Origin of the sequence: Streptomyces sp. NPDC007896, from assembly GCF_042959425.1 — a bacterium.
In the GTDB taxonomy this organism is placed as follows: domain Bacteria; phylum Actinomycetota; class Actinomycetes; order Streptomycetales; family Streptomycetaceae; genus Streptomyces.
This window is the reverse complement of record NZ_JBIBKX010000001.1, coordinates 992871-1106178: the sequence shown is the minus strand read 5'-3', so window position 1 is coordinate 1106178 and position 113308 is coordinate 992871. Positions and strand designations below refer to the sequence as shown.

Here is a 113308-nt window from a genome sequence, read left to right as displayed (position 1 = left end):
CCCGACGCCGACGCCGCCGTCCGTGTCGGCATCAAGAACGCCACCGGGAACAAGGACGCCACCGAGAAGGCCCGCGTCGTCCTGGTCAACGGCGGCTACACCTTCCTGGACTCCGGCACCGCCGCCACCGCGCAGAGCGTGTCCCAGATCACGTACACCGATGCCGCCAGGAAGAACGACGCCATCGAGGTCGCGAAGACCCTCGGCCTGCCCACCAGCACCGTGAAGAAGGGCAGTGGCTCGTCCAACGCGGACGTCTCGGTGGTCCTCGGCCAGGACTACAAGGTGACCACCTCCACCGGGTGATCACGGCGACCACTCCACTGGGTGATCACGAGGAGTGGTCGCGGGTCACCTTCCGGAGTGGTCGGCGCCACGTTCCGGGGCCCCCGGGACGTGGCCACGGAAACGCGTGGGGTGCCGTCGGCGGTCCGTGAGACCCTTGAGTCATTACTGACCGCCGACGGAAAGCCGCGTAGTGACCGCCACGGACCGCTCCATCGAGCTCATCACCACCGCCGCGCAGGCGGCCGCAGACAAGCTCGCGCACGACATCATCGCCTACGACGTCAGCGACGTTCTCTCGATCACCGACGCCTTCCTGCTGGCGTCCGCCCCCAACGACCGCCAGGTCAAGTCGATCGTCGACGAGATCGAGGAGCGGCTGAACAAGGAGCTCGGCGTCAAGCCGGTGCGCCGCGAGGGCGACCGCGAGGCCCGCTGGGTACTGCTCGACTACGTCGACATCGTGGTGCACGTGCAGCACAGCGAGGAGCGTGTCTTCTACGCTCTGGAGCGGCTGTGGAAGGACTGCCCGGAGCTTGACCTGCCCGCCGACGCCAAGGCCACCCGCGGCAAGGCCGCCGAGCACGCCAAGCTGCAGGCCGAGGAGGACTCCGTCGAATTCGGGGAGCTGCGGTGACCGCGGCGGGGGCCGAGGCGGCCAGGACATCCGCCACGGGTGACGCCCAGGCGGGGCGGCAGCCGACCGTCGCGGGCGTCGAGGCCGGGACGAAGCCGGGCCGTGGTCGCCGCATCATCCTGTGGCGGCACGGCCAGACGTCCTGGAACGTGGATCGCCGCTTCCAGGGCACCACGGATGTCGAGCTCACCGAGACGGGCCTCGGCCAGGCCCGCCGCGCCGCCCGGTTGCTCGCCTCGCTGAAGCCCGACGCGATAGTCGCCTCGGACCTCCAGCGCGCCGCGAACACGGCTGCCGAGCTGTCCACGCTCACCAGCATCGACGTCATCCACGACGAGGGCCTGCGCGAGACCTACGCGGGCGTCTGGCAGGGGCTGACGCACGAGGAGATCATCGCCCAGTACGGCGACGAGTACGCCGCCTGGAAGCGTGGTGAGCCGGTGCGCCGCGGTGGTGGCGAACTGGAGACCGAGGTCGCCGACCGCGCCGCCCCCGTGGTGCTGCGCCACGCCGACAAGCTCCCCGAGGACGGCACCCTCGTGGTGGTCAGTCACGGCGGCACCATCCGCACCACCATCGGGCGCCTGCTCGGCCTGGAGTCCCGGCACTGGGAGAGCCTCGGCGGCCTCTCCAACTGCTGCTGGTCCGTCCTCGGAGAGGGCGCGCGGGGCTGGCGGCTGCTCGAGCACAACGCCGGCACACTGCCGGAGCCGGTGCTCGGCGACGACGACTGAGCGGCCCCCTGTCCGGTCCCGGGGGCAGGGCGGGACCGGATTTCACTTTCTGGCAGGTCGCAGGCTAAAGTTCTTCTTGTTCGCCCCGCCGGGCGGGAAGAACGCAAGGGGCTATAGCTCAGTTGGTAGAGCGCCTGCATGGCATGCAGGAGGTCAGGAGTTCAATTCTCCTTAGCTCCACAGATCAACTCTCTTGAGTTGTCAAAGATCAGCACAGATCAGTGATGAGAATCCCGTTCCTTTCGAGGGGCGGGATTTTTTCATGTCCCCCAGGATGTCGGTGACATGGGCGACATCGGTCCCAGGGATGCGGTGGCCGCTTCGAGTGACGGTGGCCACAACCGCTCCCGCCGCTCGCGCAGAACCGCCAGCCCCTTGCGCGCCTTCTCGTCGTCCGGGGAGTAGGCAACGATCCGGCACGCCGGCATCCCGTCGATGGACAGTGACACCGAGGTCATCCGCAGCTCGCCCACTGCCTCATGGCGGAACGTCTTCACGCGCGGTCCCGGCGGGAGGACGTCCCCGCCCGCCCACAACTCGGCGAAGCGCGGGCTGGCGGCCGACAGCTCGCGTATGTAGTCCTCCCAGGCGGGCTCGCCGACATGTCTGCCGTACGCGGAGCGCAGCGTCGCCACCATCAACGGCAGTTCGCTGTCCCGGAACACCACGGGGCAGCCGGGCTCGGGCACGGTGAACAGGGTCCACAGCACGTTGGGAACGCCGATGTCGAGCGTCTGCGGCACGAAGAACAGGTCGCGGTAAGGGGGGTTGGCGGCCAGGATGTCGTACCGCGAGTTGTAGACCGCCGCCGGGCGTGGATCGAGGGCGTCGATGATGCCCTGGATCTCCGCGCTCACGGTCTGCGCGGGAAGCTCCGGCTCGGACTCGTAGGGCACTTCGGCCAAGTGGTACAGATGCTCCCGTTCGGTCTGGTCCAGGCGCAGGGTGCGCGCCACCGCGTCCAGGACCTGAGGAGAGGCGTTGATGGGGCGGCCCTGCTCCAGCCATGTGTACCAGGTCACACCGACCCCGGAGAGCTGCGCGACCTCTTCGCGGCGCAGCCCCGGCGTGCGGCGTCGGAAGCCCGGGGGCATCCCCACGTCGGCGGGTGTCACCCGCGCCCGCCGGCCGCGCAGAAAGCCGGCCAGCTCCGGCCTGCGACGCTGTGTCGTGTTCATCGGCTTCACTTCCCCCGTCTTCCATCGTCCGCGCCGAAGCCGACCGCTGCCAGGTGCTGTCAGTACCAGCATCGGCGGGCTCTCGGCACCCGTATCCGGCCGCCGCCAGGCTCGGAGCCATGACGACGACAACCCCCGCGGGCCCAGGTCCCGCAGCGGATTCAAGTCCTGCGACCAGTAAAGCCCCCGGCACTGACAATCGCCCCGGACGGCTGCTCGCGGTCGTGCTCACAGCCCAGTTCATGGCACTGCTCGACGTTTTCATCGTGAACGTCGCCGTGCCCACGATCGGTTCCGAACTCCACGCGTCCGGCGCCGGGATGCAGTTGGTGGTCGCCGGATACTCCATCGCGTACGCCGTACTGCTGATCACCGGCGCGCGCCTCGGCGACCTGCTCGGCCACCGCCGCGTCCACCTCGCCGGACTCGCGCTGTTCACCGCGGCCTCGCTGGCGTGCGGACTCGCACGGGGAACCGGGGAGTTGATCGCCTTCCGGCTGGTGCAGGGCGCAGGTGCGGCCGTGATGATCCCGCAGGTGCTCAGCCTGATCCAGCGCCACTTCACCGGCGAGGCCCGGGCCCGTGCCCTCGGCGCGTACTCCGCCGTCGTCGCGACCGGCGCCGCGGCCGGTCAGGTGCTGGGCGGTGTCCTGGTCAGCGCCGACCTGTTCGGCACCGGCTGGAGGCCGGTGTTCCTGGTCAACGTGCCCGTGGGCCTCGTACTCCTGGCCGTCGGCCACCGCGTCCTGCCACGGGACGCCGCGGGAGCCGTGGAGCGCTCACGCGGCCTCGACCTGCCGGGCCTCGTCCTGCTCGGCGCCGCCGTGTCGCTGCTCACCGTGCCGCTCGTGCTCGGCCAGGAGGAGGGCTGGCCGCTGTGGTCCTGGCTGTCGCTCGGCGCGGCCGCGGTCCTCTTCACCCTTTTCTGTCTGTACGAGTCCCGGCTCGCCCGGCGGGGTGGAGCGCCGCTGATCTCACCCCGGGTGCTGCGCCACCCCGGCATGGGCCTCGCGGTCTTCCGCCTGCTCGCGGTGATGGCGGTCAACGCGGGCTTCCTGTTCGCTCTGACCCTGCACGTTCAGGGCGGGCTCGGGTACAGCGCGCTGCGCGCCGGACTCACCTTCGCGCCGACCGCGGTGGTCTTCGGCGCGGTCGGTCTGACCTGGCGCAACTGGCCGGCCGCTCTGCAAGGCGTTCTGATCCCCACCGGCTTCGTCATCGCCGCCGTTTCCGTGGCCGGCGTCGGAGCCGTGCTGAAGGGCGGGGGCGACGGCGGTCCCTGGCTGTATGTGGCGTTCGCAGGCGTGGGGACCGGCCTCGCGCTGGGCTTCAGTCCCACGCTGACCAGGGCTCTGGCCACGGTGCGGCCCGAGGACGCGGCGGACGCGAGCGGACTGCTCGCGACGGTCGCCCAGCTCGGTCAGCTGATCGGTGTCGCGGCCTTCGGCGCACTGTTCTTGAACCGACTTGAGTCACTTGGGGCTCCGGGGGCGTATACCTCTGCGGACGCGCTCCTCATGTGCACGTATGCGCTGGCCGCGACGGCCACGTCGGGTGCCGTGTCCGGACTGGTACGAAGGCGTCGCTGACCGTATTGCTCCGGCCGTGGCAGAATCAAACGGCCGGAAGGGGGCGCGGCCCGACGGGAGGGAGAAGCGATGCCTGCGAGCATCCTCGAGGAGGTCGACGATCTCCTCGACGTGGCACAGACACGTAGAAGAGCCACTCTCCTCGACTGTCCTTCCTGCGGATCGGTCCACGTCGCCCAGGTCCTCGGCGACAACGGCGGGATCTCCTACGTGTGCACGGCCTGCGGCCACAGCTGGAGCTGATCGATGGGTGCACACAGGCGGAAGTGCGATTGGTGCGGCAGTGGTACGCCGATCGTCCGCGACATGGAGCCGGTCAACCACGACTACCAGTACTGGTGTGAGGAGTGCGCGCGGGCGCTGATCATAAAAGGCGACCCGATCGAGACGTACCGCGAGCTGGAGGGCGAGCCGATCTACGGCCGGCTCCTCGACGAGCACTGCACGCTCAAACGGTTCTATTCGTTCGCCACAGCCTGACCCCGATCAGGGTCAGGAAGACGAGGCCGGCTCCTTCGTAGAGGGCCGACAACGTCAACTGGGCGCCCGTCTGTTGCAGTTCGAACCGTCCCGGGCCGTGTGGCACCCACCACAGCGCGTACGAGCAGAAGACCAGCGACGTACCGACGGCGGTCACCAGCGCCGTACCGACGGCGGCCGCCCGGCCGCGCGTGCCGAGGATCAGCACCATCGGCACGCACCACACCCAGTGGTGCGACCATGACACCGGACTGATCAGCAGCGCCGTGACCGCGCAGGCGGTCACCGCCCAGGCGCGCCGACCGCGCAGCTCCGCCGCCACGGCGACCCCGAGGCCCAGGGAGCCCGTCACGGCCGCCGCGGTGACCCACCAGAGGCCCGGCTGAGTGGTGTGCAGCAGCCGGGCCAGTACCCCGCGCAGAGACTGGTTCGCGGTGTCCTCCACGAGCCCGACCCGGCCTGTCTCGAAGATCATGCGGCTCCAGAAGTGCCATGAGTCGTACGGCAGGGCGGAGGCCGCCAGCAGGGTTGCCCCGGCGAACGTGACGCCCGCCCCGCGCGCGTGCCGCAGCCAGGGGCCTCCGGGGCCCCGCCGTGCGTATGTCACGACACCGGTGACCAGCAGGAACACCGCGAAGAGCGCCGGTGTCAGCTTGATCGCCGCCGCGAGTCCGATGCCCACTCCGGCCCAGCGGTGCCAGGGCCGCCGCGTCAGGTCCCACAGCACCAGCACGCCGAGCAGCAGGTTGATCTGCCCGTACCGCATGGTCGTCCACACCGGCTCGCACCACACGGCCGCCGCGGAAGCCCACCAGACGCTCTCCACGCGCGCGTGGTCGACGAGCCGTAGCGAGAGGGCCACGAACACCACAAGAAGGGCCAGATTTCCGGCCGTCGCCAGGGTCCGCATGGCCGACGTGTCCAGCAGCGTCAGCGGCGTGAACAGCAGTGCCGCGAACGGCGGGTAGGTGGTCGGCAGATGGGCCTCGGTCGTACGCAGCGCGTAGAGGTCGCCGCCCGCGCGGACGGTCTCGCCCTCCGCCCGGTACACCAGCAGGTCGATCATCGACACGTGCGCGGCCCGCTGCGCCCACCAGAAGGCGGCGAAGGACAACAGGCACGCCCCCAGGGCGACGGGCGCACGGCGGCGGACACGGGGGAGCGCGATCACGGTCACGAAGGCCGACACTATCCCTCATGTCCGCATTGTCCGTGCGGCACGGAATCGATTTGGTGGTCCATGGGGAGGACCGTGTAATGTTGGCGTCGCCGCCGGGGAAACCGGGCGACACGGTCGATATGCGGCTTCGCCGCATGGCCGCGAGGGGCTATAGCTCAGTTGGTAGAGCGCCTGCATGGCATGCAGGAGGTCAGGAGTTCAATTCTCCTTAGCTCCACACATATTGAAGGCGGGTCACCCGGTCAGGGTGGCCCGCCTTCGTCGTGTTCAGCGGCCGCTGCCGAGCGCCCGACGGCCACGACGCTGGGAGAGGACCGGCAGGTTGTTGCGTGCCGGGGCGGAGGAGCGGGTGTCCTCCTCGATGCGCAGGGCCAGTGCCGGGCAGCGGCGTACGGCGCGCAGCGCCTTCGCCTCCGCGTACCGGGGTACCTGGGCCTGCGCGACGGTGGGGAAGCCGTCGGCGCCCAGTTCGAAGACCTCGGGAAGGATGTCCGCGCACAGGCCGTGACCGCGGCACAGGGTCCAGTCGACGTAGATCTTCTGGCGGCTGGGGCCCGCCTCCTCGACCGCCTGGCCGCCGGGGATGCCGGTGGGGAGCTGGCCACCCTCGAAGAGCGGCAGAACGCCCTCCACGGGCCTTCCGCAGCCATTGCCGAGGACATGGGCGGCCAGGTCGTCCGTGAACGCCTTGATGGTCGACTCGATGAACATCGCCGAGCCGTCGGGGTGCGAGCAGGCGCCGCGTCTCTTCACGGCCTTGGCGACCTGCTTCACGGCCTCCAGGGCGGCCGGTCCGCCGCCGTTGAGGATGTCCTCCAGGCCGCGCGCCGCGGCGGGTAGGCCGAGGTAGCAGGGACCGCACTGTCCCGCGCTCTCCTCAGCCAGCCACTGGGCCACCCGGAGCGACTCGCCCAGCGGGCACGTCTCCTGGGTGATCGGGAGGATCGCCCCGGCGCCGAGCGCGCCGCCCACCGCGTCCAGGGAGTTGCGCGAGACGATCGCCTCGTTGACCGTCGCTGCGTCCAGCCACTTGCCGTGGTAGCCGCCGGTCAGTACGCCCTGCGGCATCGGCGGGGCGCCGGCCAGCTGGAGCACGTAGCGCAGCGGCACGCCGGTGGGGACCTCGATCACCATGGGGCGGGCGACCGCGCCGGAGATGGTGAGCATGACGGTGCCGGGCTCGTCGTACAGACCGGTGTTGCGGTAGCGGTCGGGGCCGATACGGGCGGCGATGGCCAGCTGCGCGTACGTCTCGGCGTTCGAGAGCAGGGTGGGCGCCCCGCCGACGCCGCTCTGCGACGCGCTGATCTTGCGGCCCGGCGGGATGGCCGGGCCGCCGTCGATGGAGCGGATGAGCGAAGCGGCCGCTCCGGTCACCATCCGCACCGGATTGCGCTGCACACGCGCGCGGAGCGGCGATCCACGCCGGTCGCTCAGGCCGCGCTCGGCCAGCGCGGCCTCCATGGACCGCTGGGTCGACTCACGGGTCACCCCGATGACCAGCGTGCGGGCGCCCATGGCCTCCGCGGCCAGCAGGGCGCCGTCCAGGATGAGGTGCGGGGCACGGTTGATGAGCACCGTGTCCTTGCGGCAGGCGGGTTCGTCCTCACTTCCGTTGACGACCACGACGGGTCGGATGCCCTTGCTGATGGCCGACTCGGCGACCGAGCGCAGTTTCTTGGCGAAGGGGAAGCCCGCGCCGCCGCGGCCCTTCAGTCCGATGGCCTCGGCGAGGCCCGCGAGCTGTTCACCGCCCATCGGCTCGAGCGGCCCGTGCACCTTGAGGTGCATGGGCAGATCGAGCCGTTCAACCAGGTCGAAGCCCGACGTGAGCTGCGGAAGTCCGACGACGCGGACCTCCGGGACGTCGGGCAGGGCCTCGTTCACTTAAAGCCTCCGGAAGGGGCGTTCCATGGTTCACCGGAGCCAGGAGCGTCGAAGGCGCCCGGCAGTACGTCAGGCGTGGGACCGCTGTCGTACGTGTCGTTGGTGTTGTACGTACCGAAGGCGGGGTTCGTCTCACCGTTGTTGTACACATCACTCGTGACGTACCCGCCGGTGGCCGAGTTGTCATAGACGGGGATGTTGTATCCCGTGTCGGCGAGCGGGTCGTACGCGGAGCGGGGTGCCTCACCGACCGGCGGCGGCGAGGGGATGGGCCAACTGCCCGACGTGCTGCCACCGGCGTCGGCGCGGGGGAACGTCTCCGTCGGTTGCATGTTCATGGGCATCTGGATGCGCTCGGTCGGGGCCGCGCCGGCGGGGTTCGCGCCGGGTGTGCCCGAGACGGCCCGGTAGGCGGCCGCGAAGCCGGACGTCGCGTCCGCGGCAGCGGCGGGGTCGACCGGGGTCTGGTACAGCGACTGCTCGGGGGACGGCGTGCGCTGCGGGGGTACGAAGGGGGCGCCCGAGGACTGCTGCGCGGGGCGCGGGGCGAAGCCCGGCAGGGAGTTCTCCGACAGGGCGGCACGGGATGCCGTCAGGTCCTCGCGGGCCATGCGGCCACCGGCGCCGCCGCCCTCGCCGAGGATCGCCAGGATCCGGTCGGCGACCTTGCGCTTGAAGGGGTGGGGAGCCGCGCGCAGGGCGAGGGCCGCGCCGACCGCGACCAGGCACAGCTCGTAGGACACCATGAAGAACGGCTTCGCCGCCCGCCCCGCGAAGAGACCATGGATCAGCGCCGCGCACAGGGCCGGGTACGCCAGCATGTGCATCGCGCGCCAGCGCGCCGCGACGGGTGCCGGAGCCGCGAACTGGTTGCGCAGTGCGCCGGTGATGCCCACGAAGATCATGAGCAGCCCGGCCAGGGAGCCGAGGCCGATGAGTCCGGCGCTGCCCTTGACGCCCAGACTGAAGGGGATCAGCGCGGCGATCAGGACGGTGTGGTCCAGCGCCAGTTTGATGGTGATGTGCACCAAGAGGAACGCGATCGAGCCGACGGCCGTCACCCGGTGGATGCCCTGTGCCACGATCCGCTGACGCGTGTTGAGGATGAGCCGGTCCTGGGCGATGAGGCCCCAGATGACCGAACACGTGAGGGAGACGAGCGACAGGACGCCCGCACCGAAGTTGAGGAAGTCCTGGACTCGGTTGCCTCCGGCCAGCACGACCACGGGTATGAGCAGCAGGACGGCAGCCGTCGCCATCCCGTAGGCCGAGCGGCCCGGTCGGGGAAGCGTGCTGCCACTGCGACGAGGGTTCATAGGGGGTTACTCCCAACGGTTCGGGGAAGCGGTCCCGAAGCCGAACTCTAAGTCGAGCCATACCGATGGGTACGAGGTTTGAGTTATTGCGTTGTTATCAAACGGCGACCAGGCCCTTGTGTTGTCCCGTAGCGTCCCCTTACGCGAAGTAATATTTGAATATTGTTCAGTTTTTTTGGCGTGATTGTGACGAGTGGCACGGCGTGTCTGCCCCGTCCAAAGCTCGTCGCGGCGCACGCAGGGGCTGCGGTACCCTGACGCCATGCGTGCCGTACGCCTTCTGCTTAGCGAGCCGCGCTGATCAGTCCCGACCACTGACGACCCGTGGTCGGAATCGGCGCGGCGTCCCCTCCTGTGCGAGGGGATTTTTCATTTCCAAGCCGCTGGCAGAGACGATCGATGGAGCTTTGAGGATCATGAGCGAGACGAACCCCGCTGCCGCCTCCGAGGTGGCAGCGCCGCACCGCTACACGGCCGCGATGGCCGCTGAGATCGAGGCACGCTGGCAGGACTTCTGGGACGCCGAGGGCACGTACGAGGCGCCGAACCCCAGCGGTGACCTGGCGGGCGACCCCGAGCTGGCCGCCAAGCCCAAGAAGTTCGTCATGGACATGTTCCCGTACCCCTCGGGAGCGGGTCTGCACGTCGGCCACCCCCTGGGCTACATCGCCACCGATGTATTCGCCCGGTTCCAGCGCATGACGGGCCACAACGTCCTGCACACCCTGGGCTTCGACGCCTTCGGCCTGCCCGCCGAGCAGTACGCCGTGCAGACGGGCACCCACCCGCGCGTGTCCACCGAGGCCAACATCGAGAACATGAAGGCCCAGCTGCGCGCGCTGGGCCTGGGTCACGACAAGCGCCGGTCGTTCGCCACGATCGACCCGGAGTACTACAAGTGGACGCAGTGGATCTTCCTGCAGATCTTCAACTCCTGGTACGACGACGAGGCGGACAAGGCCCGTCCGATCTCCGCGCTGATCGCCCAGTTCGAGAGCGGCGAGCGCGCCGTACCGAGCGTTGACGGCGCCACGCGCGCGTGGAACGAGCTGGCCGCCGACGAGCGCGCCGACGTCCTGAGCGAGTACCGACTGGCGTACGCCTCCGACGCGCCCGTCAACTGGTCCCCGGGTCTGGGCACGGTGCTGGCCAACGAGGAGGTCACCGCCGACGGCCGCTCCGAGCGCGGGAACTTCCCCGTCTTCAAGGCCAAGCTGCGCCAGTGGAACATGCGCATCACGGCGTACGCCGACCGGCTGCTGGACGACCTGGAGGCGCTGGACTGGCCCGAGGCGATCAAGCTGCAGCAGCGCAACTGGATCGGCCGCTCCGAGGGTGCCCGCGTCGACTTCCCGATCGACGGCGAAGCCATCACGGTCTTCACCACGCGCCCGGACACCCTGTTCGGCGCCACCTACATGGTGCTGGCGCCCGAGCACCCGCTGGTCGACAAGTTCGTCCCCGAAGCCTGGCCCGAGGGCAGCCACGAGGTGTGGACCGGTGGTCACGCCACGCCCGCCGAGGCCGTCGCCGCCTACCGTGTGCAGGCCGCCTCGAAGTCCGACGTCGAACGGCAGGCCGAGGCCAAGGACAAGACCGGTGTCTTCACCGGCGCCTACGCGACCAACCCGGTCAACGGCGAGCAGGTCCCGGTCTTCATCGCCGACTACGTCCTGATGGGCTACGGCACCGGCGCGATCATGGCCGTCCCGGCCGGCGACCAGCGCGACTTCGAGTTCGCGCGCGCCTTCGAGCTGCCGATCCGCTGCATCGTCGAGCCGACGGACGGCCGCGGCACCGACACGTCGACGTGGGAGAACGCCTTCGGGGCGTACGACGCGAAGATCATCAACTCCTCCAACGACGACATCTCGCTGGACGGCCTGGCGGTGGCCGAGGCGAAGGAGCGCATCACCGAGTGGCTGGCACGCAAGGGCATCGGTGAGGGCACCGTCAACTTCCGCCTGCGCGACTGGCTGTTCAGCCGCCAGCGCTACTGGGGCGAGCCCTTCCCGATCGTCTACGACGAGGACGGCGTCGCGCACGCGCTGCCCGAGTCGATGCTGCCCCTGGAGCTGCCGGAGGTCGAGGACTACTCGCCGCGCACCTTCGACCCGGACGACGCGAACACCTCTCCCGAGACACCGCTGTCCCGCAACGAGGACTGGGTCAACGTCACCCTGGACCTGGGTGACGGCCGCGGCCCGCAGAAGTACCGCCGCGAGACCAACACCATGCCCAACTGGGCCGGTTCCTGCTGGTACGAGCTGCGCTACCTGGACCCGCACAACGACCAGAAGCTGGTCGACCCGGCCATCGAGCAGTACTGGATGGGCCCGCGCGAGGGCCAGCCGCACGGTGGCGTCGACCTGTACGTCGGCGGCGCCGAGCACGCCGTGCTGCACCTGCTGTACGCGCGCTTCTGGTCGAAGGTGCTGTACGACCTGGGGTATGTCTCCTCGGTCGAGCCGTTCCACAAGCTGTTCAACCAGGGCATGATCCAGGCCTTCGTGTACCGCGACAGCCGCGGCATCGCGGTGCCGGCCACCGAGGTGGAGGAGCGCGACGGCGCGTACTACTACCAGGGCGAGAAGGTCTCCCGGCTGCTGGGCAAGATGGGCAAGTCCCTGAAGAACGCGGTCACTCCGGACGAGATCTGTGCCGAGTACGGCGCGGACACCCTGCGCCTGTACGAGATGGCGATGGGCCCCCTGGACGTGTCGCGGCCGTGGGACACGCGCGCGGTGGTGGGCCAGTACCGGCTGCTGCAGCGGCTGTGGCGCAACGTCGTCGATGAGACCACGGGCGAGGTCACGGTCGTCGACACCCCGGCCGACGAGGACACCCTGCGGGCGCTGCACAAGGCGATCGACGGCGTGCGCCAGGACCTGGAGGGCCTGCGCTTCAACACCGCCATCGCCAAGGTCACCGAGCTGAACAACCACCTGACCAAGACCGGCGGCCCCGTGTCGCGCACGGTCGCCGAGCCCCTGGTGCTGCTGGTCGCGCCGCTGGCCCCGCACATCGCCGAGGAGCTGTGGCGCAAGCTGGGCCACACCGACTCGGTCGTCCACCAGGACTTCCCGGTGGCCGACCCGGCGTACGTCGTGGACGAGGCCGTGACCTGCGTCGTGCAGATCAAGGGCAAGGTCAAGGCGCGCCTGGAGGTCTCCCCGTCGATCTCCGACGCGGAGCTGGAGAAGATCGCGCTGGCCGACGAGAAGGTCGTCGCCGCGCTGGACGGCGCGGGCATCCGCAAGGTGATCGTGCGGGCGCCGAAGCTGGTGAACATCGTCACGGCGTAGCCGCTTGCCCCGGTCCGGCACGGATCGGTGGCTTGGCTAGGGGTAGTCCCCTACGGGCAGGTTCGGAGTTCTTCTGGAACTCCGAACCTGCCCGTTGCGTTTACCGTTGAAGAGTGACGCGGCGGTTGCCGCGACGTCCGGAGGAGGAGCGTGGTGGAAGCCGTGATCACAGTTGTCGCCCTGCTCTTCCTGCTGTTCGTGGTGCTGGGCGCGTACGCCACTGTGAAGGTGATCGGCGCCGCCAAGCGCGGTGTGGACCGCACGATCTCCCAGGCCCGCCGCACGGTCGAGGACACCACCCTGCGTGCCAAGACCTTCACCCAGCTGGGCCCGGCGGGCGAGATCGCCCAGCTGAGACTGACGCTGCGCACCTCGATGCGGGCCACGCAGGACGCGCTGCACTCGGGCGTGGCCGAGGACGAGTCCCTGAAGGAGTCCCTGGGGCTGTTCGAGCGGCTCAGTGTGCACGGGCGCGAGCTGGACGACGAGCTGAGGCGCCTGGAGAGCGAACCGGACAAGAGGACGCTCTCCACGCGGCTGCCCGAGCTGCGCGAGCGCACCGAGCGGATCACGCAGTCCGCGGACTCGCTGCGCTGGGCCGCGCGTGACCGGGCGCGCCGGTTCGCCGCCGACGACCTGGATTCGCTGAGTGAGCAGATCGACGTCGAGGCGGGCGCCCTGCGGCACTGGACGACCGCGCCGGGGCCCACGGCCCCCTGGCCCGAGGCACCGGACACGGCCACTTCCAGCGGTCAGACCTGGCCGGAGCCCCCGCAGTCCCGCCCGGCCGACGAGCCGCCGCGCTCCGCCATCACCCCGCCGGGACAGCGGCCCACCTACCCCTGGCAGAAGAAACCCCGCCCCGAGAGCACGACTTGACCCGACCTAGACCGCAGGTGAAAGGGGCCGGGCTGCCGTCCGCGCTCCCCGGCAGGTAACCTCCAGCTCATGTCCCGCCATGTCGCGATCGTCACCGATTCAACGGCCTACTTGCCGCCCCGGACGATGGAGCGCCACGGCATCACCGCGGTGCCCCTGACCGTGGTTCTCGGCGATCAGGCGCTCGAAGAGGGCACCGAGATCTCGGCCCGCTCCCTGGCGCAGGCACTCCAGAAGCGGCGCTCCGTCACCACGTCCCGGCCCAGCCCCGAGGTCTTCGCCGCGGCCTACCGCAGGGTCGCCGAGTCGGGCGCTACCGACATCGTCTCGCTCCACCTGTCCGCCGAGCTCTCCGGCACATACGACGCCGCCGTCCTCGCGGCCCGTGAGGCCCCGGTCCCCGTGCGGGTGGTGGACACCGGGATGATCGCGATGGCCCTCGGGTTCTGCGCACTGGCCGCGGCCGAGTCCGCGGAGGCGGGGGGCACCGTCGACGAGGCGGTCGCGGCCGCGGAGAAGCGGGCCGCCGGCACCTACGCGTACTTCTACGTCGACACGCTCGACTATCTGCGTCGTGGCGGCCGGATCGGCGCCGCGCAGGCGCTGTTGGGCTCCGCGCTCGCGGTGAAGCCGCTGCTCCAGCTCGACGGGGGGCGGATCGAACCTCTGGAGAAGGTACGGACGGCGTCCAAGGCGATCGCCCGGCTCGAGGAGATCGTGGCCGAACGCGCGGGCAGCGCCCAGGTCGACATCGCCGTCCACCATCTCGCCGCCCCCGAGCGGGCGTCCGCCCTCGCGGACCGGTTGCGGGCGCGGGTGCCGGGCGTGGTCGATCTGCATGTGAGCGAGGTCGGTGCGGTGATCGGGGCGCACACGGGCCCCGGGCTGCTGGGGGCGGTCGTCTCGCCTCGATGAGGCCGAGGAATTCGGTGGTGGCGGAGTGGGGGCGCCTGCATCTGATGGCGCTACTGCGTCTGATGCGTCCACTGGGCCTGGTGTGACTCGTGTGGGTGACGGAGTTATCCACAACTGGGTAGTTTTCCCCGGGAATTGAGCAAGATCATCGCGAGGGCGGCGAGTTGCCCGATCCTCGACGCATGGCACTTCGATCACGCTCACGCACCGCCACACCGACCAGCGGCCCGGGCCGCGGACCCGTCTCCGACGGTCGCACCCGTCATCGCCGCCCTCGCTCGCCAAGCCGCGCAGGCGCAGGCGCAGGCGCAGGTACAAGCGCAGGTACAGATACAGGTACAGGCGCCCGCGCCCGACGCCGCGATGCCTCGGCCGAGGCGCTCCGCCTGCGTGCGCAGGCGCTCTTCTCCGAAGGGCCCGGCACAGGAGGGGAGTTGGGGGACGGGCCGCCGGGCGTGGACCGGGATGTGGGAGGCCCAAGGGGGAGCACCTCGGCGGGGGCCGGGGTCGCCGTCGTTCGGGGAGGTGGCGGCTCTTCGCCCACCGGGGTCCTGGACCGTGACGAACCGAGCCCGAGCCCAGGCGCGCGTGCGAGTGCGGGCGACCGTGCCGAGCGCGGCGCTCCCGTGCCCGGCGCACCGGCGGCATGGCGGGAGCGGGCCGGGCTCGCCGTGCGGGAGCGGATGCCGCTGTGGCTGCAGTCGAGGTGCGGTCTGGAGCGCAGGAGTGTGACCGCACTCGGTGTGCTGCTCGTTGTCGCCGTGGTCTTCGCCGTGCAGCAGTTCTGGGGTGGCAGGACGCAGTCGGTGCGGGCTCCCGAGGTGGTGCGGGCAGTGGCGCCGTACGGCGGGCAGAGCGGCGCGGTGGAGCGGAAGTCGGCGGAGCCGGGAGGCTCGGCCGGGGCGCCGCCGAGCCCGGCCGGCCCGGCCGGTTCGACCGGGACCGCGATCGTGGTGGACGTCAGCGGCAAGGTGCGCACTCCCGGGTTGCAACGACTGCCGGCCGGGTCGCGGGTCGAGGACGCGCTGCGGGCCGCGGGTGGGGTGCGACCGGGTGCGAACACCGAGGGGCTCAACCGGGCCCGTCTCCTGATGGACGGCGAACAGGTCGTGGTGGGCGCCCCCGCCGCCGTGGCTGGACCGGTCATGGGTGGCGGCTCCAGTGCCACCGGGATCGGCGGGTCCGCTTCAGGAGCGGTTCCTTCGGCTCCGGTCTCCCTCAGCACGGCCACCGTGGACCAGCTCGACACCCTGCCGGGCGTCGGTCCCGTTCTCGCCCAGCACATCATCGACTACCGCACCCAGCACGGCGGCTTCCGCTCGGTCGACGAGCTCCGCGAGGTCAATGGAATCGGCGACCGCCGGTTCTCCGATCTGCAGAAACTCGTACGGCCGTGAGCGGGACCACCGTGCCCCCGGCGGCTTCCGCGACCTCTTCGCCCCCTGCACTCGCTTCTCCCCCTGCACCTCCTGCACTCCCTTCGCCCCACGCGGCCTCCGCGCCGACGGATGCCACGCGGAGCACTCCGCACTCCCGGGGTCGCCGAGCCGTGCACGCCGCCTCGGGAAAGCGGCTCGGCACCGCGCACCCCCGGGAGGAAGGGCCGACGGATCTGCGGCTCGTGCCGCCCGCGCTCGCGGCCTGGGTGACGGCGGCGGTGACGGTGGGCGCACCGACCGGACGGGTCACCACCGTAGTGGTGGGCTGCCTGGTCATGGCCGGCGTGTTGCTGGCGTTGGGGCGGACCAAGGCGCGCAGGGCAACGGAATACGGCGCACGACCATTCCGTGCGTGGCCACGGGTCTCCGTCGCCGCCGCACTGCTCTGTGTCGTGGCGGCCGCCGCCTCCGCGGGGCTGCACGGGGCGGATGCGCGCCGCGGCCCGATCCCGGCCCTGGCACGGCAGTACGCCCAGGTGACCGCCGAGGTGGAGGTCACCTCCGACCCACGGCTCACCCGGCCTCGGATCAAGGGGGATCACGCGGCTCCCACGGCCGTGCTGCTCGACGCGGAGGTCCGTCGGGTGACGCGGGCGGGCGGAAACGGGGCTGTGGTGGCGACGCGCACGCCGGTGCTGGTGATCGTCGACGCGCGTTCGCCGAGGGGCTCGCCCCGGCCGCCCGGCGGGCGCTCGCCCTGGCTGTCGCTGCTGCCGTCCACACGGTTACGGGTGGCCGCGCGGCTCGCCCCCGCGCTGTCGGGCGGGGACCGGATCGCGGCCGTGCTGCGCGTGCGCGGGAGCGGGCCGCCGGAGGTGGTGGGGCAGCCGTCCGGGCCGCAGCGGTTCGCCGGCCGGTTGCGCGAGGGCCTGCGGCAGGCGACCGACGGGCTGGAGGCGGATGCGCGAGCGCTGCTGCCGGGGCTGGTCGTGGGGGACACCTCACGGGTCACACCGGAGCTGGACGAGGCGTTCAAGGCGACGGACCTCACGCACCTGCTGGCGGTCAGCGGCGGCAACTTCACGATCTTGCTCGCCCTGTTCGTCGGACCACCGGGGCTCGCTCAGCGCGCCGAGCGGCGTGGCCTCGCACCTCGGCTCGGTATCCCGCTGCGGGCCACCGCCCTGCTCGGCGGCGCGGTCACGCTCGGCTTCGTGATCGTGTGCCGACCGGACCCGAGCGTGCTGCGGGCCGCGGCCTGCGGATCGATCGCGCTGCTCGCCCTCGCGACCGGCCGCCGCAGATCGCTGATCCCCGCCCTGGCCACGGCCGTACTGCTGCTCGTGCTGTACGACCCCTGGCTATCACGAAGTTACGGCTTCCTGCTCTCCGTGCTGGCGACCGGCGCCCTGCTCACGCTCGCCCCGCGGTGGAGTGCGGCGCTCCAGAGACGCCGGATGCCGCCGCGCCTGGCCGAGGCGCTGGCCGCCGCGGGCGCCGCACAGGCCCTGTGCGCGCCGGTCGTCGCGGTTCTGTCGGCCCGGGTGAGCCTGGTGGCGGTGCCGTGCAATCTGCTCGCGGAGTTCGCCGTCGCACCGGCCACGGTGCTGGGGTTCGCGACGCTGGCGACCGCGCCGGTGGTACTGCCCGTGGCCAAGGGGCTCGCGTGGTGCGCGAGTTGGCCGGCCCGGTGGATCGCCGACATCGCCCGGACCGGCGCCGCGCTGCCCGGCGGGGGAGTGGACTGGCCCGCGAGCTGGCCGGGGGCGCTGCTGCTCGCCATGGTCACGGCGGTCGTCGTGCTCGTCGGCCGACGGCTCCTGAAGCATCCTTGGCTGAGCGGTGCCTGTGTCCTGGTGTTCCTGCTGGTCGTGGTGCAGCCTGCGCCGCTCACCAGGGTGATCACGGGATGGCCGCCGCCCGGCTGGCGGTTCGCGATGTGCGACGTGGGACAGGGCGACGCGACGGTGCTCGCGGCGGGCGACGGCACCGCCGTGGTGGTGGACGCGGGCCCCGATCCGGCGCTGGTCGACCACTGTCTGACCACGCTCGGCATCACCCGGATCCCGCTCGTCGTGCTGACGCATTTTCACGCCGACCATGTGGCGGGGCTGCCGGGGGTGCTGCGGGGGCGTGCGGTGGGGGCGATCGAGACGACGGGGTTCGCGGAGCCGCAGGACCAGGCCGAGTTCGTACAACGGGAGGCGGCCGCACGCCACATCGCGGTGACGTCGGCCGTGGCGGGTGAAAGGCGGCGCATCGGCAGTCTCGACTGGCAGGTGCTGTGGCCGCCACCGAGCCCGGCGCCCACCCCGGACGGGCCGAACGACGCCAGCGTCGCCCTCCTCGTACGGTCGGCGGGGTTGCGGCTGCTGTTGCTCGGCGACCTCGAACCGCCGGCGCAGCAAGCGCTGCTGAGATCACCGGCGGCCGGGGAGCTGACGGCCGTGGACGTGCTCAAGGTCGCCCACCACGGCTCGGCCTACCAGGAGCCGGAGCTCATACGGAGGGTGGCCCCGCGGCTCGCCCTGATCTCGTGCGGCAGGGACAACCCGTACGGGCATCCCGCGCCCAGCACGGTCGCGGCGCTGCGCGTCGCGGGTGCCGTGGTGCTGCGGACGGACAAGGACGGGGCGCTGGCCGTCGTCGGTGCGGGCGGAGGGCTGAGCGTGGCGAGAGACTGAGGGTATGAATTCCGCACAGGCCGATGCCTACCTCCGCCGGATCGGCGCCCATCACCCCGCGTGGCCCACTTCAGGTGTGCTGCGCGACCTGCACCTGCGCCATCTGAAGGCGGTCCCGTTCGAGAACCTGTCGATCCATCTGGGTGAGGAGATCGTGCTGGAGGAGAAGCGGCTGCTGGACAAGGTGGTGGGCAGGCGCAGGGGTGGCTTCTGCTACGAACTGAACGGGGCGTTCGGGGCGTTGCTCGGGGCGCTGGGCTTCGACGTCACGCTGCTCGCGGGGCGGGTGTACGGGGAGGAGGGGCGGCTCGGGATCCCGTACGACCATCTCGCGCTGCGGGTGCGGACGGTGGACGGGGGCGACTGGCTGGCGGACGTCGGGTTCGGGGCGCACAGTCACTATCCGCTGGCTTTCGGGGCGCGGACCGAACAGGTGGACCCGGGCGGCACGTTCAGGGTGCTCGAGGCGGGGCCGGACGCGGCGGGGGTGCGGGGCGTCGGCGGGCGGCGGGAGGCCGAGGACCTGGACGTCATCCGGGACGGTGGCCCGCAGTACCGGCTGGAGGTGCGGCCGCGGGTGCTGGGTGACTTCGTGGCCGGGGCCTGGTGGAACACCACCTCGCCGAAGTCGCATTTCACGCGGTCGCTGGTCTGTTCGCGGGTGACGGAGGACGGAGGGCGGATCACGCTCAGCGGTCGGAAGCTGACGGCGACGGCGCCGGACGGGACGAAAGAGGTGTCGGAACTGGCGACGGACGAGGAGGCGTTGGCGCTCTACCGGGAGCGCTTCGGGATCGAGCTGGACCGGGTGCCGGAGGTGCGGAAGGGCTGAAACCGGCGTACCGGAGGAGCGGTCGGCGATGCACGTGGTGATCGACGCGGTGTCCATCGGGTGGTCGGAACGAGCGTCAGGATCGAGCGTCAGGATCGAGCTGGATGTGCAGATCGTTGAGAACGGCTGACCCCGGCGTCGGCTCTGTCCGGCGTAGCGGAAAATGTCCTCGTGAGCGATGTGAGACATGTGCTGGTGCTGCCCGACCGCGATGCCGCGGAAGAGGCGGCGGAGGTGATCGGTGACCGGTTCGGGCTCGACGAGGAGCCGCAGCTCGTCAGGGACGCGCTGGCCGGTGAGGACGACGCCGAGGACGCGCAGTGGCTGGTGGTCCTGACGGATCCCGGGGAGCGGCTCGATCCGAAGGAGCTGGACGAGTTCGCGGGGGAGTGGGACGGCTGGCGCGAGGAGCCGTAGTGCTCCGCCGGGGGCGGGGCCGGTCGTGCGGGTTCCCGTGCGGGACGCGTTGTCAGTGGCGCGTGGGATGCTTTCGGTGATGGCCAAGAAGACCGCTCAAGACGACCCTCTCGCCCCCGTGACGCTTGCCGTGGGCCAGGAGGACCTCCTGCTCGACCGTGCCGTGCAGGAGGTGGTGGCCGCCGCCAAGGCCGCCGACGCCGACACGGACGTACGGGACCTCGCTCCGGACCAGCTGCAGCCCGGCACGCTGGCCGAGCTCACGAGTCCCTCGCTCTTCTCCGAGCGCAAGGTCGTGGTCGTACGCAATGCGCAGGATCTGTCGGCCGACACCGTCAAGGACGTGAAGGCGTACCTGGACGCGCCGGCCGAGGAGATCACCCTCGTGCTGCTGCACGCCGGTGGGGCCAAGGGCAAAGGGCTCCTCGACGCCGCGCGCAAGGTGGGGGCTCGGGAGGTGGCGTGCCCCAAGATGACGAAGCCTGCGGACCGGCTGGCGTTCGTGCGCGGCGAGTTCCGGGCGCTCGGGAGATCGGCCGCGCCGGAGGCGTGCCAGGCGCTGGTCGACTCGATCGGGAGTGATCTGCGGGAGCTGGCCTCCGCGGTGTCTCAGCTGACCGCGGATGTCGAGGGGACCATCGACGAGGCCATTGTCGGGCGGTACTACACCGGGCGGGCCGAGGCGTCGAGCTTCACCGTGGCCGACCGGGCCGTGGAGGGGCGGGCCGCGGAGGCGTTGGAGGCGTTGCGGTGGTCTCTGTCGACCGGGGTCGCGCCCGTCCTGATCACCAGTGCGTTGGCTCAGGGGGTGCGGGCGATCGGGAAGCTGTCCTCCGCGCGCGGGGGGCGGCCGGCCGATCTTGCCCGTGAGCTGGGGATGCCGCCGTGGAAGATCGATCGGGTGCGGCAGCAGATGAGGGGGTGGACGCCGGACGGTGTCGCGGTTGCCCTGCGGGCGGTCGCCGATGCCGATGCGGGGGTCAAGGGTGGGGGAGATGATCCCGAGTACGCGCTGGAGAAGGCGGTCGTGGCGATCGCTCGGGCGGCTCGGTCTGGTCGGGGCTAGCGCCCGGTTGGGCTGAGTCTGAGTGGGCTGAGCCAAGGTGGGCTGAGCCCGGGTTCTCTCGCCCCCGCCGCCCCTACCCGTCCCATCCCCGACCTGGGGGCTCCGCCCCCAGACCCCCGGGGCGCGTTCCTCGGCTGCGAGCCGGTGGGGGCTGGTCGCGCAGTTCCCCGCGCCCCCGGACGGGGCTTCGCCCACGCCGAAGGCCCCGTCCGTCCTCCTGGGGAAGGAGGGGAACGGGGCCTTCGGTTCACGATGGTGGATCCACGCCCGCGTGGCGAACGCAGGCCGCGCGTGGGTCCGGGGGTGCCGGTCAGGAGCGGAAGAGAGGGCCCGCTTGGTCCTTTCCGGCGGTCAAGTCAGGGGTTGAGCCCGATGGGGCCCAGCCGACTCAGCCCTTGAGGGAAGCGACCTTCGAAGCAAGCGCCGACTTCTTGTTGGCGGCCTGGTTCTTGTGGATGACGCCCTTCGAGACGGCCTTGTCGAGCTGGCGCGACGCAGCGCGCGTGTACTCGGTGGCCTTCTCGACGTCACCCGCGGCAGCGGCCTCGCGGGCCTTGCGGATCGCGGTCTTCAGGGAGGACTTGACCGACTTGTTGCGCAGTCGAGCCTTCTCGTTGGTCTTGATCCGCTTGATCTGGGACTTGATGTTCGCCACGAATGAGCCTTTACAGGTTCAGGCGCGCGAGACAGCACGTCTCACTCGCCGTTTGATTTCCTTAGGTGTGTGCCTCCTGCAGAGAGGGCACGAGACACAGCCACCCAGGCTACCAGTAGCCGCACGACCGGCCCAAACCGGTCGCAGCTCCCCACCCGTGGGACCATGGAGCCTACGTATCGATCCGACCCGAGGCGACAGGCGCCTCAAGAGACAGGACCCTGCGTGCCCGCGACCCCTAACAATGTGCCCGAGCCGAGCCGTACCGCCCCGGCTCTGATCCGCAATTTCTGCATCATCGCGCACATCGACCACGGCAAGTCCACGCTCGCCGACCGCATGCTCCAGCTGACCGGGGTGGTCGAGCAGCGGCAGATGCGTGCTCAGTACCTCGACCGTATGGACATCGAGCGCGAGCGCGGCATCACGATCAAGTCCCAGGCGGTCCGGCTGCCCTGGGCCCCGACGGAGGATCCGGGCAACACCCACATCCTCAACATGATCGACACCCCCGGGCACGTGGACTTCACGTACGAGGTGTCCCGGTCGCTGGCCGCCTGCGAGGGGACCGTCCTCCTCGTCGACGCCGCCCAGGGCATCGAGGCGCAGACCCTCGCCAACCTCTACCTGGCGATGGAGAACGACCTCAAGATCATCCCCGTACTCAACAAGATCGACCTGCCGGCCGCCCAGCCGGAGAAGTTCTCCGAGGAGCTCGCCAACCTCATCGGCTGCGACCCCGATGACGTGCTGAAGGTCTCCGCCAAGACGGGGCTGGGTGTCGAGGCCCTGCTCGACAAGGTGGTCGCCGAGATCCCCGCCCCGATCGGCGTCCAGGATGCCCCCGCTCGCGCGATGATCTTCGACTCCGTCTATGACTCCTACCGCGGTGTCGTGACGTATGTGCGTGTCATCGACGGGCAGCTCAACAAGCGTGAGCGGATCCGGATGATGTCCACCGGAGCGACCCATGAGCTGTTGGAGATCGGCGTCTCGTCCCCCGAGATGACGTCGGCCGACGGGCTGGGCGTCGGTGAGGTGGGCTACATCATCACCGGTGTGAAGGACGTCCGGCAGTCCAAGGTCGGTGACACCATCACCACCCTCAACAAGGGGGCGACCGAGGCGCTCGGCGGGTACAAGGACCCCAAGCCCATGGTCTTCTCCGGGCTCTATCCGCTGGACGGGTCCGACTACCCCGAGCTGCGCGACGCCCTCGACAAGCTGCAGCTCAACGACGCCGCGCTGGTCTACGAGCCGGAGACCTCCGCCGCGCTCGGCTTCGGTTTCCGCGTCGGTTTCCTCGGGCTGCTGCACCTCGACGTGATCCGGGAGCGGCTGGAGCGCGAGTTCGGACTCGATCTCATCGCCACCGCGCCCAACGTGGTCTACCGCGTCCTCATGGAGGACGGGTCGGAGCACGTGGTCACCAACCCGAGCGAGTTCCCCGAGGGGAAGATCAGTGAGGTGTACGAGCCCGTCGTACGCGCCACGATCCTCGCGCCCTCCGAGTTCATCGGCTCGATCATGGAGCTGTGCCAGACCCGGCGCGGCACCCTGCTCGGCATGGACTACCTGTCCGAGGACCGGGTCGAGATCCGGTACACGCTGCCGCTCGCCGAGATCGTCTTCGACTTCTTCGACCAGCTGAAGTCGAAGACCCGGGGTTACGCCTCGCTCGACTACGAGCCCACCGGCGAGCAGACCTCCAGCCTGGTCAAGGTCGACATCCTGCTGCACGGCGACAAGGTGGACGCCTTCTCGGCGATCACCCACAAGGACGCGGCGTACGCGTACGGTGTGCGGCTCGTCGCGAAGCTGCGCGAGCTGATCCCGAGGCAGGCCTTCGAGGTGCCCATCCAGGCCGCCATCGGCTCGCGCGTCATCGCGCGCGAGACCATCCGCGCCATCCGCAAGGACGTCCTCGCCAAGTGCTACGGCGGTGACATCTCCCGTAAGCGGAAGCTGCTGGAGAAGCAGAAGGAAGGCAAGAAGCGGATGAAGATGGTGGGCTCTGTGGAGGTTCCGCAAGAGGCCTTCATCGCCGTGCTGTCCAGCGACGACAGCGGTGGTTCGGCGAAGGGCAAGAAGTAGCCACCTGTTACCCCCAGAAACTCGGGCACAATGCGGGCTCGTCGCGCGTCGGCGCGGCGAGTCCGTACGCGTGCGTAGGGTCGCTCTCTGTAGGAAATGACAGACCGCCGCCTCTTACGCACTGGCCGGACGCGCCTTACTCTGATCTCTGCTCGATGGTTACTCGCGAGTTAAACAACAGCCGAACCAGCCAGCCGCACAGCAACAGTCAGCAGTCGGTCGAGCCAGACGCACGCACTGTCGCGGGCCCCGGAGGATGTCGTGAGCGACACACAGACCCTGATCGAGAACCGTCCGCCGTCCGTGGCGGCCCTCTTCCTGGAGCGCGTGGCGGCTACGCCGAACGCCGAGGCCTACCGCTACCCGGTCCACCCCGCCTCAGGTGAGGGCTCGGACGAGTGGAAGGCGCTGAGCTGGGCGCAGGCCGCCGAGCGGGTCTACGCCGTCGCGGCCGGACTGATCGAACTGGGCGTACAGCCGGAGCAGCGCGTCGCGCTCGCCTCCTCCACCCGGGTCGAGTGGATCCTCGCCGACCTCGGCATCATGTGCGCGGGCGCGGCCACGACGACGATCTACCCGCAGACGAACGCCGAGGAGTCGGCGTTCATCCTCTCCGACTCCGACAGCAAGGTCATGATCGCGGAGGACGCGGCCCAGCTTGCCAAGGCGCGGGAGAAGCGCGCCGAGCTGCCCGAACTCACCCACATCGTCGTCATCGACCCGGCGGGCGTCGAGACCGGCGACGGGGTGCTCACCCTCGCCGAACTGGAGACGCGCGGTGCCGCGTACCTGGAGAAGAACCCCGAACTGATCAAGGAGCGCGTCGGCGCGATCACCGCCGACCAGCTCGCCACCCTCATCTACACCTCGGGTACCACCGGCCGCCCCAAGGGTGTGCGTCTCCCGCACGACAACTGGTCGTACATGGCGAAGGCCATCGCCTCGACTGGGCTGCTCGGCCCCGATGACGTGCAGTACCTGTGGCTGCCGCTCGCCCACGTCTTCGGCAAGGTGCTCACCTCCGGCCAGATCGAGGTCGGGCACGTCACCGCCGTCGACGGCCGCGTCGACAAGATCATCGAGAATCTGCCGGTCGTGCAGCCGACGTACATGGCGGCCGTCCCGCGCATCTTCGAGAAGGTCTACAACGGGGTCGCGGCCAAGGCACGAGCAGGCGGCGGCGCCAAGTACAAGATCTTCCAGTGGGCCGCCGAGGTCTCCCGCGAGTACGCGAAGGCCAGCCAGGACAGCTTCCGCCGCACCGGCACCGCCGCCGTGCCCTTCGGGCTGGGCGCCAAGCACAAGGTCGCGGACGCACTCGTCTTCGCCAAGATCCGCGAGGCCTTCGGCGGCCGGCTGCGCGCCTGCGTCTCCGGCTCCGCCGCGCTCGCCCCCGAGATCGGCTACTTCTTCGCGGGCGCCGGCATCCACATCCTCGAGGGGTACGGCCTCACGGAGTCCTCCGCCGCCTCCTTCGTGAACCCCGGCGAGGCGTACCGCACCGGCACGGTCGGCAAGCCGCTGCCCGGCACGGAGGTGCGCATCGCGGACGACGGCGAGATCCTGCTGCGCAGCCCCGGCATCATGGAGGGCTACCACGGGCTGCCCGAGAAGACCGCCGAGGTCCTCGAAGCCGACGGGTGGTTCCACACCGGCGACATCGGCGAGCTGTCGCCCGACGGGTACCTGCGCATCACCGACCGCAAGAAGGACCTCATCAAGACCTCGGGCGGCAAGTACATCGCGCCCGCCGAGGTCGAGGGCCAGTTCAAAGCCGTCTGCCCCTACGTCTCCAACATCCTCGTGCACGGCGCCGACCGGAACTTCTGCACCGCCCTCATCGCCCTGGACGAACCGTCCATCCTGGAGTGGGCGAAGGAGAACGGGCTGGAGGGCAAGTCGTACGCCGAGGTCGTCGCGGCCCCTGCCACGGTCGCTCTCGTCGAGGGGTACGTCAAGGAACTCAACGAGGGGCTCCAGCGGTGGCAGACCATCAAGAAGTTCCGGTTGCTGCCGCGGGATCTCGATGTGGAGCACGGGGAGATCACGCCGAGTCTGAAGTTGAAGCGGCCGGTGGTGGAGCGGGAGTACAAGGCGCTGATTGAGGAGATGTACGCCGGTTCCAGGGAAGCGTGAGCCTCCGGCGGTCGGGCGGGTATTCGGCTGCGGGTTCGTTGTGGCTGGTCGCGCAGTTCCCCGCGCCCCTTACGGGGCGCGGGTGCCGGCCGCCTTGGCTATCAGGTGCTCTAGTTCTGCTACCTGCCTGCGGAGGTCCGGCACGTTCGGAGGGTCCTCTGTCGCCAACTGCTTCTCCAGTGCCGTCAGCCGCGTGCTGATCTGGGCCGCGTGGGTGTGTTCCTGGGTCAGCAGGCGTTCCAGTTGCTGGTTCTTGCGGTGGAGGTCCAGGAAGACCGTGACCTTGGCGCGCAGGACCCAGGGGTCGAAGGGCTTGGTCAGGTAGTCGGCGGCGCCGGTGGCGTAGCCGCGGAAGGCGTAGCCCGCGTCGGCGTCGGTGCCGGTCAGGAAGATGATCGGGACGTCCTTGGTCTGGTCGAGCCGCTTGATGTTGGCGGCGGTCTCGAAGCCGTCCATGCCGGGCATGCGGATGTCGAGGAGGACGACGGCGAAGCGTTGCCTGAGCAGCGCCTTCATCGCCTCCTCGCCCGAACGCGCACGTACGAGCGGCTCGTTGAGGGACCCCAGGACGGCCTCCAGCGCGATCAGGTTGTCCTCCATGTCGTCGACCAGGAGGATGCTGGCGCGCTCGTAGGTCGTTTCCTCAGCGCTCATGGTGACTGTCCTCATTCGGTCGTCGGCGGGGCCGCGGCCTCCTCGGACGATGTGCTCGGCCCCGGAACAACGGATCCTTCGGAGTCGTCCTGCTCCGCGTCGTTCACGCTCTCCGGGTCGAGGAGGGCGCAGACGACCGTGAGCAGCTGATCGACGTCCACCGGCTTGGGTACGTAGTCGTTGGCACCGCGCGCGATGGACTTCTCGCGGTCTCCCGGCATCGCCTTCGCGGTGAGGGCGACGATCGGCAGGCCCGTCCAGCGGGGGGTGCGGCGGATGGCGGAGATCGTCTCGTAGCCGTCCATCTCCGGCATCATGATGTCCATCAGGACGAGTTGCACGTCGGGGTTGCGCTCCAGGGTCTCGATGCCCTCGCGGCCGTTCTCCGCGTACAGAACGGGCATGCCTACGCGGCCCAGGACATGGGTGAGCGCGAAGACGTTGCGGATGTCGTCGTCCACGATCAGCACCCGCCGCCCCGGCAGGACCTGACCCGCCCGGCCGGCCTTCCACGCCTCCAGCTTGGTGGGGGTGGGCCAGGAGTCGTCGGTGTCGTGGGAGGTGTACGGCTCGGTGGACAGCTGCTCGGGCACGAGCGGCCGGTCGTCCTCCGGGGCGGGGCCGGTCGCCGTGTGGCCGGGGCTGATGACAGGGACGTACAGCGTGAAGGTGGAACCCTTGCCGGGGGCGCTCTCCGCGATGATGCGGCCGCCGAGGAGCCCGGCGATCTCCCGGCTGATGGACAGGCCGAGGCCGGTGCCGCCGTACTTGCGGTTGGTGGTGCCGTCGGCCTGCTGGAACGCCTCGAAGATCACCGGGAGTTTCTCCGCGGCGATTCCGATGCCGGTGTCGGAGACGGCGAAGGCGATCACGTCGTCGCTGTTCTCCCGGGTGAAGGCGTGGTCGGGGTCCTTGAGGCGGTTGACGCGCAGTTCGACCCGGCCGGTCGCGGTGAACTTGATCGCGTTGGAGAGCAGGTTGCGCAGGATCTGCTGGAGCCGCTGCTCGTCCGAGTACATCTCCCGCGGTACGTCCTCCCCGACCGTCACCTCGAAGGCGAGACCCCGGTCGAGGGTGAGCGGGCGGAACGTGGCGTGGACGTAGTCGAGGAGTTTGATCAGGGGGAGCTTCTTCGGGCGTACGTCCATACGGCCCGCCTCGATCTTCGACAGGTCGAGGATGTCGTTGATGAGCTGAAGGAGGTCCGATCCCGAGCGGTGGATCGTTGTCGCGAACTGCACCTCCTGGTCGGAGAGACGGCCGTCCGGGTTGTCCGACAGCAGCCGGGCCAGGATCAGCAGCGAGTTCAGCGGGGTGCGCAGCTCGTGCGACATGTTCGCCAGGAACTCCGACTTGTACTGCGAGCTCGTCGCCAGGAGCGCCGCTTTTTCCTCCAGTTCGGCGTTCGAGCGTTGCAGCTCCGCCTGCTGCGACTGGAGTTCGTCCGAGCGGTCCTGGAGCTGGATGGCGAGACGCTGGGACTCGCCGAGCAGGGACTCCGTACGGGAGTTGGCGATGATCGTGTTGATGGCCACGCCGATGGTGTTCACGAACTGGTCGAAGAAGGCCAGATGGACGTCGGAGAAGCGGGAGAAGGAGGCGAGCTCGATCACGCCGAGGAGTTTGTCCTCGAAGAGGATCGGGATGATGACGACGCTGGCGGGGGCGGCTTCCCCCAGACCACTGTTGATCTTGATGTAGTCCGGCGGGGCCTCCTCGACGAGAATCCGCTTCTTCTCGCGGGCCGCCTGCCGGACCAGGCCGTGCACCGGCATGCCGCCCGTGTCGACCGTGGCGCCCTGCGCCGAGCCGTATCCGGCGATGAAGGCGAGTCCCTTGGCGGGGACGGCGGTGTGGAGGGAGGCCCCGTCCTCCTCCGGGTCGGCCAGGAAGAAGGCGCCGTACTGCGCGTTCACCAGCGGGGTCAGCTCGCGCAGGATCAGGTCGGCGACCTCCATCAGGTCCCGGTGGCCCTGCATCAGCGCGGCGAGGCGGGCGAGGTTCGACTCCAGCCAGTCCTTCGCGCGGGTCGTCTCGCGGAGGTTGGCCACCATCAGATTGATGTTGTCCTTCAGCTCGGCGACCTCGCCCTGCGTCTCCACGGTGATCGAGCGGGACATGTCGCCCTGGGCCACCGCGGAGGCCACCTCGGCGATCGCGCGGACCTGGGTGGTCAGGTTGGAGGCGAGTTCGTTGACGTTGGTCGTGAGGCGCTTCCAGGTGCCGTACACGCCCTCGACCCGTGCCTGACCGCCGAGTTGGCCCTCCGAACCCACCTCGCGGGCCACCCGGGTGACCTCGGAGGAGAAGGAGGAGAGCGTGTCGACCATCGTGTTGATGGTCGTCTTCAGTTCGAGGATCTCGCCGCGGGCGTCCACGTCGATCTTCTTCGAGAGGTCTCCCTGCGCCACGGCGGTGGCGACCTGCGCGATGTTCCGCACCTGCGAAGTGAGGTTGTCGGCCATGTAGTTGACGTTGTCGGTCAGATCCCGCCAGACGCCGGAGACGCCGAGAACCTGGGCTCGTCCACCCAGCCGCCCGTCGGTGCCGACCTCGCGGGCCACCCGGGTCACCTCGTCGGCGAAGGCCCGCAGCTGCTCCACCATCGTGTTGACGGTGTCCTTCAGCTCCAGGATCTCGCCGCGGGCGTCGACCGTGATCTTCTTCGACAGGTCGCCGTTCGCGACGGCCGTCGTCACCTGGGCGATGTTGCGGACCTGGGAGGTCAGGTTCAGGGCCATGAAGTTGACGTTGTCGGTGAGGTCCTTCCAGACTCCCGAGACGCCTCTGACCTGGGCCTGGCCGCCGAGGTTTCCCTCGGTGCCGACCTCGCGGGCGACGCGGGTGACCTCGTCGGCGAAGGCGGAGAGCTGGTCGACCATGGTGTTGATGGTCGACTTGAGTTCGAGGATCTCGCCCTTCGCCTCGACCGTGATCTTCTTGCCGAGATCGCCCTGCGCGACGGCCGTGGAGACGAGGGCGATGTTGCGGACCTGCGAGGTCAGGTTGTCCGCCATGAAGTTGACGTTGTCCGTGAGGTCCTTCCAGACGCCGGAGACGCCTCTGACCTGGGCCCGCCCGCCGAGGTTTCCCTCGGTGCCGACCTCGCGGGCGACGCGGGTGACCTCGTCGGCGAAGGCGGAGAGCTGGTCGACCATGGTGTTGATGGTCGACTTGAGTTCGAGGATCTCGCCCTTCGCGTCCACCGTGATCTTCTGGCTGAGGTCGCCGTTGGCGACGGCCGTGGTGACCTGGGCGATGTTGCGGACCTGGGACGTCAGGTTCGATGCCATGAAGTTGACGTTGTCGGTGAGGTCCTTCCAGACTCCCGAGACGCCTCTGACCTGGGCGCGGCCACCCAGTTGCCCTTCGGTGCCGACCTCGCGGGCGACGCGGGTGACCTCGTCGGCGAAGGCGGACAGCTGGTCGACCATCGTGTTCACGGTGAGTTTCAGTTCGAGCAGCTCACCGGTCGCCTCGACCGTCACCGTACGGGTCAGGTCGCCGCGCGCCACCGCCGTGGTCACCAGGGCGATGTCACGGACCTGGGCGGTCAGCCGGGACGCCATCGTGTTGACCGCCTCGGTCACATCGCGCCAACTGCCCGACAGGCCCTGCACCTTGGCGCGCCCGCCGAGACGGCCTTCGGTGCCGACCTCGCGCGCGACCCGGGTCACCTCGCCCGTGAAGAGGGAGAGCTGATCGACCATCTTGTTGACGGCGCGCCCCAACCTCCTCAGATCGCCTCTGAGCTGACGGTTGCCGTCGTGCAGGTCGACCCGCTGGGTGAGGTCGCCGCCGGCCACCGCGTCCAGGACGCGCGTCGCGTTCGCGGCGGGCGCCACCAGGGCGTCGAGCAGCTGGTTCACGTCATTGACCCGGGTCGTCCAACTGCCCTGGCCCGGGCTCGCCGACAGCCGCTCGTCGAGCCGTCCGTGCCGGACCAGCTCCCGTCGTACCCGCTGCGCTTCCGTGTTGAAGTGGGTGCTGCGGTCGATGATCTGGTTGAACGCCGCGGTCAGGTCGGCCACCAGGCCGTGCCCCGTCTCCGGCACCTTGGTGAAGTCACCGTCCCGCGCGGCGGTCATCGCGGCGAGCAGCGGACGCAGATCGGACGCCGGGATCCGGCCGTCGTCGAATGCCCGAATCTGTCCGTCTTCGAGCACACGCGTAGCACTGTTCTCACTCATGGCGGCCCACTTCGGTAACTCGGCGCTTATGGGCGTGGCCAGTCTGTCACTCTGTCCGTGTCGCCTGAGGCGTATTCGTCCGAACTGCTCAGGGAGCCGCACAGTGGGGGCCATTCCGACGCAACGGGAGTCGCAACCGGACTCCACGGCGCTTGCCCCTGGTACGCCCGCGCACTACCGCGTGGGTCAGGAAGCCATGGCGCGCGCCGCGCTGCCGGGCACTCCGCTCGCGCCCGGCGCCGCCCGCCGCATGGTGCGCGAGACGCTCGCCGACTGGGGGGAACTCGCCCTGCCCGGCGCCGAGATCGTCCGCGAGCGCCTCGCCGAGGACGCCGTCCTGGTCGTCAGCGAACTCGTCACCAACGCCGTCGTGCACGCGGGCACCGACGTCGAGCTGCTGTGCCGGCTGGAGATCACCGACGGCGGTGCGGTGGGCGCGGTGGTCGTCGAGGTCTCCGACCACCATCCCTCGCGGGCGGTACGCGAGGAGTCGGCCGAACGGGCGTACGGCATACCGGAGTACGGGCGGGGGCTGCGGTTGGTCGCCTCCCTGTCGGAGGCGTGGGGGATCACGTATCGGACCGGGGTCAAGACGGTGTGGGCGCGGCTGCCCGTGGACGGGGGGCTGAGCGTCGACGAGGGGCTGGGCGTCCGGGGTGGGTTGGGCGTTGAAGGCGGGTTGGGTGTCGAGAGCGGGTTGGGTGTCGAGGGTGAGTTGGGTGTTGAAGGCGGGCTGAGTGTTGAAGGCGGGCTGAGTGTTGGTGGTGGGTTGGGCGTTGAGCGTGGGTTGAGTGTGGGTGGTGGGTTCGGTGTCGACAGGGGGATGGGTGTCGGGCCGGGAATGACGGACGCCGCGGGGCTGTCCGCCGGTTCGGGGTTGGCCGACGGAATCGGACTGCAGGGCGGAATCGGACTGCAGGGCGGGACGGGACTGGTCGGGGAGACGGGACTGGTCGGGGAGACGGGACTGCTCGGGGAGACGGGGCCGGTCGGGGAGACGGGACTGGTCGGGGAGACGGGGCCGGTCGGTGAGACGGTCGCCCCCGGACCGCGGCAGAGGCCGCGACAGGACGGCGACTGGCTCAACCGTGGCGCCCTCTCCTTCCTCGCCGAGGCCTCCGACCTGCTCGCCGGGCAGCTCGACGAGGACCTCGTCGCCGCGCTCGCCGGACAGCTCCTCGTACCGCGGCTCGCCGACTGGTGTGCCGTATGGCTGGAGGACGAGGCCACCGACCGGGCGGGTGGGCTCGGGCTGGCCCTGGGACCCCGGCTCGCCCGGGTCTGGCACGGCAGTGAGAACCGGATCGAGGAGCTGCGGCGGGCCCTGGAGAAGGATCCGCCACGGTTGCCGGACTCGGTGCGGTCCCGGGCGGTGCCGGTGCCCTGGCCGGGGGAGGCGTTAGGACCGGGAGAGGCGTTGGGCGCGGGGCAGACGGGGGACGCGGGCGGGGTGAGCGGGGCGGCGCTCGCGTACCGGCTGATCGCGGGCGGCCGGCCGCTCGGCACCCTCGTCATCGGCCGGGCCGGACTGGCCGCCTTCCCCGACGAGATCACCGGGCTCGTCGAGGACCTCAGCCGGCGGATCGCCCTCGCCATCGGCGCGGCCCGCCAGTACGCGCGCCAGGCCACCATCAGCCGGGTCCTCCAGCGGGGCCTGCTGCCCGGCGCGGTCGCCGAGATCCCCGGGGTGCGCAGTGCCCTCGTGTACGAGCCGCTCGACAAGGGCGGACCCAGCGGTGACTTCTACGACCTGTTCCCCGCGGGCGACGGGCGCTGGTGCTTCGTCCTCGGCGACGTCCAGGGCAAGGGGCCCGAGGCCGCCGTCGTGATCGGCCTCGCCCGGCCCTGGGTGCGACTGCTGGCCCGCGAGGGCTACCACGTCGCGGACGTCCTCGACCGCCTCAACCAGCTCCTCCTCGACGACGCGACGGAGGCGGCGGACGCTGCGGCCCGTGCGCTGGTGGCGACGGGCGGGCCGGGTCTCGGCCCCGACGAGGGTCCGCAGACCCGTTTCCTCTCCATGCTGTACGGCGAGCTGGTGCCCTTCGAAGGCGGCGTACGCTGCACCCTCGCCTCCGCAGGGCACCCGCTGCCGCTGATCCTCGGCCCCGACGGCGACGTACGGGAGGTGGCCGAGCCGCAGACCCTCCTCGGTGTCTTCGAGGACGCGACCTACGTCTCCGAGACCTTCGACCTGTACCCCGGCGACACCGTCCTGTGTGTCACCGACGGGGTGACGGAGCGCCGCAGCGGGCCCCGCCAGTTCGATGACGACGAAGGGCTCGCGGAGGCTCTCGCGGGCTGTACGGGGCTGAGTGCCGAGCTCGTCGCGGAACGGATCCGGCGGCTCGTGCACGAGTTCGGCAGCAAGCCGCCGGAGGACGACCTGGCGTTGTTGGTGCTGCAGGCGGAGTGGACGGAATAGACCGAGAAACGGCAGGCGAGCGGCTGGAAAGGGGTATGCGGCCGGGTACGGGACAATGGAAGGCATGCCTTCCGCACTTCCCGACGGTGAGCCCGTCCCCGACGACGGGGCGCTGCCCGCGCACGCCCTGGCCGGAGCCGCCGAGCGCCCCCTCGGTTTCTACCTCCACGTGCCGTACTGCGCGACCCGCTGCGGCTACTGCGACTTCAACACCTACACGGCGACCGAGCTGCGGGGCACCGGAGGCGTGCTCGCCTCCCGCGACAACTACGCGGAGACGCTGATCGACGAGGTCCGGCTCGCCCGGAAGGTCCTCGGCGACGACCCGCGACCCGTCCGTACGGTGTTCGTCGGCGGCGGTACGCCCACGTTGCTGGCCGCCGATGACCTCGTACGGATGCTGGGGGCGCTCCGGGACGAGTTCGGGCTCGCGGACGACGCGGAGATCACGACCGAGGCGAACCCGGAGTCGGTTGATCCGCGGTATCTGGAGACGCTCAGGACCGGAGGGTTCAACCGGATCTCCTTCGGCATGCAGAGCGCCCGGCAGCACGTCCTCAAGGTGCTCGACCGTACGCACACCCCCGGCCGGCCCGAGGCGTGTGTCGCGGAGGCGCGTGCGGCCGGGTTCGAGCATGTGAACCTCGACCTGATCTACGGCACGCCCGGTGAGTCCGACGACGACTGGCGGGCCTCGCTCGACGCCGCGCTCGGTGCCGGGCCCGACCATGTCTCCGCGTACGCGCTGATCGTCGAGGAGGGGACGCAGCTCGCCCGCCGTATCCGGCGGGGCGAGGTGCCGATGACGGACGACGATGTGCATGCGGACCGGTATCTGATCGCCGACGAGGTGCTGTCCGGGGCGGGGTTCGACTGGTACGAGGTGTCGAACTGGGCCACTTCCGCCGCCGGGCGGTGCCTGCACAACGAGCTGTACTGGCGGGGCGCCGACTGGTGGGGGGCCGGGCCCGGGGCCCACAGCCATGTGGGCGGGGTGCGGTGGTGGAACGTGAAGCATCCCGGGGCGTATGCGGGGGCGTTGGCGGCGGGGCGGTCGCCGGGGGCGGGGCGTGAGCTGCTCTCGGAGGAAGACCGGCGGGTGGAGCGGATTCTGCTCGAGCTGAGGCTTCGGGAGGGGTGTCCGTTGTCGCTGCTGCGGGTGGAGGGGCTTGCGGCGGCGGGGCGTGCGTTGTCGGAGGGGTTGCTCGAAGCCGGGCCGTATGGCGAGGGGCGGGCCGTGCTTACGTTGCGGGGGCGGTTGCTGGCGGACGCGGTGGTAAGAGACCTGGTGGACTGAGGGGGCTGCGCCCCCAGACCCCGGTGGTGTTCTTCTTCTGCGGGCGAGTGGGGGCTGGTCGCGCAGTTCCCCGCGCCCCTGGGGCATCGGGGCTGCGCCGCGGATCCCTGGCTGTGTGGAGTTTTTCGGCCGCGGGCTGGTGGGGGCTGGGCGCGGAGTTCCCCGCGTCCCTGAAGACCTCGGGTCGTCCGGTGTTCCAGGGCGAAGCCGAGAGCTTGGGGGAGGGTAGGGGCGGAGGGGGCGAGGATCGGTTGGTCAGTGGGGGGCTGTGACGAAGTCGATGAGTTCTTCCACTCGGCCCAGGAGCTCCGGCTGCAGGTCCTTGTAGGAGTGGACGCGGGACAGGATGTGCTGCCAGGCGGCGCCGGTGTTCTCGGGCCAGCCGAGGGCGCGGCAGACGCCGGTCTTCCAGTCCTGCCCGTGGGGGACCCGGGGCCAGGACGGGATGCCTACGGAGGACGGCTTCACGGCTTCCCAGATGTCGATGTAGGGATGGCCGAGGACCAGGGCGTGCTCGCTCGTGACCGACGCCGCGATACGGGACTCCTTGCTGCCGGGCACCAGGTGGTCGACGAGGACGCCGAGGCGGGCGTCCGGCCCGGGCGAGAAGTCCGCCACGATCGCGGGCAGGTCGTCGACGCCCTCCAGGTACTCGACCACGACGCCCTCGATGCGCAGATCGTCTCCCCAGACCCGTTCTACCAGCTCGGCGTCGTGGCGGCCCTCCACGTAGATCCGGCCGGCACGGGCGACCCGGGCCCGCGCGCCGGGGACGGCCACCGAACCGGAGGCCGTGCGGGTGGGACGGACGGCGGTGGCGGAGGGGCGGGTGAGAGTGACCACCCGGCCCTCCAGGAGGAAGCCGCGCGGTTCCAGCGGGAACACGCGGTGCTTGCCGAAGCGGTCCTCCAGTGTCACCGTGCCCGCCTCGCAGCGGATCACCGCACCGCAGAAGCCGGTAGCCGGCTCCTCGACCACCAGGCCCGGCTCCGCCGGAACCTCCGGCACGGGCTTGGGCTTCTTCCACGGCGGAGTCAGGTCCGGAGAGTACTGGCGCATTCGGATGACGATAGGAGAAGCCCGGCGGCGCTCACCGCGACACGCCGAAATCCGACGCGTCGAAACCGGGCGTGGCGGAACCCGGCGTGGCGAATCCGGGCGTGGCGAATCCGGGCGTGGTGAATCCGGGCGTGGTGAATCCGGGCGTGGCGGAACCCGGCACGCCGAAACGCGCGGCCAACGCGTCCCGCTGGGACCGCACGAACCCGGCGTCCACGACCGCCCCGTGACCGGGCACGTACAGCGCGTCCTCCCCGCCGAGGGCGAGCAACCGGTCGAGGGCCCCGGGCCAGCGCGACGGTACGGCGTCGGGGCCCGCCTGGGGCTCGCCGGACTCCTCGACCAGGTCGCCGCAGAACACCACCGTCGGCTCGCCCGGCACCACGACCACGAGGTCGTGGGCGGTGTGGCCCGCGCCCGTCCGCACCAGCAGGACCTCGACGCCGCCGGTCAGCTCGAGATGCCAGGTGCCCCACACGTAATTCCGGGGAAGCACCAGGGTGTCCGCCGCCTCCTCCGCCGCCCGCGCGTCCAGCCCGCACCGCACCGCGTCCGCGTACAGCCCCTCGCGCCCGCACTCGTACACCTCGGCCGAGCCGCCCGCGACGAGGACCTCCGCGCCCGCGAACGCCGCCGCGCCGAAGACATGGTCGAAGTGGGGGTGGGTGAGCGCGAGGAAGGTCACACGGCGGCCGGCGAGCGTCTGCGCCTCCCCGCGCAACCGTGCGCCCTCCGCGAGGCTCGACCCCGCGTCGACGATCAGCGCCCCTCCCTCGCTCACGACCAGCCCGACCGTGCAGTCCCAGACCGGAAGCCGCCGCCGCCCGACCCGCGGCGTCAGCTCCTCCCACCCGGACTCTTCCCAAGTCACCTTCATACGCCGACGCTAGCGCTGAGGGCGTGGACGGTACGACATCGCGGGCAGGGACGGTGTGACATCACGGGACACGTCGGTGTACGTCCGTGCACCTTGCACAAGATCGCGGGGCCGCCCTTGCCGGGGCCGTACCCACCGGCCGTACACTGGGCCGGGGAATGCTGGCACTCGCACGCGCTGAGTGCCAAGCGAGGCGCCGAGGGGTCGACAGCTGGAGGTGTGCGCGATGCTCAGTGAACGCAGGCTCGAAGTGCTGCGCGCCATCGTCCAGGACTATGTCGGCACCGACGAGCCGGTCGCGGTCGGGTCCAAGGCGCTGACCGAGCGGCACCGGCTGGGGGTCTCCCCGGCCACCGTCCGCAACGACATGGCGGCCCTGGAGGACGAGGGGTACATCGCCCAGCCGCACACCAGCGCCGGGCGGATCCCCACCGACAAGGGCTACCGGCTCTTCGTCGACAAGCTCGCCGGCGTCAAGCCGATGACCGCGCCCGAGCGGCGGGCCATTCAGAACTTCCTGGACGGCGCGGTCGACCTCGACGACGTCGTCGGGCGGACGGTGCGGCTGCTCGCGCAGCTGACCCGGCAGGTCGCCGTCGTGCAGTATCCGTCGCTGACGAGATCGACCGTGCGGCACGTGGAGCTGCTCTCCCTCGCCCCTGCTCGTGTGATGCTCGTGCTGATCACGGACACCGGGCGGGTCGAGCAGCGCATGATCGACTGCCCGGCCCCGTTCGGAGAAACGTCTCTCGCGGATCTGCGGGCCCGGCTCAACAGCAGGGTCGCGGGCCGTCGCTTCGCGGACGTCCCGCAGCTCGTGCAGGACCTCCCGGACGCGTTCGAGGCGGAGGACCGGGGTACGGTCGCGACGGTGCTCTCCACTCTTCTGGAGACGCTCGTCGAGGAGACCGAGGAGCGGCTGATGATCGGCGGAACCGCCAATCTGACGCGCTTCGGACATGACTTCCCTCTCACCATCCGGCCGGTGCTCGAAGCGCTGGAGGAGCAGGTCGTGCTTCTCAAGTTGCTTGGTGAGGCCGGGGATTCGAGCATGACCGTGCGAATCGGTCACGAGAACGCGTATGAGGGACTCAACTCCACGTCCGTGGTCTCGGTCGGCTACGGTTCGGGCGGCGAGGCAGTAGCCAAACTCGGCGTGGTCGGCCCGACCCGCATGGATTACCCGGGAACGATGGGAGCGGTACGCGCAGTGGCACGGTACGTCGGACAGATCCTGGCGGAGTCGTAAGTGGCCACGGACTACTACGCCGTACTCGGCGTGCGCCGCGACGCGTCCCAGGACGAGATCAAGAAGGCATTCCGGCGGCTCGCACGCGAGCTGCACCCGGACGTCAATCCCGATCCGAAGACGCAGGAGCGGTTCAAGGAGATCAACGCCGCGTACGAGGTGTTGTCGGACCCGCAGAAGAAGCAGGTCTACGACCTCGGCGGCGACCCGCTGTCCCAGTCGGGCGGCGGCGGTGCGGGCGGCTTCGGCGCCGGTGGGTTCGGGAACTTCTCGGACATCATGGACGCCTTCTTCGGTACGGCGTCGCAGCGCGGTCCGCGGTCGCGTACGCGGCGTGGCCAGGACGCCATGATCCGGCTCGAGATCGAGCTGGACGAGGCGGCCTTCGGGACGACGAAGGACATCCAGGTCGACACGGCCGTCGTCTGCGCCACCTGCAACGGTGAGGGCGCGGCGCCGGGTACCTCGGCCCAGACCTGTGACATGTGTCGCGGGCGGGGTGAGGTGTCCCAGGTCACGCGGTCCTTCCTCGGGCAGGTCATGACCTCCCGGCCGTGTCCGCAGTGCCAGGGCTTCGGGACCGTCGTCCCGACTCCCTGCCCCGAGTGCGCCGGTGACGGGCGGGTCCGGTCGCGTCGCACGCTGACCGTCAAGATCCCCGCCGGTGTCGACAACGGCACGCGGATCCAGCTCGCGGGCGAGGGCGAGGTCGGGCCCGGTGGCGGTCCCGCCGGTGACCTCTACGTCGAGATCCACGAGCTGCCGCACTCCACCTTCCAGCGGCGCGGGGACGATCTGCACTGCACGGTGACCATTCCGATGACCGCGGCCTCGCTCGGCACCAAGGTGCCGCTGGAGACCCTCGACGGTCTTGAGGAGGTCGACATCCGTCCGGGCACGCAGTCCGGGCAGTCGATCCCGCTGCACGGGCGGGGTGTCACGCATCTGCGCGGCGGCGGCCGGGGTGACCTCATCGTGCATGTCGAGGTGACCACGCCCACGAAGCTCGATCCCGAGCAGGAGCGGTTGCTGCGGGAGCTGGCGCAGCTGCGGGGGGAGGAGCGGCCCACCGGGCAGTTCCAGCCCGGGCAGCAGGGTCTGTTCTCGCGCCTGAAGGACGCGTTCAACGGTCGCTGACGGGTATGCCTGGGGGCTCCGCCCCCAGGCGCTCGACCGGCCATCCTGGTGGCCTATGCCAGGCGGAAGGCCCGATTCGGACTTGTTCGGAGGACGTGACAACATGCCGTCATGTCCACCGCACTGACCGATCTCTTCCCTCACCCGATCGTGCAGGCCCCCATGGCGGGCGGCGTCTCCGTCCCGCATCTCGCGGCCGCCGTGTCCGAGGCGGGCGGGCTCGGGTTCCTCGCCGCCGGGTACAAGACCGCCGACGGCATGTACCAGGAGATCAAGCAGTTGCGCGGGCTCACGGGCCGCCCTTTCGGGGTCAATCTGTTCATGCCGCAGCCCGAGTACGCGGACCCCGCCGCGGTCGAGGTCTACGCCCACCAGCTCGCGGGCGAGTCCTCCTGGTACGAGACCGCACTCGGTGAACCGGACAGCGGTCGTGACGACGGCTACGACGCCAAGCTCGCCGTCCTCCACGACAACCCGGTACCGGTGGTCTCGTTCCACTTCGGCATCCCGAGCCCCGACGTCCTGGACTCCCTGCGCCGTGCCGGCACACTCACCGTGATCACCGCGACCACGGCCGAGGAGGCCCTCGCCGTCCAGCGGGCCGGCGCCGACGCGGTCATCGCGCAGGGTGTGGAGGCGGGCGGCCACCAGGGCACCCACCGCGACAACCCGGAGACGGACGGTACGGGTATCGGGCTGCTGTCGCTGATCGCGCAGGTCCGCGAGACCGTGGACATTCCGATCATCGCCGCCGGCGGCATCATGCGCGGCAGCCAGATCGCCGCGGTGCTCGCCGCGGGCGCGAACGCGGCACAGCTCGGCACCGCGTTCCTCGCCACCCCGGAGTCCGGCGCGGGCGCCGTGCACAAGCAGGCGCTGACCAACCCGCTGTTCGTACGGACGGAGCTGACGCGCGCGTTCTCCGGGCGGCCGGCGCGCGGCCTGGTGAACCGCTTCATGCGTGAGCACGGCCCGTACGCGCCCGCCGCGTACCCGGAGGTCCACCACCTCACCTCCCCGCTGCGCAAGGCGGCCGCCAAGGCGGGTGACGCGCAGGGCATGGCGCTGTGGGCGGGGCAGGGGCACCGCATGGCGCGCGAGCTGCCCGCCGGGCAGCTGGTGGAGGTGCTGAGCGCGGAGCTCGAGGCGGCCAGGACAGCGTTGTCGGCCGCCGGGGAAGCGGGGGGTGAGGTCCGATGACGGCACCGGTGTTCGTGGTCGAGCACTTCGAGGCGGGCAGCGGCGGACGGTACGTGCTCGACGGCCCGGAGGGGCGCCACGCCGTCTCCGTGAAGCGGCTGAACCCTGGTGAGGACGTCGTCCTCACGGACGGGGCCGGGCGGTGGGCCGAGTGTGTGGTCGTCGCCACCGAGGGCAAGGACCGCCTGATCGTCCAGATGGACTCCGTGGCCGAGGAGCCGGTGGAGGAGCCTCGTGTCACCGTCGTCCAGGCGCTTCCCAAGGGCGACCGGGGCGAGCTGGCCGTCGAGACCATGACCGAGACCGGCGTCGACGCGATCGTCCCCTGGGCCGCCTCCCGCTGCATCACCCAGTGGAAGGGCGAGCGGGGTCTGAAGGCGCTCGCCAAGTGGCGGGCCACGGCCCGGGAGGCCGGCAAGCAGTCGCGCCGGGTGCGTTTCCCGGAGGTCGCGGACGCGGCGACGACCAAGCAGGTTGCCGCACTTCTGGCCAGTGCCGACTTCGCGGCGGTGCTGCACGAGGACACGGAGGTCGGCACCGAGCCGTTCGTGACGGCCGAACTCCCCACCTCGGGCGAGATCGTGCTGGTGGTCGGCCCCGAGGGCGGGATCTCCCCCGAGGAGATCGAGCTGTTCACCGGGGCGGGCGCGAAGACGTGCCACCTGGGGCGTACCGTGCTGCGTACATCGACCGCCGGGACGGTGGCGACCGCGCTGCTGATGGCGCGGACCGGCCGCTGGTCCTGACCGCGCGCACGCACGGGGGACGCCTTGGAACTCGCCCAAGTACGGTTGCTCGTCTCGGACTTCCCGGTCTGCTACCGCTTCTACGCCGAGGTTCTCGGCCTCAAGCCCCAGTCGGGCGCGACCGAAGGACCGTACGAGAAGTTCAGTCCCACCGTCGGTTCGGCGGGCATCGCGCTCCAGGACCGCGCGATGATGGCCCGGATACTGGGTGAACTGGGCGACTCGGCGAGCGGCCACCGTTCCCTGGTGGTCCTGCGCGTCGACGACCTGGACTCCTACTGCGAGGCCATCACCTCGCGCGGCGCCGTCCTCGTCCACGGCCCGGACTTCATGACGGACCGGATGCGGGTCGCCCACCTCAAGGACCCCGAGGGCAATCTGGTGGAACTTCAGGAGTGGCTCCTCCTGCGGACCTGACACAGTTTCACGCATATGCGTTCGACGGGGGCGCACGCAGGTGTGTAGTGGCCGTATGGGGTCTACCGCGACGCCCGGGACAGTGGCACTCTGCCGTCTATGGGGGCATTGATGCGTATTCGACGAGTGGTGAGGCGACTGGTGACGGGCCGTCGGGGACCGATGGTCGCCGGGCTCGCCGTGGTGAGCGCCTTCGGGGTGGCCGCGTGCGAACCGGTCGGTGGCCTGAGCGCCTCCGCGGTGGCGTACACGACCGACCGGGCCGGGACCGCGGAGCTCCAGCGGCAGCATGTCGACGTGCAGTACCTGAGCTGCACCGGGTCGTACGGCGGCGGGAACAAGGCCTACACCCCGGGACACACACCGTCGGCCTCGAGTTCCACGCCCTCCGTGGTGGAGGTGGACTGCCGGGGGCAGACCAAGGACCGGCGGGAGATCACCATCACCGGGAAGGTCACCCGTGAGGTCGAGGGCAAGTGCGTCCGCGGGGACCTGACGGCCAAGGTCGGCGGCAAGCAGTGGTTCCACGTGAACGTACTGGGCAACTGCAACGCCCCGAGCACGCCTTCGTACACACCCCCCACCTACGGCGCGCCCACCTACCACCGTCCGGGCCCCACCACCACCGTCACCGTGACGAAGACCATGTGGTGCAAGGGCGATCCCACCTGCTGGCCCGCCCAGGGCAAGTGATCCAAACCCCTGTCGGGCCGAGCTGTCCCTGCATAGGGTGATCGGGTGACTCAGTCTGCATCGTCCGCGTCGTCGGTATCGCCCGCGTATCTCCGGTTTCCGCATCTGCACGGCGAGCTGGTCGCCTTCACCGCCGAGGACGACGTCTGGGTCGCCCCCCTCGACGGCGGCGGTCGCGCCTGGCGGGTCAGCGCCGACAACATGCCGGTGAACCACCCCCGCATCTCCCCGGACGGTACGACCGTCGCCTGGACGTCGACGCGCGACGGAGCGCCCGAGGTGCACGCCGCGCCCCTGGAGGGCGGACCGTCCACGCGGCTGACGTACTGGGGGAGTTCGAAGACCCAGGTGCGCGGCTGGACCCCGGACGGGCGCGTGCTCGCGCTCAGCACCCAGGGTCAGGCCAGCCTGCGCCGCAGCTGGGCCCGGGCCGTCCCGCTCGACGGGGGCCCCGCGACCACCCTGCCGTACGGGCCGGTCGGTGATGTGGTCCACGGCGACCCGGGTGTGCTGCTGCTGTCCGCTCCCATGGGGCGCGAGGCCGCCTGGTGGAAGCGGTACCGGGGCGGCACGGCGGGCAAGTTGTGGATCGACAGGGCCGGCGGCGACGGGGCGGGGGCCGGCGAGTTCGTACGGCTGCACGAGGACCTGGACGGGAACCTCGAATACCCCCTGTGGGTGGGAGAGCGCGTCGCCTTCCTCTCCGACCACGAGGGCGTCGGAGCGCTCTACTCCTCCCTCGCCGACGGCTCCGATCTGCGCCGCCACACGCCGATCGACGGCTTCTACGCCCGGCACGCGGCGACCGACGGCGCCCGGGTCGTGTACGCGTCCGCCGGTGAACTGTGGCTCCTGGACGACCTGGACGGCGCCGAGCCGCGCCGGCTCGACCTGCGGCTCGGCGGACAGCGCGTCGACCTGCAGCCGCACCTCGTGAGCGCCTCCCGCTGGTTCTCGGCCGCCGCCCCCGACCACACCGGACGCGGCAGCGCGGTCTCCGTGCGCGGCGCCGTCCACTGGGTCACCCACCGCTCCGGACCGGCCCGCGCGCTCGCCGCCCGGCCCGGTGTACGCGCCCGGCTGCCCCGCGCCTTCCGGGTGGAGGGCGAGGAGTACGTGGTGTGGGTGACGGACGCGGCGGGCGACGACGCGCTGGAGTTCGCCCCGGCGACCGGTCTCGCGCCCGGAGCGACCCCGCGCCGGCTCGCCGCCGGACAGCTGGGACGGGTCCTCGGGCTCGCCATGGCACCCGACGGCAGCCGCGCCGCCGTCGCCTCGCACGACGGACGAGTGCTGCTCGTCGAGCGGGAGACCGGGGAGGTGCGGGAGGTCGACCGGAGCGAGGACGGCGAGGTCTCCGGGCTCGTCTTCTCGCCGGACTCCGCCTGGCTCGCCTGGTCGCACCCCGGCCCGCGCCCGCTGCGCCAGCTCAAGCTGGCCAACACCGCCGACCTGTCGGTGACCGAGGCCACCCCGCTCCGCTTCCGCGACTACGCGCCCGCGTTCACCCTCGACGGCAAGCACCTCGCCTTCCTCTCGGCCCGCTCCTTCGACCCCGTCTACGACGAACATGTCTTCGACCTCGCGTTCGTCGGGGGCTCCCGGCCGCATCTGATCACCCTGGCCGCGACCACCCCGTCCCCCTTCGGACCGCAGCGCCACGGCCGCCCCTTCGAGGCACCCGACAAGGACGAGACGCCCGACAGCGAGGGCGCCCCCACCACCCGTATCGACCTCGACGGACTCGCCGACCGGATCGTTCCGTTCCCCGTCGAGGCGGCCCGCTACTCGACCCTGCGCGCCGCCAAGGACGGGCTGCTGTGGCTGCGCCACCCGGTCGTCGGAGTCCTCGGCGCCTCCCGCGCCACCCCGGACGACCCGGACCCGAAGACCGAACTGGAGCGGTACGACCTCGCTCAGCAGCGCGTCGAGCACCTCGCCGCCGACGCCGAGCACTTCGCCGTCAGCGGCGACGGCAAACGCGTCCTGCTGTGGACCGACGGCAAGCTCAAGGTCGTCCCCAGCGACCGTCGCGCCTCGAACGACGACGAGAGCGACACGAACATCACCGTCGACCTCTCCCGGGTCCGCCAGACCGTCGACCCGGCCGCCGAGTGGCGTCAGATGTACGACGAGACCGGCCGCCTCATGCGCGACAACTTCTGGCGGCCCGACCTGGGCGGGGTCGACTGGGAAGGCGTGCTGGACCGCTACCGGCCGGTGCTCGAACGGGTCGCCACCCACGACGACCTCGTCGACCTGCTGTGGGAGGTGCAGGGGGAGCTCGGCACCTCGCACGCGTACGTCACCCCGCGCGGCGGCTGGGGCGGCGGCGACCGGGCGCAGGGACTGCTCGGGGCGGACATCTCCCGTCATGAGGACGGCAGTTGGCGTATCGACCGGATCCTCCCCTCGGAGACCTCCGACCCGGACGCGCGGGCGCCGCTCGCCGCGCCCGGCGTCGCGGTGCGCGCGGGGGACGCGATCGTCGCGGTCGCCGGGCAGCCGGTGGACCCGGTGGCCGGACCCGGGCCGCTGCTCGTCGGCACCGCGGGCAAGCCGGTCGAACTGACCGTCTCCCCGTCGGGCGGCGGCGATCCGCGGCACGCCGTCGTCGTCCCGCTCGCCGACGAGGAGCCGCTGCGCTACCACGCCTGGGTGGCGGACCGGCGCGCCTATGTCCATGAACAGTCGGGCGGCAGACTCGGCTATCTCCACGTGCCCGACATGCAGGCGCCCGGCTGGGCCCAGATCCACCGCGACCTGCGGATCGAGGTGGCCAGGGAGGGGCTGGTCGTGGACGTCCGGGAGAACCGCGGCGGCCACACCTCCCAGTTGGTCGTGGAGAAGCTCGCGCGACGGATCGTGGGCTGGGACCTGCCGCGCGGGATGCGGCCGTACAGCTATCCGGAGGACGCGCCGCGCGGACCGGTCGTCGCCGTCGCCAACGAGTTCTCCGGCTCGGACGGCGACATCGTCAACGCGGCGATCAAGGCGCTGGGCATCGGGCCGGTCGTCGGGACACGGACGTGGGGCGGGGTCGTCGGCATCGACAGCCGGTACCGGCTCGTCGACGGCACCCTCGTCACCCAGCCCAAGTACGCGTTCTGGCTGGACGGTTACGGGTGGGGCGTGGAGAACCACGGTGTCGACCCGGACGTCGAGGTCGTCCAGGCGCCGCAGGACTACGCGGCCGGGCGCGACACGCAGCTCGACGAGGCGATCCGCATCGCGCTGGCCGCGCTCGCGGAGAACCCGGCGAAGACGGCACCGGCGCTGCCCGAGCTTGGTTGACGGAGGTTTGACGGGGTGCCGTCGCCCAAGGGCACCCGGTCAGCCGCTCCGCGGCCGACTTCCCCGCCCACCCGCCTCTTCAGGGCGGTCGGACGGACTCACCCATGCTGCCGATAGCATGCGGAGCGTACTGATCACACGGCGTGAGGAGCACACGCATGACGGGAGAACCGCAGGACGACTGCTTGTTCTGCAAGATCGTCGCGGGGCACGTTCCCGCGAACGTCGTCCGGGAGACGGACACGACCGTCGCCTTCCGCGACATAAACCCCCAGGCGCCCACGCACATCCTGGTCATCCCCAAGGTGCACCACCCGGACGTGGCCTCCCTCGCGGCAGCCGAGCCCGCCATCGCCGCGGACGTACTGCGCGAGGCCGGCGAGGTGGCGTCCGAGGAGAAGCTGGAGAGCTACCGCATCGTGTTCAACACGGGCGGCGGCGCGGGCCAGACCGTCTTCCACGCGCACGCCCACCTCCTGGGCGGTCGCGGCATGCAGTGGCCGCCGGGGTAAGCGACCTTGTCCGTACGTGAACTGGTGGTCCTCGGCACCGCCAGCCAGGTCCCCACCCGGCACCGCAACCACAACGGCTATCTGCTGCGCTGGGACGGGGAGGGCCTGCTCTTCGACCCCGGTGAGGGCACCCAGCGGCAGATGCTGCGGGCCGGGGTCGCCGCGCACGACCTGCACCGCATCTGCGTCACCCACTTCCACGGCGACCACTCACTCGGCCTCGCCGGGGTGATCCAGCGCATCAACCTCGACCGTGTCCCGCACGAGGTGACCGCGCACTACCCGCGCTCCGGGCGGCGCTTCTTCGACCGGCTGCGGTACGCCACGGCCTACCGCGAGACCGTCGAGCTGACCGAGGCACCGGTCGAGGCGGACGGGGTGCTCGCGACCACCCCCTCGTACACCCTGGAGGCCCGCAGGCTCTCCCACCCGGTGGAGTCCTTCGGCTACCGGCTGGTCGAGCCGGACGGCCGGCGGATACTGCCCGAGCTGCTCGCGGAGCACGGGATCAAGGGGCCGGACGTCGGGCGGATCCAGCGCGAGGGCGCGCTCGGCGGGGTCTCGCTCGACGATGTGAGCGAGGAGCGGCGCGGACAGCGGTTCGCGTTCGTCATGGACACGCGGCTGTGCGAGGGCGTGGACGCCCTCGCCGAGGGCTGCGACCTCCTCGTCATCGAGTCGACGTTCCTGGACGGGGATCACCAACTCGCCGTCGACCACGGTCACCTGACGGCCGGTCAGGCGGGCCGGGTGGCGCGGGACGCGGGCGTACGGCATCTCGTGCTCACGCACTTCAGCCAGCGATATTCCGAACCGGACGAGTTCGAGCGGCAGGCCCGGGCCGCCGGGTTCGAGGGGGAGCTGACCGTGGCGCACGACCTCGTGCGGGTGCCGGTGCCGAAGCGGCGATGAGCAGTCCTCGTACGAGTCGATGAGGCGTCGTCGCACGAGATCGTCGGTACACACCCGTACGATATTTCGATGCCCCTCCCCAAAGCGGAACTGCACCTCCACATCGAAGGCACCCTCGAACCCGAGCTGGCCTTCGAGCTCGCCGCGCGCAACGGCGTCACGCTCCCGTACGCGGACACCGAGGAGCTGCGCAAGGCGTATCTCTTCGACGACCTCCAGTCGTTCCTGAACCTGTACTACGAGCTCATGGCCGTCCTGCGGACCGAGCAGGACTTCGCCGACCTCGCCGACGCCTACCTCGCACGGGCCGCCGCGCAGGGCGTACGGCACGCGGAGATCTTCTTCGACCCGCAGGCCCACATCGCCCGGGGCGTCGGCATGGGGACGGTCGTCGAGGGGCTGCACCGCGCGCTCTCCCGCAGCGAGGAGACACACGGCGTCTCCACCCAGCTGATCATGTGTTTCCTGCGTGACGAGTCCGCCGAGTCGGCGCTCGAGACCCTGGAGGCCGCGAAGCCCTACCTCGACCGGATCGTCGGCATCGGCCTCGACTCCGCCGAGGTCGGGCACCCGCCGGTCAAGTTCCGCGAGGTCTACGAGGCCGCCGCCGCGCTCGGCCTGCGGCGCGTCGCCCACGCGGGCGAAGAGGGGCCGCCGGCGTACATCACCGAGGCGCTGGACGTGCTCGGCGTCGAGCGCATCGACCACGGGCTGCGCTGCATGGAGGACCCCGAGCTGGTCGAGCGGCTCGTACGGGACCGGGTGCCGCTGACGCTCTGCCCGCTGTCGAACGTACGGCTGCGCGCCGTGGACGTCCTGGAGGACCACCCGCTGCCCGCGATGCTGGACGCCGGGCTGCTGTGCACGGTCAACTCCGACGACCCCGCGTACTTCGGCGGGTACATCGGCGACACCTTCCACGCCGTGCACGAGGCGCTCGGACTGGACCGGGAGCGGATGCGGGAGCTGGCCCGCAACTCGTTCGTGGCGTCCTTCCTGGAGCACGACGAGGAGCGGCGGGCGCGCTACCTCGCCGAGGTCGAGGCGTACGAGTTCGGCTAGGGCCTGTCCGGCGGGACTACTTGCTTCCGGGCCCCGGTCCGGCCGCCGCTCCCGCGGTCGCCTGCCGGGGTCCTGCCGTGTCGTAGGCCGTCCGGGGCGCCGGGACGGCGTCGACCGGGATCTCCACGACCGGGATCTCCACGACCGGGATCTCCACGACCGGGTGCTCCTGCGGGAGCGGGGCGGTGCGCCGGGTGCGCAGGGCCACGGCGGTCATCGGGGCGGTGATCAGGAGCAGGCCGAGGGCCAGGATCACACCCATCCCCGGGTAACCCACCCGTGCGGAGAGCAGGCTGCCCGCGAGCGGGCCGCACGCCGTGCCGAGCGAGGAGGCGGAACCGACCAGGACCGCCCACCGGCCGCGCCGGTCCAGGGACGCGGCGAGGCCGATGACGTAGGAGAGCACGACCGGGTAGACCGTGTTCCAGGCGATCTCGCCCGTCGCGAAGGACGTCAGATCGGTGGCCGCCGCGCTCAGTGCGATGCATCCGGCGATCAGGGCCGTGCCCGCGCCGATGGGCAGCGCCCGGCCCAGGCGCTGGCCGAGTGCGCCCGCGCCGATCACCCCGAGCAGCCCCGCGCCGAGCGCCACCGCGAAGACCGCGCCGACGGTCACCTCCGTCAACCCCGCCTGCTGCAGACCGATCCGGCCGCTGACACCCCAGAGTGAATTCTGGGCGAGGGACCAGCAGAGCATCGCGGCGGCGAGGACGAGACCGGCGCGGCGGTGGGGGAGGGGAGCGGCGGTGGCGCGGAGGGCGCGGGCGGAGGGGGTGTGGGGGGCCTCGGGGGCCCCGGCGGTCGGGAGGCGGCGGGTCACGGGCAGTACGAGCAGCGCGGTAACGGCGATCGCGGCGAGGGGGTGGCCGTGGCCCGGCCCCAGGTGGGGGATCGTCAGATACAGCGCGCCCGCGAGGGCGGAGACGCCCAGCAGGCCCAGGGTGGTGGTGCGGTGGGGGTCGCGCTGGCCGGCGATCCCGGTGGCGGCGACGGTGGTGATCGTGCCGGAACCGAGGCCGCCGACGATCGCGCCGAGGACGACCAGGGGGATGGTCGTCGTGAGGGCGGCGGTGCCGTAGCCGGCGGCGGCCAGGAGCAGGCCGGCGCGGGCGAGTCCGCGGGGGCCGAAGCGGTCCACGCGGGACGCGAGCAGGAAGCCCGCCGTCGCCGAACTCAGCAGCAGGGCGCTGCCGATGGAACCGGCCTCGGTGGCGGAGAGGGGGAGACCCGCGCTCAGCCGGCCGACGGTGGTCGGGAGCAGGTACGGGGCGAGGTACCCGGCCGTGAAAAGGGCGACGAGGGGCCAGGGCGTGGTGGTGCGGGCGGACACGGGCGTTCCCAGGGCATGCGAAAGAGCGGCTCGATAAGGGGGGGTTGGGCGGCTGTCGACGGACAGGAACGCGCGGGCAATTTGTATCAAGCGGGTGGGGGTGCGACGTAGACGGGGAGGTGTGATCCGGGTCACGTTCTGTTTGTGTTGGCAGGGGCGGGGTAAATGAGCTGGCTTCACCCGGCCGTCGACCGGTCCGCTCCGGCCTCGACCGGCGCCGTGCCGTGTGCCGTTTGGTGCACACTGGCCTGAATCCGCACCACCTCAGGGAGCGCACCGTGATCGAGGCCAACGGAGAGCGACCGAACTGCCAGGCGCACGTCGACCCGCTCGCCGGTCTGCGCACCCCTCAGGACCCGCCCTGGGACGTCTACCTCACCGGCACCGTCTTCCTCGACATCATCTTCACCGGGCTCGACACCGCCCCGGTGCGCGGCACCGAGTCCTGGGCCCGCGGGATGGGGTCGAGCCCCGGCGGCGTCGCCAACATGGCGACCGCGCTCGCCCGCCTCGGCCTCAAGACCTCCCTGGCGGCGGCCTTCGGGGACGACCACTACGGGGAGTACTGCTGGGACGCCCTGGAACAGGGCGAGGGCATCGACCTCGCCCCGTCGCGCACCGTGCCGCACTGGCACTCGCCGGTCACCGTGTCGATGGCGTACGAGGGCGAGCGGACGATGGTCAGCCACGGGCACGAGCCGCCGCCGGAGGAGCCGGCGCCGGAACACGCCCCCCGCGCGCGGGCCGCCATCGCCTCGCTGACGCCCGGCACACGCGCGCACTGGATCGCCGAGTCCGCGCGTGCGGGCACCCGGATCTTCGCGGACGTCGGCTGGGACGACACCGGGCGCTGGGACCTGGCCGGGCTCGCGGACCTGGAGTACTGCGAGGCGTTCCTGCCGAACGCGGACGAGGCGATGCGGTACACGGGGGCGGACTGCCCGCGGGCCGCCGCGCACGCGCTGACCGAGCACGTGCCACTCGCCGTCGTCACCCTCGGCGCCGAGGGCGCGTACGCCGTGGACGGCCGTACCGGGGAGACCGCCGAGGTCCCCGCGATCGCCGTGGAGGCCCTCGATCCCACCGGTGCCGGTGACGTCTTCGTCGCCGGGTTCGTGATGGGCACCCTCGCCGACTGGCCGCTCGCCGACCGGCTCGCCTTCGCCGGGCTGACCGCCGCGCTCTCCGTCCAGGAGTTCGGCGGCTCCCTCTCGGCGCCCGGCTGGGCCGAGATCGCGGCGTGGTGGCGCCGGGTCCAGTCGGTCGACGACCAGGATCCGGCCGCGCTGCGCCGGTACGCCTTCCTGGAGAGCCTGCTCCCGGAGGTGACCCGCCCGTGGCCGCTGCGGCGGGCGGTTCCGACCATCGGCTTCCGCCGGTCGGCCTGACGCTCCTCGCCCCGCCGCCCCTGCCCGTCCCGTCCCCGGGGCGGGCCCCGTCCCGACCCCCGCCCCGGCTCCCGAACCCGCGCCGAAAAGCCCTACGGCACTGTCACCCCACCGTCGTACCCTTGGAGGCGCAAGGCTGCCCCCGTGGCAAGCGTGCCGATCAAGGAGGAAAAGCAGGCCTACAGAGCCGGCCCATGACTCAGACACCCACAGCTCACAGCCCCGCTCAGGGGCAGGCACGAGCGCACTTCACCGTCCCGGCCAAGCACCCCATGGTGACCGTGCTGGGTTCCGGAGACGCGCTGCTACGCGTGATCGAGAAGGCCTTCCCGGCGGCCGACATCCACGTCCGGGGCAATGAGATCAGTGCGGTCGGCGACGCCGGTGAAGTCGCTCTCGTCCAGCGCCTGTTCGACGAGATGATGCTGGTGCTCCGCACGGGGCAGCCGATGACGGAGGACGCAGTGGAACGCTCGATCGCCATGCTCAGGGCGAGCGAGAACGGGGAGGGCGACGGTCAGGAAACCCCTGCCGAAGTGCTCACGCAGAACATCCTGTCCTCGCGCGGCCGCACCATCCGACCCAAGACGCTCAACCAGAAGCGGTACGTCGACGCCATCGACAAGCACACCATCGTCTTCGGCATCGGCCCCGCCGGCACCGGCAAGACGTACCTCGCGATGGCGAAGGCCGTACAGGCGCTCCAGTCCAAGCAGGTCAACCGGATCATCCTCACCCGCCCCGCGGTGGAGGCGGGCGAGCGGCTCGGCTTCCTGCCCGGCACGCTCTACGAGAAGATCGACCCCTACCTGCGGCCCCTCTACGACGCGCTGCACGACATGCTCGACCCCGATTCCATCCCGCGGCTCATGGCGGCGGGAACCATCGAGGTCGCGCCGCTCGCCTATATGCGTGGTCGCACCCTCAACGACGCCTTCATCATTCTGGACGAGGCCCAGAACACGAGCGCCGAGCAGATGAAGATGTTCCTCACCCGTCTCGGCTTCGAGTCGAAGATCGTGGTCACGGGCGACGTGACACAGGTCGACCTCCCGAACGGGACGAAGTCGGGCCTGCGCCAGGTCCAGGACATCCTGGAGGGCCTCGACGACGTCCACTTCTCGCGGCTCACGTCCCACGATGTCGTACGGCACAAGCTGGTCGGCCGTATCGTCGACGCGTACGAGAAGTACGACAGCGAGAACGGCACCGAGAACGGCTCCCACAAGAGCCGCGGCAAAGCCGGCCACAAGGGGAAGTAGACAAGCGAGCACCATGTCGATCGACGTCAACAACGAGTCCGGAACCGAGGTCGACGAGCAGGCGATCCTCGACATCGCCCGCTACGCACTCGCGCGGATGCGCATCCACCCGCTCTCCGAACTCTCGGTGATCGTCGTGGACGCCGACGCCATGGAACAGCTCCACATCCAGTGGATGGACCTTCCGGGGCCCACCGACGTGATGTCGTTCCCCATGGACGAGCTGCGGCCGCCGTCCAAGGACGACGACGAGCCCCCGCAGGGACTCCTCGGTGACATCGTGCTCTGTCCGGAGGTCGCCGAGCGGCAGGGCAAGGAAGCTCCCACGCAGCACTCCATGGACGAGGAACTGCACCTCCTCACCGTCCATGGAGTGCTGCACCTGCTCGGCTACGACCACGAGGAGGCGGACGAGAAGGCCGAGATGTTCGGTCTCCAGGCCGCCATCGTGGACGGCTGGCGCGCGGAGAAGGGCATGACGGGCCCCTCGCCGGCCCCGACCGTTTCATGAGTCCTCAGCTCGTCATCGGCGCCATCGCCCTGGTCGTGGTCGCCTGGCTCGCCGCCTGTGCGGAGGCGGGCCTCGCGCGTGTCTCCAGCTTCCGCGCGGAGGAGGCCGTACGGTCCGGGCGGCGCGGCAGTGCCAAGCTCGCCCAGGTCGCCGCCGATCCGACCCGCTATCTGAACGTGGCACTGCTGGTGCGCGTGGCCTGCGAGATGGCCGCCGCCGCGCTCGTCACCTACGCCTGCCTGAAGGAGTTCGAGCAGACCTGGGAGGCGCTCGTCGTCGCCATCGGGGTCATGGTCCTCGTCTCGTACGTCGCCGTGGGCGTCTCGCCGCGCACCATCGGCCGCCAGCACCCGCTGAACACGGCGACGGCGGCCTCGTACGTCCTGCTGCCGCTGGCCAGGATCATGGGCCCGATCCCGCCCCTCCTCATCCTCATCGGCAACGCGCTGACGCCCGGCAAGGGCTTCAGGCGCGGTCCGTTCGCCTCCGAGGCCGAGCTGCGCGCGCTGGTCGACCTCGCCGAGAAGGAGTCGCTGATCGAGGACGAGGAGCGCCGCATGGTGCACTCCGTCTTCGAGCTGGGCGACACCCTCGTACGAGAGGTGATGGTGCCGAGGACCGACCTCGTCGTCATCGAGCGGTACAAGACCATCCGTCAGGCCCTCACCCTGGCGCTGCGGTCCGGCTTCTCGCGCATCCCCGTCACGGGGGAGAGCGAGGACGACGTCGTCGGGATCGTGTACCTGAAGGACCTGGCCCGCAAGACGCACATCAGCCGCGACGCCGAGTCCGAGCTCGTGTCCACGGCCATGCGGCCCGCGACCTTCGTGCCCGACACCAAGAACGCGGGCGACCTGCTGCGCGAGATGCAGCAGGAGCGCATCCACGTCGCCGTCGTCATCGACGAGTACGGCGGTACGGCCGGCATCGTCACCATCGAGGACATCCTCGAGGAGATCGTCGGGGAGATCACCGACGAGTACGACCGGGAACTGCCGCCCGTCCAGGAGCTCGGCGACGACCGCTACCGGGTGACCGCCCGTCTCGACATCGGCGACCTCGGTGAGCTGTACGGCTTCGAGGCGTACGACGACGAGGACGTGGAGACGGTCGGCGGACTGCTGGCGAAGGCACTCGGGCGGGTTCCGATCGCCGGTGCCTCCTCGGTGGTCGAGCTGCCCGACGGGCGCGAGCTGCGGCTGACGGCGGAGGCCGCGGCCGGGCGCCGGAACAAGATCGTCACGGTGCTCGTCGAGCCGGTCGGCCCGGTGGACCCGGAGCCGTCCGAGGAGGAGAAGAAGTCCGAGTGATGCCGTCGGCGAAGGAGATGTGGGAGTGAAACCGCAGCAGTTGCGTGCGTTCTGTCTGTCCTTCAACGCGGCCGTCGAGGACTTCCCCTTCGCCCCGGACATCTCCGTCTTCAAGGTGCTGGGCAAGCTCTTCGCGCTGACATGGCTGGACGCACACCCGCTCACGGTCAACCTCAAGTGCGACCCGGACGACGCGGTCCGGCTGCGCGCCGAGCACCCGGGGCTGATCATCCCGGGCTATCACATGAACAAGCGGCACTGGAACACGGTGACGGTCGACGGCGAACTCCCGGACCGTCTGGTCCGGGAGCTCATCGAGGACTCGTACGATCTCGTCGTCGCCGGTCTACCGAAGGCCGAGCGCCTCCGTCTCGACCGGGCGTGAGCGGTCGCGGCCCAGTCCGGTCGCGACCAGCACCGCCGCCGCCAGGACGATCGCCGCGTCCAGGGCGAGGACCGTGTGGACACCGGCCAGCAGGTCACCCGACGTCGTCGCCAGGACACCCAGCAGCGGGATGCCGATCGTCAGGCCGACCTGCTGGGTGGAGGTCACCAGACCCGTGGCCAGGCCCTGCTCCTCGTCGGGAACGCCCGAGGTCACGGTCAGGCCGTACGAGATGATCGCGCCCAGGTGGCACATGCTGGCCAGCGAGACCGTGGCGGTGGCGAGCCAGACGGACCAGGTGTGGGCGTTCACCAGGACCAGCCCCGCCACGAACAGGCCCTGACCGGTGAGCGAGCCGACCAGCGTACGGCGGGCGCCGAAGCGGCCGATGACCTTCGGGGCGTACACCCCGGCGACGGCGGACATGACGCCCTGGACCCCGAAGACCAGCCCCGTCTCGAACGCGGACAGGCCGAGGGTCTCCTGGAGGTACAGCGTCAGCGCGAAGACGACCGTCGACATCATCGAGAAGGTGACCAGACCGCCCAGGTTGCCCCACGCCACCGTGCGGCGGCGCAGCATGGGGAGGCTGACGAGCGGGGCGTGGGCGCGGGACTCGATGTACACGAAGGCGGCGAGCAGGAGCACGCCCGCGGCGAGGGTCACGATGACGTCGGTGCCGCCGAAGCCGCGCTCGGCGGCCGTCGACAGGGCGTAGATCAGGGCCAGCAGACCGCCGGTGACGGTGACCGCGCCGGGAACGTCCAGGCGCGGGCGGTCGGGAGTGCGGGACTCGGGCAGCAGGCCCGGGGCCAGCGGCAGCACGATCAGCGCGAAGACCGACAGCAGGCCCATCGTCGAACGCCAGCTCAGTACGTCGGTCAGGACGCCGCCGGCCACCATGCCGACCGTGAAGCCGAGCGAGAGGAGCGTGCCGGAGATGCCGAGCGCACGGTCGCGCGCCGGGCCCTCCGGGAACGTCGTCGTCAGCAGCGACATGCCCGTCGGCACGATCGCCGCCGCGGCGAGGCCCTGCAACGCCCGGCCCGTCAGGAACGACGCCGGGTCCCAGGCGAAGGTCGCCAGCAGCGAGGCCGTACCGAAGAGGGCGAGGCCGGTCAGGAAGAGCCTGCGGCGGCCGTACAGGTCACCGATACGGCCGAAGAGGAGCAGGAAGCCGCCGGACGGCAGCGCGAAGGCGGTGACCGCCCACTGCAGCGCGGACTGGCTCATGCCCAGGTCCTTGCCGAGCACGGGCAGTGCCACGTTCAGTACGGAGAAGTCGAGCGCGACCATGAACTGCGCGGCGCACAGCACGAAGAGGACGAGCTTGTCGCGGGTCGACAGCCGGGTGCCGAGCGGGGAGTGGACAGTTGGGGAAGCGGATGTGGTTTCGGTGGTGTCGATCGCCATGGCAAGAGCGTGCGGCCGTCGGAATATCCGTGGGGAGCGGCAACTTATGCTGGTGGTCGCACCACCAGTCACCAACAGGGGGATTCACACGTGACGGAGGACGTGCTCAGGACCCAACGACGGCGTGAGCTGCGGGACTTCCTGATGAGCCGCCGGGCGAGGGTGTCACCGGCCCAGGCCGGACTGCCGGACGGCGGGGCCCGCCGACGCACGCCCGGGCTGCGCCGCGAGGAGGTGGCCGTGCTCGCGGGCGTCGGCGCGTCCTGGTACCAGTGGCTGGAGCAGGGGCGGGACATCTCCGTCTCGCCCCAGGTGCTCGACGCGGTCGCCCGCGTCCTGCGGCTCAGCAACGCCGAACGACGCCATCTGTACCTGCTCGCCGGGCTGAACCCGCCCGCGCCGGAGGTCGCGCCCGAGGTCCGGGACATGTGCGACGGGCTGCGGCGGCTGATCGACACGTGGATGCCGTATCCGGCGCACATCATGGACCCCTACTACAACTGCGTCATGTACAACGACGCCGCCGGGATGGTCCTCGGTATGCGGCCCGACAACACGCAGAACTGCATCATCGACTTCTTCACCGACCCGCTGTACCGGGGGCAGTCCCGGACCTGGGAGAAGAACGCGCGCACGGTCGTCGCCCAGTTCCGCGCGTCGTGCGCGGCGGCGCCGGACGACGAGGGGTACCAGGAGGTACTGGACCAACTCCGGGCCGCCTCACCGGAGTTCGCCGCGCTGTGGGAGGAGCGGGACATCGAGGACGCCGGGCAGATCCGCAAGGAGCTCGACCACCCGCTCGTCGGGCTGCTCGCCGTCGAGTCCACCGCGATGAAGGTGCCGGCGCGGCCCGACCTCACGATCGTGCTGCACACGCCGCTGCCGGAGGCGAACACGGCGGCGAAGCTGGAGTGGCTGGCCTCGCCGGAGGGCCGACGGGGCTCGATGTATCCCGTGGCGGGCTAGGTCTGTGCGTGCGGCTTCCGATCCCTTCGTATGCTCTGAACATGACCGACAGCAGCGCGCTTGACCCCGATGACCGCAAGATCGTCACCCTGGCCCGTTCCGCGCGGGCGCGCAACGGGGTGCCGGAGGGGGCGGCCGTACGTGATGAGACCGGCCGTACGTATGTCGCGGGGACGGTGGATCTTCCCTCCCTGCGGCTGAGCGCGTTGCGTACCGCGGTGGCGATGGCGGTGGCGTCCGGGGCGAAGTCTCTTGAGGCGGCGGCGGTGGTGTCCGAGGCGGGGGAGGTCTCTTCGGAGGACCGGGCGGCGGTCCGGGACCTCGGTGGGCCGGCGACGCCGGTGCTGTTGGCGGGCGCCGACGGCACGGTTCACCTGACGGTGACCGCGGGCTGAGACCGCGCGCAGTTCCCCGCGCCCCCTGAGGTGGGGCTTCGCCCCGGATCCCCGGCCGCCCCTGGTCGTTTGGCTGAGGGTCGGTGGGGGCTGGTCGCGCAGTTCCCCGCGCCCCTAAAAGCCTCGGGTCGGCCGGTGTTTGTGGGGCGAGGCCGGAGGCCGCACCTCGCCCACCCCTACCGGCACCTTCCAGCCCGTCCGGCGTTTGAGGACGAGGTCGTTCAGGCCGAAGGCGTCAGAAGCCGAGTTTGCGGAGTTGGCGGGGGTCCCGTTGCCAGTCCTTCGCGACCTTCACATGGAGGTCGAGGAAGACCGGCGTACCCAGCAGCGCCTCGATCTGCTTGCGGGACTTGATGCCGACCTCCTTCAGGCGCTTGCCCTTGGGGCCGATGATGATGCCCTTCTGGCTGGGGCGCTCGATGTAGACGAAGGCGTGGATGTCGAGGAGGGGCTTGTCGGCGGGGCGGTCCTCGCGGGGGAGCATCTCCTCCACCACCACGGCGATGGAGTGGGGGAGCTCGTCGCGCACGCCCTCCAGCGCCGCCTCGCGGATGAGCTCCGCGATCATGACCTGCTCGGGCTCGTCGGTGAGGTCACCCTCCGGGTAGAGGGCCGGGCCCTCGGGAAGGAGCGGGACGATCAGGTCGGCCAGCAGGTCCACCTGCTTGTCGCCGACCGCGGAGACCGGCACGATCTCCGCCCACTCGAACCCCAGCTCCCGCCCGAGCTGATCGATCGCGATGAGCTGCTCGGCGAGCGTCTTGCTGTCGACGAGGTCGGTCTTCGTGACGATCGCGATCTTCGGCGTCTTCTTGATGGACGCCAGTTCCTTCGCGATGAAACGGTCACCCGGACCGAGCTTCTCGTTCGCGGGGAGGCAGAAACCGATGACGTCGACCTCGGCCCACGTCGTGCGCACGATGTCGTTCAGGCGCTCGCCCAGCAGCGTGCGCGGCTTGTGCAGACCAGGGGTGTCGACCAGGATCAGCTGGGCGTCCGGGCGGTGCACGATGCCCCGTACCGTGTGCCGCGTGGTCTGCGGCTGGTTCGCGGTGATCGCCACCTTCTGGCCGACCAGAGCATTCGTGAGGGTGGACTTGCCCGCGTTGGGGCGGCCCACGAAGCAGGCGAAGCCGGCGCGGTGGGGTGCCTCGGACGGCTCGGATGACTGGGTACGAACGCTCATGGCGCCCATTGTCCCTGATCCACAGGCCCGCGCCGTACGCCCTGTGCCTTTGACCGCTCCCGTGCGGCCCCGTGAGGTTTCGGAAACCCCCACGCAATACGAAACACGCCGGAAACGCACACGTGCACCACCGGAAACGCGAGCCCGTGACTCTCTGACGACGTCCCCGCACCCAGGAGAACCGAGGAGAGCCGTCCGTGGAGTTCGTGCAGACCGTGGAGACCCTGGACACCGTCAACCTGGCCGCCGCACCTCACCTCGACACCGGCGACACCGCCTGGCTGCTCGCCGCCACCGCCCTCGTTCTCCTGATGACGCCGGGCCTGGCCCTCTTCTACGGCGGCATGGTCCGCACGAAGAGCGTCCTCAACATGCTGATGATGAGTTTTGTGTCGATCGCCCTGGTCACCGTCGTATGGCTGGCGGTCGGGTACTCGCTCGCCTTCGGGGACGACGCCTTCGGAGGGCTCGTCGGCGGGCTGAAGCACGTGGGGATGGACGGGATCGGGCCGGACAGTGTGCACGGGACCGTGCCCACCCTGCTCTTCGCCACCTTCCAGCTCACCTTCGCGATCATCACCGCCGCGCTGATCAGCGGGGCGGTCGCCGACCGGGCGAAGTTCGCGGCGTGGCTGGTGTTCGTGCCGGTCTGGGCGCTGCTCGTATACGTTCCCGTCGCGCACTGGGTGTGGGGTCCGGGAGGCTGGGTCCAGGCGAAGCTGGGTGCGCTGGACTTCGCGGGCGGGCTGCCGGTCGAGATCACCTCCGGCGCCTCCGGCCTGGCCCTCTGCCTCGTCCTCGGCCCCCGTCTCGGCTTCAAGAAGGACGCCATGCGGCCGCACAACCTGCCGATGGTGATGCTGGGCGCGGGGTTGTTGTGGTTCGGCTGGTTCGGCTTCAACGCCGGGTCGGCGCTTGGCGCCAACGGACTCGCCGCCGCCGCCTTCCTCAACACCCTCGCCGCCGGCTGCACCGGTCTGCTCGGCTGGCTCTTCGTCGAGCAGAAGCGCGACGGCCACCCCACCACCCTCGGCGCCGCCTCCGGCGCCGTCGCAGGCCTGGTGGCCGTCACCCCGTCCTGCGGATCCGTGTCGCTGCTGGGCGCGCTGGCCGTCGGTCTCGCCGCCGGTGTCGTCTGCTCGTACGCCGTGGGCTGGAAGTTCAGGCTGAACTACGACGACTCGCTGGACGTCGTCGGCGTTCACCTGGTCGGCGGCATCATCGGCACGGTCCTCATCGGGTTCTTCGCCGACGCGACGATGACGGGTGGCGCCGAGGGGCTGCTGTACGGCGGTGGGTTCGGGCAGCTCGGCAAGCAGCTGGTGGCGGTCGTGGCCGTGGGGGCGTACGCCTTCACCGTCACGTACGGCATCGGGAAGGTGCTCGACAAGGTCATGGGGCTGCGGGCGGACGAGGAGCACGAGCACACCGGCCTGGACCTTACGGTGCACGCCGAGACCGCTTACGATCACGGGGTCCTGGGCCACGGCGCCCCGGTCTCGTCATCCCTCCCCACCGCTCAGAAGGCCAAGGCCCAGGCATGAAGCTCATCACCGCCATCGTCAAGCCGTACCGTCTCGACGAGGTCAAGACCGCTCTGCAGGAGCTCGGCGTGCACGGGCTGACCGTCAGCGAGGCCAGTGGGTACGGGCGCCAGCGCGGCCACACGGAGGTCTACCGCGGCGCCGAGTACCAGGTCGACCTGGTCCCCAAGGTCCGTATCGAGGTCGTCGTCGAGGACGCGGACTCGGAGGCGGCGATCGACGCGATCGTCAACGCCGCGCAGACGGGGAAGATCGGCGACGGGAAGGTGTGGGCCGTACCGGTCGAGACGGTCGTACGGGTACGGACGGGCGAGCGCGGCCCCGACGCACTCTGAGCCACCACGGGCGGGTACCGCCCCCGCGCGCTCCGAGCCACCAAGGGCCGCTGCCGCTCCTGCGCGCCCTGATCACCACCACGGCGGCGGCGATCCCCGCGCCCACCACCACCGCCATCAGCCACGGCAGCGCGAAGAACGACGTGCTCGCCGATTCCCGGGTGCCGGGCGCGCTGGCCGTCAACGTCACGTCGCCCCAGTCGAGTTGGGGCGCCCCGTGCCAGGGCTCGGTCAGCCGGACCCGTTGCCCCGGCAGCAGCTCCGAGGGGATCTTCGTGAGCTCCCGGGACAGCAACGTACGCCCGAAAAGGCCCTCGGCCCTGAGCCGCACCTTCGGGTTCAGGGTGACGTTCCCGGCGTTGCGGAGGGTGTACGAGATGGTGGCGCCGCTCTCGCCGAGGCCGGGGACCAGGGGCTGGTGGTGGCTGATCTGGACCTTCTCGACGGCGAGGGCGGGGACGGTGGGCCCGCCGACCCGGAGGTAGATCCGGGCGCCGACCGCCCGTTGCACCGCCACCGCGGACGTCGCCGTGTCCGAGCGGTCGAGGCGCTCGTCGAGTGCGACCAGCGCGCCCGGATGGTCACCGGGTTCGGCCTTCTCGGGCACCCGGAGGGTGAACGGCACGGTCACCGAACCGTGCGCGGGCACCGTCACCCGGGAGCGGGCGGGGTGCGCCCACGCGCCGACCCCGCGCTGCTTCTCCTTCACCGTCCGCACCGCGAACCCGCCGTCACGCGCGGTGTTGTACGCGTCGGCGGCGTACAGCCGGAAGGTCAGCGGGGCGCCGGTCTTGTTGGCGACGGTGACCTTGTCCCGGAGGGTCTGTCCGGGGTCGGCGGAGAGATAGAAGTACGGGCGGGCCGCGGTCTGCGTGGAGACGGGGTAGACGGACCAGCTGCCGTTGTCGGCGGCGTACGAGGCGGGCGTGGTGAGCGCGAGAAGGAACGCGGACAGGATGAGGACGTACAGCTTGCGCATGGGTGCGGACCCCCCGCGGATGTGGGTGGACAGGCCCTGGGCGGACGGGCGGGTGCGCGCCCGGCCACCGGGGTGCGGAGGGGTGGATCAGGTGAGCGTCAGCGTGAGCACGCCGGAGTAGGAACCCGGCGGGGTGAACGCCGGCACGTCCAGTGACAGCCCGGCGTCGACGGTGAACTCACCACCGGTGAGCGCCCCGTTGGGGGTGGACGCCAGCGTCGCTCCCGCACCGCCCACCGTGCCGGACGAACCGGCCTGGCAGGTGCTCGGGCTGCCCGCCTTGGTCGCGCAGGCGGGGGTCCAGCTCAGCTTCCCGGCATCGATCTTGGCGCCGGGACCGGTGAAGTCGGTGACCTTGCCGGTCAGGGACCAGCCCGCGGGTCCGCCGCGGAAGTCCTTGACGGTCACCGTCTGCAGGGCCCCGGTCGAGGCCCCGCCCTTGCCGAAGTCCACCGCCGACAACTGGACGGCGTCCCCGGCCTGGGACATCGACAGGGTTCCCGCCTTCACCGTGGTGGTGAGTTTCTGGGAGCCCGCGGGGATCGGGGTGTCGTCGACGACCACGTACGCCGCCGGCCCCGCTCCCTTGGTGTCGCTCCAGCTCGCGCCCTCGTACGCCACCACGCCGGTCGTCGTCTTGTCGTTGACGGCCAGCGTGCCGTTGATCGAGCCCTGCGCGTCGGCGGTCGTGGTGGCGGTGTCGGCGGTCTGGGTGGCCCCCGACCGTCCGGCGAGGGTCACGCTCGCGCCCGGGGTGAAGTTGCTGCCGGTGACGGTCACGCTGTCACCGGGCTTCCCGGAGGCCGAACCGAGCGAGATGGCACGGTTGTTGGTCTGGGTTCCGTCCGTCGCGGTGATCGTCCCGGAGACCGGGGCGGGCGGGTTGGTGACCGTGCAGGGGGTGTCCAGCTCCAGGATGTAGCTGGTGTGGATGTTGTAGTCGCCGGGCGCCAGGGTGATGGCGCCCGGGCTGGTGACGGTGAAGGTGCCCGTCATGCTGAACCCCGGGAAGGGCGCGTTGCCCGCCACCGGGTCGTTCTTCCTGGGGCCCGCGACCGTGACGTCCCCCGTCTGCGCGCCGCCGAGGGCGACCTTTCCGGTGGGCGTCATGATGTCGGCGGGCAGGGCGAGGGCGGTCGGGTTGTTCGCGGCGGGCGTGACCACCTTGTACGTCACGGTGACGGTGTCACCGACCTTGGGACTGGGGTTGTCCACCGTGATGATCGCGGTGGTGGTGCCGTCGATCGGCGGGATGCCCGCGATCGCCGGCGGGATGCAGTGCGTGGCGAAGTCCACGTTCTGGGAGTCCGCGGCCGCGGCGCCCGCCGGGGCCGCCAGCGCGCCTCCCGCGGTGACCGCCAGCGCGGTCACCCCGAGCAGTGCCGCCCAGCGGCGTCTTCGGGCGTGCGAACCCCTGGTTCCCCTGTGCGTTGCCATGTGCCCCCTCCTGAGGGATGCGGGCGCAGCGGCTCGTCTGCGCCGACAGGGGGCCATTGATGTGCGGGTTGTGTGAGAAGTCAATGGAGGGCCCGGACGGCAACTGATGGGCCATCAGGTCGTGTCAATATCGCCAACTGGGCACCCCCGTAGGCCAGTTGGCTGTGATCAAGCAGTTGTTCAGTTCATTTGTTCAGGCAGTACGAGGACCGGTGCCGCCGCGCGCGCCGGCGACACCGGTCTTCACGTATGTGCTGTGGCGGGGCTCAGCTGAAGACGAACGGGCCCGGTGCCTGCGCCGCGCTCGCGGTGCACGTGATGGTGATGCCGAAGACGACCATCTTCAGCGAGCCCCCGTACGCGTCGAGGCTGTCGCCGGAGGCGACGGTGCCGCTGAGCGGGCCCACCGTGACCCCGCCGCCCAGCGGGATGGCGGGATTCTTCGTGCCGGTGAACGCGACGGTGCCGCCGCCGGTCTTCGCCATGGTCAAGGTGGAGGCGATGGAGTCCTGCGCCAGCGCGATCGGCGCGGTGATCGAGGTGGAGCTGAGGGTGATGGTCGCGGCCGTGCCGTCCTGGGTGGCGGTGAGGGTGGCCGCGCCACCGCCGCCGATCGTGCAGGTCGCGTTGATGGTCGCGGTGAGCGGGGTGACGGCCGCGGCGGTCGGCGCGAGGGCCAGGCCGGTCGCGGCGAGGGTGCCGGCGGCTAACGCCGCGGCGATTCCTAGTTGCTTGCGTCTCATCGGGTTCCCTTCCCTTGTACGGGAATTGCCATGTGGGGATGGAGGGACGGAACCGTCTGCTCAGAGGCCGGGGCCGGGCCGGGCACACGGACGCGTCACCGGTGAACGCCGGTGCGGGTGCGGAGAGATGTGTACGCGGACCGTCCGCGAGCGGGGTGCGGGACGCCAGCGGAGGCGTTTGTGACGGTCCGTCGGAACGTGCGGTTCCATTGATGCGCGAGCGGCTTGGGATTGCAAGGCATGCCGGGTGGTTTCTTCAGGGGTTGTTGAAAGTGGCCGAAGTTCGTCCCTGATGCCCGGCGGGCCCGCTACTCCGCGAGTTCCGCGATCAGCGCCGTCGCCACCGTCCGGAACCCCAGGCGGTCGTACATCCGCGCCACGTCCTCGTCCCCGGCCGACAGGAACAGCGTCTCGACGCCCCGCTCCCGCGCGTCGGTCACGAGGGCCGCGGTCACGGCGTACGCCAGTCCACGGCGCCGTTCGGCGGGCAGGGTGCCGACGCCCGTGATCTCGCTCACGGGGCCGACGGGCAGGTGCATCCCGGAGCAGACCACGACCCCGTTCTCGACCGCCGCGGCCAGTACGGTGCGTCCCGCGCGGATGCGGTCCGCGGCGGCGGGTACCTCGGCGGCGCGGGCGGTGATCTCGGTGGCGAGTTCGCCGTGTCCGGCCTCCCCCACCGCCGTGCCCGGCGCCGCGAACGCCACGTGCGGCACCGCCAACGCGCCCGCCAGGAAGGGGTCTTCGGGGTCCAGGACGCGGACCAGAGGGTGCGGGTCGGGCAGCGGTGCGTCCTCGTCGCGGATCATCAGGGGATGCGCGTGCACCCGTAGCCCCGTCGCCTCGACCGCCTCCCGCAGGCCCGGCGTCACCTCCGCCACCCACTCGAAGGCCTCCGGCACACACAGCTCCCGCTGCCGCGCCCGCACCCGCTCGACGTCCTCGACGGTGGCCGCCGGGCCCGTCCAGCCCAGGGTGGGTCGCGCGTAGTACGGCCAGCCCGTGGCCTCGCGGACGAAGAGGGTCAGCGGGCCGAAGTCCTCGGCCCGCGCCGCGGCGCGCGGCACCGAGTCGTAGTAGCGCTCAAGCCGGTCGAGGGATGCGTTCACAGTCGTCATGGCGCCATCCAAGAGGAACACGGGTGCCGGTGGCACCCGAATTCACTCCACGCCCCTGATCCGCCCCACCAGCAGCGCCCCTGCCAGTCCGATCACCGCCGCCACCAGGTACAGCACCCGGTAGCCGCCCAGGTACGTCACGATCGGTGCCGCCAGGGCGGGGGCGGCGACCTGGGGGAGGGCGTTGGCGACGTTGATGACGCCGAGGTCCTTGCCGCGGTCCAGGGCCTTGGGCAGGACGTCCGTCATCAGGGCGAAGTCGACGGAGGTGAAGACACCGAAGCCGATGCCCAGCACCGCCGCCGCGATGATCGCGCCCGGCCAGGTCTGCCACCCGGAGAGGACCGCCGTCGCCACCGCCATGAGGACGCCCGACCAGATCACGAACGGCTTGCGGCGGCCCACCCGGTCCGACCACACCCCGCCGACCACGACCGTGGCGAGGAGGGTGACGCCGTTGACCGCCGTGAGGATCAGTACGCCGTTCTCGGGGTCGGCGTAGTGGAGCCGGTCGCGGAGGTAGTACAGGAGGTAGAGCAGGACCAGGGCGTTGCTCAGGTTGATCAGGAAGCGGGTCAGCCAGGCCCAGGCCAGGTCCGGGTGGCGGCGCGGACTCAGCCAGAAGGAGGCCGCGAACGTGCGCCAGGACCAGGCGGGCCGGGCCGCGGCCGGCAGCCGCAGATCCTCGTAGCGCAGTACGTACGGCAGTACGCCCACCAGCGCGAACACCGCGCACGCCGCATAGCCGCCGCCCACACCCCCCGCCGCCGTCGCGAGGCCCGTCCCGCCGACCACGCCCAGGATCTGCGCGGCGCCCAGCCAGCCGCCCACGGAGCCTCGTTGGAGCCGTGGCACCCGGTCGGGGACGGCCGCGGTGATGGCGGCGAAGGCGGCGTTCAGGGTGAGCTGGACCAGGCACCAGCCGGCCGCCATCGTCCAGACCCCGCCCGCTCCCGCCAGGAGCAGCAGGGAGAGGGCGCCGCCCGCCGAACCCGCCACGATCCACGGCGTACGGCGGCCCCGGCGCGCCGTCGTCCGGTCGGACAGCGCGCCGAAGAGCGGGTTGGCGACCAGTGACACCACCGCGCCCGCGCCCGTGACCCACGCCAGCATCGTCTCCTTCGACATGCCGGTGCCGGGCGCGAAGTCCTCCGCCTGGGAGGCCAGCAGGATCTGCAGCGGGCCGTACCAGCCCACCCAGATCGCCCCGTTGGCGAGCGAGAGCGCCGAGGTCCAGCCCCGGCCGACCCGCTCGACGGGCTCGGCCAGCGCCCCCACGTTCGCGACGGGGTCCGCCGCCGTCATCCCCGCGCCCGCAGCGCGTCGCGCAGCCAGGTGTACGACGCCTTCGGGGTCCGCTTCAGCGTGTCGTAGTCGACGTGGACCAGGCCGAAGCGCCGCGCGTACCCCTCCGCCCACTCGAAGTTGTCCAGCAACGACCACACGAAGTACCCGCGAACGTCCACGCCCTGTTCCAACGCCCGGTGCAGCGCCCGGACATGGCCGTCGAGGAACGTGATCCGTTCCTGGTCGTCGATGCCCTCGTAACTGCAGCCGTTCTCGGTGATGACGACCGGCGGGAGGCGGTCCCCGTAGCGCTCGCGGAAGCCCACGAGCAGCTCGGTCAGCGCCTCGGGGACCACCGGCCAGCCGAAGTCGGTGACCGGGTAGCCCTCCAGTTCCCGTACGGAGAAGGGGAGTTCGGCGGGCAGGGTCAGTCCGCTGAACTCGATCTCCGCGCCCTGGGGGGCGCCCACCTTGGTCGGCTGGTAGTAGTTGATCCCGTACCAGTCGATCGGCTCGGCGATGACCTTCAGATCCGCCTCGACGTCGCCCGGCATCAACTCCCCGATACCGTCCGGGTATCGGCCCAGCAATAGCGGGTCAGCGAACAGGCGGTTGAGGAGGAGGTCGTAGAAGTCGGCGGCCTCCACGTCCTCGGGCTGCTCGGAGGCCGCCCAGGTCGGGCCGTGCGAGTTGGCGATGCCGATGTCCGTGACGCCGGCCGCGCGCAGGGACCGGACGGCGAGGCCGTGGGCGAGCAGTTGGTGGTGGGCGACCGGCAGCGAGTCGAACAGGAGCTGCTTGCCGGGGGCGTGGGCGCCGAGCGCGTGGCCGAGCAGGGTGTGTTCGGCGGGCTCGTTGAGGGTGATCCACTTCTTGACGCGGTCGCCCAGACGGGCGGCGACGACACCGGCGTACTCGGCGAAGCGCTCCGCGGTGTCCCGGTTCAGCCAGCCGCCGGCCTCTTCGAGCTTCAGCGGGAGGTCCCAGTGGAAGAGGGTCGGTACGGGGCGGATGCCCGCCGCGACCAGCGCGTCCACCAGGCGGTCGTAGAAGTCGAGGCCGCCGGGGGAGTTCACGCGGGGCCAGGAGATCGAGAAGCGGTACGCGTCCACGCCGAGGTCGGCGAGGAGGGCGACGTCCTCGGGATAGCGGTGGTAGTGGTCGCAGGCCACGTCGGCCGTGGAGCCGTCCTTGATGTGGCCGGGCTCGGCCGTGAACGCGTCCCATACCGACGGGTCGCGTTCGGCCGCGGCTCCCTCGATCTGGTGGGCCGAGGTGGACACGCCCCAGAGGAAGCCGGGCGGGAACTGCGGTAGGGGGTCGCGAACTGTTGGGCGTTTGCTGGGGTTTACCGCGTTCTGGTGAGCGGGAGTGAGCGCCATGGCCATGCTCCTGTTCAGGGGTCGGGGCTCGAAGGGGACGGGAACGGAGATTCTTGTGTCGAATGGGTGACCTTTTGCGGGGGTGCTCGTTGGGCTGTTCATCGGATGACCGGAGTGATTGGGGGTGGGCGGGTGGCGGGCGAGGCATTGAGGACGTCGGCTGCTCCGTTCGTGGCTCCGGTTCCGGTGGGGGTGGCGGTGCGAACTCGGTTGAAGGGCCTGTCCGATGCGGATACTCGGGTGCTGGCGGAGGTCGGCCGTCATCTGGGGGCGTTGGCGGGGCGTGACCTGAAGGCGCGTTGCGCGGCCGGGCTGGGGCATGATGCGGCCGGGTGGGCGGTGCGCAAGCGGGAGCTGTCGGGGTTGTCGTCGTCGCGGTGGGCGGGGGCGGTCACCAAGGCGAGCCATGATCAGTGGGCGCTGGCACGGAGGGGTCTGGCCGCACACATCCGGGACCTGGAAGCGGGCATCGCGGCCATGGAACACCGGCTGGCGCTGCCGCTGGGGCAGAAGGGCACCAGGAAGCAGCCGGGCGGCTATCGCTCGCGCCGGGAGTGGCATGCCAAGTCCCGCCGCCTGAAGGTGCTGCAGGAGCGGCTCGCGGCGGCACGGGCGGACTGGGCGGCGGGCCGGGTACGCATCGTGCGCGGCGGCAGGAAACTCGCCAACACGCGCCACCACCTCCAGGCCGCCGGGCTGGATGAGGCGCGGTGGCGGGGACGCTGGGAGGCTGCCCGCATGTTCCTTTCCGCGGACGGAGAGTCGGGCAAGCGGTTCGGCAACGAGACGATCCGCCTCACCCCCGACGGCGAGCTGAGCATCAGACTCCCCGCCCCGCTCGCCCACCTGGCGAACGCCCCGCATGGCCGCTACCGGCTCACCGCGCGGGGCGTCTTCGCCCACCGGAGGCATGAGTGGGCGGGCCGGATCGCGGCGAACCGGGCGGTCGCCTACCGCATCCACCACGACCCGGTCCGGGACCGCTGGTATGTGACCGCCTCCTGGCAACGCGCCCAGCCTGCCACCCCGGAGGTTTCGCTGGAAGCGCTCCTGGCCGCCGGAATCACAGTGGTCGGCGTGGACACCAACGACGACCACTATGCGGCCTGGCACCTCGACGAGCACGGCAACCCGGTCGGGGAACCACAGCGGTTCTTCTACGAGCTGTCCGGCAGCGCCGCGCACCGTGATGCGCAGGTGAGGCACGCCACCAGCCGCCTGCTGCACTTTGCCGGGCGGTGCGGGGCCCGCGCGATCGCGATCGAGGACCTCGACTTCCACACCTCCACGTCCCGCGAGCAGCACGGCCGTAAGAAGCGGTTCCGTAGGCTGATCTCCCGGTTTCCGACCGCGCGGTTGGCGGCCCGACTGGTGTCGATGGCTGCCGCCCAGGACCTCACGATCATCGCGGTCGATCCCGCGTACACCAGCCGGTGGGGTGCCCAGCACTGGCAGCGGCCGATGTGCTCCCCCACCCGCAAGACCACCCGGCACGATGCCGCAAGCATCGTGATCGGACGGCGCGCCCAGGGATTTGGGGCGCGGCGACGGACGGCACCGCCCCCATGCGAGCAGAGTCATCGTGTGGGGCATCGGACCGCCCAGGCCGCCCCCCGAACCCCTGGGCGTGAGGGAAACCGCCCGCCCAGGAATGGACCACCACCAGGAGTGGTGTCGCCACCAGGGATGCGAACGCGGCAACCCAGCCCGCCCAACACCGTTCGGGGCAGGCGTAGTGAACAGGAGTGGATCCACGACTCACTCCCACTCACTACTTAGGAACGGTTCGTCGCCATGCGCGCGATCATCCCTACTTGCAATATCGGAAGTCAACGGGTTGGTGTGAACTGGGAGTTACGGCTTCTTGGGGGCGTCTGGTCGGACGGGTGGTGCGGTGTTTTTGCGGGTGCGGCCCGGTGGGGGCTGGGCGCGCCCACGCGGCGGAGCCGGAGATGTCACAGCCCCGCGCCCCTAAAAGACAGGGACGCGCCCCTTGCTTCGAAAGCTACGCGCCCTCCTTCAGGACCCTCGAAATCAGACTTCGCTGCTCCTCCGTCAGTCTCGGATCGGCGGCGTAGACCGTCTTTCCGTTCACCGTGATCTCGTAGCTGAAGCCGTCGGGGACCCCGGCGGGGCGTGTGCCCTGGCCGGAGGCGATCGCCTGCTCGGCCAGGGCGTGCCACTCGGGGGCGTCGGAGCGCCCCGAGGTGTCCACCTCGGCATGGCGCTCGATGCCCGCGAATCCGCCCGTGCGCCTTACCTGAATACGCATGGGTCCTGTCTAGTACGAGTCGGACGCCGAAGCTACGACGTCGGCACCCCGACCTGTTCCCAGGCCTTCGTGACGGACTGGAGCTCCTCGCCCTCGCCGTACCGGCTCCTGGCCTGGGCGACCGTCAGCTTGGCGAAGTCGGAGAAGCTCGCCTGGGACTGGAGCTCGCCGCCGGTGAGGACGTCGTACCAGATCTGCCCGGCGCGCTCCCAGGCGTGCCCGCCGAGGGCCTGGGCGACCAGGTAGAAGGCGTGGTTGGGGATGCCGGAGTTGATGTGCACACCGCCGTTGTCGCGGCCGGTCTTCACATAGCCGTCCATCGTCGCGGGCTGCGGGTCCTTGCCGAGCACGTCGTCGTCGTACGCCGTGCCGGGCTCCTTCATGGAGCGCAGCGCCTTGCCGGTGACGCGCGGCGCGAGCAGGCCCGCGCCGATCAGCCAGTCGGCGTCGGCGGCGGTCTGGCCGAGCGTGTACTGCTTGATCAGCGAGCCGAAGACGTCCGACATGGACTCGTTCAGGGCACCCGGCTGGCCGAAGTAGGTGAGGTTCGCCGTGTACTGGGTGACGCCGTGGGTCAGCTCGTGGCCGATGACGTCGACCGGGATGGTGAAGTCGAGGAAGATCTCGCCGTCGCCGTCGCCGAACACCATCTGCTCGCCGTTCCAGAAGGCGTTGTTGTAGCCGACGTCGAAGTGGACGCTCGCGTCGAGGGGCAGGCCCTCGCCGTTGATCGAGTTGCGGGCGTAGGCGTTCAGGTAGAGGTCGAAGGTGGCGCCGAGCCCGGCGTAGGCGCGGTTGACCGTGGCGTCCTTGCCGGGCTTGTCGGCCTCGCCGCGGACCTTCTTGCCCGGCAGGTCCTGGTGGTGCTTGGCGTCGTAGATGGTGCGCTGCGGCTTGTCCGCGGGCGCGCCCTGGGGCGGGGCCACGGTGGGCGCGCCGATGACCGTGGTCAGCCGGCGGTGGGTGCGCTCGAAGGCGTCGCGCTCCAGGGTGCGGCGCGCGGGTCCGGCGAGCGTGGGGTCCTCGTGCTGGGCCAGCGTGTCGAGGATGTGGGGCGGCACGATGGTGCAGAAGACAGGCTCGAAGCCTGCCGGGTTCGCGGTCATGCTCGGCACAATTGCACTGAGTCACCCCGCTGTCACTACCGGCGACCAAGATTGTGTGAAATGCGGCGATAAGGAGCCCATCGGTCCGCTCTTCAGTGGTATGAGGGCTCACTCTGAGTGGTATGCCGCACTTTTTGTCTGTTTTCTTCCTTATGTGGTCACGGTCCCGCATACTGATACAGCCCTCCGGAGAGAGTGAGGCTCGGCTAGGCTGCGGAGCATCATGCGTATCGGGCTGCTTCTCCTTAGCTGCCGCGGCGAGGGCCTGTAGTCGAGGCCGACCCCCTCCCCGCGGAGTTCGGCGTTGCGCCGTCGGCCGTCCTTCCGGACACCCTCTGAGGAGCCCACGCATCATGCCGAACTTCCAGCAGTCCACGTCTATGCCGGTCCACAAGTACGGCAAGTACGAGCAGGTGGACATCCCTGACCGCACCTGGCCGGACAAGCGTGTCACCGTCGCCCCCCGCTGGCTGTCCACGGATCTGCGGGACGGCAACCAGGCGCTGATCGACCCGATGTCCCCGGCCCGCAAGCGCGAGATGTTCGACCTGCTCGTGAAGATGGGCTACAAGGAGATCGAGGTCGGTTTCCCGGCCTCAGGACAGACCGACTTCGACTTCGTCCGCTCGATCATCGAGGACGAGACCGCGATCCCGGACGACGTCACGATCTCCGTACTGACCCAGGCCCGCGAGGACCTGATCGAGCGCACGGTGGAGTCCCTGGTCGGCGCCAAGCGCGCCACGGTCCACCTGTACAACGCGACGGCCCCGGTCTTCCGCCGGGTCGTCTTCCGCGGCTCCAAGGACCAGATCAAGCAGATCGCCGTCGACGGCACGCGGCTGGTCATGGAGTACGCCGAGAAGCTGCTCGACGAGCGGACGACGTTCGGCTACCAGTACAGCCCCGAGATCTTCACCGACACCGAGCTGGACTTCGCCCTGGAGGTCTGCGAGGCGGTGATGGACGTCTACCAGCCCGGCCCGGGCCGCGAGATCATCCTCAACCTGCCCGCCACGGTGGAGCGTTCGACGCCGTCCACGCACGCGGACCGCTTCGAGTGGATGTCGCGCCACCTGTCCCGCCGCGAGTACGTCTGCCTGTCCGTCCACCCGCACAACGACCGCGGTACGGCCGTCGCCGCTGCCGAGCTGGCCCTGATGGCCGGCGCCGACCGCATCGAGGGCTGTCTGTTCGGCCAGGGCGAGCGCACCGGCAACGTCGACCTGGTCACCCTGGGCATGAACCTGTTCTCACAGGGCGTCGACCCGCAGATCGACTTCTCGAACATCGACGAGGTCCGCCGCACCGCCGAGTACTGCAACCAGATGGAGGTCCACGCCCGCCACCCCTACGTCGGCGACCTCGTCTACACCTCCTTCTCCGGCTCCCACCAGGACGCCATCAAGAAGGGCTTCGACGCCATGGAGGCGGACGCCGCCGCGAAGGGCGTCACCGTCGACGACATCGAGTGGGCCGTCCCGTACCTGCCGATCGACCCGAAGGACGTCGGCCGTTCGTACGAGGCCGTGATCCGCGTCAACTCGCAGTCCGGCAAGGGCGGTATCGCCTACGTCCTGAAGAACGACCACAAGCTGGACCTGCCGCGCCGGATGCAGATCGAGTTCTCGAAGATCATCCAGGCGAAGACGGACGCCGAGGGCGGCGAGGTCACCCCGAAGGACATCTGGGCGATCTTCCAGGACGAGTACCTGCCGAACCCCGACAACGCGTGGGGCCGTATCCAGGTCAAGGCCGGCCAGACCACGACCGACCGCGACGGGATCGACTCGCTGACCGTCGAGGCCTCGGTGGACGGCGTCGACACGGTCCTGACCGGTACCGGCAACGGTCCGATCTCCGCGTTCTTCGACGCCCTGCAGTCCGTCGGCATCGACGTACGCCTCCTGGACTACCAGGAGCACACGATGAGCGAGGGCGCCTCCGCGCAGGCCGCCTCGTACATCGAGTGCGCGATCGGCGACAAGGTCCTGTGGGGAATCGGCATCGACGCGAATACGACACGCGCGTCGCTGAAGGCCGTGGTCTCCGCGGTCAACCGCGCGTCCCGCTGAGGACTTTGACCGGCACTTTCGGGGCCCCGTCCGCCTTTCGAGGCGGGCGGGGCCCCGTCGTATACCGGCCAATCGCCGTGGAGATCACGGAAAGGTCTCGTCCAAGGTACTGACTCTGCCTCAACAATGTGGCTAACATCACGCCAGCGCGGCGATGTTGCCGCGGCGTTACGGAGGTGTGCGAGCGTGCTGCCAGGATGGGGACGAAACGGTCGTGCAGTGCAGATTTCCCGCATCCTAGGCACCCGTACCGCGTGGACCACCATGGGGGACGGCGAGTTCTTCTGCCCGGGCTGCGGGGGCGACCGCAACTACCAGCGGCTCACCGGCCGGCGCCGCTTCACCCTCCTCGGCGTCCCGGTCCTGCCGCGCGGCGACACGGGACCCGTCGTCGAGTGCGCCGCCTGCGGCCGCCACTACGGCGCGGACGTCCTCGACCATCCGACCACCACCCGCTTCTCCGCGATGCTCCGCGACGCCGTCCACACCGTCGCGCTCGCCGTGCTCGCCGCCGGTGGCGCCTGCTCCCGTACGTCCCTGGCGACCGCGGCGACCGCGGTGCGCTCGGCCGGCTTCGACGACTGCACGGAGGACCAGCTCGGCGCCCTCGTCGAGGCGCTCGCCGCGGACACGGGCCGGATCTTCGGGGAGCCGTGCGGGGCGGGCCTGGCCATAGAGCTGCACGAGGCCCTGGACCCGCTGGCGCCGCACCTCGCCGCGACGGGGCGCGAATCGATCCTGCTCCAGGGCGCCCGGATCGCTCTGGCGGACGGGCCGTACACCCCCGCCGAACGGGACGTCCTCGCCACCGTGGGCGCGGCGCTGACGATCTGTGCGGACGACGTGACGCGACTGCTGGCGGCGGCGCGCACGCCCTCGTAGTGAGGGGACGGGAGTGGCGATAGGTGACTCAGGGTACGGTGTGAGCAACACACCGTAACCGGACCCTCGTGTTGCGCGGGGGAGAGCGGGGACCACCCTGAGCCGCAGCCTCGTCGCCGCCCTGGCCATCGGCCTCCTCGCCGCAGGCGCCGGTGTCGCGTCCGCCGCCGCCCCCGGTCCCCGTACCGAGTGCGCCTCCTCCGTGCCGTACACCGCGGGCGAGGGCGGCTACGACACCTACCGCATCCCGGCGGTCGTCACCACCCGCGCGGGCACGGTGCTCGCCTTCGCCGAGGGGCGGCACGACGGCGCGGGCGACAGCGGCCCCATCGACGTCGTCCTCAGACGCTCCTTCGACGGCGGCTGTACGTGGGGTCCGCTGCGGGTCGTCGCGGCCGGGGACGGGGACACCCGGGGCAACCCGGCGCCGGTCGTGGACCCGCGCACCGGCCGGATCGTCCTGGTCACCTCCTACAACAGCGGCGCGGTGACCGAGGCGCGGATCATGCGGGGCGAGGTCACGGCGCGCCAGGGCCGCCGCGTCTTCGTCCAGACCAGCCGCGACGACGGCGCGCTCTTCTCCGCTCCCCGGGACATCACGGCCCAGGTGAAGCCGCCGGGCTGGCGCTGGTACGCGACGGGCCCCGGCCATGCGATCGCCCTCCGCCACGGCCCGCACGCCGGCCGTCTGGTCGTCCCCGCCAACCACTCCGCCGCCCCGCCCGCGGGCTCGACCGACACCGGCCGGGAAGCCAAGTACTACGGGGCGCACGCGATCTACTCCGACGACGGCGGCCACACCTGGCACCTGGGCTTCACCGACCGCACCCACGACGGCCGGGTCGACGCCAACGAGAGCAGCGCGGCCGAACTCCCCGACGGACGCCTGTACTTCAGCGCCCGCGACCAGGGCGGCACCGCCCCCGGCAACCGCCTCGACACCTACTCCAGCGACGGCGGCGAGACCCTTGACCGCCCCTACGCGATCCAGTCCACCCTGGACGACGTCCCCGTCGTCCAGGGCAGCGTCCTCCAACCCCACGCCCCCCGAGCCCCCTTGCTCTTCTCGGCCCCCTCCGTACCCACCGCCCGCCGCGCGATGACCCTCTGGCGCAGCACGAACGGCGGCGCCACCTTCACCAGGGTGACGACCCTCTCCTCCGCACCGGCCGCCTACTCGGACCTGGTCGACCTCGGGCACGACCGGGTCGGCATCCTGTACGAGACGGGCTCGACGCGACCGTACGACAGGATCGAGTTCCGGCGTCTGCGCCGGACGGGGTAGGTGACGGCGGCGGCGAGTGCGGTGGGGTGGGCGGCCGGGCGATTGAGCACCGTACGACAGGGCCTAGAGCAGGCCCGCCCCCGCCAGGTACTTCCCCACCCGTTCCACCTCCGCCTCCGACAGCGGCACCTGCGGCTCCGCCGTGGCCGGACAGGCGATGACGCCCCGCAGGTGCAGCGCCGCCTTGAACGCCCCGAGCGCCGACGAACCCCCGCCCATCCGGGCCGGATCCCCCACCCCGACCATCCCGAACAGCCCGCACAGCCGCTCCTGTTCGGCCCGCGCCCGCTCCCAGTCGCCCCCTCGGCAGAGCCGGTCGAGCCGTACGTACCCGTGCGGGTCGACGTTGGCGAGACCCGGCACGGCCCCGTCCGCCCCGAGGGCGAGCGCGGAGTCGACGACGAGTTCGGACCCGGTGAGGGCGGTGAAGCCGGTGATGTCGGGGTGGGCGCGGGCGCCCGTGACGACGGCGCGGAAGGCGGCGAGGTCGCCGCTGGAGTCCTTGAGGCCGCTCAGCACGCCCTCCGCGGCGAGGGACAGGACCAGCTCCGCGCCCAGCTTGGTGTGGACGGACACCGGGATGTCGTAGGCGAAGACGGGCACGGACGAACGGGCGGCGACCAGGCGGAAGTGGCGCGCGATCTCCGCCGGATGGGTGCGGGCGTAGAAGGGGGCGGTCGCCACGATCGCGTCCGCGCCCGCCGCCGTCACATACGCCACATGGTCCAGCACCCTCGGCGTGGTCATGTCGATCACCCCGGCCAGCACGGGGAGCCGGCCGCTCACATGGGCGACCACCGTCTCCACCACCAGCCGCCGCTGGGCGTCCGTCAGGAACGCCGCCTCCGAGGACGAGCCAAGGACGAACAGGCCGTCGACGCCCCCTTCCACCAGATGGTCCACGAGCCTGATGAGCGAGGGGACGTCCACCTCGCGGTCCGGTGTCAGAGGCGTGCAGACGGGCGGAACGACACCGGTCAGCGGGGTGGGGATCGGCATGAAGACTCCCTCGGGACGATCAAGGCTGCTGCTGGGCGGGGATGTCGGCCACGGCGGGCGCCGCGGACACGGCCTGGGTCACCAGGTCGCGCGTCGACTGGTCCTCCTCCACAGGATGGTGGCACCGGAAGCGGTGGTCCGGTGTCGACGCGGCCGTGAAGTCCGGCATCGCGCTCGCGCACTCCTCGTCCGCCTTCCAGCAGCGGGTGCGGAACGGGCAGCCGGTGGGTGGGTGCGTGGCCGAGGGCACCGGGCCCACCAGCGGGATCGGGTCGATCGGGTCCAGGAGGCCGGGCGTCGCGGAGAAGAGGGCCCGGGTGTACGGGTGCCGGGCCCGGTCGGTGACCCGGGCGGCCGGGGACTCCTCCACGATCCGGCCGAGGTACATCGTGATCACCCGGTCGCTCATCCTCCGTACCGTCTGGATGTCGTGCGAGACGAAGACCAGGGCCAGGTCCAGGCGCTCCTTCAGGTCCAGCAGGAGGTTGAGGATCTGGGCGCGGACCGAGACGTCCAGCGCGCTCGTCGGCTCGTCGGCCACCACCAGGTCCGGGTCCAGGGCCAGGGCGCGCGCGATGGCCACCCGCTGGCGCTGACCGCCGGACAGCCGGCCGGGCAGGACGTCCGCCAGGGCGTGGGGGAGGCCCACCAGGGACATCAGCTCCCGCACCCGGTCGTCCCGTTCCCGTGCCGTGCCGCGCCGGTGCACGTCGAGGGGGTCCCGCAGGATCCGGCGTACGGGCAGGCGGCGGTTCAGGGCCGTCGACGGGTCCTGGAAGACCATGCCCGTGCTGCCGCCGACGGACGTCCGTCGCTCGGCGGGCCGCATCGACCACAGGTCACGGTCACGGAAGCGCACGGTGCCGGACGTCGGCCGCTGGACGCCCACCAGCACTTTCGCCAGCGTCGACTTCCCGCACCCGGACTCGCCGACGACGCCGACCGTCTCGCCGGGCGCGATGGTGAGGTCGGCGCCGGTCAGGGCGTACACCCGGTCGCGGGTGAACAGGCCGCCGGAGCGGGCCTTGTGGACGACATGGGCGTCGGAGAGGGTGATGAGCGCGTTCACTGGACGGCCTCGCTCTGCGTGGTGATCAGATCGACCGCGGGGTGATGGCACGCGGCCGTGTGTGCCCGGGTGCCCAGCAGGTCGGGCGCCGTCGTCCGGCACACCTCGCTCGCCTGCGGACAGCGGTCGGCGAACCGGCAGCCCGCCGGGAAGTCGGCCGGGGCGGGCACGACCCCCTTGATCTGCGTCATCCGTTCCGCCGCCGACTCCAGGGACAGGACGCTGCCGAGCAGGCCGCGCGTGTAGTGGTGGGCCGGTGCCTCCACCAGGTCCGCCGTCACGCCCGTCTCCACGATCTGACCGCCGTACATCACCACCACTCGGTCCGTGACGTCCGCGACGAGGGCCAGGTCGTGCGAGACGAGGATCAGCGCGAAGCCCAGCTCTTCCCGCAGCTTCAGCAGCAGGGTGATGATCTGCGCCTGGACCGTCACGTCCAGGGCCGTGGTCGGCTCGTCCGCCACGATCAGCTTCGGGCCCCGGGACAGGGCCATCGCGATCAGCACACGCTGGCGCTGGCCGCCGGAGAGCTCGTGGGGGTAGCTGCGCAGGGTGCGTTCGGGGTCGAGACCGACCAGAGCGAGCAGCTCCGCGGGGGTCTGTCTCCCGCCCCGCCGCACCAGCTGCTTCAGCTGCGCCCTGATCGTCATCGCCGGGTTCAGGGACGACAGCGCGTCCTGGTGGACCATCGCCATCTCGTGGCCCAGCAGACGGCGTCGTACGCGCATCGGCTCGCCCACCAACTGGCGCCGGTCGAAGCGGACCTGGCCCCGGACCCGGGCCCCCTTCGGTTCCAGGCCCATCACGGCGAGCGCCGTCAGTGACTTGCCGCAGCCCGACTCGCCGACCAGGCCGAGGACCTCACCGGGGTGCACGTCGAAGCTGATGCCGTCGACGATGTCCACACCGCCGTGCCGGGTGTCGAAGCCGATGGCGAGGTTCTCCACGGAGAGGACCGGCCGGCCGGTGGGCAGGGGGCGGGCCCGGGAGCGCAGGCGGGCGGCGGCCTGTGTCAGACCGGGGAGTTCGAGTACCTCTCCGCTGCCGGGCTCGGGCGCCTCCAGCCGGTCACCGGCGGTCGCCGTCGCCGCCACCTCCCGCGCCGCGGGCGCGGCCCACGCGTCCGAGACGCCCTCGGAGAGGATGTTCAGCGACAGTACGGTGATCAGCATCAGCAGACCCGGGAAGACCGTCGCCCACCAACCGCCGGTCAGCACCATGTTCTTGCCGTCCGCGATGACACTGCCCCAGGACGGGTCGGGCGGCCGGACGCCCGCGCCGATGAAGGACAGCGAGGCTTCGAAGACGATGGCCTCGGCGACCTGGACCGTGCAGAACACCAGCACGGGGGCCGCGCAGTTGACGGCCACATGGCGCAGCACGATGTGCGGGGTGCGGGCGCCGATCACGCGTTCCGCCGTCACGTAGTCCTCGCCGTACTGGTCGAGGACGTTCGCGCGGACCACCCTGGCCACCGACGGGGTGAACAGGAAGGCGATCGCGCAGATCAGCACCGTGATGCCGCCGCCGAAGACGGCGACAAGGACGGCGGCCAGCGCGATGCCGGGGAACGCCATCACGACGTCCAGGCAGCGCATCAGCGTCTCGTCGACGGCCCCCCGCGAGGTCGCGGCGATCGCGCCGAGGAGCGCGCCGACGACGAGGGCGAGCGCGGTGGCGCCCAGGCCGATCGCGAGGGACCAGCGGGCGCCGTACATCAGCCGGCTCAGGATGTCCCGGCCGAGGCTGTCCTGCCCCATCCAGTGACCGCCGGAGGGGGCGCCGGTGCCGCCGGCCTGCGGTTGCTGGTCGAGCGGGTCGTGCGGGGCGAGCAGGGGCGCGAACACGGCCAGCAGGACCACGAGCGTGAGGAAGCCGAGGGCGATCCTGGAGAGGACGGGCAGGCGTCGCAGCCGGATGCCGGGCCGGGCGAGGCCCTCGGTGAGACGTCGGCGGGAGAGCGGGGGGATCATCACGTGGCATCCCTCAGTCGCGGATTGACCAGCAGATACAGGATGTCGATGACGAGGTTCACGACCACGAACCCGGTGGCCGTGGTCAGGACGACGCCCTGGACGACCGCCGGGTCGCCGTTCTTCACGGCGTCGATCATCAGCTTGCCCATCCCGGGAAGCGAGAAGATCGTCTCGATGACGACCGCGCCCCCGAGCAGATAGCCGACGCGCAGGCCGAGCACGGTCAGCGGGTTGATCAGCGCGTTGCGGAGCACATTGCGGCCGACCACGACCACCGGCGGCAGTCCGCTGCCGATCGCCGTCCGGACGTAGTCCTTGTCCAGCTCCTCTACCACGGCCGTGCGCACGATCCGGGTGAGCTGGGCGGCGACCGGGAGGGAGAGCGCGAAGGCGGGGAGCGTCATCGTCTTCAGCCAGCCGATCGGCGAGTCACCGGGGTTGATGTATCCGCCGGTCGGGAACCAGCCCCGGTCCACGGCCAGGTACTGGATCATCAGCAGCGCCAGCCAGAAGCCGGGCGCCGCGACCCCGGTCAGCGACACGACCCGGATGACCTGGTCGGGCAGCCGGTCGCGGTGGATCGCGGCGGTGACCCCGCCGAGCAGCGCGAGCACCACCGCGATGGCGAGGCCCAGGAAGGTGAGCTGGAGGGTGAGCGGCAGCGCGGTGGTGACCTGGTCGACGACCGGCGCCCGGGTCAGCGCGCTGGTGCCCAGGTCGCCGTGGAGCAGATCGCCGATGAAGTGGACGTAACGCACCGGGAGGGGGTCGAGCAGGCCGTTCCGCTGCCGGAAGTCGTGCAGTTGCCGAGGGGTCGGGTTGGCGCCCTGGAAGAACGCGGACGCCGGATCGACGTCCGAGAACCGCATCACCAGGAACACGAACAGCACGATGCCGAGCATCAGCGGCACGAGCAGGGCGACACGGCGGGCCAGGATGCGGACGATGGCCGTCATCTACGTCAGGCCCACTTGGCCTGAAGGAGGTTGACGCCCGGATAGGGCTGGGCCCTGACGCCCGTGAGCTTCCTGGGGTCCCAGGCCGTCATCAGCTCGTTGTGCACGACCGGGTAGAGCACGGCCTGTTCGGCGACGACGTCGATGTAGTCCTGGATCATCGTCTTCTTCTTGTCGGCGTCCGGCTCCCGTGTCGCCAGGTCCATGTCCTTGAAGAGCTGCTTCGCGACCGGGTCGCCCGCCCACCGGGCGTACTGCATCCACAGGTTCTCGGGGCCGTAGTTGTAGTGCATGATCAGGTCGGCGTCGAGGCCGAACTGGTTGGGGTTCGAGGCGGCGGCCACCACCTGGTAGTCCTGCTTCTGGTCCATCTTCGTGAAGACGGCCGTCGTCTCCTGCGGCGAGAGCGTGGTCTCGACGCCGATCGCGTCCCAGGACGCCTTGATGGTCGGCAGGCAGTCGACGATCCAGCTGACGTTCACGGACAGGATCTCGATCTTCAGCCCGGAGACCCCGGCGGCCTTCAGTAGCTGCTCGGCCTTCTGCGGGTCGTAGCCGTACACGGTCTTCGCCGGCCGGTAGGCCGGGTTCCCCTCGTTGAGGAACGAGCTCGACGGCTTGCCGTGTCCGTGCAGGGCGACCTCGACCATCTTGCCGGTGTCGATGGCGTAGTGCAGGGCCTGGCGCACCCGTACGTCGTCGAAGGGCTTGTGCGTGGTGTTGAACATCAGGAAGAGGTTGTTCATCCCCGCGCCGCCCTCGACGGTCATGCCGCCCTTCCTCAGCTGCTCGATGTTGGCGTACGGGATGTTGTCGGCGATCTGGGCCCCGGCACTCGCGCCCGAGATCTTCGCGACGCGCGGGGCCGCGTCCACGATCGTCAGCCAGTTCATCTTCTTGAAGGCCGGTTCGCGCGGGCCGTTGTAGGCGGCGAACGCCTCGAAGGTGGTGTTCGACTTGGGGTGGTGGGCGGTCTGCCGGTACGGCCCCGAGCCCACCGCCTTCCCCTTGATCGCGTCGTCCCAGGCACCGGGCCGGGAGAAGACGTGCTGGGGCATGATCTTGGCGAGGGTGAGCCGCGCGATGCCTTCCGGGAAGGGGAACTTCAGCACCAGTTCGACGTTGGAGGCGTCGATCTTCCGGACCTCCTTCAGCCAGCTCGCGAAGAAGCCCTTGCCGAGGGTCTGCGTCTTCGGGTCGAGGATCCGGTCGAAGACGAAGACCACGTCGTCGGCGGTGACGGGCTTCCCGTCGTGGAAGGTGGCCCCGGCCCGCAGTGTGAACTTCCAGGACGTACCGCTGAGATCGCCCGGCACCTGGGTCGCGAGCGCCGCGTACGGCTCGCGCGAGATGGGGTCCGTGTCCAGCAGGCCTTCGTAGATGTGGTTGTTGGCCGCCATGGCGAAGGCGGACGCGGTCTGTGTCGGGTCCCAACTCCCGTCGTTCCCGTAGCCGATGACGGCGGTGAGCGTCGCGTCCTTGCCGCCCTTCCCGCCGCCGGTGTCATTGGTGGACTGCGGCCCGGACGAGCAGGCCGCCAGCGAGGAGGAGAAGGCCCCGGCCGCGGCGAGGGCGCCGGAGTACTTCAGGAAACGTCGGCGGTGCAGCGCCGAGTGGTCGGTCACGTCGCGCACGGTTCCTCCAGAGAGAGGCGGGAGATACGACGTCCTACGTCATGGTGGGCAGCGTGACCATAAGAGGGCCCGTGAGGACGGTCAAGGCGTCGCACACGAAGGGCGTATCTTCCAGAGGTGCGACCAATGAAGCCCTGAAACAGGGGTAGTTGGTGCTGAATCCGCCCGGAGGTGGGACGTCGGATGTCCAGTGAGCGTACGATGCGGCGCATGTCTGAGGAGACCGGGAACCGGCGCGGGCCCGAGCGCAGGTCCGAGCGCCGGGTGAGCAGTCAGATCCAGCGCGAGGTCATGCAGCTGATCCTCGACCGCAGACTCCAGGCGGGCGCCCCGCTGCCCACCGAGACCGAGCTGATGCAGGACCTCGGCGTCAGCCGCAACTCCGTCCGCGAGGCCCTCAAGGCCCTGCAGGCCCTCGACATAGTCGACATCCGGCACGGTTACGGCACCTACGTCGGCGAGGCCTCGCTGACCCCCTTCGTCGACGGCCTCACCTTCCGCACGCTCGCCCAGCCCGACGACAAGAACGAGACCGGGGCGCTCGCGGAGATCCTCCAGGTACGGGAGGTGCTGGAGGAGGGGCTGATACGCCGGGTCGCGGCCGTGCTCACCGAGCCGGAGCTCGACCGCCTCGAAGCGGTCGTGGCCGAGATGGAGGAGGCGGGCCGCTCAGGCCGCCCCTTCCCCGAACTCGACCGCGAATTCCACGAGTTGCTGTACGCCTCACTCGGCAACGCACTCGTGCCGCAGCTCCTGGGCGCCTTCTGGACCGTCTTCAGCCGGGTCGCCGGCATACGCGGCTGGACCGACGACCCGTCCCCCGAGCTGACCGTCCGCCGCCATCGCGACATCGTCACCGCCCTGCGCGCCCGGGACGTGGAGGCCGCCCAAGGCGCGATGGCCGACCACTTCCGCGGCATCGAGGCGAGGGCGGCCCAGGAGTCCAGGGGAGTGGGCTGACTACTGGGTCCTGTCCGGCCCCAGGTCCTGTCCGGCCCCTAGGCGGTGGCCAGGCGCCACACCTGGAGTTCCTTCGTGTCCTCGGCGACCGTGTACCAGCTGCCGTCGCCCAGGGGGTTGGGCACGCCGGATATCGGGAGCGGGTAGGTGATCTCGCCGAGCAGCCGCATGTCCCGTACGTCGACCAGCCAGTGCCGCCCCGCCCCGTACTCCTCGTCGGCCTCGCTCGTGCCCGCGATGACGGTGTGCTCGTCGAGGAAGCCGCCGTAGTAGTCCCAGCGCACTTCGGGCTCGTCGTTGTCCGGGTGCAGGGCGGGGTGATCCGGAATGACCTCCTCCGCGTCCAGCTCCGACACCACCGAGCCGTCCTCGGCCCGGTGCAGGGACAGGAGCTCCTGATAGTGGGTCACGGTCAGGAAGTGCTCACCCGACGGGCTCACGGCGAGCAGACACCGGTCGTCGTCGATCCGTTCGACGGAGAGCCGCTCGCCGTCCCAGCGGCCCCACAGCAGCGGAGCCCCGTCCTGTCCCTCGCCGACGCTCAGCCCCATCTGTCCGGGGTCCGGGTGCGACACGTGCCCCGAACCGGCGGCCACGGTCTGGGTGTCCGCCTGTCCGAGGACCGTCCCGTCCGTGGCGTCCAGCACCAGCCACTCCTCGATCACGTCCGGATCCTCGTCCCCCGCCGCGAGCGGCCCGCGGACATGGGCCCACACGAGCTTGCCGTCCGCGGAGAAGACCACCGAGCCGCTGTCGGCGTACAAGTGCCCGCGACTGTCGCCGTTTCCACCGTATTCGTCGAACGAGGCGTGCATCTCCTGGCAGCTCCCCTCCCAGCAGCCGTGCCGCACCTCCCACAGGGTGGTGCCCCGCCGGTCCACCGCCCGCACCGCGTGCACGCCCGCGAAGACGGCGACGTCCAGCCCCGGCGACACGGTGCACGTGCCGAAACGCCGCGGCCACGGCCTGGGGAAGCGGGCCACCGACGCCTCACCCGCGAGCGCCGCGGCCAGGTCGTACGCGGCCACCTGGGTGTCATCGCTCTGGAGGATCAGCGTCCGGCCCGGCAGGCACCGCTCTCCTGGGAAGCCGGCCGTGGCCGACTCCAGCGGGCCTGCGAGCGTGGTGACGAGACGGGCGCTCGCGGACATGGTTCCTCCAGTGCGCGTGATGCCGTACGGCGTTGTGTGCGTGGGGTGCACAGTACGGCCGCCCACTGACAAACCCGAACGCGCCTGTCCCGTACGGTCTTTCACACGTCCCGGCGGTCCACCGCCACCACGACGATCACCGCCGACACCACCGCCCACGCCCCCAGCACCATCCAACTGCCCGTCACCGTCGCCCCGTAGCGCGGGAGCCGGGTGAAGGGATCGCGGCCGTAGGCGATGTCGGTCAGCCGCGTCCAGGCGTTGACGGGCATGGCGTGCCGTAGGGCGGCCGTCCAGCGGTAGCGGTCGGTGATGAAGCTGGGGACGAGGAGCAGGACGGCGGTGACGGCGACCATCGTGCTCGCGCTGTGCCGGATCAGGGCTCCCAGGGCCATGCCCGCCAGCGCGCAGACCGGGGCGAGCAGCGCGGAGGCGACGACCACGCGCAGGGCACCGAAGTGGGTGATCGACACCGAGGCGTGACGGGTGGTGAGGATCGCCTGCGTCGAGGCGAAGGAGGCACTCGCGACGAACGCGCCGTACAGCGTCATGACCGTCGTCACCACCACGACCTTCGCCGCCATCACGGCGCGCCGGTCCGGGACGGCCGCGAGGGTCGTGCGGATCAGGCCCGTCGAGTACTCCCCGACGACCGTGATCGCGCCGATGCTCGCCGCCGCGAGGATCAGGATCAGTGCCGTTCCGTCGGTGAAGGCGTCGCGCAAGGCCAACTCCCAGGCGAAGGAGCGCATCTGGGGGTTGAAGCGTGGATAGTCGTGCGCGTGCACCCGTGCCGCGTTGGCGTTGAAGCCGATGACGGCGAAGGCGCCCGCGCCGAGTGCCCAGTAGGTCGAGCGCAGGGACCGGAGTTTGATCCACTCGGCGGCGAGGAGATCGGTGAACCGCGCGGCGGGGTGCGCGGGAGCGGGGGTGAGGGCGAGCGTGGTCATCGGGCGTCTCCGGCGAGGAACTCGGTGCTTTCGGCGGTCAGTTCCATGAAGGCGGCCTCCAGGGACGCGGTCTGCGGGGTCAGTTCCTCGAGCAGGATCCGGTGGTGGAGGGCGAGTTCACCGATGCGGGCCGTGCTCAGGGCGGTCACCTTGAGGGTCCGGTCGTCGTACGGCGCCACCGCCGCGCCCTCCTCGGACAGCACGGCCGTGAGCTTCACGAGGTCCGGCGTCCGCACGGTCACCGTCGGCCGGGTGCCGCGCGCCGCGAACGCGGTCACGCTCTCCGCGGCGATCAGCTCACCCCGGCCGATGACGATCAGCTCGTCAGCGGTGTGCTCCATCTCGGACATCAGATGACTGGAGACGAAGACGGTACGGCCCTCGGCCGCGAGCCTGCGAAAAAGCTCCCGCACCCACAACACACCCTCCGGATCGAGCCCGTTGAGGGGTTCGTCGAAGAGCAGCACCGGAGGTTCGCCGAGCAGCGCGGTGGCGATGCCGAGCCGCTGCCGCATGCCCAGCGAGAACCCGTCGACCCGGCGCCGCGCCGCCGCCCCCGCGAGTCCCACCTCCTCCAGCACCTCGTCGACCCGGCTCCGGGGGATGCGATTGCTGCGCGCCAGCGCCTCCAGATGGGCCCGCGCGCTGCGCCCGCCGTGCACATCGCCCGCGTCGAGCAGCGCGCCCACGTGCCGCAGCCCGCGCGGATGGCGCCGGAACGGCTGTCCGCCGATCATCGCGCTCCCGCCGGTCGGGCCGATCAGGCCGAGCAGCATGCGCAGCGTCGTCGTCTTGCCCGCGCCGTTCGGGCCGAGGAACCCGGTGACGTGCCCCGGGCGTACCTGGAACGTCAGATTCCGTACGGCGGTGGTGTCGCCGTACCGTTTGGTCAGTTCGTTGACTTCGATCACACGGACCACCGTCTCGTCGGCGCCCCGCCGCGCGGTATCGCCCGGTGGCCGACACTCTCCCCGTCCGGTGTCGACCAGGGGTGTACGTCCACGGACCGATGCCCGTCCACGGCCCCCGTGCCTACGATCGCCGCATGCATGCCATGCCGCTCCCGCCCCGCCTCAAGCTCGTGCCGCCCGGTGCCTGGGTGGCCCTGGCCTGGTGCGCGAGCACGGCGTTCACCTTCATCGCCCGCATCCGGCTCCCCGGTGAGATGACGGCCAACGTGCTTGTCGCCGCCCAGTTCTACCGCTGGGACGGCCTGCTGATCCTGACCGTCGCCTGCGCTCTGGCGCTGCTCGGCAGCATGTGGTTGCACCGATGGCCGCTGACCGCCCTGAGCCTGCTCCTGACGGCCGCCGCCTTCCTCACCACCAACCTGGCCGTGGGAGCGATCCAACTGGCCCAGTTCCTCGCCGTCGACCTCGCCCTCTACTTCATCGCGGCCGGCCGCCCCCGCCGTACCGGAGTCACCGCCCTCTCCATGGCGCTCGCCGTCCTGCTGGTCTGGGAGACCGTACGGCTGCTGCGCGGATGGGGCATCGGCACGCTGGAAGAGCTGACCGTGGCGCTGACGGCCGTCGTCGCCTGGCTCCTCGGCGACGCCTCGCACCGCACCCGCGAGTACGGCGAGAAGCTCCGCGCCCAGGCCGCCACCCAGGCGGTCACCGACGAACGCCTGCGCATCGCCCGCGAGATGCACGACATGGTCGCCCACAGCATCGGCATCATCGCCCTCCAGGCCGGGGCGGCGGCCCGCGTCGTCCACACCCAGCCGGATGCCGCGCGCGAGGCGATGACGGCGGTGGAGACGGCCGGGCGGGAGACCCTGGCGGGGCTGCGCCGGATGCTGGTCGCGCTGAGGCAGGCGGACCAGGACCGGGTCTCCGCCCTGGGGGATCCTCAACTGCACCCGGCCGAGGGCCTCGCCGACCTCGACCGGCTGGCCGCCGCGACAACGGCGGCGGGTGTCCAGGTCGACGTCCACTGGAAGGGCGCGCGCCGCCAACTCCCCCCGGACATCGACCTCTCCGTCTTCCGGATCGTCCAGGAGTCGATCACGAACGTCGTACGCCACGCGGAGACGATCGCGTGCCGGGTGACGGTCGACTACCTGGAGGAATGCGTGGCCGTGGAAGTCACCGACGACGGCCGGGGCCGGGGCAGCACCACCGACACCGGCTTCGGCCTGGTCGGGATGCGCGAGCGGGTGGCCCTGCTGCACGGCGAGTTCACGGCGGGACCCCGTCCCGAGGGCGGCTTCCGGGTGACGGCCCGCCTCCCGGTCCCGGCGACGGCGACGGCGACGACGGCGGCGGTGGCCGTCTGATGCCGGTCCGTGTCGTCCTCGCCGACGACCAGCAGCTGATCCGCACGGCCCTGCGGATGGTCATCGCCGACATCGAGGACGTGGAGGTGGTGGGGGAGGCCGCGGACGGCGAGGAGGCGGTGACCCGCGCCGAGGAACTCCGGCCCGACGTCGTGGTGATGGACATCCGCATGCCGGGCGTGGACGGCATAGAGGCGACCCGCCGGATCACGGCGGGTCCGGGCGAGTCGAGGATCGTCGTCCTGACCACCTTCGACGACGACGACTACGTGTACGGGGCGCTGCGTGCCGGCGCGTCGGGGTTCCTGGTCAAGGACATGGCCCTGGACGACATCATCGGTGCCATACGGGTCGTGGCGGCCGGCGACGCCCTCATCGCCCCCAGCGTCACCCGCCGCCTGATCCAGGACTTCACCTCCGCCCGCTCCTCCGAGCCGGCGCGTCCACGCCGCGACCTGACCGCGATCACGGAACGCGAACGCGAGGTCCTCACCCTGGTCGGCACGGGTCTGTCCAACGCCGAGATAGCCGAACGGCTCTTCATCAGCGTCGCCACGGCGAAGACGTACCTGACCCGCCTGCTGTCCAAGCTGGACGCACGGGACCGGGTCCAGCTGGTGATCATCGCCTATGAGGCGGGCCTGGTCTCGGCGAACCGGTGAGGCGCCGGTGAAGCGGTCGGCCGACGGTGTGGGTCACTTCTTGGTCGGGGCCGGCTTCGGTCCGGCCTTGGGGCGGTCGGGGCGTACGGAGAAGGCGGTGTCGCCGGCCACGGCGACGATGGCGTCCTTCACGAGCAGCAGGCTCGGGACCGTGGTCTCCGGCGAGTTCCCGGGATTGTCCAGCTTGTCCGTGTTCCACCGCGCGGCGCCGGTCGCGCGGTCGAGCGCGAGCAGCCGGCCGTAGCGGTTGGCGAAGAAGAGGTCGTGGTACGTCGTCGACAGCGCCGGCTTCGACAGATTCTCGATCTGTGTCTCGCGCTGCCAGAGCCGGGCGCCGTCGGTCACCCTGACCGCGGTGACGGTCCCGTCGGGCCGGACGAAGTACACGACGCCGTCGAGGAGGGTGACCGAGCCGCGCGGGGGGCCCGCCAGGGGGATCCGGACGAGGGCGCCGCTGGTCGGGTTCACCCTCAGCAGGCTTGAGTACGGTGTGTCCGTGTCGTCGGCGAACGCGTCCTCCGCCGCGTTCCGTGGCACCGCGAACAGCGGCTGCCCGCCGACGGTGCCGAGCGGCACCACCCCGCGGGGGAGTGTGGCGAGGTCGTGCGCCGTGCCGTCGGCCGGGTCGAGGCGCACCAGGCCGGTCGAGCCCGTGTCGGTGTTCTCCGGCGTGCACAGGCCATAGGGGACGCCGTCCAGGGCCTGTGGGGTGCAGGAGTTGCCCGCCGACGACTTCGCCGGTGTCCGCCACAGGTCCTTGCCCGTCCTGGCGTCGAAGGCGACGAACTCCGTCCCGTCGTCCCCGTCGTCCGACTTCGCCAGGACGCCGCCGTCGAACAGGACGGCGGGCCGGACTTCGTTGATCGGGCGGTACCAGAGGCGTTTTCCGGTGCCGGCGTCGAGGGCGACCAGCCGCCAGGTCTCGCGCACGTTCAGGCCCGGCTTCTCGTAGGTGTACACGATCCCGTCCCGGACGCCGAGCGGCAGCGTGGTCTGCGGGCTGTGGCCGACCCGCCACTCCACGCGGCCGGAGGCGGCGTCGAGCTTGGCGACCGTGAAGCCGGACCCCGCGCAGTACAGGGAGGAGCCGCCGGATACGCAGCCGGACTCCGAGCCGCTGATGGAGATGTCCGCGTACGCCTTGTCCGGGGCCTGGGTGAGGTTCGCGCGCCAGGGCTTCCAGCCGGCGGGGAGCGCCGCGGCGGGAGAAGCGGCGGCGCGGGACGCGGCGGCCCGCCCGCCGGGCGTGCCCTCGGTGCTCTTCGGGCGCGCCACCATGTAGTACACCGACGCGGACACCGCCGTGACGGCCAGGGCGGCGCCCAGGGCGACGAGGAGGCGCACCCGGCGGCCGCGGCGGCCGGCGCCGGCCGGGGCCGTCGTGTCACCGCGCTTCCGGGCGGGCCTGCGCCCTCCCGCGACGGTCGACGGGCCCGACGCGGCCGGAGCGGTCGTCACGTCCGGCAGATCCCTGAACAGCCTGTGCAGCTCGGTGAGGTCGGGCCGGGCGGTCGCGTCCTTGTCCAGGCAGCGTTCGGCGATGCTCCTGAGAGGCTCCGGTACGCCGTCCAGGACCGGCTGCTCGTGCACCACCTGATAACCCGTCATGTACGGGCTGCCGCCGTCGAAGGGACGGTTGCCGGTGGCCGCGTACACCAGCAGCGAGCCCAGCGAGAACACGTCCGAGGCGGCGGTGACGTCTCGGGGCGAGGCGAACTGCTCCGGGGACATGAAGGGCGGGGTGCCGATCAGCCGTCCCGTCACGGTGAGGGCCTGGTTGTCGGCGGCGCGCGAGATACCGAAGTCGATGACCCGCGGACCGTCCTCGGCCACCAGGACGTTGCTCGGCTTCAGGTCCCGGTGCACCACGCCCGCCTGGTGGATGTCCCGCAGCGCCTCGACGAGCCCCAGCGCCAGCGTGCGCAGCGCGTCCCCGCCCAACGGGCCTTCCTTCGCCACGATTTCGGACAGCGTCCGGCCCGGCACGTACAACGTCGCCATCCACGGCACTTCGGCGTCCGGATCGGCGTCCACCACGGGAGCGGTGAACGCTCCGCTCACCCGGCGGGCCGCGGAGATCTCCTGCCGGAAGCGGACGCGGAACTCCTCGTCCTGCGCGTACTGCGCGTGTACGACCTTGACCGCGACCTGCCGTCCCGAGGCGGAACGTCCCAGGTAGACGACGCCCATACCGCCGCTGCCGAGCCGGTCGACGAGCGTGTAGCCGCCTATCGACCCGATGGACTCCGATTCCCCGGTGCTCAGCGGCATGGCCGGTTACCCTTCCCAAATCCCCTGTGTCGCACGCCTGTTCCGCGGCATCACACTAGTGCGTGCCGCGAGGCCGTGCGTCAGGCTCACTCCGCGACGGTACGGAGGAACGCCGTCCAGGCGAGGGGCCCGATGAGGAGGACGGGGCCGTCCGTGACCTTGCTGTCACGGACGGGGATGATGCCGGGGACTCCGTCGGCGACTTCGAGGCAGCTGCCGCCGTTGTCGTCGCTGTAGGTGCTCTTGCGCCAGCGGGCGGCGCCGGGGAAGTCGTACGCGACCTCGATGCAGCTGCCGCCTTCGCCGTTGCTGTAGCTGCTTTTGCGCCAGTGGGCGTTGCTCAGGTCGTAGTCGCGCATCGTCTGTGGTCCTCCGCCGCCGATTCGACCAGGGCCAGGGTCGCCTCCGGCGACAGCGCGACGGCCCTGAGCAGATCGTATGCGCGCTGTGCGCGCTTCACCACCGCTGGGTCGTCCATCAACGTCCCCGAAAACGAGGTCTCTGTATAGGCAGTTGGCGGTGCGTCCTCGAACTCCATGAGCGCCAGCATCCCGCCCATGGCGGTGTGCGCTCCCGCGTCGTAGGGGACCACCTGCGCGACCGCTTTGTGCTCGCGCACCATCGTCGCGATGTGGCCGAGTTGCTCGGCCATCGCGGCCGGGCCGCCCACCGGGATGCGCAGCGTGTTCTCGTGCAGCACGACCCAATACTCAGGTCTTGTAGCGTCGGCGAGGACGCGGGCTCGCTCCAGTCGGGCAGTCACCTTCTCCTCGACGTACTCCTCCGTGACGAACGGGTTGGTCGCCAGCGTCACCGCACCCGCGTACTCGGCCGTTTGAAGAAGCCCCGGTACGAGTGTTGGCGCGAACTCACAGATCCTCGTCGCCATCCTCTCAAGCTCCACCACCTCCGCGAAGTAATCCGCGTACCGCTTGTCGTCAATCAGTTTTTGCCACGTGCGCTCGAAAAAGCCGTCGGTTTGTAGGAGCTCGTCGATCCGTTGGGCCACATCCAACTGTGGTTTCCGAATGGCCTGTTCGAACTGGCCGATGTAACCCCCGGAGACGAATACCCGCGCCCCCAGCTCCACCTGGGTGAAACCGGCGTCCTCCCGCCGTCGTTTCAGCTCCGCCCCGAAGAACTCCCACGCCGCCTGCCGCGAACCGTTGGCCATGGCCAAACCCCTTACGCTGCGCCGAACTTGTAGAGGACAGACTCCTGCCGAGTGTAGATGCGGAGCGTCACTATGGGGGTGCGAAGAGTGAAACTCGGAAAGTCAGGGGAACAGGGTGAAGGCACAACACTCGGCGCTCTGCGTCGAAGAGGCGGAGGTAACGGTGAAGGAATTGCGGGCGGCACTGAAGAGGGCCGGAATTACGTTGCCGTCGCTCCGGATCGACCCGGCGAGTTTGGCGCGCGAGGCACCTTGTCCGCGCGTCGAATTGGGCGGCTGCTCCATGGAGGTCGCGGCCCGGCTCGTGGCGGCGCTGCGGTGAGGCCGCCGATGAAGCCGCCGATCGGCTCGTACGTCGTCGACACGCGCACGGAGAAGGTGGGCATGGTGATGGGACACGAGGGACCGTACGTACAGCTGAGACCGCTGGGCGGGGGCAAGGAGTGGGACGTCGCCCCGGACGCGGTCCGGCGGGCCACCGCGGCGGAGCGGCTCAGCGCGGCCACGGCGTATGCGAACGCACGCAGCCGTGGTGAGGTCCCGTGAGCGGTGGTTCGGCGGACGTCAACGCATCGGCGTACGTCAGCGCAGCGGAGCGACCTCGGCACGCTTGCCGGAAGGGCCGAGCCGGTCCAGGAGGTGCTGGATGTCTCCGGGGTCCGACGTGACAATCACGGCACCGAGGTCCGCCGCAAGCACCGCGACGGTGCCGTCGACCGGGTCCGACGTGGCGGCCTGTCCCAAGAGCGCCCCCACCCTCCTGGCGAGTGCGTGATCGAGTACGGGGACCTCGCAACCGTTGAGGATCCGGGCCAACTGGGCCTGGCGGGCGTCGTCCCGCCAGGCCTGTGCCACGACCGGTGCGGGTGCCAGGGGCAGGCCGCCCGCGGTGAGGTAGGAGCGGTGGGCTCGCCAGAAAGCGGCGTGGTTCCGTTCCGCGGCGATCAGCGCCCCGGCGTCGTAGACCACGGGCCTGAGCACGTTCACGCGGCACCCTGCGACTGCTCGGCCGTGGGCGTGGGCCGAGTGACGCGGTTCATGAAATCGTCGACCCACGCCTGCTCGTCCGGCGTGGGCGGATCGACGTGTGCCATGGCCTCCTCCGCCGCGGCCAGCCCGGCTTCGATCTTCGCCGCGTGTTCAGCGGCACGCGAAAGCCAGGCGGAGACACTCAGGCCTTCGCGCTCGGCGGCCGACTTGACCGCGTCCAGCGTCTCGCTCGGGATGGTGATGGTGACTCGCTCCAGGCTCATACCGAGAGTCTTACCGACGTGAGCGGTCGGCCGCCAGGCGAGTCGGCCATGTTCACTTGCAAGAAGTACGGCACCCGCCGGTGCATGTCCTCGCGTACGCGAGAATGGCCCCATGAGTCTGTTCCGCGACGACGGCATCGTGCTGCGCACCCAGAAGCTGGGTGAGGCGGACCGGATCATCACGCTGCTCACCCGCGGTCACGGCCGCGTACGGGCCGTGGCCCGTGGCGTGCGGCGGACCAAGTCGAAGTTCGGGGCGCGGCTCGAACCCTTCTCGCACGTGGACGTGCAGTTCTTCGCGCGGGGGAGCGAGCTGATCGGGCGCGGCCTGCCGCTGTGCACACAGAGCGAGACGATCGCTCCGTACGGCGGCGGGATCGTGACGGACTACGCGCGCTACACCGCCGGTACGGCCATGCTCGAAACCGCCGAGCGGTTCACCGATCACGAGGGGGAGCCCGCCGTGCAGCAGTATCTGCTGCTCGTCGGCGGGCTGCGCACCCTCGCCCGGGGCGAGCACGAGCCGCACCTCGTCCTCGACGCCTTCCTGCTGCGCTCCCTCGCCGTGAACGGCTACGCGCCCAGCTTCAGCGCCTGCGCGAAGTGCGGGATGCCGGGACCGAATCGGTTCTTCTCGGTCGCGGCGGGAGGTTCCGTCTGCGTGGACTGCCGGGTGCCCGGCAGCGTCGTACCCTCGGCGGGGGCCCTCGAACTGCTCGGCGCGCTGCTGACGGGAGACTGGGAGACCGCGGACGCGTGCGAGCCGCGGTATGTCCGGGAGGGCAGCGGGCTGGTGTCGGCCTATCTGCACTGGCATCTGGAGCGCGGGCTGCGCTCACTCCGGTACGTGGAAAAGTAGAACTGAGGGAGACGAGAAGCACATGGTCGTACGCGGGATCCTGGGACGCCAGCGCCGCGAGTACAAGACGCCGGAACCCCACCCGTCCGGTGCCGTCGCGCCCAAGCTCCCCGGTGAGCTGATCCCGAACCACGTGGCGATCGTGATGGACGGGAACGGGCGCTGGGCGAAGGAGCGCGGGCTGCCGCGCACCGAGGGGCACAAGGTCGGCGCCGAGCGCGTCCTCGACGTGCTGCAGGGCGCGATCGAGATGGGGGTCGGCGCCATCTCGCTGTACGCCTTCTCCACCGAGAACTGGAAGCGCTCGCCCGACGAGGTGCGCTTCCTGATGAACTTCAACCGCGACTTCATCCGCAAGACCCGCGACCAGCTCGACGAACTCGGCATCCGGGTCCGCTGGGTGGGCCGGATGCCCAAGCTGTGGAAGTCGGTGGCCAAGGAGCTCCAGATCGCCCAGGAGCAGACCAAGGACAACAACCGGCTGACGCTGTACTTCTGCATGAACTACGGCGGTCGCGCCGAAATCACCGACGCCGCGCAGGCTTTGGCTCAGGACATCAAGGCCGGCCGGCTCGACCCGTCGAAGGTCACCGAGAAGACCTTCGCGAAGTACCTCTACTACCCGGACATGCCGGATGTGGACCTGTTCCTGCGGCCGAGCGGCGAGCAGCGCACCTCCAACTACCTGCTGTGGCAGAGCGCCTACGCCGAGATGGTCTTCCAGAACGTGCTGTGGCCGGACTTCGACCGGCGTGACCTGTGGCGGGCGTGCGTCGAGTTCGCCCAACGCGACCGCCGCTTCGGCGGCGCTGTCCCGAACGAGCAACTGCTCGCGATGGAGCAGGGCATGAGGGGCCGCGAGGAATAGGGCCTGATGCGTGAGGGGCGCTCCGTCAGGAGGCGCCCCTTTCAGGGGCGCGAGGAACTGCGCGCCCAGCCCCCACCGAACCGCAGCAAAAAACGAGCCCCCCGTTACCCCTTGGCGGCAGCGCACTCCGCACAGGTACCGAAGATCTCCACCGTGTGCGCGACGTTCACATAGCCGTGCTCCACCGCGATCGCCTCCGCCCACTTCTCGACGGCCGGGCCCTCGACCTCGACCGCCTTGCCGCAGACGCGGCAGACGAGGTGGTGGTGATGCTCGCCGGTGGAGCAGCGGCGGTAGACGGACTCGCCGTCGGAGGTACGCAGTACGTCGACCTCGCCGGCGTCGGCGAGGGACTGCAGCGTGCGGTACACGGTGGTGAGTCCGACGGAGTCACCCTTGTGCTTGAGCATGTCGTGGAGCTCCTGCGCACTGCGGAACTCGGCCACCTCGTCGAGCGCCGCCGCCACGGCGGCACGCTGCCGGGTGGAACGGCCCCGAACGGGCGATCCAGCGGTTGTCACCGTTGCCTCCTCGCGTCTGCCCTTGCCCGGCCATTGTGCCAGCCCGGACTGTGCGTGGTCAGACGCCGACCTTGCGTTCGGGGCCACGGGTGGCCGGAATCGCGCACTCCGCGGGGTCTCCGGCCCCCTGCGCGGCGGCCAGGGCCCGGGCCCGGCGCCGCGCCAGCGGGGTCGCCAGCGCGGTGAGCACGATGAACGCGCCGATGGTCAGCAACACGATCGTCGCACCGGGCGGCACGTCCTGGTAGTACGACGTCACGGTGCCGCCGATCGTCACGCTCACGCCGATGGCCACCGCGATCGCGAAGGTGGCGGCGAAGCTGCGGCTGAGCTGCTGGGCGGCGGCCACCGGGACCACCATCAGCGCGCTGACCAGGAGCAGGCCGACCACCCGCATCGCGACCGTCACGGTGACGGCGGCGGTGACGGCGGTGAGCAGGTTCAGGGCGCGCACCGGCAGACCCGTCACCCGCGCGAACTCCTCGTCCTGGCTGACCGCGAACAGCTGTCGGCGCAGGCCCAGGGTGACCAGGACCACGAAGGCCGCGAGCACGCAGATCGCCGTCACGTCGGACTCGGAGACCGTGGACAGGGAACCGAAGAGGTACGAGGTCAGGTTGGCGTTGGAGCCGCCCGGCGCGAGGTTGATGAACATCACGCCGCCCGCCATGCCGCCGTAGAAGAGCATGGCGAGCGCGATGTCGCCGCGCGTCTTGCCGTACCAGCGGATCAGTTCCATGATCACGGCGCCGAGGACGGAGACGGCCGTCGCCATCCACACCGGGTTGGTGGAGAGCAGGAAGCCGAGGCCGACACCGGTCATCGCCACATGGCCGATGCCGTCGCCCATCAGGGCCTGGCGGCGCTGGACGAGGTAGATGCCGACGGCGGGCGCGGTGATGCCCACCAGGACGGCGGCGAGCAGGGCCCGCTGCATGAAGGCGTAGTTCAGGATGTCCATCAGCTCAGCAGTCCCGTCCGGATCGGTTCGGCGTCGTGAGCCGCGTGCGGGTGTACGTGGTCGTGGCCGGGCAGCGCGTGCTGGCCGACCGCCCGCGGGGGCGGGCCGTCGTGCAGGACGCAGCCGTCACGCAGGACGACCGCGCGGTCGATCAGTGGCTCCAGGGGGCCCAGCTCGTGCAGGACGAGCAGGACGGTGGTGCCCGCCGCGACCTGCTCGCGCAGGGTCTGGGCCAGCACCTCCTGGCTCGCGAGGTCGACGCCCGCCATCGGCTCGTCCATGATCAGCAGCTCGGGTTCGCAGGCGAGGGCGCGGGCGATCAGTACGCGCTGGTGCTGGCCGCCCGACAGGGCGTTCACCGAGTCCTTGGCGCGGTCCGCCATGCCGACGAGCTCCAGGGCGCGCCGTACGGCCTCGTGGTCGGCCTTGCGCAGCACGCCGAAGCGGGCGCGGGAGAGCCGGCCGGAGGCGACGATCTCGGTCACCGTGGCGGGCACGCCGCCCGCGGCGGTCGTGCGCTGCGGCACGTACCCCACCCGCTTCCAGTCGCGGAAGCGGCGCCGCGGGGTGCCGAAGATCTCTATCTCGCCGTCGCTGACCGGGACCTGGCCGATGACGGTGCGTATGGCCGTCGACTTGCCGGAGCCGTTGGCGCCGAGCAGCGCGACGACCTCACCGCGGTGCACGGTGAGGTCGATGCCGCGCAGGACGGGGCGCGAACCCAGCTCGGCGGTCACGCCGCGCAGGGATATGACGGGCTCGCTCACGCTGTCCTCCTGGAACTGGGACGGGGTGTCACTTGGCGCCCAACGCCGTTCGCAGCGCCTTCAGGTTCGACTCCATGACCTGGAAGTAGTCGCTGCCCCTGGACTTGCCGGTGATGCCCTCGATCGGGTCGAGGACGTCCGTCTTCAGGTTCGCGTCGCCGGCGATGGTCTTGGCGGTCTTGTCGCTGACGAGCGTCTCGTAGAACACCGTCGAGACGCCGTCGGCCTTCGCCATCCTCTCAAGGTCCTTCACGCGGTTCGCGCTGGGCTCCGACTCCGGGTCCAGACCGTTGATGGCCTCCTCGGTGAGGCCGTAGCGCTCGGCGAGGTAGCCGAAGGCGGCGTGCGTGGTGATGAAGACCTTGGTCCTGGTGTTCGCCAGCCCGGTCTTGTACTGGGTGTCGAGATCGGCGAACTTCTTCCGCAGCGCCGTCATGTTCTTGTCGTAGTCCGCGGCGTGCTTCGGGTCGGCCTTCTTGAGGGCCTTGGCGACCCCTTCGGCGACCTGGCCGTACTTCACCGGGTCGAGCCAGATGTGCGGGTCGGCGGAGCCGGACTCCTCGCCCTTGGAGCTGTCGTGCGAGGCCGCGTGTCCGCCGACCTCGTTGCCGTGCTTCTCCAGCGTGGTCAGCGACGCGGCGTCGATCTTGGTCTTGACCTCGGACTGCGCCACGGCGTCGTCGACGGCCGGCTGCAGGTTCTTGAGGTAGACGACGGCGTCCGCCGACTGGAGCTGCGCGGTCTGCCGGGCGCTGATCTCCAGGTCGTGCGGCTCCTGACCGGGCTGGGTCAGGCTCGTGACGTGCACGTGCGTCCCGCCGATCTGCTCGGCGAGGTACTGCATGGGGTAGAACGACGCCACGATGTCGAGCTTCCCGTCGCTCTTCCCGTCGACCGCCGTGGTGACCGAGCAGCCGGTGAGGGCGCCGAGGCCGACGGCGGTGGCTGCCAGGGCCGCGGACCCGGCAGTGCTTATTCGAGAAGCGGCGAGGCGCCGTCGTACGTTCATGACAGTCATTTTCAACAAACCTGGAAACGATTGTCAACAAGCCTTCGGTAAGCCCTGGGTAAACGAGGCGGCGAATGAGCCGGTAAGGGGCACGATGAGGCGAGGTGTCCCCGAACCGATTTGATACGAGGGTGGGCGGCGCCGGTAACCTGAATCATTCGCTGCCGTCCGTTCGTAATGAAGAGAGCACCGTGGCCGCCGACAAGATCGACACCATCGTCAGCCTGAGCAAGCGCCGTGGCTTCGTTTTCCCCAGTAGTGAGATCTACGGCGGACAGCGTGCCGCCTGGGACTACGGCCCGCTCGGCGTCGAGCTCAAGGAGAACATCAAGCGCCAGTGGTGGCGCTACATGGTCACCTCCCGCGAGGACGTCGTCGGTATCGACTCGTCGGTGATCCTGGCGACCGAGGTCTGGGTCGCGTCGGGGCATGTCGCCACCTTCACCGACCCGCTCACCGAGTGCACCTCCTGCCACAAGCGCTACCGCGCCGACCACCTGGAGGAGGCCTACGAGGCGAAGCACGGCCGCCTCCCGGAGAACGGCCTCGCCGACCTCAACTGCCCCAACTGCGGCAACAAGGGCACGTTCACCGAGCCCAAGCAGTTCTCGGGCCTGCTCACCACCCACCTCGGCCCCACGCAGGACAGCGGCTCCGTCGCCTACCTGCGCCCCGAGACGGCCCAGGGCATCTTCACCAACTTCGCCCAGGTCCAGCAGACCTCGCGCCGCAAGCCGCCCTTCGGCATCGCGCAGATGGGCAAGTCCTTCCGCAACGAGATCACGCCCGGCAACTTCATCTTCCGCACCCGCGAGTTCGAGCAGATGGAGATGGAGTTCTTCGTCAAGCCGGGCGAGGACGAGAAGTGGCAGGAGTACTGGATGCAGGAGCGCTGGAACTGGTACACCGGCCTCGGTCTGCGCGAAGAGAACATGCGCTGGTTCGAGCACCCCAAGGAGAAGCTCTCCCACTACTCCAAGCGCACCGCCGACATCGAGTACCGCTTCAGCTTCGGCGGCAACGAGTGGGGCGAGCTGGAGGGCGTCGCCAACCGCACCGACTACGACCTCGGCGCGCACTCCAAGGCCTCCGGCCAGGACCTCTCCTACTTCGACCAGGAGGCCGGCGAGCGCTGGACTCCGTACGTCATCGAGCCCGCCGCCGGTGTCGGCCGCGCGATGCTGGCGTTCCTGCTGGACGCCTACGTCGAGGACGAGGCCCCCAACGCCAAGGGCAAGATGGAGAAGCGCACGGTGCTGCGCCTCGACCCGCGCCTCGCGCCGGTCAAGGTCGCCGTCCTGCCGCTCTCCCGCAACCCCGAGCTGTCCCCAAAGGCCAAGGGCCTCGCCACCGCCCTGCGCCAGCACTGGAACATCGACTTCGACGACGCGGGCGCCATCGGCCGCCGCTACCGCCGCCAGGACGAGATCGGCACCCCGTTCTGCGTCACGGTCGACTTCGACACCCTCGACGACAACGCCGTCACGGTGCGCGAGCGCGACTCGATGAAGCAGGAGCGCGTCTCCCTCGACCAGATCGAGGGCTACCTGGCCGCGCGCCTGATCGGCTGCTGACCCGGCTCGTCCGTGAAGAGCCCCCGGTTCCCGTGATGCGGGAGCAGGGGGCTCTTTTGGATCGCCGGGACGATCCGCTGGATCGCCGGGACGATCCGCGCGGCCCCGGGCCGAGCCGAAAGACAGGCGCCGGCAGCGGCCGGCGGCTAGCGGCTAGCGGCTAGCGGCGGGCGCCGGTCGGTGTGCCCATGGCGCGATCGCCGAGGCTGCCGGGGTGGCGGTGGGCACGCTCTACCGGCACTACCCCACGAAGACCGATCTCGTCGGCGCGGCCCTGTCCCGGCATGTCGAGCGGATGACCCCCTTCTACCTCTTGCCGGCCACCGCTCCCCTCGACCAGCCGCGCGAGGTCCGCGATCGCTGGCTCACCCTCATCCTTCCCGGCTTCACTGCGGCGGCTCGCTGAGAACTACGGCGGCGAGCCGGGGGCTGCGGCGGCACGCCGGGGGCTTCGCCGGTACGCCGGGAGCTACGGCGGCACGTTGGAAGTGGACTGCTCCCCGAGCCGTCCTGGTTCTCAACGGCCCTGCAGCGCCTTGACGTTGTCGCCGAAGGTCCAGTTCTTCGAGCCGTCCCAGTTGATCGACCAGGTCATCAGGCCCTTGAGGGCGGTGCCGTAGTGCCGCCACGCCTGGGAGACCAGGCTCGGTGACATGTAGCCGCCGCTGGCGCCCGACTGGGCGGGCAGCCCCGGGACCTGCTTGTCGTAGGGCACCTTGATGGTGGTGCCCTGCACGACAAGTCCCTTGTTCAGGCAGTCGGTCTGCGCGGTGAAGCCCTGAACGGTGCCCGCGGAGTAGGAGTCGCCGGAACATCCGTACATGCTGCCGTTGTAGTACTGCATGTTCAGCCACCACAGGCGCCCGTTGTCGGCGTACTTCTTGACGATCGGCAGATACGCGCCCCAGATCGAGCCGTACGTGATGCTGCCACCCGTGACGTACGCGGTCTCCGGCGCCATGGTCAGCCCGAAGTTGGCCGGCATCTGCGACAGCACGCCGTCGATGATCCGGGTCAGGTTGGCCTGGGACGTGGAGAGCTGACCGATGCTGCCACTGCCGACCAGGCCCGTCTCGATGTCGATGTCGATGCCGTCGAAGTTGTACTTCTTCAAGATGGGCACGATCGTCGCGACGAACCTGTCGGCGACGGCGGAGGAACTGAGGTCGATGCCCGCCGCCGCCCCGCCGATCGACAGCAGGATCGTCTGCCCGGACGCCTTGGCCGCGCACATCTCCGCCGGCGTCGCGACCTTCACACCGGTGTCCATCCCGTCCTCCCACAGCGCCGTGCCGTCGGAGCGGATGACCGGGAACGCCGCGTTGATCACGTTGTAGCCGTGCGCGGCGATACGGGAGTCGGTGATCGGCGTCCATCCGAACGGCGGGTGCACTCCGTTGGAAGAGCCGTCCCAGTTCTCCCAGTAGCCCTGGAGAACCTTTCCGGACGGGCGGGACTTCACGGCGCAGGTGTCGGCGGCGGATGCGGTGGGGGCGGTGGCGACCGACAGTGGGGCGAGGGCGGCCGCGGTCAGTGCGAGGGCGAACAGGCGCAGCTTCCGACGGATCATGCGAGGCCTCCCGGTGGGGGGTGCGGTGAGGTGTCGTAGGCATGACAGTGCCTGCGGTCCAGACCTGTCGTCAATAGGTCTGGACCAAAGTGGGGCCGGGGGTGGCGGGTGGCCGGACAGCGGATAACGGATAGCGGATGACAGGTGACAGATGACAAGTGACAGATAACAGATGACAGATATTGAAATCTGTCATCTGTCATGCCATCGTGAAAAGGCACCAATCCTCCAAGAGACACCAGGGAGTCCTCATGCGAACCCGCCCCCTCGGAACCACCGGCCCCCAGGTCTCCGCCCTCGGCCTCGGCTGCATGGGCATGTCCGCGCTGTACGGCGAGGCGGACCGGGCCGAGTCGGTCGCGACCATCCACGCCGCCCTCGAGGCGGGCGTGACGCTCCTCGACACCGGCGACTTCTACGCCATGGGCCACAACGAGATGCTGATCGGCGAGGCCCTGCGCGCGGCTCCGGCGGCCCTGCGCGAGCAGGCGCTGACCAGCGTCAAGTTCGGCGCCCTGCGCGACCCGGACGGCGGCTGGTCCGGATACGACGGCCGCCCCGCCGCGGTGCGGAACTTCGCCGCGTACTCGCTGCAGCGCCTCGGTGTCGATCACATCGACGTGTACCGGATCGCGCGGCTCGACCCGAGCGTCCCGATCGAGGAGACGGTCGGCGCGATCGCCGAGCTCGTGGAGAAGGGGCACGTCAGGCACATCGGCCTGAGCGAGGTCGGCGCCGACACCATCCGACGGGCCGCCGCCACCGCCCCCATCTCCGACCTCCAGATCGAGTACTCGCTGATCTCGCGCGGCATCGAGGACGAGGTCCTGCCGACCACCCGTGAGCTGGGCATCGGGATCACCGCGTACGGCGTGCTGTCCCGCGGGCTGATCTCCGGCCACTTCACGGCCGACCGGCAGCTGGCTCCGACCGACTTCCGCTCCATGAGTCCCCGCTTCCAGGGCGAGAACCTCCAGCACAACCTCTCCCTCGTCGAGGCGCTGCGGAAGATCGCCGAGCAGAAGGGCGTCAGCGTGGCGCAGATCGCGATCGCGTGGGTGTTGTCGAGGGGCGAGGACATCGTGCCGCTGGTCGGCGCGCGGACCCGGGAGCGGCTGACGGAGGCGCTCGGCGCGCTGGACGTCACGCTCGACGACGCCGACCTCGCCGCGATCGAGCAGGCCGTACCGGCGGACGCCGCCGCGGGCGACCGCTACCCGGCGGCGCAGATGTCGCATCTCGGCACCGACCGCTGACAGTGCCGCCAGGTACGGTTTTCGACATGGCACCGACCACCGAAGCACTGACCGCCGAGCGCATCCTCGAGGCGACCGAGGAGGCGCTGCGCCGCCACGGCCCCGCGAAGGCCACCGTGGTGGACGTGGCGCGCGCGCTCGGCGTCAGCCACGGCAGCGTCTACCGTCATTTCCGTACGAAGGCGGCGCTGCGCGAGGCGGTCACGAAGCGCTGGCTGGACCGTACGTCGCAGATACTCGCGGAGATCGCCAGGCCGTCGTCCTCGCCACCCCCGGAGGCGCTCGAGCACTGGCTGGCTACGCTGTTCACCGCCAAGCGGCACAAGGCGGGCGACGATCCCGAGCTGTTCGCCACCTACTCGGTGCTGCTCGACGAGGCGAGCGCGGTGGTCGAGGAGCATGTCGCCGAGCTGGTCGACCAGCTCTCGGACATCATTCATCGCGGCGTGATGGAGGGCGACTTCATGACCGTGGACGGCGACTCCGTCGCGACGGCCCGCGCCGTCTTCCACGCCACGAACCGTTTCCACGACCCCGCCTACGCCCACGAGTGGGAACAGCCGGGCATCGAGGCCGAGTTCTCGACGGTCGTCACCCTTGTCCTGCGCGGACTGCGCCGCCGCATCGACTGAATCCACGGCCCCGGCGAACCGGTGGACCCGGTGATTCGGCGACCCCGGCGAACCGGTGGACCCGGTGGACCCGGTGGACCCGGTGGAGGACTATCCCTCCGTCGGGTCCACCGTCGCCTGATGCGCCTCGGCGAGGTGTTCCTCCGCCTTCAGCCACGGCAGGAACTGCGCGCCCTTGCGCCAGCCGCAGGTGTCGCATCTGATCGTGCGCTGTACACCGGCGCGCTGGACGTGGACGACGTGCTCGCGGCCGTGCTGGTCCCAGCGGCTGACCTTGCTCGTGTTGATCTGCAGCATGACACCTCCAGGTGTTACCGCTCCGCTCACGCGGCAAGGCGTTGGCGGCAAGGCGGCTTTCGCAGCAAGGAGTGTGCAGCATCGGGAAGATCAACGGGGGTTCTTCGGCCGCGAGTTCACCGCGTGGCCGTACGCGATCACGATCCGTCGCCGCCCGTCCACTCTCCGCGCCGCCGCACCGCCCCGCTCTACACTCCGCTCATGACGACCGGAACTCCCGCCCGCAAGTCGTACGAGGCGATGGCGGAGGGCCGTGCCGACCTGTGCTTCCTGGCCGTCGAGCCCGCACGTGAGGCCGAGGTCGCGTTCACGGCGCCGTACGTCGTGATCGAGGGCGTGTACGCCGTCCCCCGCGACTCGGACCTGACGACCGTCGCCGAGGCCGACCGTCCCGGCGTACGGATCGGTGTGAAGCGCGGGTCCGCCTACGACCTCTTCCTCTCCCGCACGCTTCGGCATGCGAGCGTGGTGCGCGGGGAGGACGGGGTCGAGGCGTTTCGGGCCGAGGGGCTGGAGGTCGCGGCCGGGATCAGGCAGCCGATGACCGGGTTCGTCGCGGCGCACCCCGAACTCCGCCTGATCGAGGACCGGTTCATGCAGATCCCACAGGCGGTCGGCACGACGAAGGCCCGCCAACCCGAGACCGTCCGCTTCCTCCACGACCTCGTCGAGGAACTGAAGGCGAACGGCTTCGTCGCGAACGCCCTGCGGCGCGCCCGGCAGTCGGACACCTTGGTCGCCCCACTCGCCCGCCCTCGCAGCTGACCTAGGATCGGCGCGTGATCGCCGAACTGCAGTGCGTGGTGCTGGACTGCCTCGAGCCGCTCCGACTCGCCGAGTTCTACGAGGCCTTGCTCGGTGGGACCGTCAACCGGCCCGACCCGCGCTGGGCGCTCGGCGAGGCCTGGTCGACGCTGCACACGCCGTCCGGTCTCGTGCTCGCCTTCCAGCGAGTGGCGGACTACTGGCCTCCGCGGTGGCCCGACCCCGCCCAACCCCAGCAGTTCCACCTGGACTTCGGCGTCCCCGACCTGGACCGGGCGCGGGACCAGGTCCTGGCCCTCGGTGCGACTTTGCTGGACGCCTCAGACGGGCGGGGCTGGCACGTCTACGCGGATCCCGCGGGGCACCCTTTCTGCCTGGTCCGCCACTGAGGACATGTGCCTCGCCCCGGGAAGAATTAGAACAAGTTTACTAAAGGCGGCCATGTGTTTTCACTGCCGCTTCATAGGATGCATCCACCGCACGACTCCAACGAGTCACACGAGTGCGGCACGTTTCATGCACACGACGGGGGTTGGGTGGCGTGAACAGTCTGTTCATCGTCGGTATGGGCTTCGGGACCGCAGGGATTCCAGCCATTAGGTCGTGACCGCCATCGGCGGTTCGGCCACCAGCGCCATGACGACACGCACGGCTGCGGCCGAGAGCGCGTGTGTCACGCCGGGCTGGTCCCTGTCGACATCGGCGAGCGACTGCGGCGCACAGGCGCCCCGGCCGCTGATGTCCTCTTCCTACACCGAAGGAGCAACATGAAGCCCTCACGGGCAACTGCAAGCTCTCGTGTCCGGAAAGTCTTAGTCGTCGCAAGCTCGATGGTGGTCGCGGCCGCCGCTTTTGTCGCGACGCCCGCGAACGCCGCACCGGGGGCCGGTTCCGCACCGGCCAAGGGGTGCAGAACTCTCAGCGCCACGCAGACGCGTCTCGTCGGGGCGGACGGGAAGACCGTGTCCGCGTCGGCTGCTCAAGCCGTGCGAGCCGCAGCGGGCAAGGAGCTGACGTACCGTCTGCCGGGCGGCGCGACCATGACGACGATCGTTCCGCCCCAGGGGTTCCGGCCGCAGACAGCGGCGCCCGCGGCGGCGCGGGCCTACGGCTTCGACGCCCCGAACAACGCGAAGGCGCTGGCGGCATGGCGGGCGAAGTACAACGGGTACCGCGAGACCATCCCGTCGGTGCCGTGCCTGGGGCCGTCCGGCAAGTCGTCACTGCGATTCGCCTACAGCGGCAACTGGGGTGGCTATGTCGCCACCGGCCACTCCAACTACAACGAGGTCTACGACGATCAGAACATCCCCACCTACTCAGCGAGTTGTGGCTCCAACAGCACCGCGGTGGCAGCCCCGTGGATCGGCGTCGGTGGCTGGCACTCCGGCAAGCTGATCCAGCAGGGCTTCGTCTCGGGCTCGTCGGGCACGGCCACCCAGGGTGCCTCGCTGTGGTACGAGTACCTCAACCCCGCGCACGGGAACCCGCCCGTCTATATCGGGCACACGACGAAGACCGGGCACGTCATCTCGCAGTACATGACCTACAGCTCCGGAAAGGTCGGGTTCCACTGGTACGACCGGACCGCCGGATCCGGCTGGACACCCGTCACCGTGTCCGGTCTTTCGTCGTACTACGACGGGACGACCGCGGACTACATCACGGAACGGCCGTTCGGTTTCAAACTGCGTAAGTTCAGTCGGCAGACGCTCAGCGTCGCCGGTGCCAGGTACGGCAGCACCTTCAAGAACCTCTTCGCGCTGCCGACCACCGAGATGAAACTGACCACCAACGGCGCCGCGTCCGGTGCCGCCATGTTCACCGACACCCGCTCCAGCTCGACTGCGTTCTACCAGACCTGGAAGCGCTGCTCCTAGCATCGGGCCTGCCGTACCGGGTGTCGCCGGGAGCCACCGTGTGCTCCCGGCGACACCCGCGAGTGGGCGGAACTCGCGCGTGGCCGGCTACTTGGCCGGGCTGAGCCTCACCTTGTGGCCGTCGGCCGTGACCGCGTACCTGACGGGCGAACCTGTCTCGGTGGTCGAGCAGTAGACGGCGACGGTGCCGCCGGGAACATCGGGCAGAACGTCCTCGGGCTTGGCGTCCGTCGCGGCCAGATGCTTCGCGCGGACCCGCTCGACGGTGGTGAAGGTGCCGTCGAAGGTGGACTTGCGTCCGAGTGCCTTCTTGCACACGGCGGCGCCCGACGTCGTCGTGGTGTCCTCGCGCCACAGCGCGATGAGCCGATGGTGGCTGTCCAGGAACCGCAGCGTTCGGGCGGCCGAGTCGCCCGGCTCGTCCACGGCGACGTAAGCGGTACGCGCGAGCGCGTCCAGGAGGTCGGGGGGAGGTGTGGAGAGCATCGGGCAGGACTGGAACTGCGGAGACGGCAACACGGCGGTGAACGAGCCGTCCGCCTTCAGAGTGAAGCTGCCGCCGGCCAGCGGGCCGCAGGCCCTGTTCACCTGCCATCCGTTCGGTGCCCCGTCGGCGCCGATGATGATGTTCGCCGGCATGCCGCCGACGTCGCGCCACGACGAGACGTCGCGATCGTCGATCCGGACGGCGATCCATCGCCCGCCGAGGCCTTCGGCGGTCAGGGCCGCGCTGCGAAAGCGGGGAGCAGCCGTGGTGTTGCTCCTGCCGTGGTCCCCCTGCGTCGCGACGGCCACCGTTCCGGCGACGGCCACGACGCAGGCGAACACGCCGGCGACGGCGAGCCGCCGACGCCAGCGCCGCCTCGTCCCCACGCGGACCACCTCGTCGATGTCGACGCGGTCGGCAGGAGCACTGATGCTGATGGACGCGATACGCGTGGCGAGTTCTTCTGGCGTCTTGTCGGGATTCACGATGCCCCCTCGATCTTGGTCGGTTGCGTCCGGAGCGCGGAGCGCAGAGCCTCCAGGCCGCGACTTGTCTGGCTCTTGACGTTGCCCGGACTCGTCTTGAGCAGGGCCGCGGTCTGCTCGACGGACAGATCCTCGAAGAAGCGCAGGACGAGCACGGTCCGCTGGCCGGCCGGGATCGTCAGCAGGGCGGCGACCAGATCGTCGTCACGCTCGGCCATGCTGGTGGGCGGGGGTGAGTGCAACGTGCTCACATCCGCCTCGCTGATCTCACGTCTGGCCGGTCGACGCCGGTAGTCGGTGTGGAGATTGCACAGGATCCGACGGACGTACGCACGCGGATCACCGGCTGCCACCACCCTGCCCCACCTGGAGTAGAGCCGTCCGAGCGCGTCCTGCACGAGGTCATCGGCGAGGTACCAGTCACCGCAGAGCAGAAACGCCGTCGTACGCAGGCGCGTTCGATGCTCAAGCACCCAGGCACGGAAGTCGGTCTCGCTGGGATGATCGGTCACGCTCTTCCTCGTCTCATGCCCCAGGTGTCGCCTGCGCCGGGTCCGGGCCGACCCAGGTCCGCGTCTCGCTACGCCCTACACGGAACCCGGGGCGCCCAGGGTTGCACGCGTCCGCGAACTCAACGAATGCTCCGACTGGTTCAACCGCACCCACAGGTCAGCTGATCGTGCGCGGCAGTCGCAGGCTCAGGGCCGTCGTCAGGGCCACGCCCGCCAGTTGGACCAGGAGGGTGGTGACGAGGGCGTCCCGCATGCCGTTGCTCGAGGCGAGGGACAGGAAGAGGGTGCCCAGGGTGGCGACGCCGATCGCGAGGGCCGACTGCTGGGTGGTGGCCATGACCCCGCTGCCGACGCCGGCCCGCGCGGACGGCACCTCGGAGAGGATGATCCGGATGAGGACGGGGAGTTGGAGTGCCTGGCCCGCGCCCGCGACCGCCGCGCCCGGCAGCAGTTGCCACACGCCCAGGTCGGGCCAGGACCGCCAGGCGGCCAGCGCGATGAGCGCCACGCCCACCGCCTGGATCAGCCCGCCCGCGGTGACGATCCGGGTGCTGTAGCGGGCGATCAGCCGGGGGCCGCAGAGGGAGACGACGAAGAAGACCGCGGCCATCGGTGCCAGGGCCAGGCCCGCCGGGACCGGGCCGAGGCCCGCACCCCGCTGCAGCGCCACCGCGATCACGAACATGAAGCCGCTGAAGCCGATCGAGAACGGCACGATCATGATCAGGCCCCGGCGGAGCGAGGTCAGCGCGAACAGGCTCGGCGGCACCAGGGGCGTACGGCCCTCGCGGTCCTCCCGGCGCTCGACGAAGTAGAACGCCGCCGCCGCGAGGGGGAACAGCGCCAGCGACAGCCAGGTCCACAGGGGCCAGCCCGCCGCCCTGCCCTCGGTGAGCGGGGCGAGGAGCGCGAGAAGGGACACGGCGAGCAGCACCGTGCCGGGGGTGTCGATCGGCTCCGGGTGCTGCGAGCGCGTCTCGGGGACGGCGCGCGTGGCCAGGATCAGGCCGAGGATCACGACGGGCACGTTCACGAGGAACACCGCGCGCCAGCCGGTGCCCGCGATGTCCGCCGCGACGAGGAGGCCGCCGAGTATCTGCCCGGCCACCATGGACAGACCGGCCGTGGCCCCGTACAGGCCCATGGCCTTGGCGCGGCGCGGGCCCGCCGTCGCCGCCTGGATGGTGGCGAGCACCTGCGGGAGCATCGCCGCGGACGCCGCGCCCTGGGCGACGCGCGCCGCCACCAGCGTCCAGGCGCTGGGCGCGAGCCCGCACGCCAAGGAGGTCAGGCCGAAGGCCGCCATGCCGCCGAGGAAGAACTGGCGTCGCCCGAAGAGGTCGCCGAGGCGGCCGCCGAGGACGAGCAGGACGGCGTACGCGACTCCGTACCCGGCGACGACGAGTTCGAGGACGGCTTCGCTCGCGTTCAGGTCCCGGCCGATAGTCGGGAGGGCTACGTTGACGATGAAGAAGTCGATGAGGGGCAGTGCCGCCCCGAGCAGCACGGTGAAGAGGCCGAGGCCGCTGAGCACGGGTGCTGCGGAGGGCGAGCGGACTGGAGTCCTGAGGGTTCCGGTTTCGGTCACGTCCTCCAGACTTCTCCTGACCTCAGACTGGTACCAGAGTGTCCTTATCCTGGTAGAAGCACTACCTGGCAACAGGTTCCGGCGAACGGCAGGCTGGAGGCATGACGACGATGACGCAGGAGAGCGCCGCTCCCCGGCCGGTGGAGGCCATCGACCCTGCTCAGCGGGCGGTGTCCGTGACTTCTCCTCGGCCGGTGGACCCCGAGCCGCACGGCACCGCCGCCCCCCGCGGCAGCGAGATCCGGCGGCACGAGCTCGCGACCTTCCTGCGCAACCGCCGTGAGCGCATCACGCCGGAGCAGGTCGGACTGCCCCGCGGCCGCCGCCGGCGCACGCCGGGCCTGCGCCGCGAGGAGGTCGCGCAGCTCTCCGCCGTCGGCGTCACCTGGTACACCTGGCTCGAACAGGCCCGTGACATCCAGGTCTCCGAACAGGTCCTCGACGCCCTGGCCCGCACCCTGCTGCTCGACTCCAGCGAGCGCGCCCACCTCTTCCGGCTGGCCGGAGCCGTCGACCCCACGCCCGCCGCGCCGTGCCCGACGCTCACCCCGGCCCTGCTCGAGGTGCTGTCCCAGCTGGAGCCGGTCCCGGCCTGCATCCAGAACAGCCGCTACGACATCCTGGCGTACAACCGCACGTACGCCCGGCTGATGATGCGCGACCTCGACGCCGTACCGCCCGAGGACCGCAACTGCATGATCCTCGCCTACACCCACCCGGAGTGGCGCGAGTCGATCGTGCTCCTCGACGAGACCATGCGCGTGATGGCCGCCAAGCTGCGCGGCGCGATGGCCGGACATCTCGGCGAGCCCGCCTGGAAGCTGCTGGTCAAGCGGCTGCGGTCGGAGTCGGCGGAGTTCCGTGAGATCTGGGAGCGGTACGAGGTGTACGGCGGCTCGCGCAGCAAGACCAAGCAGTTCCTGAACCCGTACGTCGGGCTGCTCACCGTCGACCACACCGACCTGTGGCTCGCCCCCGACATGGGCGCCCGCATGGTGACGTACGCCCCCACGGACGAGCAGAGCCGCGAACGCCTGAGGAAGCTGCACGAGATCGCGCTGACGGCGGAGACCGAAGCCGCCTAGACCGACAAGGCCTGGGGCACGCCTAAGCCCGGACGCTCACCGAGTCCCGAACCTCCGCCGACTCCAGCTGCCGTGCCGTCCGCTCGGCCGTTCCGCGTGCCCAGCGTCCGCTGGTCAGCGCGCCCAGGACGAGCACGGCGAGACCGCAGCCGGCGAGGATCCACCAGCCGGGGCGGGCGGCCGACACGAACGTCTCCCGGTACGCCGAGGTCTGGATGCCGGAGGCGAGGACCGCGCCGACCACGGCGACACCGAGGGTGCCGCCGATCTGTCGGCTGGTGGAGGCGACGGCGGCCGCGACCCCGGCCTGGGTGCGGGGCATGCCGGAGACGGCGGTGTTGGTGATGGGGGCGTTCACGAAGCCGAAGCCGAGGCCGAAGAGGACGTACCCGATGACGAGCGTGACGTTCGACGTCTCACCCTCGAACGCGGCGAAGAGAATCCCGCTCGCGGTCATCGAGACCCCCGCGATCAGCAGGGGCAGTCGTGGCCCGCGGTTGCCGACCAGCCGCCCCGACAGCGGCGCGCACACGAAGCACATGACCGCCATGGGCAGCATCCACAGGCCCGCGTGCAGCGCGTCCAGACCGCGCACGTTCTGCAGATAGAGCGTCGAGAGGAACAGGAACCCGCTGAGCGCGGCGAACGCGCTGATGGCGACGATCGTGGCCCCGCTGAACGGCGCCGAACGGAAGAAGCGCAGGTCGATGAGGGGTTCGGCGCGCCGGGGCTCGTACCACAGCAGGCCGAGCAGCGCGGCGACGGCGATCGCCCCGAAGGCGAGGGTCTTGGGGGCGCCGGAGCTGGGCGCCTCGATGATCGCGTACGTCAGGGAGCCGAGCAGCGCGATGACGAGGAGCTGCCCGACCGGGTCGGGGCGGCGGGCCTTGGGGGCGCGGGACTCGGGGACGTAACGCCAGGTGAGCAGGAGCGCGGCGAGGCCGACCGGGAGGTTGATCCAGAAGATCGACCGCCAGCCGACCGAGTCCACGAGCAGGCCGCCGACGATCGGGCCCGCGGCCATCGATATGCCGACCACGCCACCCCAGACGCCGATCGCGCGGGCGCGCTCGCGCGGGTCCGTGAAGGTGTTGGTGATGATCGACATCGCGACCGGGTTCAGCATCGAGCCGCCGACCGCCTGCACCATGCGGAAGGCGACGAGCGAGTCCAGGTTCGGAGCGACGGAGCACAGGACCGAACCGAGGGTGAAGATCACCAGGCCCGCCTTGAAGACCCGGCGGCGGCCGATGCGGTCGGCGGTCGAGCCCGCGAGCATCAGCAGCGACGCCAGGACCAGCGTGTACGCGTCGATGGTCCACTGGAGGCCCGCCACGCTCGCGTGCAGTTCCTTCTGCATCGAGGGCAGGGCGACGTTCAGGACCGTGTTGTCGAGGCTCACGATCAGCAGGCTCATGCAGCAGATCGCGAGGACGAGAAGCCGGTGGCGGGGACTGAGCTCGGGCATTTCTCCAGCCTACGCCGATGTCGATAGTGCGTCTAACTAATGACCCTCTCCTGACCTTCCTTTGTTGCGCACCGCACTCATTCATGACAGTCACCACAGTCATCGCACCCGTCCGCGTACGCGACAATGGGGGAATGTCCACGACCGCCCTCGCTCCCGCCGCCACCGCTGCTTCCCCGCTGTCGATCGGCCCCCACACGGTCCAGCCGCCCGTCGTCCTCGCCCCCATGGCCGGGATCACGAACGCGCCGTTCCGCACGCTGTGCCGCGAGTTCAGCGGCGGCAAGGGCCTGTTCGTCAGCGAGATGATCACCACGCGAGCGCTGGTCGAGCGCAACGAGAAGACGATGCAGCTGATCCACTTCGACGCGACGGAGAAGCCGCGTTCGATCCAGCTGTACGGCGTGGACCCGGCGACCGTCGGCAAGGCCGTCCGCATGATCGCGGAGGAAGGCCTCGCCGACCACATCGACCTGAACTTCGGCTGCCCGGTCCCGAAGGTCACCCGCAAGGGCGGCGGCTCCGCCCTCCCGTACAAGCGCAACCTCCTGCGGGCGATCCTGCGCGAGGCCGTCAGCGGGGCGGGCGACCTCCCGGTGACGATGAAGATGCGCAAGGGCATCGACGACGACCACATCACGTTCCTCGACGCCGGACGGATCGCCGTCGAGGAGGGCGTCACCGCCATCGCCCTGCACGGCCGCACCGCCGCCCAGCACTACGGCGGCACGGCCGACTGGGACGCCATCGCGCGCCTCAAGGAGCACGTGCCGGAGATCCCCGTCCTCGGCAACGGCGACATCTGGTCGGCGGAGGACGCGCTGCGGATGGTGCGCGAGACCGGCTGCGACGGGGTCGTGGTCGGGCGCGGCTGCCTCGGCAGGCCGTGGCTGTTCGGCGACCTGGTGGCCGCCTTCGAGGGGCGCCAGGACGCCTACGCCCGCCCGACCCTGCGCGAGGTCGCGGCCGTCATGGTCCGCCACGCCACCCTGCTCGGCGAGTGGATCGGCGACGAGGCGCGCGGCGTCATCGACTTCCGCAAGCACGTGGCCTGGTACCTGAAGGGCTTCGCGGTCGGCTCCGAAATGCGCAAGCGGCTCGCGATCACCTCGTCCCTCGCCGAACTCTCCGACGGCCTCGCCGAGTTGGACCTCGACCAGCCCTGGCCGACGGGCGCGGACGGCCCGCGCGGCCGCACGTCCGGCAACAACCGGGTCGTCCTGCCGGACGGCTGGCTCAAGGACCCGTACGACTGCGCGGGCATCAGCGAGGACGCGGAACTGGACACGTCCGGCGGCTGACTTCTCCGGTGGCTCGCTTTCCTGCCGGGGGATCCCTCAAGCGCCCCCGACCGCCGTGAGCAACGCCAACGGTGCCGCCGCCGAGCGGGACTCCCGTACGCACGCATGCGGATACGGCACCGGCTCCCCGTGTGTCTCGCGGCCGTACCCCGCGAGGACCTCCGGCAGACGGTGGCCGGCGGCCGTGGCGGCGTCGACGAGCGCGTGGGCGACCGTCCGGGCCTCGTCGTGCAGGCCGTAGCGGGCCAGCCCCAGCGTGATCAGCGCGTTGTCATGCGGCCAGACCGAACCGCGGTGGTACGACAGCGGGTGGTACGCCGGCTGGCCGGAGGCCAGGGTGCGCACGCCCCAGCCGGAGAAGAAGTCCGGCTCCAGCAGGCGGTGGCCGACCAGTTCGCCGTACTCCTTGTCGAGCAGCCCCGACCACAGCAGATGCCCGGCGTCCGAGGCGAGGGCGTCGACCTGACGGCCGTCACCGTCCAACGCCAGCGCGGGGAAGGCGTGTTCACTCATCCAGAAGTCCCGCTGGAAACGGTCACGGAGGTCGCCCGCCGCCTGTTCGAGCAGAGCGGCGTAGACCTCGTCGCCCCAGACCGTACGGGACAGGTGGGCGGTGCGGCGCAGTGCGTCGTACGCGTATCCCTGCGCGCCCGCGGCCATCACCGGCCCACTGGGACGGCTCCCGTCGGCGGAGCAGATCGCGCCGGGGGAGTCCTTCCAGTTCTGGTTGGCGAGTCCGCCGCCGTCCGCGCGGTAGACGAGATAGCCGACGGAGGTCAGACCGCCGTGGTCCAGCATCCAGCCGATCGCCGCCCGGGCGTTGGCCTCCAGCCGCCGGGCCAGGGTCGGGTCACCCGTCTGCTCGGTGTACGCGCCGAGCAGCACCAGGAACAGCGGTGTCGCGTCCACCGAACCGTAGTACCGCCCGTACGGCACCTGCCCGAAGTGCGCCAGCTCACCGTGCCGCACCTCGTGCACGATCTTGCCGGGCTGGGCCACCGCACCCGCTCCCACCTCGACCGCCTGCGTCGCGGCGAGCGCGGGCAGCGTGGCGGCGGCGAGCTCGGGGCGGTAGGGGAGCGCGAACAGGGAGGTCAGCAGGGCGTCGCGGCCCAGGAGCGTGAGGAACCACGGCACTCCGGCCGCCGGCACCCGCAGCTCCTCGCCGTCCGGGCCCGTCGCCGGGACCTGGAGCACCGCGAGGTCGGACAGCCCGCGCGCACAGGCCGCGGCCAGCTCCGGCCAGCCGGTCGGGAAGGGCACGCCGTCCGCGAACTCGCCTTCCAGCGCGAGGAGTTGTTCATTCGCCGCAGAGGGTGAGGCGGGCACCTCAGGGTCCTTCAGCGCCCCGTGCGGGCGGGCCGCGACGCGCAGCGCCAGCTCCGCCGAGGCGTGCGGTTCGAGGTCCAGGGTCCATACGAGGCGACGGGCGCCGGTGCCGGTCTCCTCGACTCCGTCCGGCGGCGGCTCGGAGGTGACCGTCGTACAGGACCGCCACTCCCCGCGCTGGTAGCTGAACTCCACCCCGTCGTCGAGGACCTGACGCCCTCGTACGGCGCCGATCTTGGCGTACGTACGGTAGTCGGAGCGCAGCTCGAACTGGTCGGTGAAGTCGGCGTCCACGGTGAGCGCGATGCGCACGGTCGTGGGCGACGGGCGGTTGCTGGTGACGCGCAGCGCCTCCACGAACGCGCCGTCGGCGACGGCCTGTTCACGGAAGAGCGTGTAGGCGGGCGGTTCGTTGCGCCCGCCGCGCGGGACGAGCACGCAGCGCGCCGTGTCGCCGTCCGCGACCGGCGTCAGCGCCTCGGGCACCGCGCCGTCGACGGTCAGCTGCCAGCGGCTGAGGTGCCGGGCGTCCCGTACGAATAACCCGTCCGGGGAGCTGCCGCTGCGCACCCCGCTGATGTCCCCGCCGTCGCCCACGGCGGCGAACGTCCCACCGTGCACGAGCAGATGATGCCGGTCCGTCATCCCCGGTCCCCTCCCTTGGCGCCCGTCTCGAATGAACTGTGTGGCGTGTGTGGCGTGTGTGATGCGTGCGATGCGTGTGGCGGCGTGCCGTGTACGTTGTCGAACGCGCGGCGCCCCGGATGGGACACGACTTGCGTCGACTGATCCGTC

99 protein-coding genes, 2 tRNA genes and 1 pseudogene (1 of these 102 running past the window's edge) are annotated in these 113308 nt (G+C 70.7%); 58 read left to right on the top strand and 44 right to left on the bottom strand.

Annotated elements, in window-relative coordinates; genetic code table 11:
* The 4 genes from ACFZDJ_RS05040 to ACFZDJ_RS05025 form a co-directional block, all read left to right on the top strand.
* A protein-coding gene (locus tag ACFZDJ_RS05040; protein ID WP_390927369.1) for a LytR C-terminal domain-containing protein crosses the window boundary here: on the top strand, window positions 1-306 show its end. The gene continues 1527 nt to the left of window position 1, outside the view; 306 of the gene's 1833 nt are visible here — the last part of the coding sequence; its start codon lies off the left edge, out of view; it ends in the stop codon at window positions 304-306.
* Window positions 307-478: 172 nt separating this feature from the next.
* Window positions 479-922, top strand: a complete 444-nt coding sequence (gene rsfS, locus ACFZDJ_RS05035) for a ribosome silencing factor (protein ID WP_054231941.1) — start codon at window positions 479-481, stop codon at window positions 920-922.
* Window positions 923-1035: 113 nt separating this feature from the next.
* Entirely contained in the window at window positions 1036-1656 is a 621-nt protein-coding gene (locus tag ACFZDJ_RS05030; RefSeq protein ID WP_389595396.1) for a histidine phosphatase family protein, read from the top strand.
* 107 nt (window positions 1657-1763) lie between these two features.
* A tRNA-Ala gene (locus ACFZDJ_RS05025) sits at window positions 1764-1836 on the top strand.
* An 80-nt stretch (window positions 1837-1916) separates the two neighbouring features.
* Here the strand turns inward: ACFZDJ_RS05025 and ACFZDJ_RS05020 are convergent.
* Window positions 1917-2834 carry a helix-turn-helix domain-containing protein gene (locus tag ACFZDJ_RS05020; RefSeq protein ID WP_391056155.1) on the bottom strand — a complete coding sequence of 306 codons (918 nt, stop codon included), beginning with the start codon at window positions 2832-2834 and terminating at the stop codon, window positions 1917-1919.
* Between the two features lie 119 nt (window positions 2835-2953).
* Here ACFZDJ_RS05020 and ACFZDJ_RS05015 point away from each other — a divergent pair, with 119 nt between their 5' ends.
* From ACFZDJ_RS05015 to ACFZDJ_RS05005, 3 genes are all read left to right on the top strand, one after another.
* Window positions 2954-4423, top strand: coding sequence for an MFS transporter (locus ACFZDJ_RS05015; RefSeq protein ID WP_390927370.1), 1470 nt, complete (start codon window positions 2954-2956; stop codon window positions 4421-4423).
* A gap of 69 nt (window positions 4424-4492) precedes the next feature.
* Window positions 4493-4666 carry a hypothetical protein gene (locus ACFZDJ_RS05010; RefSeq protein ID WP_101405208.1) on the top strand — a complete coding sequence of 58 codons (174 nt, stop codon included), beginning with the start codon at window positions 4493-4495 and terminating at the stop codon, window positions 4664-4666.
* 3 nt (window positions 4667-4669) lie between these two features.
* Complete coding sequence (locus ACFZDJ_RS05005) at window positions 4670-4903, top strand: hypothetical protein (RefSeq protein ID WP_010986886.1); 234 nt, start codon at window positions 4670-4672, stop codon at window positions 4901-4903.
* Here the strand turns inward: ACFZDJ_RS05005 and ACFZDJ_RS05000 are convergent.
* Window positions 4872-6080 carry a glycosyltransferase 87 family protein gene (locus ACFZDJ_RS05000; protein WP_391056152.1) on the bottom strand — a complete coding sequence of 403 codons (1209 nt, stop codon included), beginning with the start codon at window positions 6078-6080 and terminating at the stop codon, window positions 4872-4874. The two genes, ACFZDJ_RS05005 and ACFZDJ_RS05000, sit on opposite strands and share 32 nt — an antisense overlap.
* Window positions 6081-6227: 147 nt before the next feature.
* Between ACFZDJ_RS05000 and ACFZDJ_RS04995 the strand changes: the two genes are divergently transcribed.
* Window positions 6228-6300, top strand: a tRNA-Ala gene (locus ACFZDJ_RS04995).
* A 50-nt stretch (window positions 6301-6350) separates the two neighbouring features.
* Here ACFZDJ_RS04995 and ACFZDJ_RS04990 read toward each other — a convergent pair.
* The gene (locus ACFZDJ_RS04990; RefSeq protein WP_067370006.1) at window positions 6351-7970 is read right to left on the bottom strand and encodes an NADH-quinone oxidoreductase subunit NuoF family protein; all 1620 of its coding nucleotides are present in this window, start codon (window positions 7968-7970) and stop codon (window positions 6351-6353) included.
* Complete coding sequence (locus ACFZDJ_RS04985; protein WP_390927375.1) at window positions 7967-9286, bottom strand: cytochrome b/b6 domain-containing protein; 1320 nt, start codon at window positions 9284-9286, stop codon at window positions 7967-7969. Before ACFZDJ_RS04985 ends, ACFZDJ_RS04990 begins: the two co-directional genes overlap by 4 nt.
* Before the next feature lie 416 nt (window positions 9287-9702).
* Between ACFZDJ_RS04985 and leuS the strand changes: the two genes are divergently transcribed.
* The 8 genes from leuS (at window position 9703) to holA (ending at window position 20763) form a co-directional block, all read left to right on the top strand.
* Complete coding sequence (leuS, locus tag ACFZDJ_RS04980; protein ID WP_391056149.1) at window positions 9703-12591, top strand: leucine--tRNA ligase; 2889 nt, start codon at window positions 9703-9705, stop codon at window positions 12589-12591.
* A 153-nt stretch (window positions 12592-12744) separates the two neighbouring features.
* Complete coding sequence (locus ACFZDJ_RS04975) at window positions 12745-13470, top strand: hypothetical protein (protein ID WP_391056146.1); 726 nt, start codon at window positions 12745-12747, stop codon at window positions 13468-13470.
* Between the two features lie 69 nt (window positions 13471-13539).
* The gene (locus ACFZDJ_RS04970) at window positions 13540-14385 is read left to right on the top strand and encodes a DegV family protein (RefSeq protein WP_168508645.1); all 846 of its coding nucleotides are present in this window, start codon (window positions 13540-13542) and stop codon (window positions 14383-14385) included.
* Window positions 14386-14567: 182 nt separating this feature from the next.
* Window positions 14568-15782 carry a helix-hairpin-helix domain-containing protein gene (locus ACFZDJ_RS04965; protein WP_391056144.1) on the top strand — a complete coding sequence of 405 codons (1215 nt, stop codon included), beginning with the start codon at window positions 14568-14570 and terminating at the stop codon, window positions 15780-15782.
* 152 nt (window positions 15783-15934) lie between these two features.
* Window positions 15935-18448 (top strand): ComEC/Rec2 family competence protein, encoded by a 2514-nt coding sequence (locus tag ACFZDJ_RS04960; protein ID WP_391056141.1) that lies wholly within the window; start codon window positions 15935-15937, stop codon window positions 18446-18448.
* A gap of 4 nt (window positions 18449-18452) precedes the next feature.
* Entirely contained in the window at window positions 18453-19280 is an 828-nt protein-coding gene (locus ACFZDJ_RS04955) for an arylamine N-acetyltransferase (protein ID WP_384905598.1), read from the top strand.
* 171 nt (window positions 19281-19451) lie between these two features.
* Entirely contained in the window at window positions 19452-19697 is a 246-nt protein-coding gene (locus tag ACFZDJ_RS04950) for a hypothetical protein (protein WP_168491440.1), read from the top strand.
* Window positions 19698-19776: 79 nt separating this feature from the next.
* Window positions 19777-20763 (top strand): DNA polymerase III subunit delta, encoded by a 987-nt coding sequence (gene holA / locus ACFZDJ_RS04945; protein WP_384905596.1) that lies wholly within the window; start codon window positions 19777-19779, stop codon window positions 20761-20763.
* Window positions 20764-21151: 388 nt separating this feature from the next.
* On the opposite strand, the gene rpsT is transcribed toward holA, so the two are convergent.
* Window positions 21152-21418, bottom strand: coding sequence for a 30S ribosomal protein S20 (gene rpsT / locus ACFZDJ_RS04940; RefSeq protein ID WP_075032712.1), 267 nt, complete (start codon window positions 21416-21418; stop codon window positions 21152-21154).
* A 225-nt stretch (window positions 21419-21643) separates the two neighbouring features.
* Between rpsT and lepA the strand changes: the two genes are divergently transcribed.
* Complete coding sequence (lepA, locus tag ACFZDJ_RS04935; RefSeq protein WP_391056137.1) at window positions 21644-23512, top strand: translation elongation factor 4; 1869 nt, start codon at window positions 21644-21646, stop codon at window positions 23510-23512.
* 261 nt (window positions 23513-23773) lie between these two features.
* Window positions 23774-25648 carry an AMP-binding protein gene (locus tag ACFZDJ_RS04930; protein ID WP_391056135.1) on the top strand — a complete coding sequence of 625 codons (1875 nt, stop codon included), beginning with the start codon at window positions 23774-23776 and terminating at the stop codon, window positions 25646-25648.
* 69 nt (window positions 25649-25717) lie between these two features.
* Here the strand turns inward: ACFZDJ_RS04930 and ACFZDJ_RS04925 are convergent, their stop codons facing one another.
* Both ACFZDJ_RS04925 and ACFZDJ_RS04920 read right to left on the bottom strand, forming a co-directional pair.
* Window positions 25718-26302, bottom strand: coding sequence for a response regulator (locus ACFZDJ_RS04925; protein ID WP_391056132.1), 585 nt, complete (start codon window positions 26300-26302; stop codon window positions 25718-25720).
* Between the two features lie 11 nt (window positions 26303-26313).
* Window positions 26314-30390, bottom strand: a complete 4077-nt coding sequence (locus tag ACFZDJ_RS04920) for a HAMP domain-containing protein (RefSeq protein WP_391056849.1) — start codon at window positions 30388-30390, stop codon at window positions 26314-26316.
* A 205-nt stretch (window positions 30391-30595) separates the two neighbouring features.
* Between ACFZDJ_RS04920 and ACFZDJ_RS04915 the strand changes: the two genes are divergently transcribed.
* Entirely contained in the window at window positions 30596-32917 is a 2322-nt protein-coding gene (locus tag ACFZDJ_RS04915) for a SpoIIE family protein phosphatase (RefSeq protein ID WP_391056129.1), read from the top strand.
* A 64-nt stretch (window positions 32918-32981) separates the two neighbouring features.
* The gene (gene hemW / locus ACFZDJ_RS04910; RefSeq protein ID WP_391056127.1) at window positions 32982-34214 is read left to right on the top strand and encodes a radical SAM family heme chaperone HemW; all 1233 of its coding nucleotides are present in this window, start codon (window positions 32982-32984) and stop codon (window positions 34212-34214) included.
* Window positions 34215-34469: 255 nt separating this feature from the next.
* Here hemW and ACFZDJ_RS04905 read toward each other — a convergent pair whose 3' ends face one another.
* Entirely contained in the window at window positions 34470-35273 is an 804-nt protein-coding gene (locus ACFZDJ_RS04905) for a DUF3097 domain-containing protein (protein WP_168508609.1), read from the bottom strand.
* 160 nt (window positions 35274-35433) lie between these two features.
* Window positions 35434-36150 (bottom strand): annotated as a pseudogene (locus ACFZDJ_RS04900) (MBL fold metallo-hydrolase); the annotation flags it as partial.
* A 226-nt stretch (window positions 36151-36376) separates the two neighbouring features.
* On the opposite strand from ACFZDJ_RS04900, the gene hrcA reads away from it, so the two are divergent.
* From hrcA to ACFZDJ_RS04850, 10 genes are all read left to right on the top strand, one after another.
* Window positions 36377-37399 (top strand): heat-inducible transcriptional repressor HrcA, encoded by a 1023-nt coding sequence (gene hrcA / locus ACFZDJ_RS04895; RefSeq protein WP_075032705.1) that lies wholly within the window; start codon window positions 36377-36379, stop codon window positions 37397-37399.
* Entirely contained in the window at window positions 37400-38536 is a 1137-nt protein-coding gene (gene dnaJ / locus ACFZDJ_RS04890) for a molecular chaperone DnaJ (protein ID WP_101405225.1), read from the top strand.
* A 111-nt stretch (window positions 38537-38647) separates the two neighbouring features.
* The gene (locus tag ACFZDJ_RS04885; RefSeq protein WP_391056122.1) at window positions 38648-39736 is read left to right on the top strand and encodes a nitronate monooxygenase; all 1089 of its coding nucleotides are present in this window, start codon (window positions 38648-38650) and stop codon (window positions 39734-39736) included.
* Window positions 39733-40482, top strand: a complete 750-nt coding sequence (locus ACFZDJ_RS04880) for a 16S rRNA (uracil(1498)-N(3))-methyltransferase (RefSeq protein WP_390927455.1) — start codon at window positions 39733-39735, stop codon at window positions 40480-40482. Before ACFZDJ_RS04885 ends, ACFZDJ_RS04880 begins: the two co-directional genes overlap by 4 nt.
* A gap of 24 nt (window positions 40483-40506) precedes the next feature.
* Window positions 40507-40899, top strand: a complete 393-nt coding sequence (locus ACFZDJ_RS04875) for a VOC family protein (protein WP_168508606.1) — start codon at window positions 40507-40509, stop codon at window positions 40897-40899.
* A 111-nt stretch (window positions 40900-41010) separates the two neighbouring features.
* Window positions 41011-41592: a hypothetical protein gene (locus tag ACFZDJ_RS04870; protein ID WP_390927457.1), complete on the top strand. Its 582-nt coding sequence runs from the start codon at window positions 41011-41013 to the stop codon at window positions 41590-41592.
* Between the two features lie 45 nt (window positions 41593-41637).
* On the top strand, window positions 41638-44886 hold the full coding sequence (locus tag ACFZDJ_RS04865) for a S41 family peptidase (protein WP_391056120.1): 3249 nt from the start codon (window positions 41638-41640) through the stop codon (window positions 44884-44886).
* Between the two features lie 158 nt (window positions 44887-45044).
* Window positions 45045-45398 carry an HIT domain-containing protein gene (locus tag ACFZDJ_RS04860; RefSeq protein WP_390927461.1) on the top strand — a complete coding sequence of 118 codons (354 nt, stop codon included), beginning with the start codon at window positions 45045-45047 and terminating at the stop codon, window positions 45396-45398.
* A gap of 6 nt (window positions 45399-45404) precedes the next feature.
* Window positions 45405-46310 carry a ribonuclease Z gene (locus ACFZDJ_RS04855; RefSeq protein WP_391056117.1) on the top strand — a complete coding sequence of 302 codons (906 nt, stop codon included), beginning with the start codon at window positions 45405-45407 and terminating at the stop codon, window positions 46308-46310.
* 69 nt (window positions 46311-46379) lie between these two features.
* Window positions 46380-47372, top strand: coding sequence for an adenosine deaminase (locus ACFZDJ_RS04850; RefSeq protein WP_391056114.1), 993 nt, complete (start codon window positions 46380-46382; stop codon window positions 47370-47372).
* Window positions 47373-47388: 16 nt separating this feature from the next.
* On the opposite strand, the gene ACFZDJ_RS04845 is transcribed toward ACFZDJ_RS04850, so the two are convergent.
* The gene (locus ACFZDJ_RS04845) at window positions 47389-48702 is read right to left on the bottom strand and encodes an MFS transporter (protein ID WP_391056112.1); all 1314 of its coding nucleotides are present in this window, start codon (window positions 48700-48702) and stop codon (window positions 47389-47391) included.
* Window positions 48703-48980: 278 nt separating this feature from the next.
* On the opposite strand from ACFZDJ_RS04845, the gene ACFZDJ_RS04840 reads away from it, so the two are divergent.
* The 5 genes from ACFZDJ_RS04840 to ACFZDJ_RS04820 all read left to right on the top strand — a co-directional run bounded on the left by ACFZDJ_RS04840 (window position 48981) and on the right by ACFZDJ_RS04820 (window position 53558).
* Window positions 48981-50090, top strand: a complete 1110-nt coding sequence (locus ACFZDJ_RS04840) for a carbohydrate kinase family protein (RefSeq protein ID WP_384905562.1) — start codon at window positions 48981-48983, stop codon at window positions 50088-50090.
* A gap of 194 nt (window positions 50091-50284) precedes the next feature.
* Window positions 50285-51352, top strand: coding sequence for a PhoH family protein (locus tag ACFZDJ_RS04835; protein WP_168508601.1), 1068 nt, complete (start codon window positions 50285-50287; stop codon window positions 51350-51352).
* Window positions 51353-51365: 13 nt separating this feature from the next.
* Complete coding sequence (ybeY, locus tag ACFZDJ_RS04830) at window positions 51366-51863, top strand: rRNA maturation RNase YbeY (RefSeq protein ID WP_054235448.1); 498 nt, start codon at window positions 51366-51368, stop codon at window positions 51861-51863.
* Window positions 51860-53173 (top strand): CNNM domain-containing protein, encoded by a 1314-nt coding sequence (locus ACFZDJ_RS04825; RefSeq protein WP_390927467.1) that lies wholly within the window; start codon window positions 51860-51862, stop codon window positions 53171-53173. The genes ybeY and ACFZDJ_RS04825 overlap by 4 nt, the downstream gene beginning before the upstream one ends.
* Before the next feature lie 25 nt (window positions 53174-53198).
* A complete protein-coding gene (locus ACFZDJ_RS04820) occupies window positions 53199-53558 on the top strand; it encodes an MmcQ/YjbR family DNA-binding protein (RefSeq protein ID WP_384905557.1) in 360 nt (119 codons plus the stop codon).
* Here ACFZDJ_RS04820 and ACFZDJ_RS04815 read toward each other — a convergent pair.
* Entirely contained in the window at window positions 53520-54971 is a 1452-nt protein-coding gene (locus ACFZDJ_RS04815) for an MFS transporter (protein ID WP_391056110.1), read from the bottom strand. The two genes, ACFZDJ_RS04820 and ACFZDJ_RS04815, sit on opposite strands and share 39 nt — an antisense overlap.
* A 144-nt stretch (window positions 54972-55115) precedes the next feature.
* Between ACFZDJ_RS04815 and ACFZDJ_RS04810 the strand changes: the two genes are divergently transcribed.
* Window positions 55116-55937 (top strand): helix-turn-helix transcriptional regulator, encoded by an 822-nt coding sequence (locus ACFZDJ_RS04810; protein WP_384905827.1) that lies wholly within the window; start codon window positions 55116-55118, stop codon window positions 55935-55937.
* A 41-nt stretch (window positions 55938-55978) separates the two neighbouring features.
* Window positions 55979-56332: a cytidine deaminase gene (locus tag ACFZDJ_RS04805; protein WP_391056108.1), complete on the top strand. Its 354-nt coding sequence runs from the start codon at window positions 55979-55981 to the stop codon at window positions 56330-56332.
* A 235-nt stretch (window positions 56333-56567) separates the two neighbouring features.
* Here ACFZDJ_RS04805 and era read toward each other — a convergent pair whose 3' ends face one another.
* Window positions 56568-57527 (bottom strand): GTPase Era, encoded by a 960-nt coding sequence (gene era, locus ACFZDJ_RS04800; protein WP_179436579.1) that lies wholly within the window; start codon window positions 57525-57527, stop codon window positions 56568-56570.
* Window positions 57528-57715: 188 nt separating this feature from the next.
* Between era and ACFZDJ_RS04795 the strand changes: the two genes are divergently transcribed.
* Window positions 57716-59062 (top strand): ammonium transporter, encoded by a 1347-nt coding sequence (locus ACFZDJ_RS04795; protein WP_391056106.1) that lies wholly within the window; start codon window positions 57716-57718, stop codon window positions 59060-59062.
* Window positions 59059-59397, top strand: a complete 339-nt coding sequence (locus ACFZDJ_RS04790; protein ID WP_101405245.1) for a P-II family nitrogen regulator — start codon at window positions 59059-59061, stop codon at window positions 59395-59397. Before ACFZDJ_RS04795 ends, ACFZDJ_RS04790 begins: the two co-directional genes overlap by 4 nt.
* Here the strand turns inward: ACFZDJ_RS04790 and ACFZDJ_RS04785 are convergent.
* The 6 genes from ACFZDJ_RS04785 to ACFZDJ_RS04760 form a co-directional block, all read right to left on the bottom strand.
* Complete coding sequence (locus ACFZDJ_RS04785; RefSeq protein WP_391056103.1) at window positions 59291-60376, bottom strand: WxL protein peptidoglycan domain-containing protein; 1086 nt, start codon at window positions 60374-60376, stop codon at window positions 59291-59293. The two genes, ACFZDJ_RS04790 and ACFZDJ_RS04785, sit on opposite strands and share 107 nt — an antisense overlap.
* An 87-nt stretch (window positions 60377-60463) precedes the next feature.
* On the bottom strand, window positions 60464-61813 hold the full coding sequence (locus ACFZDJ_RS04780; protein WP_390927475.1) for a beta-xylosidase: 1350 nt from the start codon (window positions 61811-61813) through the stop codon (window positions 60464-60466).
* A gap of 266 nt (window positions 61814-62079) precedes the next feature.
* Window positions 62080-62556 (bottom strand): hypothetical protein, encoded by a 477-nt coding sequence (locus tag ACFZDJ_RS04775; RefSeq protein WP_067369887.1) that lies wholly within the window; start codon window positions 62554-62556, stop codon window positions 62080-62082.
* A gap of 308 nt (window positions 62557-62864) precedes the next feature.
* Window positions 62865-63674, bottom strand: a complete 810-nt coding sequence (locus tag ACFZDJ_RS04770) for a GNAT family N-acetyltransferase (RefSeq protein ID WP_391056101.1) — start codon at window positions 63672-63674, stop codon at window positions 62865-62867.
* A gap of 42 nt (window positions 63675-63716) precedes the next feature.
* Entirely contained in the window at window positions 63717-64979 is a 1263-nt protein-coding gene (locus ACFZDJ_RS04765) for an MFS transporter (protein ID WP_391056099.1), read from the bottom strand.
* Window positions 64976-66343 carry a GH1 family beta-glucosidase gene (locus ACFZDJ_RS04760; protein ID WP_390927481.1) on the bottom strand — a complete coding sequence of 456 codons (1368 nt, stop codon included), beginning with the start codon at window positions 66341-66343 and terminating at the stop codon, window positions 64976-64978. The genes ACFZDJ_RS04765 and ACFZDJ_RS04760 overlap by 4 nt, the downstream gene beginning before the upstream one ends.
* 105 nt (window positions 66344-66448) lie before the next feature.
* On the opposite strand from ACFZDJ_RS04760, the gene ACFZDJ_RS04755 reads away from it, so the two are divergent.
* Entirely contained in the window at window positions 66449-68122 is a 1674-nt protein-coding gene (locus tag ACFZDJ_RS04755) for a transposase (protein ID WP_099922727.1), read from the top strand.
* A gap of 226 nt (window positions 68123-68348) precedes the next feature.
* On the opposite strand, the gene ACFZDJ_RS04750 is transcribed toward ACFZDJ_RS04755, so the two are convergent.
* The gene (locus ACFZDJ_RS04750; protein ID WP_060896474.1) at window positions 68349-68615 is read right to left on the bottom strand and encodes a protealysin inhibitor emfourin; all 267 of its coding nucleotides are present in this window, start codon (window positions 68613-68615) and stop codon (window positions 68349-68351) included.
* A gap of 32 nt (window positions 68616-68647) precedes the next feature.
* Entirely contained in the window at window positions 68648-69721 is a 1074-nt protein-coding gene (locus ACFZDJ_RS04745) for a M4 family metallopeptidase (protein ID WP_384905537.1), read from the bottom strand.
* Window positions 69722-70074: 353 nt separating this feature from the next.
* Here ACFZDJ_RS04745 and leuA point away from each other — a divergent pair, with 353 nt between their 5' ends.
* The 3 genes from leuA to ACFZDJ_RS04730 all read left to right on the top strand — a co-directional run bounded on the left by leuA (window position 70075) and on the right by ACFZDJ_RS04730 (window position 73963).
* Window positions 70075-71796 carry a 2-isopropylmalate synthase gene (leuA, locus tag ACFZDJ_RS04740; protein WP_384905535.1) on the top strand — a complete coding sequence of 574 codons (1722 nt, stop codon included), beginning with the start codon at window positions 70075-70077 and terminating at the stop codon, window positions 71794-71796.
* Between the two features lie 186 nt (window positions 71797-71982).
* On the top strand, window positions 71983-72678 hold the full coding sequence (locus ACFZDJ_RS04735; RefSeq protein WP_054235464.1) for a TerB family tellurite resistance protein: 696 nt from the start codon (window positions 71983-71985) through the stop codon (window positions 72676-72678).
* Window positions 72679-72805: 127 nt separating this feature from the next.
* The gene (locus ACFZDJ_RS04730) at window positions 72806-73963 is read left to right on the top strand and encodes an exo-alpha-sialidase (RefSeq protein WP_391056846.1); all 1158 of its coding nucleotides are present in this window, start codon (window positions 72806-72808) and stop codon (window positions 73961-73963) included.
* 63 nt (window positions 73964-74026) lie between these two features.
* Here ACFZDJ_RS04730 and ACFZDJ_RS04725 read toward each other — a convergent pair whose 3' ends face one another.
* The 5 genes from ACFZDJ_RS04725 to ACFZDJ_RS04705 are packed head-to-tail and all read right to left on the bottom strand — an operon-like array spanning window position 74027 to window position 80597.
* Window positions 74027-74962, bottom strand: a complete 936-nt coding sequence (locus ACFZDJ_RS04725; protein WP_168508588.1) for a dihydrodipicolinate synthase family protein — start codon at window positions 74960-74962, stop codon at window positions 74027-74029.
* A 19-nt stretch (window positions 74963-74981) separates the two neighbouring features.
* The gene (locus ACFZDJ_RS04720; protein ID WP_390927486.1) at window positions 74982-76031 is read right to left on the bottom strand and encodes an oligopeptide/dipeptide ABC transporter ATP-binding protein; all 1050 of its coding nucleotides are present in this window, start codon (window positions 76029-76031) and stop codon (window positions 74982-74984) included.
* Entirely contained in the window at window positions 76028-78004 is a 1977-nt protein-coding gene (locus ACFZDJ_RS04715; RefSeq protein ID WP_391056842.1) for an oligopeptide/dipeptide ABC transporter ATP-binding protein, read from the bottom strand. The genes ACFZDJ_RS04720 and ACFZDJ_RS04715 overlap by 4 nt, the downstream gene beginning before the upstream one ends.
* Window positions 78004-78963 carry an ABC transporter permease gene (locus tag ACFZDJ_RS04710; protein WP_384905527.1) on the bottom strand — a complete coding sequence of 320 codons (960 nt, stop codon included), beginning with the start codon at window positions 78961-78963 and terminating at the stop codon, window positions 78004-78006. The genes ACFZDJ_RS04715 and ACFZDJ_RS04710 overlap by 1 nt, the downstream gene beginning before the upstream one ends.
* 5 nt (window positions 78964-78968) lie before the next feature.
* Window positions 78969-80597, bottom strand: coding sequence for an ABC transporter substrate-binding protein (locus ACFZDJ_RS04705; RefSeq protein ID WP_391056095.1), 1629 nt, complete (start codon window positions 80595-80597; stop codon window positions 78969-78971).
* Between the two features lie 210 nt (window positions 80598-80807).
* Between ACFZDJ_RS04705 and ACFZDJ_RS04700 the strand changes: the two genes are divergently transcribed.
* Entirely contained in the window at window positions 80808-81557 is a 750-nt protein-coding gene (locus ACFZDJ_RS04700) for an FCD domain-containing protein (RefSeq protein ID WP_391056092.1), read from the top strand.
* A 38-nt stretch (window positions 81558-81595) separates the two neighbouring features.
* Here the strand turns inward: ACFZDJ_RS04700 and ACFZDJ_RS04695 are convergent, their stop codons facing one another.
* The 3 genes from ACFZDJ_RS04695 to ACFZDJ_RS04685 form a co-directional block, all read right to left on the bottom strand.
* Entirely contained in the window at window positions 81596-82708 is a 1113-nt protein-coding gene (locus ACFZDJ_RS04695) for a hypothetical protein (RefSeq protein WP_390927492.1), read from the bottom strand.
* 101 nt (window positions 82709-82809) lie between these two features.
* Window positions 82810-83658: an ABC transporter permease subunit gene (locus ACFZDJ_RS04690; protein WP_391056090.1), complete on the bottom strand. Its 849-nt coding sequence runs from the start codon at window positions 83656-83658 to the stop codon at window positions 82810-82812.
* The gene (locus ACFZDJ_RS04685) at window positions 83655-84569 is read right to left on the bottom strand and encodes an ATP-binding cassette domain-containing protein (protein ID WP_391056088.1); all 915 of its coding nucleotides are present in this window, start codon (window positions 84567-84569) and stop codon (window positions 83655-83657) included. The genes ACFZDJ_RS04690 and ACFZDJ_RS04685 overlap by 4 nt, the downstream gene beginning before the upstream one ends.
* 134 nt (window positions 84570-84703) lie before the next feature.
* Here ACFZDJ_RS04685 and ACFZDJ_RS04680 point away from each other — a divergent pair, with 134 nt between their 5' ends.
* Window positions 84704-85939 (top strand): histidine kinase, encoded by a 1236-nt coding sequence (locus ACFZDJ_RS04680; RefSeq protein ID WP_391056086.1) that lies wholly within the window; start codon window positions 84704-84706, stop codon window positions 85937-85939.
* Window positions 85939-86601, top strand: a complete 663-nt coding sequence (locus ACFZDJ_RS04675; RefSeq protein WP_384905513.1) for a response regulator — start codon at window positions 85939-85941, stop codon at window positions 86599-86601. The genes ACFZDJ_RS04680 and ACFZDJ_RS04675 overlap by 1 nt, the downstream gene beginning before the upstream one ends.
* Before the next feature lie 33 nt (window positions 86602-86634).
* Here ACFZDJ_RS04675 and ACFZDJ_RS04670 read toward each other — a convergent pair whose 3' ends face one another.
* The 3 genes from ACFZDJ_RS04670 to ACFZDJ_RS04660 all read right to left on the bottom strand — a co-directional run bounded on the left by ACFZDJ_RS04670 (window position 86635) and on the right by ACFZDJ_RS04660 (window position 90046).
* Complete coding sequence (locus ACFZDJ_RS04670) at window positions 86635-88872, bottom strand: PQQ-binding-like beta-propeller repeat protein (RefSeq protein WP_391056083.1); 2238 nt, start codon at window positions 88870-88872, stop codon at window positions 86635-86637.
* An 86-nt stretch (window positions 88873-88958) separates the two neighbouring features.
* On the bottom strand, window positions 88959-89231 hold the full coding sequence (locus ACFZDJ_RS04665) for a DUF397 domain-containing protein (protein WP_391056081.1): 273 nt from the start codon (window positions 89229-89231) through the stop codon (window positions 88959-88961).
* Window positions 89213-90046, bottom strand: coding sequence for a Scr1 family TA system antitoxin-like transcriptional regulator (locus ACFZDJ_RS04660; protein ID WP_390927505.1), 834 nt, complete (start codon window positions 90044-90046; stop codon window positions 89213-89215). The genes ACFZDJ_RS04665 and ACFZDJ_RS04660 overlap by 19 nt, the downstream gene beginning before the upstream one ends.
* A gap of 330 nt (window positions 90047-90376) precedes the next feature.
* Between ACFZDJ_RS04660 and ACFZDJ_RS04655 the strand changes: the two genes are divergently transcribed.
* Window positions 90377-90592 carry a hypothetical protein gene (locus tag ACFZDJ_RS04655; RefSeq protein WP_101405265.1) on the top strand — a complete coding sequence of 72 codons (216 nt, stop codon included), beginning with the start codon at window positions 90377-90379 and terminating at the stop codon, window positions 90590-90592.
* Window positions 90593-90628: 36 nt separating this feature from the next.
* Here the strand turns inward: ACFZDJ_RS04655 and ACFZDJ_RS04650 are convergent, their stop codons facing one another.
* Together ACFZDJ_RS04650 and ACFZDJ_RS04645 are read right to left on the bottom strand one after the other, a co-directional pair.
* Window positions 90629-91033 (bottom strand): twitching motility protein PilT, encoded by a 405-nt coding sequence (locus ACFZDJ_RS04650; RefSeq protein WP_391056079.1) that lies wholly within the window; start codon window positions 91031-91033, stop codon window positions 90629-90631.
* The gene (locus ACFZDJ_RS04645; protein ID WP_390927508.1) at window positions 91030-91299 is read right to left on the bottom strand and encodes a ribbon-helix-helix protein, CopG family; all 270 of its coding nucleotides are present in this window, start codon (window positions 91297-91299) and stop codon (window positions 91030-91032) included. The genes ACFZDJ_RS04650 and ACFZDJ_RS04645 overlap by 4 nt, the downstream gene beginning before the upstream one ends.
* A 112-nt stretch (window positions 91300-91411) precedes the next feature.
* On the opposite strand from ACFZDJ_RS04645, the gene recO reads away from it, so the two are divergent.
* Both recO and ACFZDJ_RS04635 read left to right on the top strand, forming a co-directional pair.
* Window positions 91412-92158 carry a DNA repair protein RecO gene (gene recO / locus ACFZDJ_RS04640; protein ID WP_054235479.1) on the top strand — a complete coding sequence of 249 codons (747 nt, stop codon included), beginning with the start codon at window positions 91412-91414 and terminating at the stop codon, window positions 92156-92158.
* A 22-nt stretch (window positions 92159-92180) separates the two neighbouring features.
* On the top strand, window positions 92181-93026 hold the full coding sequence (locus ACFZDJ_RS04635) for an isoprenyl transferase (protein WP_390927510.1): 846 nt from the start codon (window positions 92181-92183) through the stop codon (window positions 93024-93026).
* Between the two features lie 104 nt (window positions 93027-93130).
* Here the strand turns inward: ACFZDJ_RS04635 and ACFZDJ_RS04630 are convergent, their stop codons facing one another.
* Genes ACFZDJ_RS04630 through ACFZDJ_RS04615 form a run of 4 tightly spaced genes read right to left on the bottom strand, consistent with a single transcriptional unit; the run spans window position 93131 to window position 96284 of the window.
* Complete coding sequence (locus ACFZDJ_RS04630; protein ID WP_390927512.1) at window positions 93131-93547, bottom strand: transcriptional repressor; 417 nt, start codon at window positions 93545-93547, stop codon at window positions 93131-93133.
* Window positions 93548-93605: 58 nt separating this feature from the next.
* On the bottom strand, window positions 93606-94508 hold the full coding sequence (locus tag ACFZDJ_RS04625) for a metal ABC transporter permease (RefSeq protein ID WP_384905499.1): 903 nt from the start codon (window positions 94506-94508) through the stop codon (window positions 93606-93608).
* Window positions 94508-95275, bottom strand: coding sequence for an ATP-binding cassette domain-containing protein (locus ACFZDJ_RS04620; RefSeq protein WP_391056077.1), 768 nt, complete (start codon window positions 95273-95275; stop codon window positions 94508-94510). Before ACFZDJ_RS04620 ends, ACFZDJ_RS04625 begins: the two co-directional genes overlap by 1 nt.
* A 28-nt stretch (window positions 95276-95303) precedes the next feature.
* Entirely contained in the window at window positions 95304-96284 is a 981-nt protein-coding gene (locus ACFZDJ_RS04615) for a metal ABC transporter solute-binding protein, Zn/Mn family (protein ID WP_391056074.1), read from the bottom strand.
* 191 nt (window positions 96285-96475) lie between these two features.
* Here ACFZDJ_RS04615 and ACFZDJ_RS04610 point away from each other — a divergent pair, with 191 nt between their 5' ends.
* Complete coding sequence (locus ACFZDJ_RS04610; RefSeq protein ID WP_060901977.1) at window positions 96476-97858, top strand: glycine--tRNA ligase; 1383 nt, start codon at window positions 96476-96478, stop codon at window positions 97856-97858.
* Between the two features lie 196 nt (window positions 97859-98054).
* Window positions 98055-98264: a TetR family transcriptional regulator gene (locus tag ACFZDJ_RS04605; protein ID WP_391056838.1), complete on the top strand. Its 210-nt coding sequence runs from the start codon at window positions 98055-98057 to the stop codon at window positions 98262-98264.
* A 111-nt stretch (window positions 98265-98375) separates the two neighbouring features.
* Here the strand turns inward: ACFZDJ_RS04605 and ACFZDJ_RS04600 are convergent, their stop codons facing one another.
* Complete coding sequence (locus ACFZDJ_RS04600; protein WP_390927518.1) at window positions 98376-99428, bottom strand: glycosyl hydrolase family 18 protein; 1053 nt, start codon at window positions 99426-99428, stop codon at window positions 98376-98378.
* A 251-nt stretch (window positions 99429-99679) separates the two neighbouring features.
* On the opposite strand from ACFZDJ_RS04600, the gene ACFZDJ_RS04595 reads away from it, so the two are divergent.
* Complete coding sequence (locus tag ACFZDJ_RS04595; protein ID WP_390927520.1) at window positions 99680-100684, top strand: aldo/keto reductase; 1005 nt, start codon at window positions 99680-99682, stop codon at window positions 100682-100684.
* Window positions 100685-100710: 26 nt separating this feature from the next.
* The gene (locus ACFZDJ_RS04590) at window positions 100711-101316 is read left to right on the top strand and encodes a TetR/AcrR family transcriptional regulator (protein WP_168491322.1); all 606 of its coding nucleotides are present in this window, start codon (window positions 100711-100713) and stop codon (window positions 101314-101316) included.
* Between the two features lie 90 nt (window positions 101317-101406).
* On the opposite strand, the gene ACFZDJ_RS04585 is transcribed toward ACFZDJ_RS04590, so the two are convergent.
* Window positions 101407-101613 (bottom strand): hypothetical protein, encoded by a 207-nt coding sequence (locus ACFZDJ_RS04585; protein WP_054235491.1) that lies wholly within the window; start codon window positions 101611-101613, stop codon window positions 101407-101409.
* Between the two features lie 201 nt (window positions 101614-101814).
* Between ACFZDJ_RS04585 and ACFZDJ_RS04580 the strand changes: the two genes are divergently transcribed.
* The 3 genes from ACFZDJ_RS04580 (at window position 101815) to ACFZDJ_RS04570 (ending at window position 104258) form a co-directional block, all read left to right on the top strand.
* On the top strand, window positions 101815-102378 hold the full coding sequence (locus ACFZDJ_RS04580) for an ABC transporter substrate-binding protein (protein WP_391056071.1): 564 nt from the start codon (window positions 101815-101817) through the stop codon (window positions 102376-102378).
* Window positions 102379-102392: 14 nt separating this feature from the next.
* Complete coding sequence (locus tag ACFZDJ_RS04575) at window positions 102393-102767, top strand: VOC family protein (protein WP_391056070.1); 375 nt, start codon at window positions 102393-102395, stop codon at window positions 102765-102767.
* Between the two features lie 597 nt (window positions 102768-103364).
* Window positions 103365-104258 carry a G1 family glutamic endopeptidase gene (locus ACFZDJ_RS04570; RefSeq protein ID WP_391056067.1) on the top strand — a complete coding sequence of 298 codons (894 nt, stop codon included), beginning with the start codon at window positions 103365-103367 and terminating at the stop codon, window positions 104256-104258.
* Window positions 104259-104345: 87 nt separating this feature from the next.
* Here the strand turns inward: ACFZDJ_RS04570 and ACFZDJ_RS04565 are convergent, their stop codons facing one another.
* The 3 genes from ACFZDJ_RS04565 to ACFZDJ_RS04555 form a co-directional block, all read right to left on the bottom strand.
* Window positions 104346-105230 carry a hypothetical protein gene (locus ACFZDJ_RS04565; RefSeq protein ID WP_391056064.1) on the bottom strand — a complete coding sequence of 295 codons (885 nt, stop codon included), beginning with the start codon at window positions 105228-105230 and terminating at the stop codon, window positions 104346-104348.
* Window positions 105227-105742 carry a SigE family RNA polymerase sigma factor gene (locus ACFZDJ_RS04560; RefSeq protein ID WP_168508565.1) on the bottom strand — a complete coding sequence of 172 codons (516 nt, stop codon included), beginning with the start codon at window positions 105740-105742 and terminating at the stop codon, window positions 105227-105229. Before ACFZDJ_RS04560 ends, ACFZDJ_RS04565 begins: the two co-directional genes overlap by 4 nt.
* A 157-nt stretch (window positions 105743-105899) precedes the next feature.
* Entirely contained in the window at window positions 105900-107330 is a 1431-nt protein-coding gene (locus ACFZDJ_RS04555; RefSeq protein ID WP_391056061.1) for an MFS transporter, read from the bottom strand.
* Window positions 107331-107431: 101 nt separating this feature from the next.
* Here ACFZDJ_RS04555 and ACFZDJ_RS04550 point away from each other — a divergent pair, with 101 nt between their 5' ends.
* Entirely contained in the window at window positions 107432-108415 is a 984-nt protein-coding gene (locus ACFZDJ_RS04550) for a helix-turn-helix domain-containing protein (protein WP_390927530.1), read from the top strand.
* A gap of 22 nt (window positions 108416-108437) precedes the next feature.
* Here ACFZDJ_RS04550 and ACFZDJ_RS04545 read toward each other — a convergent pair whose 3' ends face one another.
* The gene (locus ACFZDJ_RS04545) at window positions 108438-109883 is read right to left on the bottom strand and encodes a DHA2 family efflux MFS transporter permease subunit (protein WP_391056058.1); all 1446 of its coding nucleotides are present in this window, start codon (window positions 109881-109883) and stop codon (window positions 108438-108440) included.
* 134 nt (window positions 109884-110017) lie between these two features.
* Here ACFZDJ_RS04545 and dusB point away from each other — a divergent pair, with 134 nt between their 5' ends.
* Complete coding sequence (dusB, locus tag ACFZDJ_RS04540) at window positions 110018-111184, top strand: tRNA dihydrouridine synthase DusB (protein ID WP_168508561.1); 1167 nt, start codon at window positions 110018-110020, stop codon at window positions 111182-111184.
* A 36-nt stretch (window positions 111185-111220) separates the two neighbouring features.
* Here dusB and ACFZDJ_RS04535 read toward each other — a convergent pair whose 3' ends face one another.
* Complete coding sequence (locus tag ACFZDJ_RS04535; RefSeq protein WP_384905480.1) at window positions 111221-113158, bottom strand: glycogen debranching N-terminal domain-containing protein; 1938 nt, start codon at window positions 113156-113158, stop codon at window positions 111221-111223.
* Window positions 113159-113308: the final 150 nt, after the last annotated feature.

What these genes read in the sequence shown, in the direction of transcription:
- ACFZDJ_RS05020 (WP_391056155.1), bottom strand. Translation starts at nt 2,834, where the DNA reads ATGAACACGACACAGCGTCGCAGGCCGGAGCTGGCCGGCTTTCTGCGC.
- ACFZDJ_RS04645 (WP_390927508.1), bottom strand. Translation starts at nt 91,299, where the DNA reads ATGAGCCTGGAGCGAGTCACCATCACCATCCCGAGCGAGACGCTGGAC.
- hemW (WP_391056127.1), top strand. Translation starts at nt 32,982, where the DNA reads ATGCCTTCCGCACTTCCCGACGGTGAGCCCGTCCCCGACGACGGGGCG.
- ACFZDJ_RS04870 (WP_390927457.1), top strand. Translation starts at nt 41,011, where the DNA reads ATGCGTATTCGACGAGTGGTGAGGCGACTGGTGACGGGCCGTCGGGGA.
- ACFZDJ_RS04790 (WP_101405245.1), top strand. Translation starts at nt 59,059, where the DNA reads ATGAAGCTCATCACCGCCATCGTCAAGCCGTACCGTCTCGACGAGGTC.
- ACFZDJ_RS04825 (WP_390927467.1), top strand. Translation starts at nt 51,860, where the DNA reads ATGAGTCCTCAGCTCGTCATCGGCGCCATCGCCCTGGTCGTGGTCGCC.
- ACFZDJ_RS04815 (WP_391056110.1), bottom strand. Translation starts at nt 54,971, where the DNA reads ATGGCGATCGACACCACCGAAACCACATCCGCTTCCCCAACTGTCCAC.
- ACFZDJ_RS04680 (WP_391056086.1), top strand. Translation starts at nt 84,704, where the DNA reads ATGCATGCCATGCCGCTCCCGCCCCGCCTCAAGCTCGTGCCGCCCGGT.
- ybeY (WP_054235448.1), top strand. Translation starts at nt 51,366, where the DNA reads ATGTCGATCGACGTCAACAACGAGTCCGGAACCGAGGTCGACGAGCAG.
- ACFZDJ_RS04835 (WP_168508601.1), top strand. Translation starts at nt 50,285, where the DNA reads ATGACTCAGACACCCACAGCTCACAGCCCCGCTCAGGGGCAGGCACGA.
- ACFZDJ_RS05005 (WP_010986886.1), top strand. Translation starts at nt 4,670, where the DNA reads ATGGGTGCACACAGGCGGAAGTGCGATTGGTGCGGCAGTGGTACGCCG.
- ACFZDJ_RS04755 (WP_099922727.1), top strand. Translation starts at nt 66,449, where the DNA reads ATGACCGGAGTGATTGGGGGTGGGCGGGTGGCGGGCGAGGCATTGAGG.
- ACFZDJ_RS04625 (WP_384905499.1), bottom strand. Translation starts at nt 94,508, where the DNA reads ATGGACATCCTGAACTACGCCTTCATGCAGCGGGCCCTGCTCGCCGCC.
- ACFZDJ_RS04535 (WP_384905480.1), bottom strand. Translation starts at nt 113,158, where the DNA reads ATGACGGACCGGCATCATCTGCTCGTGCACGGTGGGACGTTCGCCGCC.
- holA (WP_384905596.1), top strand. Translation starts at nt 19,777, where the DNA reads ATGGCCAAGAAGACCGCTCAAGACGACCCTCTCGCCCCCGTGACGCTT.
- ACFZDJ_RS04700 (WP_391056092.1), top strand. Translation starts at nt 80,808, where the DNA reads ATGTCTGAGGAGACCGGGAACCGGCGCGGGCCCGAGCGCAGGTCCGAG.
- ACFZDJ_RS05010 (WP_101405208.1), top strand. Translation starts at nt 4,493, where the DNA reads ATGCCTGCGAGCATCCTCGAGGAGGTCGACGATCTCCTCGACGTGGCA.
- ACFZDJ_RS04770 (WP_391056101.1), bottom strand. Translation starts at nt 63,674, where the DNA reads ATGACGACTGTGAACGCATCCCTCGACCGGCTTGAGCGCTACTACGAC.
- ACFZDJ_RS04955 (WP_384905598.1), top strand. Translation starts at nt 18,453, where the DNA reads ATGAATTCCGCACAGGCCGATGCCTACCTCCGCCGGATCGGCGCCCAT.
- ACFZDJ_RS04805 (WP_391056108.1), top strand. Translation starts at nt 55,979, where the DNA reads ATGACCGACAGCAGCGCGCTTGACCCCGATGACCGCAAGATCGTCACC.
- ACFZDJ_RS04655 (WP_101405265.1), top strand. Translation starts at nt 90,377, where the DNA reads ATGAAGCCGCCGATCGGCTCGTACGTCGTCGACACGCGCACGGAGAAG.
- ACFZDJ_RS04860 (WP_390927461.1), top strand. Translation starts at nt 45,045, where the DNA reads ATGACGGGAGAACCGCAGGACGACTGCTTGTTCTGCAAGATCGTCGCG.
- hrcA (WP_075032705.1), top strand. Translation starts at nt 36,377, where the DNA reads ATGCTCAGTGAACGCAGGCTCGAAGTGCTGCGCGCCATCGTCCAGGAC.
- ACFZDJ_RS04585 (WP_054235491.1), bottom strand. Translation starts at nt 101,613, where the DNA reads ATGCTGCAGATCAACACGAGCAAGGTCAGCCGCTGGGACCAGCACGGC.
- dusB (WP_168508561.1), top strand. Translation starts at nt 110,018, where the DNA reads ATGTCCACGACCGCCCTCGCTCCCGCCGCCACCGCTGCTTCCCCGCTG.
- ACFZDJ_RS04675 (WP_384905513.1), top strand. Translation starts at nt 85,939, where the DNA reads ATGCCGGTCCGTGTCGTCCTCGCCGACGACCAGCAGCTGATCCGCACG.
- leuA (WP_384905535.1), top strand. Translation starts at nt 70,075, where the DNA reads ATGCCGAACTTCCAGCAGTCCACGTCTATGCCGGTCCACAAGTACGGC.
- ACFZDJ_RS04690 (WP_391056090.1), bottom strand. Translation starts at nt 83,658, where the DNA reads ATGACCACGCTCGCCCTCACCCCCGCTCCCGCGCACCCCGCCGCGCGG.
- ACFZDJ_RS04965 (WP_391056144.1), top strand. Translation starts at nt 14,568, where the DNA reads ATGGCACTTCGATCACGCTCACGCACCGCCACACCGACCAGCGGCCCG.
- ACFZDJ_RS04920 (WP_391056849.1), bottom strand. Translation starts at nt 30,390, where the DNA reads ATGACCGCCGCGCGGGACGGTGACTTCACCAAGGTGCCGGAGACGGGG.
- ACFZDJ_RS04810 (WP_384905827.1), top strand. Translation starts at nt 55,116, where the DNA reads ATGAGCCGCCGGGCGAGGGTGTCACCGGCCCAGGCCGGACTGCCGGAC.
- ACFZDJ_RS04615 (WP_391056074.1), bottom strand. Translation starts at nt 96,284, where the DNA reads ATGAACGTACGACGGCGCCTCGCCGCTTCTCGAATAAGCACTGCCGGG.
- ACFZDJ_RS04600 (WP_390927518.1), bottom strand. Translation starts at nt 99,428, where the DNA reads ATGATCCGTCGGAAGCTGCGCCTGTTCGCCCTCGCACTGACCGCGGCC.
- ACFZDJ_RS04745 (WP_384905537.1), bottom strand. Translation starts at nt 69,721, where the DNA reads ATGACCGCGAACCCGGCAGGCTTCGAGCCTGTCTTCTGCACCATCGTG.
- era (WP_179436579.1), bottom strand. Translation starts at nt 57,527, where the DNA reads ATGGGCGCCATGAGCGTTCGTACCCAGTCATCCGAGCCGTCCGAGGCA.
- ACFZDJ_RS04970 (WP_168508645.1), top strand. Translation starts at nt 13,540, where the DNA reads ATGTCCCGCCATGTCGCGATCGTCACCGATTCAACGGCCTACTTGCCG.
- ACFZDJ_RS04580 (WP_391056071.1), top strand. Translation starts at nt 101,815, where the DNA reads ATGACGACCGGAACTCCCGCCCGCAAGTCGTACGAGGCGATGGCGGAG.
- ACFZDJ_RS04665 (WP_391056081.1), bottom strand. Translation starts at nt 89,231, where the DNA reads ATGCGCGACTACGACCTGAGCAACGCCCACTGGCGCAAAAGCAGCTAC.
- ACFZDJ_RS04725 (WP_168508588.1), bottom strand. Translation starts at nt 74,962, where the DNA reads ATGCCGATCCCCACCCCGCTGACCGGTGTCGTTCCGCCCGTCTGCACG.
- ACFZDJ_RS05015 (WP_390927370.1), top strand. Translation starts at nt 2,954, where the DNA reads ATGACGACGACAACCCCCGCGGGCCCAGGTCCCGCAGCGGATTCAAGT.
- leuS (WP_391056149.1), top strand. Translation starts at nt 9,703, where the DNA reads ATGAGCGAGACGAACCCCGCTGCCGCCTCCGAGGTGGCAGCGCCGCAC.
- ACFZDJ_RS04785 (WP_391056103.1), bottom strand. Translation starts at nt 60,376, where the DNA reads ATGCGCAAGCTGTACGTCCTCATCCTGTCCGCGTTCCTTCTCGCGCTC.
- ACFZDJ_RS04880 (WP_390927455.1), top strand. Translation starts at nt 39,733, where the DNA reads ATGACGGCACCGGTGTTCGTGGTCGAGCACTTCGAGGCGGGCAGCGGC.
- ACFZDJ_RS04760 (WP_390927481.1), bottom strand. Translation starts at nt 66,343, where the DNA reads ATGGCGCTCACTCCCGCTCACCAGAACGCGGTAAACCCCAGCAAACGC.
- ACFZDJ_RS04550 (WP_390927530.1), top strand. Translation starts at nt 107,432, where the DNA reads ATGACGACGATGACGCAGGAGAGCGCCGCTCCCCGGCCGGTGGAGGCC.
- ACFZDJ_RS04635 (WP_390927510.1), top strand. Translation starts at nt 92,181, where the DNA reads ATGGTCGTACGCGGGATCCTGGGACGCCAGCGCCGCGAGTACAAGACG.
- ACFZDJ_RS04925 (WP_391056132.1), bottom strand. Translation starts at nt 26,302, where the DNA reads ATGAGCGCTGAGGAAACGACCTACGAGCGCGCCAGCATCCTCCTGGTC.
- ACFZDJ_RS04660 (WP_390927505.1), bottom strand. Translation starts at nt 90,046, where the DNA reads ATGGCCAACGGTTCGCGGCAGGCGGCGTGGGAGTTCTTCGGGGCGGAG.
- ACFZDJ_RS04715 (WP_391056842.1), bottom strand. Translation starts at nt 78,004, where the DNA reads ATGATCCCCCCGCTCTCCCGCCGACGTCTCACCGAGGGCCTCGCCCGG.
- ACFZDJ_RS04710 (WP_384905527.1), bottom strand. Translation starts at nt 78,963, where the DNA reads ATGACGGCCATCGTCCGCATCCTGGCCCGCCGTGTCGCCCTGCTCGTG.
- ACFZDJ_RS04590 (WP_168491322.1), top strand. Translation starts at nt 100,711, where the DNA reads ATGGCACCGACCACCGAAGCACTGACCGCCGAGCGCATCCTCGAGGCG.
- ACFZDJ_RS04670 (WP_391056083.1), bottom strand. Translation starts at nt 88,872, where the DNA reads ATGCCGCTGAGCACCGGGGAATCGGAGTCCATCGGGTCGATAGGCGGC.
- ACFZDJ_RS04885 (WP_391056122.1), top strand. Translation starts at nt 38,648, where the DNA reads ATGTCCACCGCACTGACCGATCTCTTCCCTCACCCGATCGTGCAGGCC.
- ACFZDJ_RS04765 (WP_391056099.1), bottom strand. Translation starts at nt 64,979, where the DNA reads ATGACGGCGGCGGACCCCGTCGCGAACGTGGGGGCGCTGGCCGAGCCC.
- recO (WP_054235479.1), top strand. Translation starts at nt 91,412, where the DNA reads ATGAGTCTGTTCCGCGACGACGGCATCGTGCTGCGCACCCAGAAGCTG.
- ACFZDJ_RS04905 (WP_168508609.1), bottom strand. Translation starts at nt 35,273, where the DNA reads ATGCGCCAGTACTCTCCGGACCTGACTCCGCCGTGGAAGAAGCCCAAG.
- ACFZDJ_RS04985 (WP_390927375.1), bottom strand. Translation starts at nt 9,286, where the DNA reads ATGAACCCTCGTCGCAGTGGCAGCACGCTTCCCCGACCGGGCCGCTCG.
- ACFZDJ_RS04850 (WP_391056114.1), top strand. Translation starts at nt 46,380, where the DNA reads ATGCCCCTCCCCAAAGCGGAACTGCACCTCCACATCGAAGGCACCCTC.
- ACFZDJ_RS04595 (WP_390927520.1), top strand. Translation starts at nt 99,680, where the DNA reads ATGCGAACCCGCCCCCTCGGAACCACCGGCCCCCAGGTCTCCGCCCTC.
- ACFZDJ_RS04780 (WP_390927475.1), bottom strand. Translation starts at nt 61,813, where the DNA reads ATGGCAACGCACAGGGGAACCAGGGGTTCGCACGCCCGAAGACGCCGC.
- ACFZDJ_RS04750 (WP_060896474.1), bottom strand. Translation starts at nt 68,615, where the DNA reads ATGCGTATTCAGGTAAGGCGCACGGGCGGATTCGCGGGCATCGAGCGC.
- ACFZDJ_RS04545 (WP_391056058.1), bottom strand. Translation starts at nt 109,883, where the DNA reads ATGCCCGAGCTCAGTCCCCGCCACCGGCTTCTCGTCCTCGCGATCTGC.
- ACFZDJ_RS04775 (WP_067369887.1), bottom strand. Translation starts at nt 62,556, where the DNA reads ATGAGACGCAAGCAACTAGGAATCGCCGCGGCGTTAGCCGCCGGCACC.
- ACFZDJ_RS04695 (WP_390927492.1), bottom strand. Translation starts at nt 82,708, where the DNA reads ATGTCCGCGAGCGCCCGTCTCGTCACCACGCTCGCAGGCCCGCTGGAG.